Source organism: Paenibacillus glufosinatiresistens, from assembly GCF_031470375.1.
Taxonomy (GTDB): Bacteria; Bacillota; Bacilli; order Paenibacillales; family Paenibacillaceae; genus Paenibacillus_AQ; species Paenibacillus_AQ glufosinatiresistens.
The window spans coordinates 56,900-172,242 of sequence record NZ_JAVFHT010000007.1 but is presented as its reverse complement, the minus strand read 5'-3'; the positions used below and the strand labels follow the sequence as shown (position 1 = coordinate 172,242).

Here is a 115,343-nt window from a genome sequence, read left to right as displayed (position 1 = left end):
CGCTGCCGCCAGGCGGCGGTCGGCCGCCCTGTACCGCCGGGAGATGGCCAGGAACGGCGCCTTCGTCAGCTGCGCCGAGTACATCTCCCGGCCCCGGTCGACCAGATTATGGGCTTCGTCGATCAGAAGCACCGTCTCCTTGCGGCGTTCGTCCGCGAGCCGCTTGAAGCCGATCCGCGGATCGAATACATAGTTGTAGTCGCAGATGACGGCATCGCAGGCATAGCTCACATCCAGCGACAGCTCGAACGGGCAGAGCCGATGCTTCCGGGCATACGCCTCGATGACCGAACGGTCCATCAGCGTCTCCGATCCGAGCAGGTCCATCAGCCCTTCGCCCAGCCGGTCGTAGTAGCCTTCCGCGAACGGGCAGGACTTCCCGGTACAGCCTTCTTCGCGGAAGCAGATTTTGTCCTTCGCGGTCAGCGTCACCGCATGCAGAACGAGGCCGCCCGCGGCAAGCCGGGCAAGCGCCTCCTGCGCGGCGAAGCGGGTCACCGTCTTGGCCGTTAGATACAGGAAGGCGCGCGCCCGGCCTTCGCCGATGGCCTTGACGGCCGGAAAGAGCGCGGACATCGTCTTGCCGATGCCCGTCGGCGCCTGCGCGAACAGATTGACCCGTTCGCTCACGGCCGTATAGACCGCGCCCGAGAGATGCCGCTGGCCCGGCCGGTAGGCGGAGAAGGGGAACGCCAGCTGCCGGGCGCTCTCCCGCATCGCCGCCTCATGCCGCAGCAGGAGCTCGGCATAGGGCGCGTACCGCTCGGCCGTCTCGGCCGCGAACGCCTCCAGTGCCGCCCTGGTCTCGGTGCGTTCGAAGCTGCGCCGCTCCCCGGTCGCGGTGTCCACATAAGTCAGCCGGACGCCGATGTCCGGCAGCTCCCGTTCCAGCACCGCCATATAGGCATACAGGAGCGCCTGGGCCCAGTGGACCTTCTTCCCTTCCGCCGGGAGCTCAGGCTCGGAGGAGGATTTGATCTCCTCGACGGTCAATGCCCCGTCCTCTCCCGCCAGCAGGCCGTCGCACCGGCCCTCCACGGCCAGAATCAGGCTGCCGACCGCAATCTCCGTCTTCAAAAACACTTCCTTCCGGTCCAATTCCCCGTACTCGCGCTGCACGGCCTGATGAATGCGCGTGCCCTCCGCCAGCGCCGATGCGCTGTGGAATCCGAAGCCAAGGCCGCCGCTCCGGTACACATGCTCGACCAGCGCCCGGACCGACAGGGCTACCCGGTTATTCATTCCACTCTCTTCCTTCCTGCCGCCGGGCCGCTGCGGCTTTGACAATCCCCTGTCCACGGTTGCATAATGGTCTGTGTATGTTGGGGAATTCTGCCCTTTATCATCATGAAAGAAGGCGAAGCCGTGTCATCCTCTGTAATCAAGCGGTGGCTCTCAAAGCCGTTTGTGTTCTTCACCTTGATTATGCTGCTCAAATGCCTGCTGGCCTGGGGCGTTATCTTTGATCATCCGCTGTCCTGGCAAGCGATTCTGACCGAACTCCCATTTGCCTGGGTGTTGTTCTCCCTGATTGAAGGCCTGGCGTCGAGGCGCAAGTTCGGCTATTATTTGACCGTCAATCTGGTGATGACGGGCATTTATTTTGCCGCCATTATGTACTACAAGTATTTCGGCGTTATCGTCACTTACCATGCGGCGGAACAGATGAACCAGGTCACCGAGGTCAAGAGCAGCGTCTTCTCGCTCATGGACCCGTACTACCTGCTCGTATTCGTCGATGTCATCGTGCTCGGCTACTACTTCCTTCTGAACAAGAAAGGCCGCAGCTACAAGAAAGAGCGGATCAACCGCCGCAGCAGCCGCCGGGTCTACACTGCCCTGCTCGTAGCCTCGCTTGCCGTCTGTCTCTTCAATATTCTGCCCAACAAGGCGAGCATGAACGAGATCAAGAAGGCGCAGGAGATGGGCATTCTTAATTATGAAGCTTACACGATCTTTGCTCAAGACAAACTCGATCCCGTCCCGGCCAGCCAGATTACCCAGGACGCCATCGACAAGACCAAGGGCATCCAGCATCCGGCCAATCCGTATCTCTTCGGCGCAGCCAAAGGCAAGAATCTTATTATCGTGCAGATGGAGTCGCTGCAGAATTTCCTGATCGGCCTGAAGATCGACGGCCAGGAGATTACGCCGCATCTGAACGCTTTTATGAAAGACAGCCTGTACTTCCCGAACTTCTATCAGATGGTGGGCCAGGGCAACACGTCGGACGCCGAATTCGTGTCCAATACCTCCCTCTATATTCCGCCAAAAGGGGCCGCCACCCAGATGTATGTCGACAAGGCTCTTCCCAGTCTGCCGCGCCTCCTGGGCGACGGCGGATACCAGACCGCGACCTTCCACGTGAACTCGGTCAAGTTCTGGAACCGGGGCGAACTCTACAGCGCGCTGGGCTGGCAGAAGTATTACGACCATTCGTTCTTCGGCGAAGAGGATTCCTTCTTCTTCGGCGCCTCGGACGAGGTGCTGTACCGCCGGACGACCGACGAGCTTCAGCAGATGAGCGCAACCGGGCGTCCCTTCTACGCCCAGATCATTTCCATGTCGGCGCACCACCCGTTCACCATCCCGGCGTCCAAGTACAAGATGAAGTTGCCGGAGCGCTATGAGGGCACGTTCGTGGGCGATTATGTCCGGGCCCAGAACTATGCCGATTATGCCTTCGGCCAGTTCGTGCAGGAGCTGAAAGACAAAGGACTGTGGGACAACAGCGTCATCATGGTCTACGGCGACCATATGGGACTGCCCATCTACTCGCTCGACAAAGACGACCAGAAGCTCATGAAGGAAATCTACGGCCACGAGTACGGCTACAGCAATATGCTGAATATTCCGTTGATCGTCCGTGTTCCCGGCGCCGAGCCGAAGACGCTGGGGCAGGTCGGCGGAGAAATTGACATTATGCCGACGGCTGCCAATCTGCTCGGCGTCTCCCTGGCGAATCACATTCATTTCGGCCAGGACCTGCTGAATCAGACCATCAATCTGCTGCCCGAGCGGTACTATCTCCCGTCCGGCTCCTTCATTGCCACTTCCGGCATTCTGATCCCGGGCAACAGCTTCGCGGACAATACCCAGTATCCGCTGGCTGCGCATGACAAACAGCCGGCCGCCACGGAGGATGAGTACAACCGGGCGCTCTACCTGCTCCGCATGTCCGACAGCTATGTGCAGCTGCTCCCGGATAAGAAGAAGAACTGACTTATCGCCTATCCCGTCTTCCAAAGAAAGACCGGGCGGCCAGGGATTCCCTGACCGCCCGGTCTTCTTATTTCGAGCCATTTCGAGCCTCTCTAGAACCGCCGCCTTGCTTGCTTCGCCGGGCGGACTATCGTTCTCCGGCGGCTGGCAGCAGCGCAGCAGGCTTTAGCGTTCCTGACGCTCGAGCATCCGGTAACAGGAAGCGAAGAGCTCCAGTTCTTCCGGCTTCAGAATCGCCAGCTGCTCGCTCAGCGTCGTCTGGAGCTGCTCCCGCCCCTCCCTCAGAACCTGCTCCCCCTTAGTCGTGATGTTCACCACAACAGCGCGCCGGTCATGCTCGTCCGGTTCGCGGGCGACCAGGCCGATGGCTTCCATCCGGTCGAGCATGACGGTTACCGCGCTCGACTTGACATCCATGCGCTCGGCCAATTGAACGACCCGCGCGCCCGGCCGCTTGGAGATCATGGTCAGCAGCGAGAATTGCGGGAAGGTAAGTCCCAGCTCCTTGGTCAATGACATGCCGGATATGATCCGTTTCTGCACTCTGAACATGGATAAGGCGATCTCTTCCACCAACTGGTCTTGCTCGAATGCCATTCTTGTTCACTCCCGTATCTTGTCGTACTCTTAGCGTATCATTTCGGGGTTGGGACATTCAATGGAAGATCGGGTCATTTTTAAAACTTCGGCAAAGTTGTGAATTTTAAATTGCCTGCTATTAAATTTTTTGCTTTTTGTCACCTATTCAACCGTTCTTATTAATGAACCGCTGTTTGAATTCCGATATAATGAGCATCGGCTTTTATAACTTGACGGATTGGGTTGGTGGAAGAATGAAACTGGCTACAAAATTAACGTGGATGATGCTGACTGTACTGCTGCTGGTCGGAGCCTCCATCGGCTTCTTCGGCTATCGCGCTGCCTATCATCAGATTGACGAAGCTGCCGGCATCGAGCTGGTCGGCTGCGCCAATATTACAACGGGATTACTGGACCCCGCTGTTGTCAGCGCCCTTGCGAACGGCGACAACAGCCAGCTAAAAGCGGTTCAGGATCGAATCGGCTGGGTAGTCGGGCACAAGCCGATCTTCAAGGAAGTGTTTATTCTGTCGCTGGACGGCAAGATCCTTGCCGCCGACAAGAACTTTCAGGCCCGCGGGTACAAGGCAGGCGATTCGTTCTATTTTAACCAAGAAGACAAAGACATGATTACCAAGATGAAGCATTCCACCTATTCCAGTGTCTATACATACGACGGCGTCTCGCTGAAGACCGGCTACGGGCCCATCTACCAGGACCATGATCCGACTAAGCCGATTGTCGCGCTGATGGCGATCAACTTTGATGGCTCACTTGTGAAAGAGCGCACAATGGAGATTATTCTGAAGCCGTTCCTGATCGGCGCGGGTATTCTGGTCGCAGCCATTCTCGCCGCCTACCTGCTGATCCGCCGGATGGTTCATCCGCTGTCCCGGCTGTCGGCTTCCGTCAACCGGGTCGCAAGCGGCGATCTCTCGCATGATCCGCTGCTGCTAAGCAGCAAGGATGAGATCGGAACGCTCGCCCGGGATTTCAACGACATGACGCTCAATCTGCGCAGCCTGATCACGGAGGTCAACGATACTTCCATGCAGGTAGCCTCCTCCTCTCAGGAGCTGTCGGCCAGCGCGCAGGAGACGAACCGCGCCGGCGAGCATACGGTCAACATTACGATGGACCTGGCCGAAGGCGCCCAGCTTCAGCTCAGCAATCTCGAGAGCAGCTATCGTTCCGTTCAGGAAGTGTCCCGCTTCATCGAAGAGATTGCCAAGAATACCGAAGAAGCGATGCAGTACGCTTCCCGGGGCACGGAGCAGGCCCGTTCCGGACGGGAGTCTATGGATTCGACGACCCGCCAGATGAAGGTTATGAGCGGCAGCATCGGCGATCTTGCCGGGATTATCGAGACGCTGTCCGGCCACTCCAGAGAGATTGAAGCCATTGTCGGCATTATCGCCGGCATTGCGGAAGAGACCAATCTCTTATCGCTGAATGCGGCCATCGAAGCGGCCCGCGCTGGCGAGGAAGGCCGCGGCTTCGCCGTCGTCGCCCAATCCGTCCGCAAGCTGGCCGAGCGCTCGTCCCAATCCGCCGCCCAGATCGGCATGCTGCTCGGACAGATTCTGGAGCAGATGGAGCTGGCGGGCGATACGATGAACCGCTCCTCCCAGGAGATGGAGCAGGGAACGGAGATGGTCGCGGCAGCCGGCCGCTCCTTCGCCGACATCGAGACGTTCGTGAACGCCATGTCGGGGCAGAGCCGGGAGATCTCGGATACGGTCCGCCAGCTCTCCGGCATTGCCGAGGAACTGGTGACCTCCCTCCAGAGCGTTGTCAGCATTTCCAATCAGACCGCCGAGGGAGCGGAGAGCATGTCCGCTTCCTCCCAGCAGCAGCTCGCTGCCATGCAGGAAGTGGAGGCGTCGGCCGCCTTCCTCTCGTCGCTGGCCGACAAGCTGCAGAATCTCATCGAGAGATTCAAGGTGGAGCAATAACAAGCCGTCCCGGCCGGCAGGCATGCTGCATTCGCGCCTGCCGGTTTTGTTCTGCTTGGCTGTCCGGTTCACCTGCTTTAATTCCAACAAGGAGATGAGTGAGAAATGAAAGGGATCAAATGGGGACTCGCGGCTGTAACGGCGCTGGTTATCGCATCGGGAGCCGGCAAAGCTCACGCCGCTTCCCAGACGGTCATTGACCATGGCTACCTGAACGAATACGGGGATGTCTTCCTGATGAGCGACGGATCGACCTGGGTGGAGAATCCTGACCAGAAGACCTACCGGCTGCTGGATTACAAACTGAAGGAGCTCGACGGGGACTATGGCCTGTCGGAGGACGGCCGTATTCTCAAGCTCGCGAACACGGATTATCTTCGCATGCTGCCCTCGCCGGTAGACGTCGTCTCTCTCTCGGGCCAATACGCGCTGAAGCAGGACGGCACCGTCTGGACGACGGACGGACAGCAGATGGACGGTTACACCGACATCGTCCGGATCGCCAGCAATGACAGCCGCCTGCTCACGCTCAGCCGTACCGGCGAGCTGAAGAGCCGCAGCGACTCCGGCGTCTATACCATTGACCGTTTTGCCAGCCCGGACGATGTGGCTTCGATTGCAATCAACGATAACGGCACTGTGGCGGTATCACTAAAGTCGGGGCAGGCCCAATACTACGAATGGGACAAGACCCGTTATGTGCCCCGGGTCATCGCCGGAGACGCACGCAGCGTCTATTATCTCTGGGGCCCTCTGCTCGTTCTGAAGCAGGACGGCACCGTCGCGCCGCTCGAGCCCTCCATGCTGCATGAGAGCAGACTTGGCGAGTCCTATCCCGGTCTGTCGGGTGTAGCCAGTATTCAGGAGATTATTCAATCCGAGCTCCTTCTTGTCCGGCTGAATGACGGCAGCCTTGCGGTCTATGACACTTCCACCCATGAATTGTCCGCCGTCTCCATACCGAATCCGGTCTCGCTGGACATGAAGATTCAGAAGCCTGCGCTTACGGTCGGCCAGGAGACCGGTTTCTCCATCGCCGAGAGCTGGTCCAACGGCGCATCCCGGTGGGTGTCGAAGACCGAGGCTCATGTCAGCATCGATAAGCCCTACCTGCTCAAGCTTCAGGAAGACGGCACTCTCAAGGCGACGGGCGTTGGCGAAGCGTTGGTCACCGTCACATCCGGCGGACTGACCTAGACCGCATCAGTCGTCATTCAGTCCGATGCCGAGCTGCTGGGAGGCTCCCGGGAGAACGGCATGATGTTCCTGCCCATCCAGACTTTCTTTCAGAAGCTGGGCGGAGAGGTCAAGGCGTCTGCGGACGGCAAAAGCTTCACGGTCCAGCTCGGCGAACGCAGCTTTCAGTTCAAGGTAGGCAGCGCCATCGCTACCGTGGACGGACAGTCGGTCACCATGCTGGGGAAGGTCCATTTGGTCAGCAGTCTCGCCGTCTTCCCCGGCGATCTGCTGAAGAGTGAACTTGGCGCTTCCCTCTCCTGGAACGACAGCGTCAAGAAGATCAACGTCTCGTTCGGCCAGGCCAAGCAGGTCGTCCAGACGCAGGGCACTTACGAGGTGGCCAAGAAGAAAGCGATCGGCAGTCTGTCCAAATACATCGGTAAGGTGTATTGGATCAATCGGTTCAGCAGTGATTGTCGGCTGCAAAAAACCACCATTAAGGATTTGGAGCCCGACTTCAAGGGACGGTTCGTTCTTATCTTCTCTTTTGCGGACGGAACGAAGGCCTGGAGCAATACTGCCTACTCGCCGACCGAGATTGCCCAGCTTCTGGCGAACAAGGACATGTTCTTCCCTTCCGACCCGAAGAAGATGTATTCGTTCACGCCCGAGATCTGGGAGAAAATCAAGAACAGTGTCATTTCAAAAGGCATGACGACTCAGCAGGTTCAAATCTCCTGGGGCGCCCCGGATTATACCGAGAAATACACCATCAGCGGCGTCCGGTACGATCTCTGGTATTACAACGATCACGTCGTCGGCTTCCTGAACGGAATCGTCAAATACCTCTATTAGTTCCTAGAATAACAGAAGCCCCCGGCTATCCGCCTGCGCGGAAGCCGGGGGCTTCTGTTATGGGTCATGAACGTCTTCGGAGCCGGCCGTTCAGCCCGCCGCCTGCGCATTCTCGCTGAACCAGCGCCCCAGCTCACTAACAGGCATAGGCCGGCCGTAGTAGTAGCCCTGCATCACCCGGCAGCCCAGCGATTGAAGCAGTTCAATCTGCTCCGGGGTCTCCACCCCTTCGGCCACCACATCCATGTTCAGGTTGCCGGCAATGGCAATGATATTGCTGATGATGGCCTTCTTGGAGTGCATCTTGCTCTTGCGGATGAACACCTGGTCAATCTTGAGCGTGTTCACCGGAATTTCATCCAGATTGCCCAGCGAGGAGAACCCGGTGCCGAAGTCGTCCAGCGACACCCGGACGCCCAGGCTGCGCAGCTTCGACAGCTGGGCAACGGTCTCCTCCATATTGTTCATGGCGATCGACTCCGTGATCTCAAGCTCCAGGTAGTGCGGCGGCAAGCCGGAACGGCTCAGCGCCTCCTCCACCACCTCGTAGAGATCGTCGGTCTCGAACATTTTGGCGGACATATTGATCGACACAGCGACTTCGGCTACGGATTCCTTGTGCCACAGCATATTCTGGCTGCACACCTCGTGAAGCATCCAGTAGGTAATCGGGACGATCAGGCCTGTCTCCTCGGCAATCGGGATGAACTCGGCCGGAGATACGATTCCGTACTCCGGGTGTCTCCACCGCAGCAGCGCTTCGAGACCGACTGTAACATTAAGCAGCGAGTCCCATTTCGGCTGGTAGACAACCATGAACTCGGAGCGGGCCAAGGCCTTGCGCAGATCCTTCTCCAGCGACATCCGCCGCACCTGATGGCGGTTCATCTCCTGGTCGAAGATGCTGAATTTATTCTTGCCGGAATCCTTAGAGGTATAGAGCGCCGTATCGGCCGCCTTCATCAGAGAAGAACGGTCCATCCCGTGGGTCGGGGAGAGGCTGATCCCGATGCTGGCTGTGACATACAGCTCGTTGCCCTCGATCCGGTAAGGACGCTTCACCTCGCTCAGAATCCGCAGCGCTTCTTCCTTCGCCTCTTCCCGTCCGCAGCCGGGAATGGCAATCAGGAACTCGTCGCCTCCAAGCCGGAATACCCGGCCTCGTCCATCCTCCTGACGCAGCTTCAGCAGGCGGCGGGCTGCCTCTTCCAGCAGCATATCGCCGATGTCATGACCCAGCGTATCGTTGATCGCCTTGAACCGGTCGAGATCCACAAAGAATACCGAACCATACCGGTTGGCGAGGAATTCATCTTCAAAATAACGCTCCAGTCCATGCCGGTTCGGCAGGCCGGTCAGCGGGTCGTGGTAGGCCATGCGCTCCAGCACATGGCGGTCCAGAAACACGGCGCTGCCCGATATGATGAACATGAACAGCGTTACCAGCGAGACGCCGATCAGCAGAATGGCATCCGTCTGCATGAAGGAGGAAGGGATGCCGTCTGCCCCGGCATCGCCCATATGGGAGATTCTCACGCTTGTGTAGTGAAGCCCCGTCATGGCAAAGCCGAGAAAGACGGAGGCGAACAGACGCCAGCGGCTGAAGCCGGATTGAGCTTTGGAACGGCTGAAGAGGAACAGGCCAAGCCAGGACGCGAACAGAGCCAGCAGCACCGCAACGCCCTGGGGCAGCAGGTTGTAGTGAAAGTGAGCTTTCATATTCAGCGAGCTCAGGCCGATATAATGCATCCCGGCGATCGCGACGCAGAGAAGAGCGCCTCCAGTCATGATCTGGCCCAGCCGGGGCCTGGAGGATACGAGCAGACTCAGCGAGAGATAGCTGAATACCATGCTGGTCAGAATGGAGAGAAGGGCTCCGCCCGCATAATAGGTAATTTTGAACGGAAACTCTCCGGCCATGATGCCAATATAATGCATCGCCCAGATGCCGCTTCCCATCACACAGGAGGCGGTCAGCAGCCACAGTCGTCTGGAGAAAGGGGAGGAGCCGTCCGCCTGGGACAGCAGATTGAAGGCCGAATAGGATGCGGCAACCGCTATGACAAAAGAAAGCAGCACGATCCAGAAGTTATAATGAATACCCAGTTGGTCCATAATGTACCTCTCGCGGTCAGAATAATAAAGCCTTCTCTGGCAAAACACGGGTGGGCAGGATGCATGTCGGTTGGCGGCTGCGAATGCGATGAAGAGTACGTGTAAAGCGTACCAAGAAGACCGTCTATCCTGAGCTTTGCTGTAATTCTACCTTGTATTCTGCGGGCTGTCTAAGTAAATCCTGGAACTGGCACCCTTTTTTCGGACCCCGCCGCTTCATGCCCTATTTGGATAGGGAACGGCGTCCGGAAGACGGGAACCGGAACTTCGATTTGGCCGGCCCGAACGCGATCCGCCAGGCAGCCGGACCGGCGGCGGCCAGCAGCGCCAGATAGAAGTAGATGCCCCATTCCGTCTGCCGGACAAGATAGTGAGCTCCGGCCAGCCCAAGCAGGATCAACAGCAGCAGCAGGGCGCCCTTCTGCTTCTCCTTCTGCCGGTTCCGTTCGTACTTCTCGGAGAAGGGCAGACTGCGGGGCTGGACCGCATAGCAAATGACCGTATACAGGAACATCGTCAGAAGCACGGCCAGCAGATCCGGCCAGATCCCCGGGCCGAAGATCAGCAGAAAGACCGCCGCTTCAAGCAGGTAGAGCGGAACGATAAGCCGGGCCAGCGCGGCTTTGAATACGGCGCTGTAGATTCGTTCCGGGCTTGTCAGCGGAACCGCGCGGTAGACCCAGGCGGCTTTGTAATTGATGGAGTAGGCCAGCATCGTCACCACCGTCTGAATCAGGGCGATCATCAGATAAATGTACAGATAAGCCTTGGTGCCGCGAAGGGCGGAGATATTTCCGCTGACCAGCGTGTTAGCCATAAAGATAAACGGGAAGACGACAGACAATCCTATCGTCGGATAGACCTTCAGCTTGAAATCGCGTTCCTGGCGCATCATCGACCAGCAGAACCCGAAGAACAGCCGTTCCTCGCGCCCCCGGCAGAACAACCGGGCCAGCAGATCGGCGTAACGCGACTTCCGTCCGCCGGCGCTCTCCTGCGACGCCAGCTTCGCAAGGCTCCGTTCAAAGGCCGGCAGCGTGCGGATGTATACGATGCAGAGGACGACCGGAACCGCCAGCGCGGCTATCGCCATCAGCACGAACGGCAGGCGGCGCTCGCCGCCCAGGACGACTTCAAAAGCCGATCCGAACCAGACCGGAGGAATCAGCACTTCCCACCAGGCGAAGCGGGGCGTCATGTCCGCAGCAACGGTCATATTGAACATCCGGGACAGGAATTGATACCCGACTATGACGGTCACGGACAGCCCGATCTGGACGTAGTTGATCATGTCCTTGAGCTTCTCCCCGTCGAACAGCTTCATAATCAGCAGATAGAAGAGGCCGGTCAGCACCAGCACGAGCATATCCGTCAGCAGGACTCCCGCCAGGAAGAGCAGGAAGAAGGCAACTCCTTTGTAAAAGAGAGCCACGAGGAGACCCGGTCCCGCCAGCGACAGAGAGAGGCCCAGCAGATAGACCAGAATATGTACGGTCTTCGCCAGCCCCAGCGTGCGGCCGTCCACCGGCCGGGACAGCAGAATGCTTTTGTCGCGAAGGTCCAGAAGCACGGAGGAGAAATCGGAGATCAGCGTCGTCATCATGAAGAACGTGAGCACGCCGAACTGCATGGCTGCCAGAATCCAGTCGCTCAGAGGCAGCATCAGCATCAGCGCGAACATCGCGCCGTACAGCACGTAGATCCACTGGATGATGCCGGTTCTGGAACTAAGCGGCGATTCTTTGGCGGTTCCGCCCAGCACGGTTGGCGTGCGCCGTCCGTCCATCGTCAGCTTCACGCCGACAATGCTGCGCATTACCGGATAGTCCGCCCCCATACGGATCAACAACGGCGCGAGCCGGTCCAGAACTCGAAGCACCCCGGATTCCCGGGGCATTGGATCTGCCTTCATGTCCGCGCTCCTTCTCTCAGGACCGAGATGAATTCGGACGCAATCTCCCGGTGCCGGTCGAAGCCTGTAAGCTGATTGAAGATCCCCTCCAGCGAACCCTGCGCGCTGTGCGCCTGCAGCTCCTCGAATGTCCCGTCGGCCACGATGCCGCCCTCGGCAATGAGGACGATGCGGCTGCTGATCTTCTCCACGACGTCCATAATATGCGAGGAATAGAAGATCGTCTTGCCCTCCGCCGCCAGTCCGGCCAGAATCTCTTTGACGACCATGACGCTGTTCGCGTCCAGCCCGCTGAGCGGCTCATCCAGGAACAGAATATCGGGGTCATGCAGCATGCCCGAGACCAGGAGCACCTTCTGCCGCATCCCTTTGGAGAACGAGCCGATGACAGATTGGAAGGCGCCCTCCAGGCCGAGCAGCTTCAGCAGCCGCCGTCCCCTGTCCTCCGCTTCCTCCCGCGACAGACCGTACAGGCCCCCGATGAAGACCAGGTATTCCCGGGCAGTGAGACTCTCGTAGAGCTCGGCGATCTCCGGCACGTAGCCGATGCGCCGCTTGTAGGCGGGATCGCCGTCTGCAATGTCGCGGCCGAAGATTTCAATTCGCCCGCTGTAGCCCTGCACGAGACCGAGCATCAGCTTGACGGTCGTACTCTTGCCCGCTCCGTTGGGCCCGATGTAGCCCACAATCTGCCCCGGGCCTACCTCCAGGTTGATTCCCCGCAGCACATAGCGGTCTCCATACTTCATCCACACATCGGACAGCCGGATCACCGGCTCCCGTCCATCTCCTGACATGCCCATCACGCCCTTCTCCTCCCTTGCTTCACGTTGCGCACGGATCGGAGCAGACCCCGCTCCGGTCTCCAAGCCGTCAGATCCGGCCGCGCGGGACAAGCTCCACCCGCCGCCGCTCTCTTGCCGATTTCAGGCACGCTTCCAGGAGCGCCATATTCGCAGCCGGGTCTCCGGGAGACACAATCGGCGCTGCCCCGCCTGCCGCCGCTGCAAAGTCGTCGGCCTGACGCACATACGGATTGGCGCCGATGCCCCGAACCGTCTCGCGGTCCGCGCCGTCCCGAATCCATTCAAAGTCGGCGTCTTCCTCCCGCGCATTGAACGGCATTGGCAGATACAACCGGCCCGTCGTTCCGAGAATCTCCAGCTCCTGCCGGTTCGCCGCCCACATGCCGCAGTCAAAAATAAGGCTGACGCCGCCCGGAAATTCTACCAGCCCGGAGGTCATCATATCCACGCCGCCGTGCTCCGGCGAGAACCGGGCATGCGCCGTCACCGCTTCCGGTTCGGCACCCAGAAGGAAGCGGGCCGCGCTCATCGGATAGCAGCCGACATCGTAGATCGAGCCGCCGCCCCACTCGGCCCGGAAGCGGATATTGCCGGTATCCTCGGCATCGTTATACGTAAATGCCCCGCGGAAGCCCCGAATTTCGCCGATGGCCCCGTCCGCGATCAGCTCCCGCACCTGCTTCATCCGGGGATGATGCCGGTACATGAAGGCTTCCGCCAGATGCACGCCTGCCTTGCGGCAGGCTTCGACCATCTCCCCGGCTTCGGCGGCCGTCAGCGCAAGCGGCTTCTCGCACAGCACATGCTTGCCGGCCTCCGCCGCCCGGATTACCCACTCGCGGTGGAGATGGTTCGGCAGCGGGATGTAGACCGCATCCACTTCCGGATCAGCCAGCAGTTCCTCATAGCTCCCGTAGGCGCGTCCGATGCCGAACTGTCCGGCCACCTCCCGGCTCTTCTCCAGACGGCGGCTGGCAATGGCCGCGAGCGTTCCCGAAGAAGACGCCTGAATCGCCGGCATCACCGCGTTCGTTGCGATCTGTGCACAGCCAAGAATTCCCCAACGCAGCTTCGTACTCATCGATGTCTCCCTCTCTTTCCAGAAAAATCTAAGAATGTGTCCATTGTAATGCATCCTCCGCGGCATGCCTACTCTAAACCGCACAAATCCGGATCTTCTCTGCTGCCAAGCTCCGGGCAGACCGAACAGGCCCGCGAGCCATAGGCGCGGGCCTGTCTTCCTTCTGTATTTCTTTTCCCTGTCTACAGCGTCTCCAGCAGCACGGCCGCCAGCATAAGCGCGATCCGGGCCCCGCAGAGCAGCACGAAGTTCCGGACCGAGAGAATGAAGGTCGCCGCTTTCTCCGGGCGGGCCCGGAAGGCGGCGATGTTCCGGCGCAGCGGAATGACCGTCAGCAGTGCCGCCAGCACCAGCAGGGGGTGGACGCCGAGCAGCAGCAGAACGATCAGGTCCAGATAGGACAAATAGTAGAGCGCCGCGAAGAGCCGGAGCGCATGGGCCTTCCCGATATAGACGGGCAGCGTATAGCGCCGGTTGTCGATGTCCTCCTCGACATCGCAGATGTTGTTGGCCAGCATAATGTTGGCAATCCCGAGAACAGCCGGAACCGAGAAGCCGAACAGCGCGAGCACCTCGGTCAGACGGATGTCCAGGCGGACCGACAAATCGGTCCACGGCCCGCTCAGCGCAAGCGACGCCAGTTCGCCGTCCGCATGAATATAAGCGGAGATGAAGATGATGACGAAGCCCATGAACAGGCCGGAGAACAGCTCGCCGAGCGGCATCCGCGAAATCGGGATCGGTCCGAACGAGTACAGAATTCCGATCAGAAAGGACAGGCCTCCGAGCAGGAAGACCAGAAGCCCTGTCTGCGACACCAGCAGCAGGCCGCCGCCGGCGGCGAGCACCAGCAGTACGGCAATAACCGTTACGGCGGTGCGCTCTTTGACCTTATAGCGGACAATGGCGTTATGCGTTTCGTAGCCGTACCCGTGGGTGCGGGCCGCCTTTTTGAAATCATAATAGTTGTTGATCGCTGTCGTCGCCATATCGAAGCTCAGAAGGGAGAGCAGCATGAACAGGAAATTCTCCAGCCGGAAGCTGTCGAACCGGTACAGTGCGTACAACGTGCCCATCGCCAGCGGAATCATACTGGCCACTTTGGTCTGGATCTCTACATATTTCAGGAAGGTCCGGAGATTCACGCGGGGTTCAGCCCTCCGTCACGGTTACTGCAACCGGGGAGTACTCGGCGATAACCGTCTGTCCATGGCAGGATACGCTGCCCTCGGGCGACAGATCCTTCTCCGTCATCATACCGAGCGCAACCGTGAACCGGTTCAGCTTGACCGGAATGTTCTTCTCCCGGCGCACTTCTCTGCCGTTGAGGTAGAAGACCGCTTCGTCGTTCCCCCGGTGATAGGTGATCTTGTACGTGTTGAATTCGCGGGCCTGGAAATCGGTATCTTCCTTAAATATGGAAAAATATTTCGTTCCTCCCGTATCGGGCACGCTCACGCCCGGGAACGGCAGGATGGCGTAGACGCTCGCGTACTTGTCGTTCCCCGCGAAGAAATCAAGCGCCGCTCCGGTCGAGAAGTCCAGCAGATTAAGCGACACATACCCGTCGTAGAGATCGCCGGGAGCCGTTCCCGACGTCCGCGCGCGCATTTGCAGCTCGAAGCTGATCTCGCCGGCTTCCGGCACCTCCACCTCTTCGGCGGAGAAATACATATGCTTGGCGTTGTCCAGAATCTGCACCTGGTTATGGCCGCGGGTCAGCTGCGCCCGCACGTAGAGAATGCCGTTGCGGACGATGACGACCGCCTCCGGCTCGCGGTAAGCCCAGAAGGTGCCGTCCGGCAGCTTGAAGCCGCCGGTCTTCCAGACCTGTCCATCCGACAGGATGGTGTGAAAATCGCCGAGTGTGAACTGCTTGTCCATGAAGATCGCTCTCTTTCTGTCAGGAGATTTAGGGACTAGAGGAAAAGGTGACGAAGCTAGCCGATCAGGCCCTGCAGGAGCAGCGCCAGCGCCATGACCGAGCCGCAGCGCACGGAGGCGCTGCGCGATGCGCCCATCAGCGGCAGATAAGCCTGGGACGGATTCTCCGCGCCCAGCCTGCGGTACGCGCCGATCAGCGGCACGGCGGTCGGCAGAGCCAGCAGCGCATACCACGGCAGAGCGCCCAGCGCCGCACAGACCACGACCGAAGCGTATGCAACATAGAGCATCAGCCGCGAGAGACGCAGCGCCCGGCGTTCGCCGAGCGCTACGACGACCGTCTTCTTGCCGGCCCGCTGATCCGCGCGCCAGTGCAGGAAATGATGGTTGAACAGCAGCAGCGTGGTCAGCAGGCCGACCGGCAGCGACAAGAGCACCGGCTTCCAGCCGAACTCGCCGGTCTGGACGAAGTAAGAACCGGTCACCGGCATCAGGCCGAAGGCGAGAAAGATCGCCAGCTCGCTGTAGCCCCTGCCCCGGTAGCCGAACCGCAGCGGCGGAGCCACGTAGAAATAGGCCAGCACCGCTCCGCCCGCCACGAACCACAGCAGTTCGGGTCCAGCCAGAACGCTGAGCAGCAGGCCGCAGATCAGCGCGACCGCGAACAGGCTCCACGTAATCGCGCCGAATACGCGCTCGCTCAGTACGCCCGCAGCCAGAAACCCCGAGTTGGTCGAGATGGCTCCCGGCGTGTTCTTCGCTTCCGTATCCGCGCCGCTCCGGTAATCCCACAGATCATTGATCATGTTGGAGAACAGATGGGCGGCGGCCGCTCCTGTGAAAGTCAGCACAAAGAGCAGCGGATGGAAGACGCCCTCCCAGACATACGCCCCGAGGGCGCCGAGCACCACCGGAACCATCATGACCGGGATTACGCCGAACCGGGATGCCTTTTTAAATAACCTCCATGCATTCATGTCGGTTCTGCAAGCCTCCTGTATAAGATGAATATTAGATAAGAATAATTATCATTAAATAGTATACATGAAATCCCCGCCGATTTCACTTGCGCAAACTTGCTAAAAATGCCATCCTAGAGAGGATCGGCACGACATCAATCGACATTTTCAACGCGGCAGCCCTACAGGTCCGCATCTGATCTCCTGCCGCAAGAATACGAGTCCTGCTGACCGGAGGCCCCCTATGGCTTTCTTCAAGAAAAAACCCTTCCTGCTGATCCTCGCCATCATCTTTGTCCTGCAGCTGTCGCTGTATTCCTACTATTCCGTATCGGTCGACCGGGAGCGCCGGTCTGTCCAAGCCGACCTGTCCGCCCGCGCTTCGATGCTGTCCGCCAATATCGAGGAACGGGTGTCGATCATCCGGGGCGTGGGCTCCTTCATCCGGACCGTCGGCTTCGACGCCGACCCGTCCCTGGTCCGCCTGTATCTGCAGAACGCGTACCGGTCCACCGACCATGTGCTGAATATTGCCGTCGCTCCCCGGGGCGTCATTGATTATGCGTATCCGCCGGACAGCAGCGCTGTCATTATGGGCAAAAGCCTTCTCAGCGACGCTTCGCTGGCTTCGCCGGATCTTATCCGGGAGACGATGAACTCCCGGGGGATTGTGATGGACGGGCCGCGGAAGCTGGCCCAGGGCGATTACGGCCTGGTGATGCGCCAAGCCGTGTACACGGGCGATGCCTTCGAGGGCATCATTTCGGTAACGCTGCGGATTCAGGATATTGTCGATCATTTCCTGGGCAGCAACTCTAGCCTTTATGTAACCCGCGGGGCTTCCGAGTACCTGTTCGGCCCCCGGCCGAAGGGGACGGAAGCCATCATCAGTGTTCCCGTCTCCTTCTACAACCAGCAATGGGAGATTCACGAGCCGCTTCATCCCGGCGTCCGGCGCCGGGCCTTGGCCGGGGTCTTCTGGATTGATATCGCGCTCTTGTCGCTTCTCGGCTTCGTCTCCTACTTCATCCGGCAGCAGACCCGGTTCAGCCGGGATCTGGAACAGCTGGTGAATGCCCGGACCCGGGATCTGCGGGCGTCGGAGCGCTCCTACGAGCAGATGGCCTATTACGACAGCCTGACCGAAATCCCGAACCGGAGGCACTTCACCAATACGCTCGACGCTCTGCTGCAGAGCGATGATCCGACCCGCCGCTATATGCTGTTCTACTTCGACTTGAACCGGTTCAAGGAGATTAACGATACGCTCGGCCACGGCGCAGGCGATCAGGTGCTGAAGACGCTGGCGGCGAGGATTCAGCACAGCGGACTGCCCTACCGGATGTTCGCCCGGACAGGGGGAGACGAATTCGTCATGCTGTTCGAAGACGCCCCCGAAGAAGCGGCTGCGCTCGCCGCCCGTCTTAGCTCTGTCGTGGGCGAACCGATGGAAGTGGCCGGGGCCCGGCTCAACCTCTCGACCAGCATCGGGGTCGCGCTTTACCCCGAGCATGCCGGGACCCGGGACGATCTGATCCGGTTCGCCGACACGGCCATGTACCAAGCCAAGACCCAGGCCGGAGAGACCTGTTACATGTTCGACCAGAATCTGCGGGACAAGCTCAAGCAGAAGAGCGTCATCAACCGCCATTTGCTGTCGGCGCTGGAGAATCGGCAGTTTGTATTGTATTATCAACCCCAGGTGGATATCGTGTCCGGGCAGCTTGTCGGTCTGGAAGCGCTTTTGCGCTGGAACCATCCCCACGAGGGGCTGATTGGCCCGAACCGGTTCATCGGGGCGGTGGAGGAAGCCGGTCTGATGGTCCAGCTTACCGACTGGGTCATCCGCGAGGTCTGCCGCCAGCTCGCCGACTGGAAGGCCCAGGGACTTGCGGTTCGCCGGACCTCGCTCAATGTCTCCAACAGCTGGTTCTATAACCGCAGTCTGATTCCCGGACTTATGGCTGTGCTGGACGAGTTCGGGCTGGAGGCCGATGTTCTGGAATTCGAGATCACCGAGAGCACCGCGATGATGGAGGAGCATTACCCGCTTCTTCAGCAGATCCGGGATATCGGCATTACCGTGTCCATCGACGATTTCGGCACGAAATATTCGTCCCTGAATTATCTGAAGCATTTTCCCGTCAACAAAATCAAAATCGACCGCGCCTTCATTACAGGCATCGGCATCAGCCCCATCGACGAAGCGATCATCGAATCCATCGCCCAGGTTGCTTCCCAGCTCGGATACGCGCTGATTGCCGAAGGCGTCGAGACCCGGGAACAGGCCGATTACCTGGTCGCCCGCGGCTGTCGCTGCATCCAGGGCTATTATATCGCCCGTCCGCTGCCTGCAAGCAGCATCGGGCCGATGCTGACTCCCCGCAGTTCCGGGGAATAAGTTCCTATCCACCGAACCGAAAGGAAGATCGAGCGAATGAATGATTTTACCAATGGAGAACTGATCGCAACGGGCGTCTTCACCCTGCTGCTGATCGGCCTCGCTCTTGTCGTTGTCCGCAGCATGGCCCGGATGGGTGAAGGAATTATTCCGCTCCGCAGACGAACGCTGGTCTGGTTCCAGATTTCCCTGGTGCTCACCGTCGTCCAGCTGAATTTCAAGAAAGACGGAGACTGGCGGTTCTCGGTTATTCTGGGCCTGATCGTGCTGTTCACCGGCGCCGTCTGGCTGTTCGCCCGCAGCTATGAGCGGAAGTATACGGCGGCGCATCCCGAAGCGGCCCGGGATACGGCCTCCGAAAGCCCGAATGAGAACCGCCCCCAAGGCGGCGGACCCGCCGACTGAGCCGCAGCCAGGAAGCCCGCTTCCCGGCCTTTCGCGCATAGCTTTGGCCCCGATGTCCATACTAGCCGGAGGATGCGGCGTCTAAGGACGCCCCCTCCCATTACCGGCTCTATGCGGACATGAAAGGCGCTGTTGCACATGACGAAGAAGGTTAACCTGCTGATGTTCAGCGGAGAATACGACAAAGCGATGGCCGGACTGATTCTGGCCAACGCGGCAAGGGACATCGACGCCGAGGTGACGATGTTTTTTGCGTTCTGGGGATTGTTTCTGCTGCGCGATCCCGAGACGATGACGCTCGAGGACAAGAGTCTGTACGAGAAGCTGATGGATGTGGTCACCCCGAAGGGCCCCGAGCGGCTGCCGCTGTCGCGGATGAACTTCAGCGGGCTGGGGCGGCTGCTGCTGGAAGAGATGATCGAGGACCAGGGCGCGCCGAAGCTGATTCACTTCCTGAAGGGAGCGCGCAAGAAGAACATCAAATTCTATGCCTGCAAGCTGTCGGTGGAGATTATGGGCTTCAAGCCCGAAGAACTGCTGCCGGAAGTCGAGATCATTGACGCGGCGGCCTACCTCAAGGACGCGCTGGAGAGCGACGTGCAATTGTTCATCTGACGGCGCGCCTCCGGCATGGGCGTTAACCCATCCTCCGCCCCTGGCATATACTGGGTGGACCATGATCAGGCTGGGGGGAACGCAAGTGATTCATTCCGCAACGGAGGAAGAAGCGCCCCATGCGGACGCGTTTCGAAAATTCCGCGAGCATACGATCGGCATGTCGCAGCGGATTCTCACGCCGTACGGCTCCCGGCGGCTTCTCTACGCCGACTGGACGGCGAGCGGACGGCTGTATGAGCCGATTGAACGGCGGATTCAGGAACGGTTCGGCCCTTATGTCGCCAACCCGCATACCGAGGCGAGCGCTGCGGGCGCTCTCATCACCCGCGCCTATGAGGAGGCGCGGCGCATCATCAAGCGCCACGTCCATGCCGGCCCGGACGACGCGCTGTTCCTGGCCGGCGCCGGCATGACCGGCGCGGTCAACAAGCTCCAGCGGCTGCTCGGCCTGCGGCTCCCGCCCTGGCTCGCGGGCCGGATGGACCTGCCGCCCGGGGAGCGCCCGGTCGTCTTCGTGACGCATATGGAGCATCACTCCAACCTGCTGCCGTGGCGGGAGAGTCTGGCCGACGTGGTCGAAGTGCCGCCGGGAGCGGACGGCAACGCCTGCCCCCGGAAGCTGGGCGAAGCGCTGGCCGCTTATCCCGGCCGGCTCAAGATCGGCTCGTTCACCGCTTGCTCGAACGTGACCGGGCTCGTTACCCCTTACCGCAGCCTCGCCGCCGCGATGCACGAGCACGGGGGATGGTGCTTCGTGGATTTTGCCGCAAGCGCCCCGTATGTCGAGATCGACATGCATCCGCCCGACCCCCGCGAGCGGCTGGACGGCCTCTTCTTCTCGCCCCACAAGTTCCTCGGCGGCCCCGGCGCGGGCGGCGTGCTGATGCTGCGGTCCGATCTCGCCGCAAGCCCCGTCCCCGACGAGCCGGGCGGCGGCACGGTTGCCTGGGTGAGCCCCTTCAGCAGCCACCGCTATCTTCAGAGTCTGGAGGCCCGGGAGGACGGGGGTACGCCGCCGTTTCTCCAGACGATCCGCACCGCGCTCTGTCTGCGGCTGAAAGAGCAGATGGGCACCGGCCGGATCGCCGAGCGCGAGCAGGCGCTCGGCCGCGCGCTGCTGACGAGGCTGAGCCGCATCCCCGGCCTCACCCTGCTGGAGGCCCGCCACCGGGAGCGGCTTCCCATCGTCTCCTTCAATCTGCGCGGCCTGCACTACAACCTGGTCGCCCGGATGCTCAGCGACCGGTTCGGCATCCAGGTCCGGGGGGGCTGCTCCTGCGCCGGACCATACGGCCATTACCTGCTCGGCATCGGCGAGCAGGCGTCCGCCGCCGCGGCCACCGCCGCCTTCAGCGGCGACCAGTCGCAGCGGCCCGGTTGGGTGCGGGTATCGCTGCACCCGATCATGACGCTCCGCGAGGTGCATGCCATCGCGGACGCCGTGGCGGCGATTGCGCAGCACGGCGCGCAGTGGCGGCGCGACTATGCCTACGACGTCCGCCTGAACCGCTGGCGGCACCGGTCCCGGCCGGACCCCGAGACGGTGCCGGCGGAGTGGTTCACGCCGGATTGAAGCCGCAGGGGAATAAGCCGCTTCCGTGCGGATCATAAGGGAGCGGCCGGTTCCCTCTGCGATAAGCCGGTTCCCCTTGGCTCCGGTTCCCGGTAAGGCAAAGCCGCGCTCCCTCTTCGGGAAGCGCGGCTTTCTTTTAGAGCTTTTATTAGGAGCCTTCTTAGGAGCCTTGATTAGAGCTCCAGCCCGTATCAGGCCTCGGTATCCGGTACCATCTCCAGGTCGGCCGCTTCGGCATTCGCCGTAATCTGCCGGATATCCTTGCAGCCGGGAATCACCGTCGTGACCGCCAAATGCTTCAGACACCAGGCAAGCGCCCACTGCGCCATGTCGATGCCTTCCGGCACTTCCTCCCGGGCGATCCGCTCCACTTCCCGGAGCAGAAGCTCGCGCTTCTGGGCGTCATGGCCCGCCCGCACATCCCCTGCCGGGAAGGAGGCGTCCGGCTTGTACTTGCCGCTGAGGTAGCCGCTCGCCAGCGGCACCCGGGCCAGCACGCCGAGCCGCTGCTCCGCGCAGATCGGGAACAGTTCTTCCTCCGGCCCCCGCTCCAGCCGGTTATAGACGACCTGGATCGCTTCGGCTCCGACCGAAGCGGCCGCCTCCGTCTGATGCCGTCCGCTGCCGGAACTGCTGATCGAGACGCCGAGATGGCGGATTTTGCCCGCGGCCTTTTGCCGGTCCAGCATGCCCCACAGCTTGTCGTTGTCGAACTGGGCATCGGTCCCGGAATGGAACTGGTACAGGTCGATGTACTCCGTCTTCAGCGCCTTCAGCGACCCGTCGAGCTGCTTCAGCACATCATCCGCGCTCCAGAGCTGCTCCCGCTGGAGATGCCCGCTGAAATGGTGCCCGAACTTCGTCGCCACCACCCAGTCTTCGCGCCGTCTGCCGCTGATATAGCCGCCGATGAATCTCTCCGACAGATGGTCGCCGTAGCACTCCGCCGTATCAATCAGGTTAATGCCCAGCTCCCCGGCCTTGTCCAGCATCGCATCGACTTCCGGCTGCGTGAAGTCCTTGCCCCACTCGCCTCCGAACTGCCACGTTCCTACGCCTACCACCGAGACGCGCAGTCCCGTACTTCCCAGCTTGCGGTATTTCATGACGGTTATGGTTCCCCTTTCCCTCCGCCTCCCCCGGCATACTTCCGGGAGAAATAGCGTTCAATGGATTTAACGGCCCACAGACAGAGCAGAACGAACAGGACGACATAGATCAGCTCGAACGGCCTTTCCGCAAAACGCGCCGCGTCGCTGCCGATATACGAGACCGCCAGCACCATAATGCCTTTGCCGGCCAGCACCGCCAGCAGGTAAGAACGCAGCCTCATGCCCGCGAGTCCGGCGGCCAGATTGACGATGACGAACGGTCCGACCGGGAACAGGCTGAGCAGGAACACATAGCTGAACCCGCTCTCCCGCACCCATTTCATCGCTTTCGCGACTCTCGGGCGGGCCGCCCACCTGCGCAGATGGCGCTGGGAGGCAACCCCGCGGATGATGGCGAACGTGGCCAGGCAGCCGGCCACCAGCCCGATCCACGAATACAGAAAGCCGGGCCATAACCCGTAGACGGCCGCATTCAATCCGACAATCAGAACCGTGGGCAGCGGCGGCACAAAGGATTTCATAAAAGTCAGCAGCAGACCCGGCAGCGGTCCCAGCGACCGGTACTGCTCCAGCAGCTCCCGCAGACGGTCCTCCGTCAGCCACGAGGCGGCCTCCAGCTCGAACATATCGACTTGTCCTCTCGTTCCTGCGCCCCTTGGCAGGCCGCAGACTTATGGCCCTTATTATACACGATGTGGAAGCCGCTTGCCCGGCGGGTATATATCCGGTAGAGGCGGGGCGCAAGGCCGCTCCTCTTCTCAATTAAGGAGGCGAATTCACCATGACGAACCCCCTCAGGCCGGGCGCGGACGCGCACCCCGAAGTGACACGGCTGTGGTTCAAGGAAGACGGGCTGCTCCCGAACAACCCGGCATTTCCTGCACTGCTGTATAAGTCTGTGCTGAAGGACCCGGACCGGGCGGACACAGTCTTTGCGGCGAACGGCTGGACCCGCAACTGGCGGGACGGCGTGTTCGGCTACCCTCACTATCACAGCAACGCCCACGAGGTGCTGGGCGTCATCTCCGGCACCGCCACGCTCCAGCTCGGCGGCGATCAGGGCGCGGCGGTCGAGGTTGCCGCCGGAGACGTGGTCGTGCTTCCCGCAGGGACGGCGCACAAGCGGCTGGCCAGCAGCCCCGATTTCCTGGTGGCCGGCGTCTATCCCGGTGGAGCCGACTACAATACGCGCCGGGCGACCCTCGCCGAGCGCGAGGAAGCGCTGCCGGAGATTCAGCGCGTCGGCCTGCCGGAGTCGGACCCCGTCTACGGCAGTAAGGGCCCGCTGATGGAGGCATGGGTCAGACCCGGCTGACCGGGCTGTTGTCTCCCCGATGAATCTACCCGCTTGGAGCATTGCGGTTTCTTACAGCCTACCGCGCCGTTATGTTAACGCACAGCGGTTCTTCCCACCTCTGTGTTACATTGAACCGCAACGGCCCTGCGGCCGGCGATTCAGGTACAAGGAGGAGATTGCTTCCGTGAGAATGGAATCGGCTCTAATTAAAGTGAGACCAACAGCAGATAAAGACCTGGACTTCGTGGAATTGGCTGAACGCGATACGGGGAACCGGTCATTCATCGGCCAGTGGACCCGGGACGAGCACAGAACCGCCTTGGACGCTGGAGATATGCTGCATCTGATTATTGAAGACCGGGACCAACGCCGTGTCGGATACTGCATTGTTACCGGTCTGGAGAACCCGCATCTGCAGGTCTGCATTAAGCGGATTGCGTTTGTGGACAGGAACCGGGGTTACGGCAGCGAACTGCTGCGGCTTGTGACCGCCTGGCTCTTCCGCCATACCGACACGCACCGCATCTGGCTTGATGTCCGGGCCCATAACCTGCGGGCGCAGCATGTCTATGCCAAGGCCGGCTTCCGGCCGGAGGGTTTGCTCCGGGAATGCATCCGAATCGGCGACTCTTTCGAGTCGCTGATTGTAATGTCTCTGCTGCGGCAGGAACAGCTGCCCGAAGGCGAACCCGGGCAGACCGCGTAGCCTCATGGTCCGGTGATTCCTACCTCCGCCTCCTCCGCTCAATTCCCCGACTGCTCCAGCAGCCGGACCGACACGCTGACCTCCAGCGTGCTGCCTCCGCCCCGGTACACGCCCTGAAGCGGACTGACATCCGCATAGTCGCGTCCGGTCCCGACGCGGATGTGATTGCCGAGCGCTTCGACATTGTTGGTCGGGTCCAGCCCGATCCAGCCGATGCCCGGCGCCATCACCTCCACCCAGGCATGGGTGGCGGCGTCGCCCTTCAGGGCGGAATTCTCGCCGACATACAGGTACCCGCTGACATAGCGGGCGGGAATGCGCCTTGCGCGCAGAATCCCGATCATGACGTGTGCCAGATCCTGGCACACGCCCTTTTTTAACCCGTACGCCTGCCGCGCCGTCGTTGTGACCTGGGTCGATTGTCCGTCGTAGGTGAATGTCCGGTAGAGGTACTGCATGACGCTGATCGCATACTGCACCGGATTGTTCATCCCGCCGAGTTCACGCTGGGCTTCGGCCAGCTGGGCGGGCTCCAGATACGTGTAATCCGTCTCGTTGAGATAAGACAGGTAGTGCTGGCGGAACAGCTCGGAGTGGAAGATCGCCCGCATCCGGTCGGAGTACAGAATCTGGTCGGCGAACGGGCTGCGCTGAATGCTGACAAGCGATGTTGTCTTGACCTCAAGCAGGCGGTGTTTCTCCGGAATGAAAAAGGTCTCGACCCGGTTCCCCCACAGGTCGGTATGTTCCTGGGTAAGCGATACCGGCGCGATGTCCGCCCGGTATTGAAGCAGCCGCTGTACCTCGTCGGTGAGCGGTTTCAGCCGGATCGTGTTCAGGCTCTGATCGACCTCGGAGTCGTACTTGAACGTATTGGTATGGACGATTTCGTATTTCATAGACGGGCTCCCTTTCTATTATTGTACTAGGGTCACAAAACGTTATCCTTCATCGTTATACAAAGTGAAAGGAGGGAGAACAAGACCATGGCCACAAGAGGCAACCCAGGCACGGGCTCGGATCTGGAGCTGGAACAGCTTATTCGATTCGTTCAGGAAGGTGAGGTGCAGCCATTTGAACCTATTATCCGGAAGTTCCAAAAACCCATCTACTTATATTGCTTTTATCTGCTAAAGAATAGCCAAGAGGCCGAAGACGCAGCACAGGATATCTTTATCAAAGCGATTCGGCATATAAAAACCTATACCCCAACTGTATCTTTTTCAGCATGGATTTACAAAATTGCCCACAATCATTGTACAGATATTTTGAAAAGAAAAAGTCGGGAGTCCTATTTCTTCTCCCGCTATCGCACCGAACATCTCTCTTCGGAAGCTCCTCATCATTACTCGGAATATATCGTGCAATTACTGGAATTACTTACCATGCAGGAACGGCAAATTCTGCTTCTCAGAGCACTCGAGGAATACAATTATGAGGAAATAGGTTCCATTATGGGCATCAAGGCAGCCACGGTCCGTAAGAAATATGAACGTATCCGAAAAAAAGTACTGAAAAGAAGGGGGTATGACCGCTATGAAGTCTACGCAGATGCCAAAAGATAACGACTTGGAGTTCATCAAGCGACTTCTGAATGAGGACCCGGTAACAATTGATTTGGTGAAGAGCACGATGGACCGTTATCATAAGACCGATTTACCTTCGGTCCCGGTACCTTCCCGCAGGAGCAAGACGCGGTTTGTCTTCTCTGTCGCTTCACTTGCAGCCGTCATGCTCTTCACTCTTCCTTATCTTTCCCCTACTATGGCGGCCTCTATGAAGCAGGTACCCGTCCTGTCTACCCTCTTTCAGTTTATCGGCGATTTAGGTCTTCGTACAGCTGATGAACGCGGATGGTATACCTCCACTGCCTCTCAGGATAGCCATAATGGTATTTCACTCCAAGTGCCCGTGGTAATGTTTGATGGGACCCGCCTTTCTCTAGGGATAGAGCGCATGGGTCAAGCCGAATCAACCTCTCTACCTTTACAGTCGCAAATCAAATCTATTCATCTGTCTATAGACGGAAGAGACATTCAGGATTTCCAACCCTCTCAAACGGATAACTCCATTGATATTTACAGCTTTCAGGGAAGGGATAAAAATTCTTCTGTTCTGGAGTTCTCCGATCTGCGGAATCAAGGGGGAGAACCTTTTCCTGACCACTTCAGATTATCTCTTGAGGTAATATTGGAAGGTGTGGACCAGCCTTATGCACTTACGGTTCCGGTCCGTCTGAACGTTTCAGACCTCAAGGTATACTCACCTCACCTCAAACATTCCTATCAGAACCTGACGGTAGATCTGGAGAAGGTTGAAGTTACTCCAGTGACGACAAGTATCTCGCTGCGACTTACAGTTGACCCTTCCGATTCCCGCCATATCCCTTTAATGGGATACGATCTTTTCGACGAATCCGGGCATAAGTTGAATTTTCTCACCAGCCACAGCTGGAACCCGACCGATGGTTTAGTTCAAGTTACGGATGCGCGTTACGAGCCTTTGAACGGATACTCCAAAACTATCGTTATTAAGCCTTACCTCTACCTGTACAAAGACCCGGCAAACAAAGAAATGATTATAAGTGAAGACGGTACCCCAAAAATCAGGTATATCCCGGAGTTAGAAATGCGTGTAGCTCTGAAATAGAAAAAGGGTGAGCATCCGTCCCGGATCTACAACTTTATGGGAAATATTATTGACTGCCGGATATGCCGAAGCTATAATCCATACAACTCATTATTCCATCAAATGGATATTATGACCATGCACACCATAAAAGGTTGACTAAGAAGAAAATGGAGGAGTTAGGATGCGGGTCCTCTTTGTAAATATGCCTTTTGCGTCCGCCTACAGACCGTCGATAGGCATCAGTCTGCTGCAAGCCGGGCTGCTGAAGCACGGCATCGCTTGTGAATCCTGTTACTTGAATCTCACCTTTGCCCGTATGATCGGCCAGGCAACCTACGATCATCTTGCGGAGAATTTTACTTATGCCACCAATTCCCTGGCGGGAGAATGGATTTTCTCCGAATCCCTGTTCGGCGTCGATAATTTCAAGGAATATACCGATTATTATGCAGCCGCCTTCCCTTCGGGTACGGAGACTCCGGAACAACGCCGCGAACTGTTCGAGCGGCTATCTTGCATCCGCAGCGAGGTTGAAGCTTTCTTGGACGGCGCTCTTCGCGAGCGGGATTGGGCCTCTTATGATGTGATCGGATTCACCTCGGTCTTCCAGCAGAATGTTGCCGCACTGAGCCTGGCGAAACGATTGAAGGAGCGCTTTCCGGACAAAATCATCGCTTTCGGCGGGGCCAACATGGATGGGGTCATGGGACCCGGGACGCTTCAGGCCTATCCTTTTATTGACGTGGTCTGCTCCGGCGAAGGCGATGATTCCTTCATCGAGTTCATGAAACAACTGGAATCCGGCCGCAGCCTTACGGAGTGTTCCGTTCAGGGCGTTCTGCTTAATCCCAGATATGGCGCGCCGGGTCCAAGCGCCCCGGCCTCCAGTCAGCCTGTACATGACATGAACAGCTTGCCCTACCCCAATTACGACGATTATTTTCAGCAGTATCTGGAGGCCGGCCTGGAACCTTCGGCGGAGAAGCAGAGCTTTCTGTTCGAGTCCTCGCGCGGCTGCTGGTGGGGACAGAAATCCCACTGCCTCTTTTGCGGCCTGAACGGCTCGACGATGAATTACAGAAGCAAATCCCCCAAGCGGGCACTCGACGAGATTATTTATCTGAAAGAGCGCTATCAGAATTTCACCAACCGGGCTACCGCCGTCGACAACATCATCGACATGGGCTATTTCAAATCCCTGCTGCCGGAGATCCGCGACCGGAACCTGAACCTGAATATGTTCTACGAGACCAAAGCCAATCTGACCAAAGAGCAGATTCAATTGTTCCGGGATGCCGGCTTCTATTATGTGCAGCCTGGAATCGAGAGCTTGATTACCTCCGTGCTCAGACGAATGAAGAAAGGCGTGAGCATGCTTCAGAATGTCCGCCTCTTGAAGTGGTGCGCCGAATATGGCGTTGGCCCCATGTGGAATTTCCTCTATGGCTTTCCCGGAGAGAACCCCGAAGACTATGAGGAAGCCGCATCGCTGATTCCAAGCCTTGTCCATCTGGCTCCCCCGGCCGGAACCTCACCCATTCGTCTGGACCGGTTCAGCCCTTACTTCGACTCGCCCCATGAATACCGCATCCGGAATATCCGGCCGCTTCAAGCCTATGAATACGTCTATCCCGCTCTGCCGCCCGAACAACGCGCGGGAATCGCCTGCCACTTTGATTTTGATTACGGCGACGGACAGCAGCCTTCCTCTTATATCCGGAATCTCGCCGAAGCCATCCGTTCTTGGAAGACGGATTATTCCACCAGCGAACTGTTCTCTGTGCTCAAGGAGAATCAGTTGGCTCTGGTCGACACCAGGCCGGTTGCCGCCCGCACGATCACCCTGCTAAGCATTCACGAAACGGCTGTGTATCTGGAATGCGACAACATGAGCTCCAGCGACAACGTTGCGGCAAGACTCCGCACCCGGGGATTCGGAATAAGCAGCGAAGAGGTACGGGATATCCTGTGTTCCTTTGTCGCCCGACGCCTGATGCTGACGGAAGAAGGCGTCTTCCTCAGCCTGGCTATCCCTCTGGGCGATTACTCCCCCAAGAGAGCAGGGCTGGAACGGCTGCGAGAGATGCAGGAAGCGGCCCAATCCACATAGAAAGGAATCCATCCGTTATGGATCAGACCGTCAAGCCCTCCTACCGGAGTCTCCTATCCTTGTCCAACTACCGGATGCTGCTCGCCTCGCAGGTGGTGTCCGCCCTGGGCGACGGCGTATATGCCATCGCCTTGATCTGGATGATGAAAGAGATCACGGGCAGTTCCCTTCTCATGTCGGTGCTGATTGCGTCCGAGACTGTACCGCTGCTGATCTTCGGCCTGTTCGCCGGGGTGATCGTAGACAGAGGGAACAAGAAGAAGATCATGATTGTATGCGACATTGCCAGAGGAATCATAATCACCTTCATCGCCGCGATGCAGACGGCCGGCTTGCTTCAGCCTTATATGCTGATTATGGCCGCCCTGTTCTTATCCTCGTTCGGCGCCTTCTTCACCCCCGCCCGGACAGTGGCTGTACGAACGCTTGTCCCCGGGGAGCAGATGATGCAGGCGCAGAGCCTGGCTCAAATGATTCAGACTCTGGTCGGCCTGGTTGCACCGGCCTTAGGGGCCTTGCTGCTGCATTATGATACGTCCTATGCCTTTATGTTTAATGCGGCCACCTTTTGGGGATCGGCGCTCTTGCTAACCCTGATCCGCAGCCGGCCATTGGTGGAGAAATCCCCCGAGAAACTGGACCGTTCCGGGTTCGCCCGGGATTTCAAAGAGGGCATTTTTGCGGTTACCGCCCACCCGCTGCTGAGAAACCTGATTCTGTATCTGGTGCTCATTAATTTTATGCTGGCGCCTACCACGCTTTTGTTCCCGCTCATTGTCGGGGATTCAACCGAGCTTGCGCTGTTCGAAATTCTCTTCGTGATCGGCATTACGGCAGGAGTGCTGCTGCTCAACCTGCTTCGAAAGCTGCGGCGCGCGGCCGTTCTCGCCGCCGGCATCGCCATGATGCTTGCCGGTCTCGGAGCGTTAACCTGGATTCATCCTCTGTACGCAGAGCTGGCCTGCGTATTCATCGTCGGGCTGGGGAGCCCGCTCGCGAACGTTACGCTGCAGACGCTGTTCGTACTGAAAGTGCCCAAGGATGCCCTGGGCCGGGCATCCAGTCTGATGAAGGTATTGCTTGAAGCCTCGCGGCCTCTCTCCACCCTGCTGGCTGGCGTGCTGATCCTCTCCATACCCGTCCGGTCTTTCTTTGCCATTATGGCGGTATTCGGCATGATCGTATTAGGCTTGATGCTCCTGAATCCCAGCATTCGCCAGGAGCCTTCCGACCTCCCCTCCCCCGGCTCTCCCGGAACGGCAGGCGCCGTGCCGGAGAAGCTCGATGCCTAGACCGGCTCGCAGGCTATCGCTCCCGCCAATTGCCGCGCTATTAAAAACGGGACGATGCCGTATCCCCGCATCGTCCCGTCTGCTGCACAATCTTCCCGAATTAGCAGGCCGCTGTTATCCTGCCGTACGCTTCGCCGCCACAAGCAGCGTCGTCACATATTTCCGCGCATCGGCGGTAAGCAGCCGGAGCTCGGCGGCGGCCGGAGCGGGCTCCCTGCGGATGAACCGGACGGCCGCGCCGTCCAGGTCCTCCAGAATGCCCGTGATCCGGTAGCCGGTGGATACCAGCTCATCGACCGCTTCCTTCTCTCTGGCGTAATCGTCGTAGGCCGACATCTCAGACCCCCCCGCCGACTTCAGCCTTGCCGGGCAGCGGCCTTGCGGCGTCGCCGAACCGCTTGCGGCGCAGATATTGCCCCCGGCCCGGGGCGCCCACGAACTGCTTGTCGCGGATGACGAATTCCCCGCGGACGAGCACGCTCACCGGCTCGCCGGTCACTTCCATGCCCTCAAAAGGGTTGTAATCGACGTTCATATGATGCGTCGCCGCCGAGAGCGTCCGCTTCACGGACGGGTCAAAGATGACGATGTCGGCATCGCTGCCCAGCGCGATGGTGCCTTTTTGCGGGAACAAGCCGAACAGCTTGGCGCTCTGCGTCGAGATGATATCGACGAACCTATGAATGGAGATGCGTCCCTTCTCCACGCCTTCGGAATAGACCACGCTGAACCGGTCCTCAATCGTCGGTCCGCCGTTCGGAATCTTCGAGAAGTCGCCGCGGCCCAGCTCCTTCTGGCCCTTGAAATTGAACGAGCACTGATCGGACCCGATCGTCTGGAGGCTGCCGTTCCACAGGCCCTTCCACAATTCATCCTGGTTCCACTTCTCCCGCAGCGGCGGCGACCAGACGTATTTCGCTCCCTCGAACTCCGGCTTCTCCAGATCAGTGATATCCAGCGTCAGGTACTGCGGACAGGTCTCGCCATAGACGCGAAGTCCCTTCTTCCGCGCCTCCTCGATCTTCCACGCCGCTTCGGCGCATGTCACATGCACGACGTAGAGCTGGGAATCGGTCAGTTCCGTCAGATAGGCGGCGCGGCCGGTGGCCTCGCCCTCCAGCTCAGGCGGACGGGTCAGCGCGTGATAGATCGGGTCGGTGTTGCCCTCGTCGATCGCCTTGTTCACCAGATACTCGATCACGTCGCCGTTCTCGGCGTGGACCATAACGAGCGCGCCTTCCTGGCGGGCGGTCTGGAGCGTCTTGAACAGGGTGCCGTCGTCGGCCTGGAACGTATTCTTGTAGGCCATGAATACCTTCAGCGATGTGATGCCTTCATTCTCGATTATGCCCGGCAGCTCGGCCAGCACCCGGTCGTTCAGCTCGGAGACCATGAGGTGGAAGCTGTAGTCAATGACCGCCTTGGACTCCGACTTGGCGTGCCAGACATCGACGGCCTGCTGCAGCGGTTCACCCTTGGTCGTCAGGCAAAAATCAATGACGGTCGTCGTGCCGCCGTAAGCGGCCGCGATCGTCCCGGTCTCGAAGTCGTCGGCGGTCACGGTCCCGCCGAACGGCATGTCCAGATGCGTATGCGGGTCGATGCCGCCCGGGAACACATAGCAGCCGGACGCGTCGATGATCTCCGCCCCGTCAGCGGCCAGCTCCAGGCCGATGCCCGCAATGATGCCGTCCTCAATCAGAATATCCCCGGCATAGGCATCCGCCGCCGTTACAATCGTTCCGTTCTTGATGAGCTTCTTCATCCTCCGAGCACCTCCGCTTGCGTATGGGATTCATTCAGTTCCGCCACGATGCGCTGCCGCTCGTTCCAGCTCAGCGGCGGCAGGCCGGCATCGAGGGCGATCATGTCGATGGCCCCGTCCGCCGGACACACGATGGAGCACAGATTGCAGCCGACGCAGTCTTCTTCGCGGACCCGCAGCACCGCCCTGCCCTCGGCATTCGTCAGCATGTCGATGCATTGATGCGAAGCATCCTCGCAGGCGATATGGCATTTATTGCAGTTGATGCAGTTCTCCTCGTTGATTCGGGCCACGACTTTGTAGTTGAGGTCCAGATCTCCCCAGTTGGAGTAGCGGGGCACCGAACGGCCGATCAGCTCCGTAACGGAGGCGAGGCCCTTCTCGTCGAGGTAGTTGTTCAGCCCGTCGATCATCTCCTCCACAATGCGGAAGCCGTGGTGCATGACAGCCGTACAGACCTGAATGCCGGTCGCGCCCATCAGCATGAACTCCACGACGTCCTGCCAGGTCGAGATGCCGCCGATGCCCGAGATCGGCACGCCGACCTGCGGATGGCGCGCGCATTCCGCAACCATGTTCAGGGCAATCGGCTTCACGGCCGGACCGCAGTAGCCGCCGTGTGCGCCCATGCCGCCGACATGGGGGATCGTATTCCACGTATGGATATCCACCCCGGCGAGACTGTTGATGGTGTTGATCATGCTGACCGCATCGGCGCCGCCCTTGACCGCATGGCGGGCCACAACGGTAATGTCGGTGATGTTCGGCGTCAGCTTGACGATGACCGAGGTCTTCGCGACCTCCTTGACCCAATAGGTCTGCATCTCCACGAGATCGGGCTGCTGGCCCGATGCCGCGCCCATGCCGCGCTCGGCCATCCCGTGCGGGCAGCCGAAGTTCAGCTCCAGGCCGTCGACGCCGACATCTTCGACCCTTTTGACAATCTCATGCCATTTCTCCCGCTCCGGAACGACCATCAGGGAAGCGATCACGGCATGATCCGGGAACCGTTTCTTCGTCTCGCAGATTTCCTTCAGGTTGACATCCAGCGGGCGGTCGGTAATCAGCTCGATATTGTTGAAGCCCGCTACGCGCTGCCCGTTGAAGTTGACGGCGGCGAACCGGGACGAGGTATTGATAATCGGATCGCCCAGCGTCTTCCACACCGCGCCGCCCCATCCCGCTTCAAAAGCGCGCTGCACCTGATAGCCGGTGTTGGTCGGCGGCGCCGAGGCCAGCCAGAACGGGTTCGGCGACCGGATACCCGCGAGATCAATGCTCAAATCTGCCATGAACGTGTCCTCCCTTACAAATGTGATACTCCGCGCCGGGTTCCCGGCGGGTATGGCGATCGTCCGCGATGCGGCGATGTGTCACGGATGCAGCCAAGCTTCAGGAATGCGGCGATGTCGCCAATCACGGGCGGGCTGTCAGGGCCTCCCGATGCGGACCTCAAAGCCCCTATTCCGGGAATTCCACCGGATTTATCCGAGCAATCGGACCCCAGAGCCCTTATTTGCACGGAATGCCGGGCCATCGAGTCGATTAGGCTGAAATAAGCGCATCTCGGTCCGTTAACGGCTCAGAAGCAGCAGATTTTGCCCCAATAGGGTCCGTACGGTCCGCTTGGCGCAGGAGAGCGTCCGGCGGCAGCTTCACCTTGCGACCCATCCGGCAAAAGCATGCGCCGCGCCCCGGTGAAGGCGCCCGCTCCCGCCGATCCGCCTGCCTCCGGGGCGGCGCTTCGCCGCCGATAGGGCTCACCGGCCCTCCGGGTCGGCGCTTCGCCGCCGCTAGGGCTCGCCGGGCCCTCCGGGGCGGCGCTTCGCCGCCCACCATCGCCCGGGCGCCGGTCTGCCCGCCCGGCTCAGCTCGCCGCCGAGCCGGTGACTCCGCCCGCGGCCCCGGCGAAGCGGGCGATGATCGCATGGGCCGCATCCCGGCCCTGCGCCGCCGCCGAGACGACCATCGCCTCGCCCTTCCCGGCGCCGAAGACAATGTCGCCGGCGGCGTAGATCATCGGATCCGAGGTGGCGTGCGTCCGCTCCTCCACCGTCACCACGCCGCGCTCATGGGCAAGGCCGAGATGGCCGATGAGTCCGGTCAGCCGCTCCTGGCCGATCGCCAGCACGACAGCATCGGCCGGAAGGATAAATTCCGAGCCCGGCACCGGCACCGGCGCAAGCCGTCCGTCCCTCGTCTTCTCGCCCGTCAGCCTCATCTGCACGCATTCCAGGCCGGCGACCCGGCCCTGTTCGTCGCCTACGATCCGGACCGGCTGGGTCAGCCAGTTGAATTCCACGCCCTCCTGCTTCGCGAACGCGTACTCGAAATCGTACGCCGTCATCTCGCTGCGCGTCCGGCGGTATACCATCTTCACGTTCGCCGCGCCGAGGCGAACCGACGTCGTCGCCGCATCAACCGCCGTATTCCCGGCCCCGATGACCGCTACCCGCTTGCCGAGCAGATCCAGCGGCGGCACGCCGGCTTTGGTCGATTCCACCAGCCGGATGGCGTCATAGACGCCGCTCAGCTCTTCGCCCGGAATGCCGATCGGCGGCACATAGCCCATTCCGGCCGCCAGCACGAGCACATTATGCCGCGCCTTCAGCTCGTCGGCCGAAATATCCTCGCCGACCCGAATTCCCGTGCGGATCTCGACGCCCAGGCGCTCCACCTGCTCCACCTCCCACAGCGAGACGGACTGCGGCAGCCGGAATGAGACGATGCCGTACGTATCCAGCCCACCGGCGAGCGGCTTCGCTTCATAGACGACGACTTCCCACCCCGCCCGGGCCAGCTCGCGGGCGGCGGAGAGGCCGGCCGGACCGCCGCCGATAATGCCGGCGCTGAGGCCAGTGGGCGGGCCGGCCTGGAACAGCGCCGCCCCGCTGTTCATCGCCCAGTCGGTCGCATAGCGCTGAAGCAGACCGATGGCGATCGGCTCGGAAGCGCCGTTCAGCACACAGGCGCCTTCGCACAGCTCTTCGGTCGGACAGACACGGGCGCAGGTGGCGCCGACCGGATTGGCGTCCATAATGGCATGGGCGGCGCCGCGGAGATTGTCCGTGGCGATTCTTTTGATGAAGGAAGGGATATTGATGCCGGTGGGGCAGGCCTTGATGCAGGGAGCATCGTAGCAGTACAGGCAGCGGTTGGATTCTTCAGCTGCGCCTTTGCGGGTAAGACCCGGCTCGGCTTCGGCAAAGTGTCGCATGAACCACTCGGGAGTCAGTTGCGGCTCATGATGATGATTATCCATCTACAATCCCTCCTTATGTAAAATAAAGTGACGCAATTATGGAATTTCAACCTACAGTCTAGACAGAATGGCCGGGATATAGTGTAAAATAGACCATAACCACAGCACCTGCACCCCACTCCACGGCCTAATTGAGTCAGTTATCCTTACATCTTACTCCACACTATAGTCAATTCACTTTTTCGTTACATTAGACAGAATGTCTAATTTCAAAAGTTAATTTTTTACGCGCGTCTAAGCGAGGGGGAGAGCGATGGATTGGGAATTGGTATTCACCATTCGGGAGGCGCTGAAGCGCCCGCTGTTCAGCGAAGCGGTACTGGCGGGGGGAAGAAGCGGGATAGACCGCCCCGTACGCTGGGTGCATGTGCTGGAGAGCACGGACTTCGACGGACTGATTCACGGCGAGGAGATGATTCTGACCACAGGGCTCGGCTTCCACACGGATCTGCCTGCGGCGCTGTCCTTCCTGGACAGTCTGATCCGCAAAAAAGCCGCCTGTCTCTGTATCGAGCTCGGCGGCTATTTTCCCGAAGTTCCGCCGGAGCTGGCCGAGCTGGCCGACCGGCATGATTTTCCACTGATTATCTTCACCAAGACAGTCCGCTTCGTCGATATTACGCTGGATCTGCATTCCCTCATCATCAACCGCCATCACAAAATGCTGCAGGAGCTGGAGAGCATCTCCCGCGAATTTCACCGGCTCACCCTGACCTCCCAAGGGACGGTCAAAGTGCTCCAGCTGCTGGCCAAGAGCAGCCGCGCCCAGCTTCTCTATCTGCCGATCCAGGGCAAGCCGCAGTTCCTCCCGGCCCTGCCCCCGGAAGAACAGACCGCTCTGCTCCAGTACGCCCTGCGGCTTGCCGAAGAGGAAGACCACGCCTCCCAGCCCGATGCGGCGCCGGTCATCCGCGATTACCGCGGCCGTCCCGCTCTGCTGAAGCCGGTCGGAGCGCATGACCAGACCTGGGCCTACCTGCTCATGATCTGTCCGCACAAGCCCCAGGAATTCGACTGCCTGCTTCTCGATTCCGCCTCCCTCTCTATTGCCCAGGAGCTGCTGCGCACACGCTATATGGAGGAGCGCAAGCTGTTCTCCGAGAACCTCTGGGTCGATGAATTGATCGGCGGGCGGCTGGAGGATGAGAACCGGCTGAAGAGCGTGATCGGACCCGACTACGGTGTCGTGAACGAGCTGAACTACCGGGTATGCCTGATCGAGATCGAGCATGCCTCCGGCGCGCCCTGGAGCGGCTCCGAGAATGAGTGGGAAGCGGTCACCTTCCATCTGTCGCTCATTCTGCGTTCCATCTTCGAGAAATACTCGCTCCGGCCGCTCCTTACGCGGAGGAACAACCGGCTGACCGTCATCGCGCTGGATCTTCCGGCGAAGCTGCCCGGGCGCGCCCGGCTGCAGCAGGCGCTCGAGGCGCTCCAGAACGTCCGGTCCGACGAGAAGGTCAAGGATCTGCAGCTTATCATCGGCGTCAGCACCAGCCGCACAGGACTGCGGGAAGCGCCCGCCGGGTACCGCGAGGCCGCCCAGGCGCTGTCGCTGCACGGCTGCCGGAGGCAATCGACGCTCTTCTACGAAGAACTCGGCGTCTTCCAGCTCCTGCTGGGCCTCAACGACGGCCGGACGCTCCAGTCCTTCGTCCGCACCTACCTCGGTCCGCTGATCGACCATGACCGGCAGAAGGGCAGCGAACTCCTGCTGACGCTCCGCGTCTACCTGGACCATGACGGCTCCAAGCAGATTGCGGCGCGCAAGCTGTTCATTGTCCGCCAGTCCCTCTACTACCGTCTGGACAAAATCACCGAGCTGCTCGGGCCGGACTTCATGTCTCCCGAGAACCGCATCTCCATTCAGGTCGCGCTGCGCGCCTACCAATTCCTCTACGACGGCAAGCTTACGTTGCCGGACTCGCGTTCATTACCGATGTGAAGGTCTCCAGAAGGAAGGCGATGTCTTCGTCGGTGGAGGAGAGCGGCGGCGCGAAGGTCAGGACATTGTTGTAGCCGGCCACCGTATCGCCGTTCTTGCCGATAATCAGTCCCTTGGCTTTGCAGGCGGCGATAAGGCCCTTGACGATGTCCAGCGAAGCGGGTCTGCGCGAGACCTTGTCTTCGACCAGCTCTACGCCGGCCATCAGGCCGAAGCTGCGGACATCACCGACCAGCGGATGGTCCGCCAGCGCGCGCAGCCCTTCTTCCAGCCGCCGGCCAAGCAGCTCCGCCCGCTCCACCAGCTTCTCGTCCTCCATGATCTGCAAATTCCGCAGCGCCAGGGCGCAGGCGGCCGGATTGCCGCCGAAGGTGTTCACATGGCGGAAGTATCCGTATTCGTCCGCATTGTCCTTGAACGCTTCATAGATCTCCTTGCGCACCGCCGTCGCCGACAGCGGCAGATAAGCGCTCGTCAGCCCCTTGGCCATCGTCACGATATCCGGCTTCACGCCGTAATTCTGATGGCCGAACTTGCGGCCCGAGCGTCCGAAGCCGCAGATCACCTCGTCGATGATAAGCAGGACGCCGTGGTCGCGGCAGATCTCCTGCACCCGGTCCAGGTACACCTGATGCGGCACCAGAACGCCGCCCCCCGTAATCACCGGCTCCATGATGACGGCGGCGACCGTCTCCTCGCCTTCCCAGATGATCCGCTCCTCGATCTGCTGCGCCATCAGCAGATTGAATTCCTCCACCGTCTGTCCCGCCGGGCGGCGGTAGCTGTCCGGCGGAGAGACATGCAGGAAGCCGCCGGCAAGCGGTTCGTATTTATACTTCCGCTGGGCCTGGCCCGTCGCGGCCAGGGCGCCGAAGGAGTTGCCGTGATAGCCCCGGTAGCGGGCGATGAACTTGTGGCGGTACGGCCGGCCGATCTGCTGCTGGTACTGCCGGGCGATTTTGAACGCCGCTTCATTGGCCTCGGACCCGCTGTTCGAGAAGAAGATGACATAGTCGCCCTCCAGCCATTCATTCAGCTTCTCCGCCAGCGAAATCGCCGGCATATGACTCTGGGTCAGCGGAAAATACGGGAGCGTCGCCAGCTGTTCATACGCCGCCTCCGCCAGTTCCCGGCGGCCGTAGCCGACATTGACGCACCACAGACCGGACATGCCGTCCAGATAGCGGTTGCCGTCGATGTCCGTCACCCAGGAGCCGCTTGCCTCCGCCGCGATCATCGGCGGGTTCGCCTCATTGTAGGGAACGATGTTGTGCCACAGGTACTGGCGGTCTTTCAGGATGGCCTCCCGGCTCTTCATCCCCGTCTCAAGCATTGCTCTCTCTCCTCTCCTCAGTACCGCGCGGTCACCATCTTCTTCCGGGTGTAGAACTCGACGCCGTCCCGGCCGTTCGCGTGAAGATCGCCGTAGAACGACTGCTTGTAGCCCGAGAACGGGAAGAAGGCCATCGGCGCGGGCACGCCGAGATTCACGCCCAGCATCCCCGCGTCCATCTCTTCCCGGAACCGGCGCACCGCCCTGGCGCTGTCCGTATAGAGGCAGGCTCCGTTGGCAAAAGGCGACCGGTTGGCGACCGCTATCGCCTCCGTCAAATCCTTGACCCGGACAATCGACAGCACCGGCGCAAAAATCTCGTCCCGCCAGATCTTCATTCCCGGCCTCACCCGGTCAAAGATCGTCGGTCCGACGAAGAATCCCGGACCGCTTGCGGCGGCGTCGAGACGGCCGTCCCGGACCAGCACGGCGCCCTCCGCCTCTCCGGCTTCAATGTAGCCGCAGGTCCGGTCCTTGCTCGACTGGCGGATGACCGGGCCGAGGAAGACGCCGTCCCGGGAACCGTCGCCGATGACGAGGCCGTCGGCCGCCGCCTTCAGGCGGGCGACCACCTCATCGGCCACCTCTTCCTGCACGGCCACGACCGAGCAGGCCATGCAGCGTTCGCCCGCCGACCCGAAGGCGGCGGCGATGATGTTGCGGACCGCGTTGTCCAGGTCCGCATCCGCCAGCACGATGGAATGGTTCTTCGCGCCGGCCAGAGCCTGCACCCGTTTGCCGTTCCCGCAGCCGGTCTTGTAGACGTGCTCCGCCACGGGCTGGGAGCCAACAAAGGAGATGGCCTTGACCTCCTCGTGGGCCAGAAGGCCGTTAACGACCTCATGGGCGCCGTGCACCACGTTCAGCACGCCGGGCGGAAAGCCCGCCTCGGCGAACAGCTCCGCCAGTCTTCCGGCAAGCAGCGGCGTCCGCTCCGACGGCTTCAGCACGAAGGTATTGCCGCAGGCGACCGCAATCGGGAACATCCAGCACGGCACCATCATCGGGAAATTGAACGGCGCAATCCCGGCCACAACGCCGAGCGGATACCGGTACATGCCGGATTCAATGCCGGCGGCAATATCGGGCAGCTGGCTGCCCATCATCAGCGTCGGCGCCCCGGCGGCGAATTCGACACATTCGATCCCGCGCTGTACTTCGCCGCGGGCTTCCTCCAGGTTCTTGCCGTTCTCCAGCGTAATGATCGCCGCCAGTTCTTCCGCATGCGCAAGCAGGAGCTGCTGGTAGCGGAACAGATAGCGGGCCCTCCGGGGCACGGGGACGCCGCGCCAACCGGGGTAGGCTTCGGCGGCCGCAGCCACGGCCGCCGCTACATCCGCTGCGCCGGAGATCGGCACGAACGCAATCGTCTCGCCGGTTGCCGGGTTGAGGACCTCCTCCACCCGGCCGTCCGCCGGCTCTACCCAGGAGCCCGCAATGAAATTGCGGACCGGTTCGCTTGTTCTGGCGATAAGGGACATGCCGACACCTTCTTTTTCATTAATGTAGAACCGCTGCCTTGCACACGCGCTGCGCTACTTGCCGGCCATCTCCACAATCTCGTTGGTGAACGCCTTGCTGACATCCGCCTCTTCCTTGATGACCCCGAACTGGTGGGCAATTTCGGCAGTCTGCTTGAACGCAGCCTCATCGGTATATCCGAGCTTGGAAGCGTCGAAGCCCTCCGGCTGGATCAGCTTCGCCACCTCTTCCATCATCTTGAGCTGATGGTCCCGGTTCGTGCTGCCCTCCTCCGCCTGCTTCATCACGATGTCCACGGCGGCCTCCGGATCGGCGATGGCTTCCTTCCAGCCTTTGAGCGAAGCGCGGACGAATTTGGCCGCCGTCTCCTTGTTGTCCTTCAGCCAATCCGAATTGGCGAACAGATTGTCTTCCAGCATCGCCACGCCCTCTGCGTTCATGTCGATGACGTTCAGCTCTTCCGGCTTAATTCCCGACTCCAGCACCACTTGATACTCGTTGTAGGTCATCGCCGAAGCGGCATCCAGCTCGCCGCCGAGGAACTGATCCATCGTGAAGCCCTGCTTCGTGAACTTCAGGTCTTTATTGGGGTCCAGCTTGTATTTGTCGAACAGCGCCAGCAGCTCGAACTCGTTGCCGCCCATCCAGTTGCCGACCTTCTTGCCCTTCAGATCGGCGGGCGCGCTGATATTGGCCGACTTCTTGGAGACCAGCACAAGACCGCTCTTCTGATAAATCTGCGCGATCTGCACCAATGGCATGCCCTGCTCCTGGCTGGTCAGCAGACTCGCCACCCAATCGACGCCGATGTCCGCGGTGCCGCCGGCCACCTGCTGCTCCGGCACAATATCCGGGCCGCCGGGCAGAATCTCGACGTCCAGCCCTTCATCCTTGTAGTAGCCTTTGTCCAGCGCCACGAAGTACCCCGCGAACTGCGCCTGCGGCACCCATTTGAGCTGCAGCTTCACCTTGACCGGATCGCCGGCCGGAGCCGCCGAAGTTCCCGCTGCGGCAGACGGGGCGGCTGCATTCGCTTCCCCGTTGTTGTTCCCGCCGCATCCCGCCAGAGCCCCTGTCAGCAGCACCGCCGCCAGCAGTCCCATCCCGCGCTTCTTGCCGAATCTCTTCCTCTTCATTCCTACTCCCCCTATCCGGTATTGGTCTGTCTCTTCCCGCCGGTCCGGACCGGCAGGCTGTTATCGGCTAACGCCCGCCTGGCGGCGGGAAGGATGCCATTTGATAAGCCGCCGTTCTATCCCTTCTACCAGCAGGTAGAACAGGACGCCGGCGACGGCGGCCAGCACGATGCACGACCAGCCGATCGGCATTTTGGCGACCTTGATGGAATTCGAGAGCAGATATCCGAGGCCCCGCGACGAATAGAAGAACTCGCCGACAATGGCCGCGATCATGCTCGCCGTCGTGTTGATCTTCAGCGCCGTGAACACATGGGGCAGGCTGCTGCGAATCCGGAGATGCCGGAACACGGCGCTTCGGGACGCGGCGCAGGAACGCATCAGATCAAGCGCCAGCGGGTCCACCGAGGACATGCCCTTGAAGGCGTTGATGGCCATGGCCGGAGTCGTCGCCGCCATGACGATGGCGACCCGCGAGCCGATCCCGTCCCCGAACCACAGATTCAGGATCGGGGCGAGCGCAACAATCGGCACGGCATTCAGGGCAGCGGCAAGCGACAGGCCGCTTCCGCCCCAGCGGGGCCAGCCGCTCGCCGCGATGGCGACGACAAATCCGAGCGCCGAACCCGCCAGCATGCCGAGCACCGCCTCTGTCAGCGTATAGCCGGTGTACGTCGCCAGCAGACTGCTGTTCTCCCGCAGCGCCTCCACAATGGCGGAAGGCAGCGGAAGCTGGTACTTCTTCAGGTCGAAGAGCCGGTGGAACAGCTCCAATTGCCAAGCTGCCAGGAATGCGATTCCCGCCAGAAGCGGAAGCAGAATCCCCGCGGCCAGCGCCCCGGAGCGGCCGGATGAGGCGGAAGCGCGGGGCCGGCCTTCGGAGTTCTTCCGGGGTGCTGCGGCGGGCGCCGCAGCGTGAAGGACAGGTTCCGGAGAGCCGGTTCCCTGGGAAGGGAGTATTGCTGTTTTGCGGGCGGTGCCGGTCTTCATGACCGCTCCCCTCCTTTCGGGCGGAATTCGGGCTGCCAGGGCGACAGCAGACGTTCCAGCAGACTGATCAGTCCGTAGCCGGCCAGACCGAGCAGGGCGCCGACCAGTACCGTAGACCAGAACATGTAGGCGTGGGAGGGACCGTAATACAGGTTGCGCAGCATGAGAACGCCGATGCCGTGCCGGGCGCCCATCAGCTCCACGAGGATCGCGCCGGTAACGGCGAGAGGAGCGGCAATCTTCAGTCCGGCAAAAAGCCCCGGAACCGCCGCCGGAAGCCGCAGCTTCCCATAGACCGTCCACGGCCTGGCGGCCAGCGAATGCATCAGATCGACCGCATTCGGATCGACGCTGCGCAGACCGCGAAGCATATTCAGCGCAACCGGGAAGAACGTGATATAGCCGGAGATCAGAATCCGTGAGGTCTGTTCATCCCTCACGATTCCGTAGATAATCGGGGCCAGCCCCAGGATGGGTATCATCTGGGACGCGACGGCATAGGGGAAGGTCAGCCGTTCGACCAGCTTCGAGACGCTCATCAGCACCGCCAGCAGGACGCCTGCGGCCGCCCCGGCCGCAAAACCGACGCCCGCGCTTGCGAAGGTTGCGCCTCCTTCACGGGCCAGCGTGCCGCTGTATTCCCACAAGGTGGCAAGAACTTCATGCACGTAGGGCAGCTTCGACTGGGCCAGCGGCACGTTCCGCTGAAGCAGCAGCCAGGAGACGAATTCCCACAGCGCCAGCAGCCCCGCAATCCACACCGCCAAGGGCAGCAGCCGCCCCCGGGCCGGGAGGCCGCCCCCTCTCATGGCTGCCCTCCTTCGAAGCTGCTCCGAATGCCGGCCACCAAGCCAAAGAACTCGGGACTGTTCCGCATCTCCGCCGTCCGCGGACGCGGGAGAGGGATGTCCACGACCGCTGACAGGCGGCCCGGATGCGGGGAGAGCACGAAGACGCGGTCGGAGAGGAAGATGGACTCGGGGATGCTGTGGGTTACGAAGACCACCGTGCTGCCGACCTTGCTCCAGACCGACAGCAGTTCCTCGTTCAGCCGCTCGCGGGTGAACTCATCCAGGGCGGAGAACGGTTCGTCCATGAGGAGAATCTCCGGCTCCATGGACAGCGCCCGGGCAATGGCCACCCGCTGCTGCATGCCGCCGCTGAGCTGCCACGGGTACTTGTCGGCAAAGCCGCCGAGGCCCACCAGCTCCAGCAGCTCCAGCGCCTTCTCGTCGCGCTTGGCCTTCCGCACGCCCATCAGTTCCAGCGGCAGGGTGATGTTGTCCTTGACCTTGCGCCAGTCGTAGAGGACCGGGCTCTGAAAGACAATGCCGTACTTCCGGGCAAGCCGGGCTTCCTTCGCCGTCTTCCCGGCCACCGTCAGCGTCCCGTCTGTCGGTTCGAGCAGATCGGCCATAAGCCGAAGCAGGGTCGTCTTGCCGCAGCCCGAAGGCCCCAGCAGGGAGACAAATTCCCCCTTGGCGATATCAAGGCTGACCTGATGCAGGGCCAGCACATCCGCCGTTCCGGCGCGGTATCTCATCTCCACATTCTCCATTCGAATCTCCGGTATGGAGCGCGCTGCCAAAGACATGTTCATCCACCCGCTTTCTGAAGTAAGTTCCGGATCTTCCCGGCTGTTGATGTAGCTTTAACTAACATCATACCGGGTGGAAGAAGGCTCTACACTAGACAAAAGGTAAAGTCGGAAGCCTGAAATACCGTCGTTTTGTCCAGACCGGCCACTTTGTTGTCAGCTTACTTCCCTCAACATTTCCGCAGCCTTTCCATTCTGCTTCCCGTAACTTTCTGAAATTCCGGCTGCGCCATCGTCTCAAAACGGCAGACCTCTGCCGATATATTAGAAATAGGCGCTGCGGTCGAATATGCTATGATAGAATCCAAGCGCGTAATCGCTTTCCAGGAAGCACTTCCGGAGGTACCCTATTGTCTAACTTCAACTTTGTTTATACGGTTCTGGTCTGCATGGCAGGGGCGATGAACCTGCTGCTGACCGCCCTTGCCTATCATCGAAGGAATGATTTTGCCGGAGCCCGGATCTTCGTGGCAATTGCCGCCTTCTCTGCCGTCTATGTGTTCGGCACTGCCCTTGGGATGGCGGGCGATTCCTTGTCCAGCCTAATATGGTGGACCAAGGTCTCTTATCTGGGCCTGCCGTTCATCGCGCCCTGCAGTCTGATTATGATTCTGTATTTTGTCGGCTTTGAGCGCTGGGTAACCCGCTTGCGGGTTGCGCTTCTCTTCGCCATACCGGTTATCACCGTTGCTTTGGTCTGGACGAACGAGCGGCACCATCTCTTCTACCAGCGCATCGAGGCCCTTGGCGACGGCCCTTATCCCTTGGCATCTGTCGTCGGCGGCCCTTGGTATCTCGTACAGGGCAGCCTGACTTTTCTCTGCCTGGCAGCGGCGACGGTGCTGCTGCTTCAGGGCTGGGAACGGCTGAAGGCCGCCTACCTGCCCCAATACATGGTGATGCTGATCGGTCAATTGCTTCCCATGGCCTGCGCCTTCCTCTACCTCATCGGAGCCACGCCTCCCGGCATCGACCCGGTTCCGGCCAGCATGAGCATAACGGCAACCCTCTATATCTGGGCCATTCTGTCCCGGGGGATGCTTACGGCCGCGCCGATTGCCCGGGAGAATCTGTTCGAGTGCCTCCGCGACGGCGTGCTGGTGCTCGATCTGGAGGACCGTCTGGTGGACTTCAACCAGGCTGCGTCCGAGATGGTGGACGGTCTTGGCCCGTCGTCGATCGGCAGGCCGCTGGCCCAGCTCTTCATGGGAGCGGGCCCCGAGGCGCTCGCCTATGTTATGGAAGGCGCAAATCCGCCGGGCGAGACGGTGAAGGACCTGAAATGGCGGCGGGCCGGAGAGAGCGGCTATTACCAGATCCGCTCCTCGCCCGTCCAGAAGCGCGGCGGACAAGTCGCCGGACGGATGATTATGCTGATCGACATTACCGAACGTATGCTGCTTCAGGAAGGCCTGCGGCGGCTGGCTACCATTGACGGCTTGACCGGAACAGCCAACCGGGCCCATTTCATGGAACTCAGCCGCAAGAAATTGGAACGGTTCGATTCCCTCCAGCATTCCCTGTCCTTTATCCTGCTCGACGTCGACCACTTCAAGAACATTAACGACCGTTACGGCCATCCCTGCGGCGATGCCGCACTCCGGCATATCACGGATATTTGCGCGGCGCATCTGCGGGAGGGCGATGTGCTCGGCCGTTACGGAGGCGAGGAGTTCGTCCTCTGCCTGCCGGGCATCGGTCTGCTGGAAGCCGCCCGGCTGGCCGATGCCATCCGCCTCGATATCCGCAGCCGGCCGCTGGCTTCCTCCTCGGGCCCGGTTGCGATTACCGCCAGCTTCGGCGTTACCGAAGCCGTGACCGGAGACACGCTCACCGAGCTGCTCCGGCAGGCGGACCGGGCGCTCTACGCGTCCAAGAATGCGGGACGGGACCGGGTGCACCTGTTCCGGGAATCTGTCACCCTTCCCTATGACCAGAATGACCAGACCGTCCATGAAACACCGACAGCCGCAGCCCCGTGACGGAGCGCGGCTGTCTGCATTTCCGGAGCCCCTCATCCCTAAGCGGCCTGTCCGCCTGTTCATTAAATTTTAAATTCCGCCAACCGATATATAGAAGGTCTCGGACCACACTTCCAGAGAAACTATTGTTCAGCAAAGGAGATTATATGAGAAACACCCGTTTGGTCTCTCGAACCATTTCTGCTCTAACCGCAGCCTCGCTGCTGGGGGCCCTGGCCTTCCCGGCATCGGCAGCCCCCGCTGTGAACGACATCCCCAACAACTACGCCAAGGAAGCGATCCAGGAGCTGATCTCCAAAGAGATCATGACCGGCACCGGGAACGGATACTTCAAGCCGTCCGGCCAGATTTCGCGTCAGGACTTCGTTATCGTCCTCGTCAAAGCGCTGAACCTGGACCTTACCCAGCCTCCTCGGACGGCAACATTCAAGGATGTGGCTCCCGGCCACTATGCCTATGCTGCCGTCGAAGCGGCGGCAAGCGCCGGACTGGTCAAGGGAGTCGGCGGCCAGCTGCTGGGCGCCTCCCAGAATATCACCCGCGAGCAGATGGCGGTCATGTTCGTCCAGGCTCTGAAGGTGAACCCTGAAGGCATGGGCCGCAATCTATCCTTCACGGATGCGGCTTCCATCTCCGGCTGGGCCAGAGATTACGTCGGAGCCGCCATCCGGCACGGCCTGATGGTCGGAAGACCCGACGGGACCTTCAGCCCGGCAGAGACGGCCAGCCGGCAGGATGTGGCGCTGGTTACCGTCAAGTTCCTGACGGAGAAGACCCGGATTGCCGGGCAGACCCAGCTTCAGAGCCCCACGCCGGAAGCGACGGCGGAACCTTCAGCTGTTCCTGCAGCCACGCCGACGCCTGCCGTTTCCGCAGCAAGCTCTGCTCCATCGGCTTCAAGCCCTTCGATACCAGACCCGACACCGGAGCCGCCGCACAATCAGGCCCCTGTCGTCTCTGGCCTTAGATTCGTTGACGACGACCGCCATGCCATTGAATCCAAGCTCCAAGCCGGAACCCGGGTTCATGTTGATTTTGACTACAACGACGCCGAGAACGATCCGCCTGAAATTATCCGGTACAACTGGTACCGATCAGCAGAAGCCGACGGCAGCGACAAGGCGCTTATTCCCGACGCGCATCTCTATTACTACACGCCTGGAGCGGCCGACATCGGCAAATATTTAACCGTCGAGGTTACTCCCTATGCCGCTTCCGGCACGGAAGCCGGCGCCGGAGTATTCAAGACACTCGCTGTTCCCGTGTCCGCCCAGACGACGCTGACCGGAGGCTTCGGCTTTAATACCGACGCGTCGCTGGCCTCCAAGGAATTTACGGAAGGCAGCTTGTCCAAAATCCGGTTCGATTATTTTCCGAAAGAAGCCTTTATCGACGGAACCTTGCAGATCGACATTGAAGGCGTGTCCGTCACTACCGGGGACTATTACAGCCTGGGCGATGACACCGGCTGGACGAAATTCACAGCGGATCAGCTCAGCAATGACGGCCATACCGTCACCATTACACACATCAATACTGCCGCACAAAACGATGTATCTGTTGAGTTGGGCGGTTCCGTCTTTCCGGTCGGGAAGACCATTCCCGCCGCAGGCTCGTACCCGATTACCCTGAGGGCCGACGCCGACGGAGCCGGCGCCAAGCTGCCGTCCGAAGAACAGACGATCACGCTGGTTTCAACGGCCGCTCCGGCCGCTCCAGCAGTTCGAACACCGAATTCAACCTCTTACGGGGTCTACCAGATGGACAACTCGCTGACAACCGATTATTTCCTTGACGGCGACAGCACCCGAACCTTCATTCTGGGTTACCAGGTGGCTCCCCCTTTTGACAACGGCACCGTCACCATTACCATGGATGATTTCACGTTCACTACGAGCGATCAGTATTCACCGGGTTTTAACTGGTCGAACCTGACTGAAGAGCAGATCAGCAACAACGGTCATACGCTGACAATCAGCGGAATCGGCACCGTCTTTGATTCGGTTCTCATGGTCAAGCTCATGAACAAACAGACGCCGGAAATGGGCAGTTCCCTCGTTCGGTTCGTTGCCGATGCAGACGGTGCAGGAGGCAGCGTGCTGCCGTCCCAGGAGCAGACCGCAACGCTGAGTTACACATCGCCTTAAGTCTTCTCCTCTTGCACGAAGAAGCAGAACCGCCGGCCAATGGCCGGCGGTTTTTTGACTTCCGCTGGTCCTTCGGGCTCCGCCGGCTGACGCCAGGTATGATCGACCTGGCGATAGGTCAGGCTATTTTTAGCCGGCCCGGCTTATCCCGTGTAAGCGGAATTATCGGTCCCGCTGTTTGCCTGAAGGGCTTTTCCGTTTAATGACATGTAGAACCAGGCGACACGGGGAGGGAACCGCATGATCAGAATCGGATTAACCGGGTTCGGAGACCACGAAGAACTCTACGGCAAGCTCAAGGCGCCGGAAAGGCTGCCGGCCTACAGCGCCCATTTTTCTATCGTCGAGATTGACAGTTCCTTCTATGCCGTGCAGCCTGTGCGCAACTTCAAGAAGTGGGTCTCCCAGACGCCCGCAGACTTCCGGTTCATCGTCAAGGCGTATCAGGGCATGACCGGACACTTGCGGAACAAGAAGAACTATTTCGACCATCCCGATGACATGTACCGGGCTTTTCATGAATCCATCGAGCCGGTTCGGGAGGCCGGCAAGCTGGCGATGACGCTGTTCCAGATGCCGCCGTGGTTCGACTGCACCAAAGAGAATGTGGAGACGCTCCGGGATACGAAAGCACGGATGAAGGATGTGTCCTGCGCCATTGAATTCCGCAATGCGACCTGGTACAATCCGCGCTTCCGGGAAGGCACCCTGCGGTTTCTCTCGGAGGAAGGCTGGATTCATACCGTGGTGGACGAGCCTCAGGCAGGCGTCGGTTCGATCCCGATTGTGCCTGAAGCCACATCGGCCGAGGCTACCTATGTCCGGCTGCACGGCCGCAATACGGCCGGCTGGAATCAGAGCAGCCATCCCGATTGGCGCAAGCTGCGTTATTTATACCGCTACAATACGGAGGAGCTGACCGAATGGCGGGACCGTCTGCGGGAGCTGGAGCAGAAATCCCGGGATGTCTATGTCGTCTTTAACAATAATTCGGCCGGAGACGCCACTCCCAATGCCAAGGAGCTGCAGGAACTGCTCGGCGGCGGCGGAGAAGACGGGCTCGCGCCGTTGCAGATGGACCTTTTTACCGGGCGTCATACATAAATTCCGATACCCGATTCTATCAAGCAAGAATTCAAGCAGCCATTATAAAGGAGGGCAACTGTACAGATGAAGCGGAACCATACAATGATGCAGTTTTTTGAGTGGCATGTCGCCGCGGACGGAGAGCATTGGAAGCGTCTGGCCCGCCTGGCCCCCGAGCTTAAGGCGGCGGGGATCGACTCGGTCTGGATTCCGCCTGTCACCAAGGCGGTGAATGCGGAGGACAACGGCTACGGCGTATACGATCTGTACGATCTGGGCGAATTTGACCAGAAGGGCACGGTGGGGACAAAATACGGCACCAAGGATGAGCTGATTGAAGCCATTGCGGAGTGTCTCAAATGCGGCATCGCCGTCTATGTGGACGTCGTAATGAACCATAAGGCCGGAGCCGATGAGACTGAGGTGTTCGAGGTGGTAGAGGTCGATCCCAACGACCGGATGAAGGAGATTTCCGAGCCTTTTGAAATCGAAGGCTGGACCAAGTTCACTTTCCCGGGCCGGGGAGAGGAGCATTCCGCTTTCAAATGGGACCACACGCACTTTAACGGCACCGACTACGACGCCCGCGATGACCGGACCGGGGTCTTCCGGATTGTCGGAGAGAACAAGGGCTGGAATGAGAATGTGGACAACGAGTTCGGCAATTACGACTACCTGATGTTCGCCAATATCGACTACAAGCATCCCGAGGTTCGCGAGGAAATGCTGAACTGGGGACGCTGGCTTGTCGATACGCTTCAGTGCAGCGGGTACCGCCTGGACGCGATCAAGCATATCAACCATGAATTCATCAAGGAGTTCGCCGCCGAGATGAAGCGCAAGCGCGGCGAGGATTTCTACATTGTGGGCGAATTCTGGAACCCGGATGTGGGAGCCTGCCGGGAATTTCTGAATACGGTCGATTATCAGATCGACCTGTTCGACGTCGCTCTCCACTACCGGCTCTATTCCGCTTCGCTCGGCGGGAACAGCTTCGACCTGCGGACGATATTTGACGATACGCTGGTGCAGACCCACCCGCTGAACGCCGTAACGTTCGTAGACAACCATGATTCCCAGCCGCATGAATCGCTGGAGTCCTGGGTGGGCGACTGGTTCAAGCTGAGTGCCTATTCGCTGATTCTGCTGCGCCGCGACGGCTACCCCGTCGTGTTCTACGGCGACTATTACGGCATTGACGGACCGGCGCCGGTGGAAGGCAAGCGCGAAGGCATCGACCGCCTGCTCGCCGCCCGCTACCACCGGGCCTACGGTGACCAGGACGACTATTTCGATCATCCGAACACGATCGGCTGGGTCCGGCGCGGCCTTCCGGAGCTTCCGGGCTCGGGCTGCGCGGTGGTGATTACCAACGGCGATGAAGGCAACAAGCGGATGTTCGTCGGAGAAGAACGCGCCGGTGAGGAGTGGATCGACCTGACCGGGCACCGTCAGGATTTGATCGCCATCGGCGAGGACGGCTGGGCCGAATTCCCGGTGAACGGCGGAAGCGTATCAGTCTGGGCGCTGCCGCTCGATGAGGAGGAAGCCGATAAGCCGGCGGAGGCTTCCCCGCCGCAATCGGGCCATAAGGGAGCCTCCGACTGATGCCGGTCCGGATGGGGCTTAGAGCCGGGGACGCCGCCAAGCGTCCCTTCCGGCTTCTTCTTCCCGCGCTGACGGCGGGAATGCTGTTCGCCGGGGCAGCCGTCTCCCCCGGCCCGACGGCTGCCGCCGCTTCAGCGGCGGTTCCCGCGGCGGCAAGCACGAACGCCGCCTCCGGCCCGGCACCGTTTGTTCAAGTGACGGCCGGAGCGTACTATTCGGCAGCGCTCCGGGCTGACGGCACGGTCTGGGCCTGGGGCCGCACGCTCTACGGCGAACTGGGCGTTCTGGAGCCGCGCATTACCAGCAGCATCCAGCGTCCGGTCCGGTTGGCCGCGCTCCGCGGCATTCAGTCGATCGCCACGAACCGGGTCGGCTCCCAGGTGGGCGTCGGTTCGGACGGCTCGGTGTGGGAGTGGGGCGCCGGGACCGGGCCGTCTGCGCTTCCGAAGCAGGTTAAAGGGTTGGCGGGCATAACGGCAGCCATTCCCGGCTTTGCGCTGCAAAGAAACGGCACCTTGTGGTACTGGAGCCATCCCCTTGCGGCGGACGGCACCTCGGAGGCGGCGGGCGTTCCGCGCCGGATTCCGGGAACGTACCGCTTCACCGGGCTGACCTCCTGGAGCGGACTGGTCTACGGGCTGGACGAGCACGGCGCCGTCTGGGGCTTCGGCCTTGTCAACCAACCCTCCGGGGCGGGCCAAACGCTGATCTCTCCGGCCCGCATCGCAGGCCTGCCGGCCTTCAAGCAGATCTCGGCTTATCAGAACCGGCTGGTCGGCGTCGATTCCGCCGGCCGTGTCTGGACGGCCCAGGTAGAGACAGACGCTCTCTACAGCCGAAGCACCCCCGGTCCGCTCCGGCTGACCGGCAAGCCTCTGCGGGCGGGAACGCCGCTGAAAGCGGCCGAAGCGCAGCTCGTCGATTATAATACGCTGCTTATCCGCACGGCTGCCGGAGAACTCTGGACTACCGGCACCTGGCTGACAGGCAGAGCCGGACGGATGAGCGGGCCTGCGGGCGTCCGGGAGGCCGAAGCCGGCATCCACCACGCCCTGGCGATTGATGCCGGCGGAAGGCTGTGGGGCGTCGGCGGCAACCAATGGGGAGAGGCCGGGTCGTCCAATGTGAACCGCGACCGCCTCCTGTACCGTCCCGTTCCGGTGCTGCCCGCCATCGGAGTATCCGTCAATGGCTCCCCGCTGTCCTCCGGCTATCCCGCAGATCTGCAGAACGGTCGGGTGAGCGTTCCGCTTCGGGATACGATCCGCAGCCTCGGGGGCTCTCTGACCGCCTCAGGCTCGTCGCTCGCCGTTCAGTTGGGCCAGGCTCGGGCGCAGATCACGGCAGGCTCCGCCCAGGCCGAGGTCAACGGACGGTCGGTCGCATTGAACAGCCCTGTCTCTCAGTCATCGGGAGCCGTTATGATTCCGGCGCAGCTTCTCGCCCTGCTCGGCGTGAATACGCAGTGGGACTCTTCCAGCGGCGAGCTTCACCTGGATTTCCCGGCTGCGGCGTCCGCCAAGTAGCCGGAACAGACCGGCGGGCAGCGCTCCGCCGGTCCGCATGGCACAGCAAAACAGCCAAGGGCCGCTTCGGGCAGAAGCGGTCCTTGGCTGTTTCATTTTGCCTCCATCCCGAGCAGGCGGACCTGTCCGGAAGAAGAGCGGGATACGGAGGCGTCAGGAACGGACCGACGACTTGTCCCCTTCCAGCCAGCCGCGTTCTCTGCGGCCTACGATGCGTTCAATGGGATAGACCTTGTAGACAGCCGACACTACGGATGCGCACAGAACGGCCTTCGTCAGATCGCCCGGCAGAAACGGCCAGAAGCCCGCGACCAGCGCCTTGGATACCGTATCCAGACCATCCACGGAATGCGCCAGCCAGACCACGCCGCTCGGATAGACCAGCAGCGCGCCGAAGACGAAGTTGATGACCAGCAGCTTCAGGAACGAGCCTTTGCCCTGTCCCCAGCGCTCGGCACACCAACCGATGGCAAAGGCCGCTACCGGAAAAGCCCAGATAAAGCCTGCGGTCGGGCCAACCAGTACGGACACGCCGCCTCTGCCCGCCATAACGGGGAAACCTGCTGCCGCAAGGCCCAGCACGATCAGCACGGCCAGCGAGCCGAAGCGTGCCCCAAGCACGGAACCGGCCAGCATGACGGCGAGCGTCTGAAGCGTAATCGGCACGGTGGAGAACGGCAGATTAACCTTCATGGAGCTTAGAGCAACCATCACACCGGCGAACAATGCGCTGAATATCAAGCCGCGCAGCGACCATTTACTCATCTGTATCTACCCCCACAGTTTATTGTTTGGACCAATATACCATCCCCCTGCCGATACAGCAATGGTTCGGATTTGCTATAATCGTAAGCACACATAGAACGATAGAGACGGGAGAATCGGCATGAGGATGATTGAAGCGAGACAATTGGCCTTGTCGCTGCGCGAGGGAGCGGAAGAGCGGAAGGTTCTTCGGGGCATTGATCTGGAAGTGGAGCAGGGGAGCTGGCTGGCCCTGACCGGCCCGAATGGCAGCGGCAAATCGAGCCTGATCCGCACGTTCAACGGACTGCTCTCCCCCGCTTCGGGCTCGCTGGCCGTAGCCGGGCTTGATCTGTCCGTACCGGCCCACCGCACCGCTGTCCGGCGAAGCGTCCAGATCGTCTTTCAGAATCCCGAAGCCCAGACGGTCGGTTCCACGCCTGCCGAAGACGTGGCGTTCGGCCTGGAGAACCGAGGCATTCCCGGGGCCGAGCTTCACCGCCGGACGGAACTCGCGCTGGCCCGCACAGGGCTCGTCTCCAAAGCGGAGGCCCCGGTCGAATCGCTCTCGGGCGGCGAACGGCAGCGGCTGGCGGTGGCCTGCTGTCTGGCTCTGGAGCCTGAGCTGCTGATTCTCGACGAACCGACCGCCATGCTGGACCCTATCGGGCGGCGGGAGCTGTTCATGCTGGTCCGGCGGCTCCGGGATGATGGGCTGACCGTGGTCTGGGTCACGCAGCGGCCGGAAGAACTGGCCGCCTCCGCACGGGTCGCCGTCCTTAAAGACGGCCTTCTCGTCTATGACGGCGCTCCGAGACGTCTCTTCTACGACAGCCCCTGGCCGGATACACTGGGCTGGGAGCCTCCGCTGGCCGTGGCCGCCGGAAGGGTTCTTCTCGCCCAGGGCTGGCCCCTTGCGGAGCTGCCATTGACCGAGGCCGACCTGGAGGCCGTCCTGTGAGCGTCCGGGTGAAGGATGTTTCCCTCCGTTACAACGGGCGGCCGGTGCTTGAGAATCTGAGCTTCGAGCTGCCGCCGGGAAGCTTCACGCTCCTGTGCGGCACGAACGGCAGCGGCAAATCGACGCTGCTGCGAATTCTGGCCGGGCTGGAACGGCCGGATTCGGGCTTAGTCGAGCGGACCGGGGACGATGCGGCCGCAGGCGCAGCCCGGACGCTCTCCGATCCGACGGGTCGCTGCCCCGAGAGCGGTGCCGGCGTTGGTCCGGCTCTGGTCTTCCAGCAGCCGGAGAATCAGCTCTTCGCGGGCACCGTAGGCCGCGACGTTGCCTATGGCCTCGGGCAGCGGGGCGTCCCCAAGCGGGACCAGGCCGCGCTGGCGGCGGCGGCGCTGCGCCGGACCGGGCTAAGCCCGGACGAATACGCGGAGCGTTCGCCCTATCTGCTCAGCGGCGGCGAGAAACGACGGGCCGCCATCGCGGGAGCGCTGGCGGTCAGTCCGCGCCTGCTGCTGCTGGACGAGCCTACCGCCGGGCTCGACCCCGCCGGATATGCCGGCCTGCTCCGGACTGTCGCCGAGCTGAAGGCGGAGGGCGTCGGCCTGGTAGTCAGCACCCATGACCTCGACCGGTTCCTCCCGCTGGCCGACCAGGCGGTGGTCTTGGCCGGGGGCAGACTTCTCTATGCCGGTCCCGCCGCCGCGTTGGCCGAAGACGAGCGCGGCATTCTGGAGCAGGCCGGCCTGACGCCGCCGGCCTACCTCGCGCTCGGACGCCGGCTTGTCCGCCAGGGGCGGCTTACGGCGGTGCCGCGCAGCGAGGCCGAGCTGCTCGAGGCGCTCGCCGGATTGCGCCCCGCGCCTCCGGGCAGCGGCGGCCCGACGCTGCCGGGCAGCGGAACTCCCGGCGGCGCATCTGCCGGGAACGCCGCTGCCGGCGGGCAGACGCGTACTCCCGGGCAGAACGCCGCTCGCTCCGGCGCAGACCCCATCAAGCCGCCGGCCGTCTTCGGGAGCCGCTTCGCCGAGCCCAAGCTCCTTGCAGACGCCGGGCCAGCGGGGATTTCGGCGGGCGGCCCGGCAAGCCGCGCATCTAACGGACCGGCCTACTCCGTCGGCAGTTCTGCAAGCGCATCAGATCCCGCAGCAGGCCGCCCTGCGGTTCCGGCGGAGAACGCTTCGCCCGCCGGTCTCCCGGCCCTCGCCCGGCGCGCAGGGCGCCCCGTTCTTGGACTGGACCCGCGGGCCAAATGGGCGGCGCTGCTCCTGTGGTCGCTTGCCCTTCTGGGCGCACGGTCCTGGCCGCCGCTGCTGTTCATGGCCGTAGTCATCCTGGCGTCCGGCGCCGCCGCAGGCATCGCCCGGCGAACCCTACGCCGGTATCTTCGGCCTGCCGTTCCGATGCTGCTGCTCTTCTGGCTGATCTCCGCCGTTTCCTGGAACGGGCCGGGCCCCGCAATCGGCCCGCTCGGCTTCTCCCCGGAGGGCGCCGTATCCGGGGGGCTCTCCGCCTTGCGGCTCGGGCTGCTCCTTGCGCTCGGTCTCCTGTTCACCGAGACGACGACCGGCGCGCCGCTGCGCGAAGCGATGGAATGGGCCATTGCACCGCTTCGGCGGATCGGAATTCCTGTGCGCAACTGGTCGCTCGTCGTACAGATCACGCTCCAGTTCGCTCCCTGGATGCTCGCCAAGCTGGAGGATCTTCAGCTGGCTCTCGCCTCCAGAGGAAGGCCGCGCTCCGGTCCCCGCCGCTGGTCGCCCCGGCAGACGGCGATGCTCGTTACCCCGCTGCTGATTCAGATTCTGACGCTGGGCGATGAGCTGTCCACGGCCATCGAATCCCGGGGATACGACGCATCGCGTCCCCGAACCCCCCGGCTTCGGCTCGTCTGGTCCCGGCGGGATAGCCGGGCCCTGCTTGGGTCTGCGGCGGTTGCCCTCATCTGTCTGGCGCTCAGTCGGCTGGCCTAGCCCTGCGCCTCCCCGCCCGGCAGGTTGGCAGCTATGGGGCCGGAGAGTTCCTCTTCCGTTCCTTCGGACAGCACAAAGCACGGACCCTCGCCACTCGCGCCGGGTCCGTGCTTGTATTCATGCTCTGCTTCATCCTTCGCTCTGCGTCTGTGTCCGGACGATTCCGCATTCCGCCCGCAGGTTCTCCCGCCGTCGTCGCAATCGGTCAGGTCAGATCAGCGCGTCAAAATGGCCCTGACGGTCCACCGTCGCGGTCGCCGGATCGGCCGTGCCGATTCCTCTCAGAAATCCGAGCCGTTCCGTCCGGGACGGTGTCAGCGTAACCGGCGTCAGCGGCGAAGCCGGTACGAAATCGGCCGTCGCCACGCTTCCGGTCCGCTGAACCAGCTGAGCCTCCAGCAGACGAATCTGCCGCTGCAACTGCTCGCGCCGATAAGGAGCTTCATTGGCTCCTCCCTGCGCGGCGTTCAGCTTATCCAGTTCCGCGAGCAGCCGGTCGCGCTGCTTCTGCAGGGAGCTGACATCGCTCTGAGTACCGCCGTAAGCCGCAGCCGCCTGAACCCGGCTGATTCCCGAAATCGTAGGTGCCGCCATGAGAGTCCCTCCCTTTGTCTTGATCCGTGGTATGAATTAGATTTATTACCCCGTTCGTAAAAGGTTGACACCCCGCCTTGACGGCCCGGCTCCCAAATCGTTACAAAGTCCCGGCCGGCGGCCGGCTATGGGCGGGAAGCAGCTCCTTCCGCCGGCTTAGGAGAGCTTCCGCCCGGGCATGACAAGAAGCCCACAGCGGCGGTCAAGCCGTGCAGGCTGCTTCATTCCTGGCCCCGGACTCGGGCGTTCCGGCGCGGCTGCGCCGCTCAGATCCTCACATCCAAATGCCCCTCGCTGTCCACCGTAGCGGAGCGGGGATCGGCAGTGGCCTTCCCCATTCCGCTGGGCGCTCCGCCAGCCGCCTTCGGCTGCTGACCTGCCGCGCCTGCGGGTCCGGACGCAGCGTCTCCGGCAGAAGCCCCGTTCTTCTGCTTCTGCGCGATCTGCTGCTCGATCTGCTTGATCTGCTGCTCCAGTTCCTTCTTGTTCGCTTCCTTGGTCTTCTGGTCGTCCTTGCTCGATTCGACCTTCTCCAGTTCTCCCTCCAGCCGGGTCTTCTGCTTCTCCAGAGCGCGAATCTCGCTTGCCGCGCTGCCTTGAGAACCGGCGGACGCAGATGATACCGAAGAAGCTGAGGCCGAAATGCCGCTTGCCGATGCAATATTCATAGTTATATTCCCCCTCCAATGCCTCCAAGCATAACCCAGCCGGAGAAAGAGAACGTTAAAATCCGCTGAACGCCGGCTGAAAGTTGGTCCCCTGGCAATGGAGAAAAACCGGCCAGCAGGAGCTGGCCGGAGTTCTCAGGAGCGCAGACCTCTGGCCGTCAGCCGGTAGGCCGCAAGCGCCAGCAGAGACACGCCGGTGATAACCGCTGCCATCGGCAGGGCAGTGCCTCCGCCTCCAAGACCGACCAGCGGAGCTACGCCGCTTCCCATCAGCAGGGGCAGCAGGCCGAGCAGCGCCGAGGCGCTGCCTGCGGTCTCGCCTTGATCCTGCATCGCCAGCGAGAAGGTCGCCGTCCCGACCGGACCGACGCTGCCCACCACCGCGAACAGACCGGCCAGCACCAGCGGCAGCGGCCCGTCCAGCAGCACTGCTCCCAGGAGAAGCAGCGCGCCGCCCAGACTGAGCGCAAGGCTGAATTCCAGAATCCGCCGCTCGCCCAGACGCGGCGCCAGCCGCCCGCCGACCTGGCCGAATAGGATGATCCCCAGTCCGTTCATGGCAAAGATCAGACTGTAGGTCTGGGCGCTGACCCCGTACAGCTCCTGAAGCACAAAGGAGGAGCCCGAGATATAGGCGAACATTGCCGCCGTCACGAAGCTCTGGGTCAGCACAAATCCCATGAACATCCGGTTGCGCAGCAGCGTACCGAACGTGCGGACCGTCCCGGCGAGCCCGCCGGAATGCCGCCGCTCCGGCGGGAGCGTCTCGGGCAGACGGAAGACGATCATCAGGCAGAACAGCAGCCCGGCGGCGAACAGGGTCAGGAAGACACCCTTCCAGTCCGTCACCCGCAGCAGCTGCCCGCCGATGACCGGCGCAGCGATCGGCCCGACGCCGTTGACGATCATCAGCAGCGTGAAGAATTTGGTCAGCTCGCTTCCGCTGTACAGATCGCGGACAGCCGCCCGGGAGATCACGACGCCGACCGATCCGGCAAGGCCCTGCACAAGCCGCAGCGCAGCGAGGGCGCCGATCGTGGGGCTGAAGGCGCAGAGCAGCGATGCCAACGTATAGAGCATCATCCCGATCAGCAGCGGACGCCGGCGGCCGTAGACATCGCTCAAGGGCCCGGACACAAGCTGTCCGGCAGCCAGGCCTACCAGGAAGCAGCTCAGACTGAGCTGCGCGGAGGACGCCGAAGCATGAAAGCCAGCGGCCAGATCCGGCAGCGCGGGCAGGTACATGTCGATCGACAAGGGGCCGATCGTGCTTAGCGCGCCGAGAACAACGGCGAGCTGCAGCCGGCGGCGCTTGCTCAGCGCCGCCCCCTGATTCTCTAGAGATTCGTTGGCAGTAGACATAGAGGCAGATTCAGTTCCTTTCCATTACGACAAAAGGCCGTTTCGTTATCCTTCTATCCTACTCCCATTCGGGAGGGGGACTCAACGCTGAATTATTCTTCGGGGATTGAAGGAGTCCTTCGTTGGGCTAGGCCTTCTGAATCCTGAATCCTCCGAACCAAACGGACCTCAGAGACTCTATTTTGTCCGCAAGCGTTTGTTATGACCAGAATGCGGACACCAGAGACCTTATTCTGCAATAAAGCCTTGAAATCAAGCCAAGAATAAAGAAATAAGGTCATCCGGGTCCGTTAGTGCCGAATATTTGCTTTTTTGGAGCCGATAAGGTCATCTGGGTCCGCCGCCTTCGATAAGATGCTGCTTTCATCGCACACATGAACCGGATCAGCAGCTTGGCGAGGCAACACCTGTACTAGCCGTCCAATGCCCGTACTAGCCGTCCAATCACGAACAAATGCGTACACGTTACTTACCGCACTCCCCTACACCATTCCAGAAGAGCACGATTCCAGAAGAGGCGCCAGAATAGCGTTATCCTTCTTACCGCTTGTAGCTCAACCGCCCCAGCCACTCCCGCGCCGCCTCGGCCTCTGCGGCGTTCAGCCGGTGGCCCTGGCTGCTCCAGTGGACCGCCACCTGAGCGCCGGCTGCTTCCAGCAGACCCTGAAGCTCGGCTGTCTCCCCGCCAGGGACAATCGGGTCGTTCGTTCCCGCACCGATGAACACCGGCGTTCCGGGCTGGGGTGCCCATTCGCGGCCGCGCAGCGGCACCATCGGGTGCAGCAGCACGGCCCCGGCGAAGACGCCCCTGTAATGCTGAAGCAGGCTGGCGGCGATGTTCGCGCCGTTGGAGTATCCTACCGCCACGACCCGGGAGCGGTCGAAGCCGTACTCCCGCGCCGCCTCATCCAGAAACGCCCTCAACTCATGGGTGCGCGCGGTCAGGTCCTCCTCGTCGAAGACGCCTTCGGCGAGCCGCCGGAAGAACCGGGGCATCCCGTTCTCCAGCACATTCCCCCGGATGCCCAGGAGCGCCGAACCCGGCGAGAGCCGTTCGCCGAGGGGGAGCAGATCAAGCTCATTGCCGCCGGTTCCGTGCAGCAGCGCAAGGACGGGACGGGCGGAATCGCCGCCCGGCTTGTAAATATGAATCATCTCCGGCCCGCCTCCACTTCCCGGACGACAAAAGGCTCAAGTCCGGCCTCTATCGCGGCGCGGTGCGGCTCGTACCAGGACGGCAGCATCAGCTTCTCGCCCAGCCGGTCTGCTTCCTCATCACGGGCGAAGCCCGGCGGGTCGGTCGCAATCTCGAACAGAATGCCGCCGTCTTCGCGGAAGTAGATGGCATTGAAGTACTGCCGGTCCTGAACCGGCGTCGGCTGGAAGCCCCGTTCCAGCATCCAGTCGCTCCAGGCGAGCTGCTCGGCGTCGTCCTTGGCGCGCCAGGCGATATGGTGCACAGTGCCCGAACCGCCGTGGCCGAGAGGCGGCGCTGCCTGCTTGACGTCGATGACGTTCCCCAGATCGCCGCTGCCCCGGAAGCGGACATAGCCGTCTCCTTCGGCGATCCGCTCCAGTCCCAGCGTGTGCTCAAGCGCAGCGGCTGTGGCGGCCGGCGCCGCGCTGTACAGCACCGCGCCGCCGAAGCCCTTCACCGCGTGTTCCGGCGGAACGCCGCCGAACGACCAGCCGCTGGACGGGCCCTCTGCCCGTTCCACCAGTTCAATGCGCAGGCCGTCGAAGTCGGAGAAGGCCAGGTATTTTTCCCCGATCCGCTCGACATGCTCCGCCGCGATGCTGTAACCTTCCAGCCGGTTCTCCCAGAAGTCCATGGAACCCGGCGGAATCACGTAGGTCGTGATCCCGACCTGGCCGGCGCCGATCCGCCCCTTGCGCCCTTCCTTGAAAGGGAAGAACGTAATGACGGTGCCTGGCGCCCCGGATTCATTGCCGAAGTACAGGTGATACACCTCGGGGGCGTCAAAATTGATCGTCCGTTTAACCAGCCGCAGGCCGAGAATGCCGGCGTAGAAATCCACGTTGCGCTGCGCGTCTGAGACAAAAGCGGTAATATGGTGAATGCCTGCCGTGTGAAGAGTTTTCATCGTTAACACTCCTTTTAATTTAATAATCTTTACTTCAAGATATTTAGCCAAAAGAGTCTGCCCTCAGCCGCCGGGCCGCCCCGGCGTCCGAAGCTTGCCAGGGCTTCCTTCTGTTCCGAAATCCTTCTTCCATCCGGCTAGGACAGGGCGCCCCTGCCCAGCTTCTTCAACAGCTCCGTCGCCGTCTGTTTCTCCTCCGCCGACAGTCCTTTCATCATGCCGTGCAGCTTGGACGCATGCTTCGGGAAGATATCGTCGAACAGCTCCCGGCCCGCTCCGGTAATCTCGGCATAGGTTACCCGGCGGTCATCCGCGCTCGGAATGCGCTTCAGCAGACCGCGCTTCTCCAGCTTATCGATATTGTACGTAATACTGCCGCTTGTTATAAGCACCTTGTCGCCGATCTGCTGAAGCGGAATCCGGGTCCGGTGGTACAGCACTTCCAGTATCATGAACTCGGCGGAGGCGAGGCCGTGCCGCTTCATATCCCGGACCGCTTCGTCCATCAGCGTCCGGTAGGCCTTCGAGAGAACTACGAACAACTTGAGCGATACCGCTTCGCTGTCTGCCGCCAGCAACCCGAGCAAGTCTGCGCCGCTTACGTCTCTGCCCGGCTCTGCGCCTCCGGCGTTCTCCTCCGATTGCCCGGACTGCCCGAGCCGCCCGCTCCGGTTCCCGCCGCCGGCGGCACTTCCGGCTGTCCGGCCCTCATCGGGGGCCCATACCGCTCCTGCGGGCCTGATCCGTCGTCTATAGCTGTTCATTTTCTCACCTCCGAATTGCTGTTTTTTAATTATCTTTAATTTAAGATAAATATATACCCGTTATGTCCGCTTGTCAACCGCTCCGGGCCGATTGTTCCCTATTCAACGGTTCCGGTTCAGCGAATCCGTTTGAGCGAGTTCGGTTCAGCGAATCCGGTTCAGCCGATCCAGCCAATCGCCGAAGTTCCGGCTTCCCTCCGCGTCCCTTCCTGATGCGCCGAAGTCGATCCGGCCCGTTCCTTCATGCCTCCGTCCGGCGGATTCCAGAATGCGCCGCAGGTTCCGGGCCGTTCCCGGCCCGCCCGAGATCAGGGCCACGCCGGGCCCGAACCAGCGCTGCAGAACCTGCTGAAAATACGGAAAATGCGTGCATCCCAGCACCACGGTTCCGTAAGCCTCGCAGTTCACGCCTTCAAACGCTTCCCGCAGGTAGGCTGTCACCCGCTCCTCGCCGAATTCGAAATTCTCGGCCAGACGGACCAGCCCCGGAAGCGCCAGGCTGTCTACCCGCTCTCCGGGATCTACTGTCTCGACCAGCCGGTGGTACTTCTCTTCCCGCAGCGTCAGCGCCGTCGCCAGCACCAGCACCTTCCGGCGAGAGCCCTCCTCCCGGAGAACCGCCGGCTTCACGGCAGGCTCGATCCCCAGCACCGGAAAATCATACCGGCGGCGCAGCTCATCCACCGCGATGCTGGTCGCCGTATTGCAGGCCACGACCAGCGCCTTCACGCCCTGTCCGGCAATATAATCGGCGGCTTCGAGCACATAGCCCCGCACTTCTTCCTTCGTCTTCTCGCCGTAGGGGACGTGCCCCGTATCGGCGTAGAAGAGATAATCCTCGTCCGGCATCAGCTTCAGCGCTTCCTGCAGCACGGTCAGTCCGCCCACGCCCGAATCCAAGAAGCCGATCCGGGCCGGACGGCTTGCAGATTTCTTCATTGCCATCCCGCTTTCTACTTGGTGGTCGCTCCATTGTACCATCCGTCCCCCTTCAATTCCACGGCAGCACCCGGCTCCGGTCCGCCGGACCGGGCTGCCGGCGAAGCTCTTCCTTCAAATTGACCGGGTCCGGCAAAGGGCGTATTCTAGATTTTATGATGTTTATTCCCCTCTCGCCTAGGAGGCGCTGCCCTTGAACCGTACACCCTCAACCGCTCCGGCGCGCGTGCTGATCGTCACGGCCGTTCAGGCCGAGGCTGACGCGCTGCGCCGGGGGCTGACCGGCCCTTACGCCGGCCGGTACGATCTGCTGGCCGCCGGAGCCGGACCGGCGGCCGCGGCGGCGGCCACCGCCGCCCGGCTTGCTTCCGGCGCTTACGGCTGCGTGCTGAGCGCCGGCATCGCGGGCGGCTTCCCCGGCCGCGCGCCGGTAGGCTCGCTGGTCGTTGCCAGCGAGCTGGTGCATGCGGACTTCGGGTCGGAGACGCCCGAAGGATTCCGCAGCGCGGCCGAGCTCGGCTACGGCCGCACGGTGTACCCGGCCGACGCGGAGCGGGCCGGGGCGCTCGCCGCCGCGCTGGCGGCGGCGGGGCTTGCCGTGAGCACAGGACCCGTGCTCACGGTGTCGACGGCGACCGGCTCCGCCGCGGCCGCCGACGCCCTGGCCGCCCGCGTGCCCGGCGCGGCGGCGGAAGCCATGGAAGGCTGCGGCGTCGCGGCAGCCGCCCTGGCTGCGGGGCTCCCGGTGCTGGAGCTCCGCGCCATCTCGAACCCGGTCGGTCCCCGCGACCGGGACGCCTGGCGGATCGGCGAGGCGCTGGACGCGCTCGCCGCCGCCGCGACTCTACTATCGGAGGTACCGCTATGAATATTGCTTATTCCCCTTGTCCCAACGACACGTTCGTCTTTCATGCCTGGGCGCACGGCCTGGTGCCGGGAGCGCCGGAGCTTCACGTTACGTATGCCGATATCGATATTACGAACGGGCTCGCCGCCGCCGGCGAAGGACCCGAGGTGCTCAAAATCTCCTACGCCGCCCTTCCCTGGGCGCTGGACCGCTACCGGCTGCTGCCCTGCGGCGGCGCGCTCGGGCGGGGCTGCGGCCCGCTGCTCCTTACGCGGGGCGGCCATCCCGCCGCGAAGCGGCCGGAGTCGCTGAGCGGCCGGACGGTCGCCGTGCCGAGCGAGCGCTCGACCGCCTATCTGCTCATGCGGCTGTGGGCGGCGCAGCATGTTCCCGCAGGCGGGCTGAATATTGTGGTGCTGCCGTTCCACGAGATTATGCCTGCGGTCCGGAGCGGCAGCGTCGATGCCGGACTCGTCATCCATGAAGCGCGTTTCACCTATCCCGATTACGGGCTGGAGCTGATGACCGATCTTGGAGCCTGGTGGGAAGAAGACACCGGACTGCCGATTCCGCTGGGAGCGATTATCGCCCGGCGCGATCTGGACGCCGAAGCGCTGGCCGGCTGGGTCCGCGAGTCGCTGCGGATGGCCTGGGCCAACCCGGAGGGAACGCGCGGGTATGTGCTGGAGCATGCCCAGGAGCTGTCGCCGCAGGTCGCGAAGAGCCATATCGACCTCTATGTCAACGCGTTCACCATGAATCTCGGCGAGGACGGCTATGCCGCCGTCTCCTCGCTGCTGGAACGGGCGGCCGCCGAAGGGCTGGTGCCGGCGTTCGATCCGGCGCTGCTGCGCGGGTAGGACGGCGCAGGTCCTCGCAGGCATCTGCCGGGCCTTCGCTCCGGCAGGCGCTTACGCGCTTGCAAGCCCCCGTCTCTTTGCTTCCCCTACCGTCCAATCTGATCCTACCAAAGACCCGGCGCCATGGAGACGCCGGGTCTTTGGTGTGAATCTCATTCCGCTTCTCTGATTCCTAGCTCCAGCGGTGTATTCTCCGTCCGGCCGCCGCTTCGCCTAGACCATCGCCCGGCCGAGACGTTTGCGCTGAAGCCGGATCTGTCCCCGGTGGTTGATCTCGTCCTCGAAGACATGGAACCACATGAAATACCGGTTGGCCGGCTGTCCGTCCCAGAACGGCTCTTCCCGGAACAGCCACTCATCGTCCACCTTCCGGAACGCCTCCAGCGTCCGCTCGCGCGTCTCCTCCAGCAGCTTCAGGTAATACTCCAGCGGATGCCCCTTGATGACGGTGCGGCCCTCGTCGCCCAGATTCAGGGCGGGCTGCCAGAACGCCGTTTCTTCTTCCGTCATCTCCCGTTCCTCGAACGTCTCCACCCGGTAGATATGATCCACCGCGGCAAAATGCATCAGCAGCGCACCGATCGAGTTGCTCTTCTCGTCCAGCAGTTCGTCCAGCTCGCTCACGCTCAGTCCCTGAACCGCACTAAGCGTCGTATAACGCGCATAATTCATCATCGAGATCAGCCGTCCGACCTCCGGTGTGTAGCCTGGAAGACCGCCGATCACATAGCTCGGGCTCATGCCCAGTTCCTGATTGCCCATTGGAAATTATCCCCTCCCGGATTAATCTCTTCGGGATGGGAGAGCCGCATTCCTGCATTCCAGGAAAATCCTGTGTCTGCCGCCCGGGCTACAGGCCGCAGCGGGATATACCCGGTCTTTGCCCTCCCTCCGGGTCCCCTGCCCGGGTTATTCAGGCAGAATCCAGGCCCTTCCCGGACATCAAGCCTATAGTCGCCCGCTGGAACCGGCCGCCGTTAACGGATACAATACCGGTATTCGGCTATTCAAGGAGGAAGAAGCTATGGCTATGATACCGGAAGGCAACCGCTCCGCCCATATCGACCGGTTCAGCGGCTTCCAGGAGCTGTATGACCGGCACCGTCCGGAAGCTCCGCCGCTTGTGATCCGGCTCCTGACGGACTACCTGGGCCGGCGGCCCGGCCTGGTCGTGGATCTCGGCTGCGGCACCGGCCTGTCCGCCTTTCCCTGGCTGGATGCGGCGGACCGCATCCTCGGCGTGGAGCCGGGCGACGGCATGCGCCGTATCGCTCTCGCCAAGCGCGCGGCGATCGGCTCGCCGGCCAATATCGAATTTGTTCCGGGCTATTCCAACCGGCTCGGCCTGCCGGACGGATGCGCCGACATCGTGACCTGCTCGCAGTCGTTTCATTGGATGGAGCCGTCCGGCACCCTGCGGGAAGCCGCGCGGGTGCTCGCGCCCGGCGGCCTCTTCGCCGCCTATGACTGCGACTGGCCGCCGGTGCTGACACCTTCGGTCGAGACGGCATACCGGCATCTGATCGGCTCTGCGGATGCCTGGAACGCGGCGCACGCGCCCCAGGAGCAGCGGGCCGTGAAATGGAACAAGGACGGCCATCTCAGCCGCATGGAAGCAAGCGGACACTTCGCCTTCGTCCGCGAAGTCGTCTTCCATCACCTGGAGCGCTGCGACGCCGAACGCTATGTCGGCCTGACGCTCAGCCAGGGCGGTGTCCAGCAGGCGCTGAAGCTGGAAGCAAGCGGCCTGGAGGACGAAATTGCCGCTTACCGGGAACGGGTAGAGCGGCATTTTGCCGGACAGACGCTGGAGATTCTGTTCCCCTACCGCCTCCGGCTCGGAATTACACCCTCGTAAGCCCGTCCGGGGAGTTCTTCCCCCTAACCGGCAGCGCTGACTCGTCCATACGCCAACAGCCCCTGCTCGCGATCCTTCGAGGCTCGCGCGGGGGCTGTTCTGCTGATTCGGCCTTTTCTCGTGGCCGTTCTATTGGCCGTTCTACTGGTCGTTCATTTTGAAGCGCAGGAACAGCTCGTTATAGTGTGCCAGCATCGGCTTGCCGAGATTGTTGTAGACTTCCAGCTTGTCGGTGACCTCGGCCGGCGGGTAGAACCGGGTGTCGCCCGAGATCTCCTCCGGCAGCAGCGCCAGCGCATCCTTGTTGGGCGTCGAGTAGCCGACATACTCCGCATTCTTGGCCGCGACATCGGGACGGAGCATAAAATCAATAAATTTGTAGGCCCCGTCCTTGTTCGCTGCGCTTGCCGGAATCACCAGATTGTCCGCCCAGACGTTCGAGCCTTCCTCCGGCACCACATAGTCGAGCTTGTCGTTCTCGTCCAGAATCTCGGAAGCATCGCCGGACCAGACCAGTCCGACCGCCGCCTCTTCGCCGGCCATCAGCATCTTGATCTCGTCGCCGACAATCGCCTTCACGTTCGGCGAGAGCCGGTTGAGCTTGGCCAGCGCCTGCTGGAGATGCGCCTCGTTCGTATCGTTGAGCGAGTAATGAAGACTGTTCAGCGACATGCCCATGACTTCCCGCGCCCCGTCCAGCAGCAGAATGTCATCCTTCAGGCGCGGGTCCCACAGGTCGTCCCAGCTCTTGAAGTCCAGTCCGTGCGTCAGCTTCGGATTGTAGACTATGCCTACCGTTCCCCAGAAATACGGAATGGAGTACTTGTTCTCCGGATCGAAGCTGAGGTTCATGAACCGGGAGTCGATATGCGACAGATTCGGCAGCCGGGACTTGTCCAGCGGCTCCAGCAGCTTCTCTTCGCGCATTTTGGCAATGGCATAGTCGGAGGGAACCACCACATCGAAGTTCGTGCCCCCCTGCTCGATCTTGGTCAGCATCGCTTCATTGGAGTCGAACGTCTGATAGATCACCGTAATGCCCGTCTCCTTCTGGAACTGCTTCAGCAGATCGGGGTCGATATAGTCGCCCCAGTTGTAGATCGTCAGCGTGTTGCCGCCGGAGTAGCCCTCGCTCTTGTTCATCCAGGAAGCGAGATACATCAGGCCGAAGGCAACGACGAGCACAGCGATGAACGCATTCGCAAGTCTCTTCATCTTGGCACCCCCGCTTCCGCCACCGGCTCGGCAATCGCCGTTCCCGGCTTCCGGGCTCTGCGGCGGGTCAGGATGTAGTAGCCGACCACGAGCGCCAGCGTCACAAGGAAGATCAGCGTGGACAGCGCGTTGATCGACAGCGATACGCCTTGGCGGGCCCGCGAGTAGATCTCCACCGACAAGGTGGAATAGCCGTTGCCCGTTACGAAGAACGTGACCGCGAAATCATCGAGCGAATACGTCAGCGCCATGAAGAAGCCGCTGAAGATGCCGGGCCGGATAACCGGCAGAATCACCTTGGTCAGCACGTCGCGCTTCGTCGCGCCCAGGTCCCGGGCGGCGTCGGTCAGCGTCGGGCTCATATCCTCCAGATGCGGCAGAATCATCAGGACCGCAATCGGAATGCCGAAGGCGATATGCGACAGCAGCACGGAAGCGAACCCGAGCTTGACGCCGACAATGGTGAACAGGATCAGGAACGACGCCCCGATAATGACATCGGGACTGACGATCAGCACATTGTTGAGCGACAGCAGCGCATTCTTGGCCCGGCGGCTGCGGATGCGGTGAATCGCCAGCGCCCCGGCGATCGCCACAATCGTTGCGGCGGCCGAAGACAGCAGCGCAATGACCAGCGTATTAATGAGGATAATCAGCAGACGTTTGTCCTCGGCCACTTCCCGGTAGTAATCGAGCGTGAAGCCCTCGAAGCGGTGCATCGTGCCTCCGCTGTTGAAGGAATAGTACATCAGGTACAGGATCGGCGCGTACAGCACGGCGAACACCAGCACCAGGTACAGATTGAAATAGCGGTTTTTATTTTCCATGCCGCACTCCTTTCCGCGCCCCGCCGGCCAATCCCATCACCAGCGCCATGACCGCGATCAGGAATACCGCCACCGTGGAGCCCATGCCCCAGTCCTGAGTGACGAGAAAATGCTGCTCGATCGCCGTGCCGAGCGTAATGACCCGGTTGCCGGCGATGAGGCGGGTAATCATGAACAGCGACAGCGCCGGAATGAATACCGCCATGCACCCCGAGCGCACACCCGCGGTGGTCAGCGGGAAGACGACCCGGCGGAAGGTGGTCCAGCCCGAGGCCCCGAGATCCCGCGAAGCCTGGAGCAGCGTCGGACTGAGGTCTTCCAGACTGCTGAAGATCGGCAGAATCATGAACGGAATGAAGATATACACCGACACGAACACGAAGCTTGAGCTCGTGAACAGCAGCTGCTTCTCTCCGATCCCGACCAGGTCGAGCAGGCTGTTGATCGGACCGTAGGTGCCGAAGATGCCGATGAAGGCATAGGTCTTCAACAGCAGATTGATCCAGGTCGGCAGAATAATGAGCAGCAGCCACAGCTGCTTGTGCTTCGTCCGGGTCAGGAGATAGGCGGCCGGGTAAGCGACCAGCAGCGAGAAGAGCGTGACCAGAAAGGCATACCAGAAGGAGCCGAGCGCCATTTTCAGATACACGGGCGTGAAGAAGCGGACATAATTGTCCAGCGTCAGCTTCCCGCTGAGGTCAAACAGCGAATAATACACAATCAGCAGCACCGGCGCGATGACGAACAGCAGAATCCAGAGATAATACGGGAACAGGTACAGGCCGCTCTTCTTAGCCTTCATGTCCGTCCCCCTCGCTGTACGCCTCCAGCCGACGGTCGAACTCTTCCTCCGTTTCGCCGAATCTCATGACATGGATCGCCTCGGGATCGAAGTAGAGGCCGATTTCGCCCCCTACCTCCGCCTTCTTCGTGGAATGGACGAGCCACTCGTGGCCCGATTCATCGTAACAGCTGATCTCATAGTGTACGCCGCGGAACAGCTGGGTATCCACCCGCACCCGCAGCTTGCCCTGGGCAACCGTCGTAATCTCCAGGTCCTCGGGCCGGATGACAATCTCCACGGCTTCATTCGGGCGCAGGCCGGCATCGACGCATTCGAACCGGCGTCCGTTGAACTCCACGAGATAATCTTCGATCATCACCGCAGGCACAATATTCGATTCTCCGATAAAATCGGCCACGAACCGGTTGATCGGTTCGTCGTAAATATCGTTGGGCGTTCCGCTCTGCTCAATGACGCCCTTGTTCATGACGAAGATCCAGTCCGACATCGCCAGGGCTTCCTCCTGGTCGTGCGTGACGAAGATAAAGGTAATGCCCAGCCGCTGTTGCATTTCCCGCAGAACATACTGCATTTCGGTGCGCAGCTTAAGGTCCAGTGCCGACAGCGGCTCGTCCAGCAGCAGCACCTGCGGCTCGTTGACAATGGCCCGGGCGATGGCGACGCGCTGGCGCTGGCCGCCCGACATTTCGGTAATGGCGCGTCCCTCGTAGCCCGACAGATTGACGAAGCGAAGCGCTTCCTGAACCTTCCGCTCGATCTCCGCCTTCTTCATCTTCTTGATCCGCAGGCCAAAGGCCACATTCTCGAAGACATTCAGATGCGGAAAAAGCGCGTAGTCCTGGAATACGGTGTTGACCTGGCGTTCGTTGGGCGGCACCTGGTTGATGACCTTGCCATCCAGTGTAATGGTTCCGCTTGTAGGCTCGGCAAACCCGGCGATCAGCCGGAGAATGGTCGTTTTGCCGCAGCCCGACGGGCCCAGCAGCGTATAGAACTTGCCCCGCTCAATCTCGAAGCTGACACTCTTGAGTACCGGCTCCTCATCATCCTCATAGCGCTTGACGACTTGATCGAACGCAATAATAGTCGAGTTCTGGGTAGTAATATCGACAACCTCCTGTCCTTTTCGACCTCAAAAACCCTCAAGGTCTATCATACCACGCTCCGAATCCGTTCGGAATGTTGTAAAAAACTCGGCGTTTGCACGGCCCCCAGCTCCGGCCATCGGTGCTATAATGAAAACAGCTGAAACAATCAGATTGTTTTCTTATTTTTCCGAAAAGAGATGAATTGACGATGACTGCCGATCCGATGAGAACGCTGGAGCGTTTCGGGTTCTCCTTATATATGATCCGCGTGACGCTCGCCGCCTCCCTGTCCTGGATGACGGTGCATGCCCTGTACGGCAACGAGTTTTTATATTTTGCACCGCTGGCCGCTATACTTATTACCCAGGGAACGGTCAAGGCTTCTCTGGAAAAAGGAATCTGCCGCCTGATCGGCATTGTCCTCGGCGGCCTGGTGGGCCTGGTCGTCGGCGCCTTTCTTCCAATCGGCCCCCTGTCCATCCTGCTCATCCTCCTGATCGGACTCGGCATTGCCACCGCCTGCCGGATCAACTTTCAGGCGATTACGCAGGTGGGCGTCACCTCGGTGCTTGCCCTTACCTTCTATCAGGACCATTATGTGCTGTGGCGGGCCACCGAGACGCTGATCGGCGTTGCCATCGCCCTTCTCGTGAATATGCTGGTGGTTCCTCCGAAGAACGGCGTGCGCGCGAAAGGTCTTGCCCTGGAGGGCAGCCTGATGCTCGCCGACAGCCTCAGCGGCCTCGCCCCCGGCCGGGACGAAGCGTGCCGCGAGGAAGCCGTCAAGCGTTCCGGGAAGCTGCTGAAGGAGAGCGCCGAGAAAGAGAACGAACTGCGGTTCACCATCTTTCATTTGCAGCGCCGGACCGAGCTTGGCCGGCTGATGCCGGCAGCTTCCCATCTGCGGGTCATCCACGGCTACGTGAAGGATATTGCGTCGGAGATGCGCCTGCTTCCTCCGGCCTACGCCGGAACCGAAGGCATGCGGGAAGTCCTGGCTGCGACCGCGGACTGCATTGCTCTTCTGGGAGCCAAGCATCTGTCGGACGCGGTCTGCGACCGCTCCATGGCCGAGACGGTACGGCTGGCACGGAGCAAGCAGCTTGAAGTCTTCGCCGGGCTTCAGGGACAATGCGAACTGACGGCCATGCGCGACCTCGGCGCGGTATTCAGCCATCTCAACCGCATTCTGGATGAGGTGGAACAGGCCGACTTCGAAGCCTGCGCCGCAGCTCCCCGTCAGGCCCGTCTGGACGCCGCCCGGGCGCTCCGGGTCGTCAAGAACGGCCTGACCAGCAAGTTCTGATCTTCCGCATGTTCATATCAGCGGCCCGCGTTGTCTACGCGGGCCGCTTTTGTTGCAAGGTTCTTGTTTCGCGAAATGCGGACTGGTGATACAATGATTGCGCAAGAGAGAATGGGACGTCAGGCAGGCAAAAAGGAGTGATCGAGAGTGAAGTTTCGGCGACTCGGAGGAAGCGGGCTGATGGTATCGCAGCTCGGGCTTGGTACCAACGCTTTTGGCAAGCGGGCCGATCAGGCTACTTCCATCTCCATTGTGCACGCTGCACTGGATCATGGTGTGAACTTTATCGATACCGCCAATATTTATGCCGGTACGGAATCGGAACGGATTATCGGCATTGCCCTGCAGCGCAGGCGGCATGAAGCCGTCCTGGCCACCAAGGCCGGACTGCCGCGGCATGACGGACCCAACGGCAGCGGGGCCTCCCGCCATCATCTGATGCGGGAGTTGGATAACAGCCTGCGGCGGCTTCGCACGTCCTATATCGATCTGTATCAGATACATACTTTTGACCCCAACACCCCTCTGGAGGAGACGCTCCGGACCCTGGATGACATGGTGTCCAGCGGCAAAGTCCGCTATATCGGCGCTTCCAATTATGCGGCCTGGGAACTGATGAAGGCGATCGGCATCAGCGAGCGCAGGGGCTATTTGAGCTACGTCTCCATTCAGAGCAGTTATTCCCTGGCCGACCGGACGCCGGAGCGGGAGATCATCCCGCTCTGTCTCGATCAGAAGGTCGGGCTGATTCCTTACTTCCCACTGGCAGGCGGCATCCTGACCGGCAAGTATAGCAGCGGCGGGGTTCCGCCCGGCTCGCGGGCCGACAGCGACCCTCCGTTCGCCCGGTTTCTGACGGGCGAACGGATTGCCCTGGCTAATGAAGTGCGCCAGCTCGCGCTGGCAGCCGGCACCACACCCGGCGCGCTGTCGCTGGCCTGGCTGATGAGCCGTCCGGCCGTCTCCACGGTCATTGCCGGGGCAACCCGCCCGTCCCAGCTGGAGGACAGCCTCGGCAGCCTCTGTCTGAAGCTGGACGAGGCTATTCTAAAGCGCCTGGACGAGCTCAGCGAGCCGTTCGTACACAGCAGTCCGTTCGCCGTATACCGGCTGCCTGTCTGATGCCAGACCAACCCCAACACCTTCAAGGGAATGGAACTCTATCATAAGATAGAGACATTCTCTTGGAGGTGTTTTTGCATGGCCAACCGGAGGTGCCGTTCATACAGTTCTTTATTTTGTGACAAAAAGGTTTTTTTGTTAGTTTTATGCGCGATATGTCTGTCTGTGTTTTAGTAGGTATGGTAATTTTTAAGAAGAACATCCAAGGAGGTTAATTAATTATGGATATCGAAGAGCAAATGAATCAGAATTTAAATAATATAGCGAATCAAATTAGTAACAGTTCTTCGAACACTTCAGTGGGTATGGGGAATATCTCCGATAGTATTAACGATTTAAAATCAGGGGTTAACCTCACTAACAATCTATTGATCGTGTTGATTATAGTTTTGGCTATAAATTTTCTTGTTAATTTAAGGAATAAAAAATAAAGACATCTGTCCGAGAGTTGGAGGCAGATGTCTTCATTATTAGGCGGTTCACAGCCTTATAGGATTACGGCTCCTCCCGGGCCTCGCGGGGCTGCAGGATTCCGTCGGCGATCAGGGCTTTCTCGAACAGGTCTACCATGTGTCCGTCGTAATGAATGCCGGACAGCCGCTTCAGCTCATCCATCGCCACCTCCGGCGGCAGCCCCCGCCGATAGGGCCGGTCGGAGGTCATGGCGTCGAAGGTGTCGGCGATGCCGATGATTTTGGCCTCCAGCAGGATATCCTCTTCCTTGATGCCGTAAGGATACCCCGAGCCGTCCAGCCGTTCGTGATGCTGAAGGATAACCATACAAATGTTGTTGTAATACAGATCCTTCACCATTACATAGCCGTCATAGGAGTGGCGCTTGATGATCTCGAATTCCTCGACGGTCAGGCGCCCTTCCTTGTTGAGAATTTCGGCAGGGATATGGATTTTGCCCACATCGTGAAAGGCGGCGGCGTAGTAGAGGTCCTCCCATTGGTCTTTGGAGAGCTTGAGCATTCCGGCGATCATCAGGCTATACTTCTGGACTCTGGCACTATGTTCAAACGTGTAGTTATCTTTCTGCTGGACTTTCTTCAGCACTTCCTCCAATGTCCGGATTCGATGGCTGATAAGATGAAAGGCAGGTTTGGTCGTATACCATAATAGCTTCATATCAGTTAGGGAGTTAAAGTTCTCCACCGTATCCAGATAATGAGCGTAGAAATAATCGCCTTTCTTCAGAACAATGTTATGCTCTTCTCCGGCGTAACTGCACTCACCCTCAAGGATATAGAAGAACTCCATGGTGTTGGCTTCGTCAGCCGGGTAAACGCAGAAAATTTTGTCTTTTTTGATGGACTGCATAATAATTTCAGAGCCGTCTCCTCTTGCGAGCAGAAGGAATTCCGAAGAACTCTGGTACTCTCTAGCGATAGATTCTCCTTCTCTTCCTAAGTTCAGGCCCCTCATCTTATATGGTCAGTCCCTTCTCTTAGACGCTCACTGCAATGGGATCAATCCACACCTGACGGTCTCCGAGGGTTACCAGCTCCCAGTAGCGCTCTGCCTTTACTCCCAGACGGGCGGCTTGGGCGATTGCCCCATCGGCGATGGCCAGCGTCTCGTTGTATAAATTCCGGATCAGCTTGTCGAGATCATTGCTGTATTTCAGGGTAACGAGGGAAGCGGTTAAATCCTGGAGCGACTGGTTCTGGAACGACGCCGTCAGCTCCCGCGCATTCAGGCTCACCGTGCCCCGCTGCGCAAAAGCGGTGTCGATCAGCTCCCGGCTCTTCTGGTCAATATCGGCCAGCACCCGGTCCACCTGCGGATTATCATTGGCTGCCTGAGGCTCCAGTGCCGCCATCTCGGCGGCCATCTGCGCCTTGCGGGCAGCGCTGCCCTCGGTCAGATATTTGACCTTCAGTTCATTGAGCTTGGCCAGCGCCTGGCTCTGACGGATTGCGGTGACTGCCTTGACATAATCCTGCTGCATACGGTCCGCTTGTTCGACGGCTGCCGCGATCTTGCCTTGGATCTCCTGATTGGCTCTCTCCACAATCTTCAGCGCTTCTTCCCGGTTCTGGGCCGTCCGGTCCGTCACCGCAGGCGCTGCAAGAGCAGAGCCGCAGGTCATGATGAGCAGGAGCAGCATAAGGGCGCCGCCCGAAAACAGCTTTTTCAACATAATGGTAATTCCCTCCTGAGTATAAATTGCATAATTTCCTCCAATTATATTATCTCCGTGAACATTTTACCAGAAAGGATTCAACGCCGTAGGAAAGCGTTCCGGACGATTGCGTTCTCTGCCGTCATGCGTCGATTTTGCTGTTCTGGAAGGACTCCAGCCAGGCCTGAACCTGAGATTCCGGCAGCGGCCGGCTCAGGTAATACCCCTGGATCTTGTCGCAGCCCGTCTCTTCCAGCACACGGCGCTGCACCTCGCTCTCGACGCCTTCCGCCGTAACGCTCAGCCCCATGTCATGGCCGATGGCAATGATGGAAGAGGTCAGGGAGGCCGTCCGTTCCTCGGCCGGAATGCCGTCGATGAACGACTTGTCGATCTTCAGCGTCGTGATCGGAAGCTGCACCAGATAGCTCAGCGAGGAATAGCCCGTTCCGAAATCATCCAGGGCAATTCCGATTCCCGTCCGGCGCAGATATTCCAGCTTGCTGCGGATCAGATCGAAGGATCCCATGAAGATGGACTCCGTAATTTCCAGTTCAAGGTGGCGCGGGCTCAGCCCGCTCTGTTCAAGCGTCTGCAGAACGTTCTCCGTGAAATCCTCCTGCAGCAGCTGGCTGACCGAAAGGTTGACTGAAATCCGCCCGTCCGTGAGTCCCTTCTTGACCATGCCCGCCATGAAGTCGCACGCCCGGCGGAGCACCCACTGGCCGATCGGGATAATGAGACGGCTGTCCTCGGCAATGCGAATAAAGGTAAGCGGAGAGACGAAGCCGAGCGCCGGACTGTTCCAACGGAGCAGCGCCTCGAAGCCCCACACCTCGCCTTCTGCCCCCAGCTGCTGGATCGGCTGGTAGTGGAGGGAGAGCTCCTGGCCTTCAATTGCATTGCGCAAATGCTTCTCAATCACGACCCGCTCGTCGAATTCCCGCTGCATATCCTCTTCGTAGACGACATACTTGCCCTTGCCGGTCTCTTTGGCGCGGTACATGGCGATGTCGGCGTTCATAATCAGCGTGTCCGTCCGTTCGCCGTTGCGCGGGTACTGGGCAATTCCGATGCTTACCGAGAGATGAGCGGAGCTCTCGCCAAGCCGGAACGGAGCCCGGAACGCGGCCGCCAGCTCCTGCGCATAAGCTGAAATCTCTTCCAGATTGCCGACCCTCTCCTGCACGACTACGAATTCGTCTCCGCTCAGACGGTAGTTGCGGCATCCGGTCCAGCCCAGGCCCTCCAGCCGTTCGCCCACCCCGTGCAGCAGTTCGTCGCCGAAGGAGTGGCCCATGGAATCGTTGATATATTTGAAGTTGTCGATATCCATAAAATACAGCGTGAACGGCTGCCCCGGCGCCTTCTCGATCATCCCGGCCAGCTCTTCATAGAGCGAGAGCCGGTTGGGGAGACCGCTGAGCGCGTCGCGGTAGGCCAGTTCGCGGTACTGCTCTTCGCTGGCCTGAAGCAGGGTCTGATTCTCCACGACCTTGTTGTATTGCTCCAGCAGCTCGTCCTGCAGTGCCGCCAGCTCTTCGTAAGTGGACTCCAGCTCCTGATAGCTCATCTGGAGCTCGCTCTCCATCCCTTTGCGGTCGGTGATATCGACCATCGAGCCGGCGAAGCGGACGAAGCCGCCCCGGTCGTCCCTCAGCAGCTTGCCTCGGGCCTGGAACCACTTGTATTCTCCGGATTTGGCCCGCATCCGGTACTCGCTGTAATAATAAGCCGTTCTGCCGGAGAGATGCTCGCGCCGCTGCTTGTCCTCCTGCTCGGCGTCTTCGGGATGCACAATGGAGCGCCAGCCGCCGCGGCCTTCATCCAGTTCGCCCTTCGAATAGCCGAGCAGTTCGTACCAGCGGTCGGAGAAGTAATAATTCATGGCCGACATATCCAGCTCCCAGATCACGGCGTCGGCGCCATATGTAGCCAGGCTGAATCGTTCATTGCTCTTCTCCAGCTTGCGCCGCATGGCCCGGATGGAGCGAACGTAGACCAGCAGAAGAACGATCAGAGCCAGCAGAAGCGTAAATATGGCCAGCAGACTGATTACCAGCGCCTGGTATTCTTCATAGAAAGAGAAGGGTTTGTTGATGATTTCGCTGCCTTTGGGCAGATCGGAGGCGGAAATGTGAAAACGTTCCATCTGCTTGTAGTCGAACACCCGGCGGGCGGTGCTGCCTTTATACACCGGAATGGAATCGGGATCTTCCCCCTGAATCACGCGCAGCGCAATTTCCGCCGCCTTCTGGCCCTGCATCCGCCCGCTGAGCAGACTTCCGCCGAAGGCCCCGTGCCCGAGCCCGAAATCGTATAAATGATAGACGGGGACCGAGCTGGCCGCCGCCAATTCAGCAGAGAAGCGCCCGAACTCCAGGATGCGGCCGGTGCTGTCGCTGTAATACGTGGTCATCAGGACGATGCTGTCTTCGCCCAGACCGGCGACAGTCCGTCTGATCTCTTCGGCGCTCAGTTGGTTCATGGCGTGTATGTTCAGATGTGCAGGAAGCTGTTCCAGCCGCTGCCGGGCAAGGGCGCCCGTGGACTGTCCGCTCTCCGAGTTGTCGAACAGCAGGTAGACATTCTTGAGGTTGGGGTTGATCTTCAGCGCCAGTTCAACGGTCTCGGCCGGTTCAATCTCTTCCTGAACGCCGGTAATGCGTTCCTGGCCCTGCTTGATCTGGTCGGCCCGGATTTCATTGATGCCGCTGAAGATAATCGGAGCGTCCTGAAACAGCTCCGTGCGGTATTGGATGGCAAAGTCCAGGGCTTTGTCATCGGTTGTAATGACGGCCGACAAGGGGACTTTGGCGTATTTTTGCAGAATGGTCTGGCGGAACCGGTCCAGCGTATCCTGGCTGGGGTATCTCTTCCAGTCCATGTATTCTTCATATAAGGCGGGCGGCTGCGCTGCGGCCTTCAACCGCTCTTCAATCCCCTGCGACTGCTCGTCGGTCCATTCAAAACCTTTGTGGTAGGAATGGAGAATCAGTACGTTCCGCTCCCTGGAGGGTGCGGGTGCTTCAGCGCCGACGGCGGGTACAATTCCCGCTCCCAGTACTATTAGCAGGAGGAAAAGGCATATCCCTGACTTGGCGAACCGGGTGACTTTCAAAACCGATCAATCCTCCTGTTTTCGCTCCTTCTTTTTTATGTCGGCAAATGCTTATCTTTTAGTAACGTTTTCTTCGACAAAAAATGAGCATCCCCTTCTTCCCGGCCCGGTTCTGCCCAAAGAATGGGACCTTGCGCCGGGACATCGGCCTGTGGTTCGTGCTACAATCGGTACTGAAAAGGAGATGACCGTATTGAAACAGGAGCTTATCGAACGTCTGGTCAGATATGCCCAAGTCGATACCCAATCCAGCGAGGACAGTTCCTCCTGCCCGACCACACCGGGACAACTGGAGCTGGGAAGATTGCTGGCGGGGGAGCTGCAGGAAATCGGACTCGAGGATATCGCCATTGATGAAGGCGGCTATGTCACGGCTACGCTGCCGGCCAACACGGACAAGGATGTGCCTGTTATCGGGTTCCTGGCGCACCTGGATACCTCGCCCGATTTCAGCGGAAGGAATGTCTCTCCGCAGGTGGTCGAGAACTACGACGGAGGCGATCTGCCCCTCGGCAATTCCGGCATCGTCATGACCACGGACAGCTTCCCGGAGCTTGCGGGGTATAAGGGGCATACCCTCATCACGACAGACGGCACCACGCTGCTTGGAGCCGACAACAAGGCCGGAATCGCCGAGATTATGACGGCTATGCACCATTTGAAGGCGCATCCCGAAATTCCGCACGGCACGATCCGCGTCGCCTTCACGCCGGACGAGGAGATCGGCCGGGGACCGCACCGGTTCAACGTTCCTGCCTTCGGCGCGGCCTACGCCTATACGGTGGACGGGGGACCGCTCGGCGAGCTGGAGTACGAGAGCTTCAACGCTGCCGTCGCCAGGATTACGGTGCGCGGCGTGATTGTTCATCCCGGAACGGCCAAGGGCAAGATGATCCATGCCGCCAAGATTGCGATGGCGTTCCACCAGCGGATACCGGCGGGGGAAGCGCCCGAGTTCACCGAGGGCTATGAGGGCTTTTACCACCTGAACTCCATGGAGGGCGGGGCTGATGTGTGCACGCTGAAATATTACATTCGCGACTTCGACCGGCAGCGCTTCGAGGAGCGCAAGGCGTTTCTTGCCGAGCTTGCCGATGAATTCCGGTCCACTTACGGAGCGGAGCGCATCGAGCTGGAGATGAGGGACCAGTATTACAACATGCGCGAGAAAATCGAGCCTGTCCGCTTCATCGTGGATACGGCCGAGGAAGCTATGCGGGGACTTGGCATCGTCCCGGTCATCAAGCCGATCCGGGGCGGCACCGACGGCTCCCAGCTCTCTTACATGGGGCTGCCGACGCCGAATCTCTTCACGGGCGGGGAGAACTTCCACGGAAAGTTCGAGTACGCCTCCGTCAATGTGATGGAAGCGGCAGCCCGCGTCATTGTGGAGATTGCGCGGCTGTTCGAGGCCAAAGCCTGACCAAGCGAAGCGGGCTTCATGGCCCCTTCAAGTTCTTCGCACAATAAAGAAGCAGGCCCCCAGAGGGACCTGCTTCTTCTGTTCAACCTGCCTTGTACATTCTGCGGTACGCTCCGCCTACCTCTTAGGCCCGGCCCCGCATCGGCAGCCAGCCCGGCGTATTCACCAGCATATTCCAGAGGGGCTGGGGAATAACCAGCCGCTGCTGTCCATCCGGATCAAGCTCGGTCTCGATATCGGCGGCGCGGCCTTCTTCGACCTTCTGCACCCAGTCGGGGTCGATCAGCAGCGGACGGCCCAGGGCGACCAGATCGGCTCCCGTCTCTTCCAGCGCCTGAAGCGCCGCTTCGGCCGTATAGAGGGACCCGACGCCGATCACCGGCGCGCGTCCGGCCACGCGGTCGACGATCTGGCGGAGCGCCGGACGCGAGTCTTCCGTTCCGCGGTGCGGCAGGGAGTCGAACTTCCGCAGAGACACGTGCAGGTAGTCCACGCCTTCCTCCGCCAGCGCATCCAGCAGCGCGAACGTATCGCTCATCGTAAGGCCGGGCGTCTCCGCTTCTTCCGGAGAGAACCGGTAGCCGACGATGAACGGCATGGCCGCATGCTTCGCCACCACGGCCTTCACTTCGCGGAGAACGGCCAGCGGGAAGGCCAGCCGGTTCTCCAGGCTGCCGCCCCAGCGGTCTTCGCGGAGGTTGGAATGCGGGGAGAAGAACTGCTGGATCAGGTAGCCGTTCGCACCGTGAATCTCCACGCCGTTGAACCCGGCCTCAATCGCCCGGCGCGTCGCTTCGCCGAAGTCGGCAATGATGCCGGTAATTTCCTCTTCCGTCAGCGGACGCGGCGCGGGGCCTGTCTGTCCGCCCGGACGTACCGGTGCGACATCGCTTGCGCTGACCGGCTGGCCGTCAGGCAGCAGCTCCGGCGGGCACTCCCGTCCGCCGTGGAAGATCTGCAGAATAGCCTTGGCTCCGGCGGCCTGAATAGTCTCCGCCAGCTTCCGCAGTCCCGGCACGAGATCGTCGCGGTCTGCGCCGAACTCGTCGTAGAAGCCTTTGCCTCCCTTATTGACATACGCGCACGCCGTAATCACGGCGCCTACGCCCATGGACCGCCGGGCATAATAGGCCAGCTCTTGCTCCGAGACCGTACCGTCCGGATTCGAGGAAGAATGCGTCATCGGCGCCATGACCACCCGGTTGTTCAGGACGATCCCGCCCGCCAGCGTGCAGGGTGACAGCAATGCGTCAAATTCAGCTTTAGACATTAATTTGGTTCCCTCCTATTTTCTGTTTTCGTCTGCTCTTTTTTATTGTACTATACAAAGGTTAGCGTCTGCATCTTTGCCTTAGACCCGTTCCAAGAAAGAAGGAATTCCGTTGACCAACCCCGCCCAGCCGCTCAGCCTGGTCCGTCTGACCTGGCCGATCTTCCTTGAATTGTTTCTCTTCATGCTCATGGGCAGTGTCGACACGTTCATGATCAGCTCCGTCTCCGACAATGCCGTATCCGGCGTCGGGGCGGCGAACCAGATTGTCGGCATCGCTATTCTCGTCCTGAGCGTCATCGGCAACGGCGCTGCCATTGTCGTCTCCCAATATATCGGCTCCCGCAGACTCCGGGAAGCCGCCCAGGTCACGGGAACCGCCGTGTCCCTGAATCTGATGGTCGGCCTGGCGCTCAGCGTGACGCTGCTGTTCCTGGGCGAATCCCTGCTCGCCGCCCTGCATGTCACCGGGCAGATCCGGGAATACGGCGCGACCTATTTGCAGATCGTCGGCAGCTTTATTTTTCTGCAGGCGCTGATCAACGCTCTGGCCGCCTCCATCCGCACACACGGCTTCACGAAGCAGACCATGCTGGTCTCCCTGCTGATGAATCTGCTGCATGTTGCCGGCAACTATACCCTGATCTACGGCCACTTCGGAATGCCTGCGCTCGGCGTCCGCGGCGCCGCCATTTCGACCGTCCTCAGCCGGCTGATCTGCCTGTTCCTGTTCTTCCTGCTGCTGTACCGGGTGACGGAAGTCCGGGTCAAGCTCTCTTATTACCTGAAGCTGAGCCGGAATTACGTGAAGCAGATTCTCCGGATCGGCATTCCGTCGGCCTTCGAGTCCATCATCTACCAGGCGTGTCAGCTTACCTTTACGCTGTATATCACCTACTTGGGCGCCGAAGCGATGGCCACCCGTCAGTATGCTCTGAATATCTCCAATTACATCTACCTGTTCAGCATGGCGGTCGCCATGGGAACCTCCATTATCGTCGGCCGCCTCGTCGGAGCCCGGCGGCCGGAGGAAGCTTACCGGCGGGTCTTCCAGAGCGTCAAATGGGCGCTGCTGGTTACGGTGGTCATCGACGCCATTGTCATCGTCTTTCGCATTCCGCTGCTGGGGCTCTTCACGGACAATTCGGAGATCATCGCCCTCGGTGCTCAAGTCCTGCTGCTCAGCATCTTCCTGGAGACCGGCCGGACCACGAACCTGGTCATTATCAATTCGCTCCGGGCCTCCGGCGACGCCCGTTTCCCGGTGTATATGGGCCTTCTGTCGATGGTCGGCATGAGCCTTCCGCTCGGCTACCTGCTGGCGTTCAAGCTCGGCCTGGGACTGGCGGGCATCTGGCTCGCCACCGCGGCCGATGAGTGGACGCGGGCGGTCATTATGTACTTCCGCTGGCGCAGCCGGGCCTGGGAGCGGCACGCCTTGATCGGCCCGGGCGACGAGGCCGCTCCCGCCGCAGCCGCAAGCGGCGGCTGACCGCTGCCCTGCCGGCCTTGCGTGACAGCTGCCGCCCTTAAGGCGCACGCCGCCCGGCCCCGGCAGGAGCCCAAGACGGCCAACAGGCCCCATCCGCTCCGCCGTCCGGCGAGAGAGGATGGGGCTTGTGTGCGTTCCCGGGCGCTGCCGCCAGCGGCGGCAGACGAAGGCGGCCGGCTAATCCAGATAGCCGGCGAGGCCCTTGTCCATCAAGTAATCCATTTCCCGTTCCAGAATATCCTCGACTGCCGGTTCGGTCAGGGTCACATCCCGGCGGCTCAGCACATAATCGACCAAGTCGTCCAGATCAATGTCCACTTCGCCCTTCCGGCCGGGCTTGGCCTCCTCCAGAAAGCGCTGTTCATGCTTCAGCACCAAGGCAATCTGCTTCGGGTCGGCCTTGGTCTTGCCGGCGATATAGCGGATCAGCTCGGCTTCGTTGATTCGGTCGTTCATTCGTTCGTTCACTCGTGTCTCTTCCTTCCGCGCAGCTCGTTCTGTCCCTGCCTGCAAGGACGTATGCTACTGAATATACCGGGTCCGGGTCCGGTTCGTCAAACCGGGCTGCCGGAATGCCAAAGACCCCTCCGGGCAAGACCGGCTGATGCCGCCTTGTCCAAGCGAGGGGTCTTTCGGCGATATTACGCGGAGGCTACTGCTGCTTCCGGTTAAGCCGCTGGTTGAACCGGTCCACCCGGCCGCCGGCTTCCGTATTCTTCTGCCGTCCCGTATAGAACGGATGCGAGGCCGAACTGGAATCGACCCGGATGACCGGGTACGTATTGCCGTCTTCCCATTCCATGGTCTCATTCGAGCTGCGCGTGGAAGCGCTCAGGAATTTGTAGTCGACGCTGGCATCCAGGAATATCACTGGACGATAGTTGGGGTGAATGCCTTCCTTCATCGGATAATCCTCCTTCCGAAGACGCGCTTCGCGTCTTCTTCCCTATTATTACCCGATTGCCGGCTCCTTCTACCTGCCTCTTCTTCTCGGGGCGGCCTCCTTCTATCCGGTTCTCCGGTCAGAGCCTGCGGCCGGAAATCCGGCAGTAGGTCTCCTTGTCCGACACTGCGTAGAGCCGGGCTTCCTTCGGAATCGGCTCGTCCAGACGCCGGTTGATGCCAAGATCGCCGCGGTCCGACAGCAGCGTCGCTCCCTGGCGCAGCAAGGCCTGGAAAGCGTCGCCGTAGGTCGCCCAGGAGCGGTCCACCGGCACCTCATAAATGTCGTCGCCGTGCGAACGGCTGATCAGCTGCGCGATGACTTCGGAGTTGCCTTCCTGAAGCGCTGCCCGAACGGCCAGCCGGGAGATGGCGTCATGCGACAGGACGAATTCGTTGACCTGAACATGCCGGAAATTCTTCACGTTCTTCTCCTGCATAACCTCAACTGTGGTATGCACGTGCGGAGCGACCCGCTCAATGCTTGAGGCAATGAGCAGGGACTTGCCGTCCACAAGCGGCGTCTCGTCAATGCGCGCATCTCCGAAGATGATCGCCGCCCGCGCACCGGAGATTCCGGCCTTCGTCAGCACCTCGTCGGAAGACGGATCGCCGCTTACAAAGTGGACCTGGCGCAGCGCCTCCATCGGATGGCGCTCGGATTCATCAATGATGACAATGTGACCGTCCGGAGCGTAGCTCAGAATTTCCTCGACGGCGGCCTCCGCCTTTTTGTTCCAGTTAATCAGAATAACATGGCCCTTTCCGACAAACGACAACTTGCCCGCCCTCCTCTGTCTGCCGATTTCAGCGATCGTGTCGATCACCTTGCCGATGACCAGACTGAGCAGCCCGATGCCGAATATGTATAGAAAGATGGTGAATATTTTGCCGAGCACCGTCTTGGCGAAGAAATCGCCGTAGCCAACCGTGGCCATCGTTGTCAGCACCCAGTAGAACGAATTGAACCAATTCCCGAACGTGCCGGGTTCAAGCAGAAAAGCGACGGTGGCGCTGGCTCCGACGAAGATCAGGGTTATCAGCGCAACCGTTCTTTTGCGGATGCGGACCATAAGCGTTGACAGCCGGAGCAGAAAATGAATGACGTCCACCGCCCAGTTGTAAGAGTAGAGTAAGGGATTAAATAATCAGACTGCTGATGGCAAACGCGGTTCCGATATAGACCAGACACAGCATGGCGCCAACGGCTACGTTGCCCTGCTTGAGATGGTCGGAGACCTTGAACCCGACGGTCACCAGCTCAAAGATCCAGTACGCCAGCACGAGACACACATAACCGACGGCGAACCAGAGCGCCATATGCCAGATCGTGCTGTTCGTATAAGCGGCAATGCCCAGCACAATAGCCGTCGCCAGGAACTTGCCCCCCATCGCCAGACCGACGGCGAGATTCCCTCGCTTGAGTTCTTCCATATCCTTGAACGGCGTCATCCAGCTGAAGACCAGCATGCCGACAAGCTGCAGCACAATCATGGCGAAGATGCTGATGACAATGTTCGCTACCGTAATCAATCCGCCCACCCCCTGAATTTAGCATACGCCGTATCGTAATCGGCAAAATCATGGACTTCCTCCAGCACGACCGAGATCCGCTTCTTCTTCTCCATCGCCTTGTACCGCTCATCGTCAATCGGCTGCTTGATCCGGTTGCCCGAAGGCAGCTCCAGCACGGCAAAATTGCGGGTCTTCCCTTGGTATTCCGTCTTATAGACGCCCACCAGATCGACTTCGGTGGTGACGGACAGCTTCAGATTCTGCATGTCCTCGGTCGCCGACTTCAGATCGCCATAGGACTTGATCGGCGTCCAGGCCGACAGCTTGACCGTATTGCGGTTGTCAGCGTCGGTCGTCAGTTCGGCGTCCATGTACTGGAGCGTCCAGACCGGGTCGCCGGTCGCATAGTTGTTGTCATTGGGCAGCAGCGTGTTGTCCGGCAGAACCGTCATGTCGCTTCCGACCAGATCGCCCACGGTGCCTTCCACTACTTTGTAATCCCACGGCACCGTTGCCACAGCGGAAGACGTATCCGTTCCTTGGTCGGTGGACAGCACGCTGTCCGGGTTGCCGCAGGCGGCAAGCGCCAGCGCATTCGCAAGCGCCAGAGCCAGCAGCCCCAGACGCAGACGGCGACGGGCCGAACGGCCTCCGTATAAGCTTGATTTCCGCAAATCAGTTCACTCCCAACGCTATAAAATGACTCGTGTTGCCCGTAATCAATCCGCCAGCGCGTCCCAACAGCCCGCACGGCTCGCCGTTCAGCATGAACAGCCCGGTAAGAAGGCGCAGCTCGCCGTAGCTCGTCTGAAGCTCGGCCAGCTCGGTCCGCTTCTGATAGACGACCGGGAACAGTTCGCTGCTGTCGTAGCCGTCCTCATCGGCCGTCTCCAGTCCTCCTGCGGCATCGTAGAGCCGCACCGAGCCGCCCTCCCGCCCGAACATCGACTTGGAGACAAAGCTGCCGGAGAAGACCGGCTTGTTGTAGGTCGGCAGCATGTAAGCAGCGATGGCTTCCCGCTCCTCTTCGCTGAAAAGAATGCCCAGTTCATACAGGCCCCACACGGCGGCCAGCAGACCCTTGGATTGCAGCAAAATGCTGTGCGGCGGGTTAAAGAGCGCCAAATTGCCGGTCTCCACCGCGTAAGCCAGCGCGTCACCGCCTTCGTCGACGGCCATCCACTCCTTCGGGTAGAGGGCGAACATCCGCCGGATGACCCGTCCTTCCCCGTCCATCACGACGCCGTCGTCGATGCTAAGATCGAGGCAGTCGACGCAGCGGACGTCCAGGCCGCTGTGCCGGGCAAGCGTCTCGATGGTACCCGAATCTTCCTGGTGGGTGCCATAGGCGACGCAGGCAACCGTATCCGGACGTTCTTCTCCCCAGGCAGCGGCTAGCAGTTCCGGCATCCGCCCGTTGACGGTGCCGACCCCCGCCTCCCGGCAAATCCAGGGCGTCGCAACGGAAGCCTCCACATAGCCGGTCGGCGTATCCGCATTCAGCTCCAGCAGCTTGATGCGGCCCGAGCCGTCCACCGCAAAATCAAACCGGGCGTAGCGGCTGATCGGCCCCTCCGGGATCGGTACCTGATCCAGCATATCCCACAGCACCTCGGGAATGCCGGTCAGCTCATACAGATCGCGCCGCCGGTGAATATAACGGGCCGTCTTGTCCAGAACGGCCCAGAGCTTGCCGGCGGCGGCCTCCAGCTCGCGGTAGACCGCTCCGTCCATCACTACGACACCGTCCAGCCAGTATTCCTCGTCCTCCAGATCCGCCCAAGGGAAGCCAAGTTCCGCCAGCTGCCGAACCCGGTCCGCACGCTGCTCCCGGGGAAACTCGCGCAGTTCAAACACGGATCTGCTCATCCGCCGAACAGTCCGCCGCCGCTCTTCGAGCCGGAGCTGACCGAGGATCTGGAGCCGGAGCTCGATTTCGAACCGGATTTGCTGGAGCCCAGTCCGCTTGAAGTGCCTCCAACCGAGCCTTTGCCCGCCGAGGTGCCCCGTCTGGTGATGGAACCGGTCGTCGAGGTCGAGGTCTTGGGCTTCACCACCGAACCGGCAACCGGCTTGTTCTGAAATTTGGTGCTGTCGTACGACTTCGGTTTATAGGCCGTTCGTGTGCCTCCGTAATACGTCGGGCGGTCACCGTAATAGCGGGCCGGGGAGTAGCCGCCGCCGCTGTTGAACAAGAAATGATAGAGCAGCAGATCGTCCCAGCCGAAGCCGGAATTATAGCCGCCGTAATTGTTGATGACCGTCGTTCCGCCCGAAGACGTTACCCCCGGCGAAGCGGTCGGCTCCGCCGTCTCGGATGCGCGATCTTCCGGATACGGAATCGCCCAGTCGGCGTTCGGGTCATAGTACTGCTTGACTTCGTCCGTTGAATAAGAGACCAGCTTCGGCTCCCCGGCGGCGGAAGAAGCGCCCGCTTCCGGTGCGCCGGCCGCCATCAGCGCGTTGGCCAGCAGTGCGATCCCGAGCGAAGTCGTGAGAACGCGCGCCGGCGGCCCGCCCGGAGTCATCCACCGGTCGGCGGGAGCGGCTTGCTCCGGCAGCTTGTCTGCGGCAGCCGAAGCTCCCCGGCCGGCGGCACGCCCATCCGCTCCGGCCGCTTCCCCGGGCGGCTGCATGCTCCCGGACGCTTCATTGCTTCTGCTGTGTGTCTCCTTGATACTCTGTCTATCCCGCTTCTCTTGCTCTCTGTCCAAGCCAGTTACCCTCCTTCTTCTTCGAAGCCTTCTTGCTCAATCGTTCCGCAGCGGAACGAGCAGAAGCTCCAGCTTGCTGTCGTCCAGATTAAGCCGGCCCTCTACCGTCTCATATTCCTGGCCCTGTACGACCAAATAATTGACATGCTCCAGCGCGGCGATCATATTCGCGTTCCAGACGCGCTCTTCAATCACCCGAAGCTCGCCGTCCGGCCGTTTCTCGTACAATACCACATTCATTCCACTGTCCAACTGTTCTTCATCCTTTCTTCTGAAAGCGTTTGTTATGTCTCTGATACGAGGCAGGAGAATGAATGTTTCAATTCCGCAGGCCTCGGCCTTCATCGTAAACGTATCTTTTACCAGAATACGGGTTAAGCGGGATGAAGGCAATGATTTACACCGAAGTCTTCTGGCAATGACGCACCGGGTATGATAAGCTTGGCTCCCATGTATTTTTATTCCATAAAATAGAGGGGATCTGCATGAATTCGCCGACCCGGGGGCCGCTGGAAGGCAGGCTCACCCTGACTTCCGCCGAAGGAGACTGGCAGGTTCAGGCCGATGTCTGGGACAATGCCGCCTTCCGGGAATTGGCCGCCCCGCAGGCCCGGTTACTCCTTCCCTGCGGTCAGCGTGTAGCTTCGGGTCTTCGGCTTACCGCCGCCAAGCGGCGAGTAGACGAAGGTCAGCTTGCCGCCTTCGCGCTTCGTAAGCGTGAGCATCCGCTCCAGCACATAGGGATCACTGCCGTCGGCCTGCTTCCAGTCGGCCCGGTCCGGGCTGTCCATGAGCCGTTCGCCCAAATTTATAACCGCTCCGGTATCGGGGTGAACCGCATACAGCTGAGCCGAAGGCAGCGCCCGGACCAGCAGCACATCGGACGCGGCATACTCGATCCGCAACTTCCCCTCGTCCTGCGTGATCGCCTTAAGATCAAGCTCGGGCCCCAGACTGCCGCCGGAGAGAATATAGCGGACCCGGGTTCCATCGAATAAATACTGCCGGGTGCTCGCCGGAACAGCCGGGCGGTTATAGGACGGCATCCCCAAATGATAGTCGGCCTGGCCGACGACCGCCTTGCCGCGCAGCAGCACCTGATATACGTTCTCAAAATCATTGAACATGGCGTAATGCCGGTCCGCCAGTTCCAGCAGGACTGCTCCGCCTCCGGCTTTTGTCAGCGTCAGGCCATAGTGGTAAGGGGAATCCTTCAGCGGAAGCCGCCCAATCCGCTCCGGCTCGGCTTGACCGGCCGGACGCGCATACAGCGTGCCGTCGGCCTGCGACACCCAGTAAGTCCCGCCGTCGACGGACGCGGACACCAGTCTCTCTTTGTCGGCAATATACAGCTCGCCGCCCCGGACACGGACTGTTCCGCCCAGCGCCCGCGCAGCGGAGGCAAGCGGGACATACAGCGTGCCGCCGATGGTCCGGGCCGGCAGCGCCAGCTTCACGGCCGCGCCGTTCACCGCCGCCGACGAAGAGCCTGCGGCGACGAGCACCCGCCGCGACGGCCGGAGCAGCGTCGCCTGCCGCTTGCCGGCGTCCCACGCGAGCGTATAGCCCATCGCCGCCGCAAGCGGCTTGAGCGGAACGAAGGCCGTTCCGCCCAGGCTGCGGATTCGGCCCGTCTCGATATGCTTATCGTTCAGCAGGACGCCCGATACGGGAGCGGCAGCCGCCAGAACCCGGACGGAGCCGGTTCCCTTCTCCCCGGCAGGCGGTACTGCCGCCCGTGTGAAGGCCGAGGCGTTCGGCCGAGTAACTGCATGGTCATTGTCACGGGGGCCTGCTGCTGCGGTGCCTGCTCCTGCGAGCGCTGTGCAGAGGAGAACCGCGATGGATTTTTTCATTTATTTTGCCTCCATTTCCTGTATTCGAATCTTGGACATCGCTTCACTATGTGTACTCCATAATATGGATGGAGTTGCGATGGGTGGAATTACGATGAACGGGGCTGCGGCGGCCGAAAGAGCGCAAAGGCCGCGCCTCCCTGAAAGGAAGCGCGGCCTTGGATGATTTGCTGCGAATGCGGACCGCTCTAAGCGCCGCGGGCTTGCAGATCCGGGGCGGAAGCAGGCAGCTCCGACGCGGCCGGAGCTTCGCTGCGCGAGAACAGCAGATTCAGCACGATGGCCGTCAGCGAGCCGGAGACGATGCCGCTCTGCAGCAGCATCCGGGCGAACTCCGGCAGCTGGTCGAACATGGACGGCAGCGTCGCCGAGCCCAGCCCCACCGCAATGCTGCAGGCGGCAATCAGCAGATTGCGCTCTTTCCGCAGATCGACGGCGGACAGAATCGAGATGCCGGACGCGGCCACGGAGCCGAACATGACAATCATCGCTCCGCCCAGCACGGCGTTCGGAATGACGGTGGTCAGCGCCGCCAGCTTCGGCAGCATGCCGAGCACGACCATAATGCCGCCTGCGGCAAAGATGACGTTCCGCGTCTTGACGCGGGTCAGCGCGATCAGGCCGACATTCTGCGAGAAGGCCGTGTACGGGAAGGCGTTGAATACTCCGCCGAGCATGATGGCCAGACCTTCGGAACGCAGGCCGTTCACGATCCGCTTGGGAGGAACGTCTTGATCGGTTGCTTTGCCGACTGCGAAGTACACGCCGGTCGATTCTACCATGCTGACGAGGTTAACGATAATCATCGTTACAACGGCCGTCAGGCTGAATTCCGGTCGGCCGAAGTAGAACGGCTGGGCCATGCTCACCCAGGAAGCGCCGCCGACCGGCGCGAAGCTGACCACGCCCATCAGATAGGCAGCGAACGTGCCGGCGGCCAGGCCGACCAGAACGGAGACGGAGCGCAGGAACCCGGTGGTCAGGCGGTTCACCAGCAGAATGACCGCCAGGGTGATAAGCGCCAGCAGCAGATTGCGGGGCTGGCCGAAGTCGGGGCTGCCCTGCCCGCCCGCGGCGTTGTTCATCGCGACCGGAATCAGCGACAGGCCGATGATCGTCACGACCGATCCGGTGACGACAGTCGGGAAGAAGCGCAGCAGCTTCCCGTATAGAGGGGCGGCAAGAACGACGAAGAGGCCGGACACAATGATGGCGCCGTAGGCGGTTCCGAGGCCTGAAGACGAGGCGATGGCAATGATCGGGCTGACGGCCGTAAAAGTGCAGCCGAGCACGACAGGCAGGCCGCTGCCGAAGAAGCGGGAGCCGAGACATTGCAGCAGAGTGGCGAGTCCGCAGGTGAACATATCAGCCGCGATGAGATAGGCCATCTGCTCTCCGGTAAGATGCAGCGCCCCGCCGACAATGATCGGAACCGCGATGGCGCCTGCGTACATGGCCAGCACATGCTGGAGGCCAAGGGTAAATACTTTGCGTCTGCTTAACATGTTATCCGCTCCTTCTGATTGCATTCCTCGCCTGCAAACTGCACTTCTCCCGGCTTCATCGAGACAATCCGCGCCAGCGAGCAGACCTCGATGCCCCGCTCTTCCAGCAAGAAGCGCCCTTCCTGGAAGCTCTTCTCGATCACGCAGCCGACGCCGACCAGAACGGCGCCCGACCGTTCCACGATGTCGGCCAGGCCGACCAGCGCAGCGCCCGTCGCCAGAAAATCATCCACGATCAGGACCCGGTCGCCGGGGCCGAGGTATTTTTCAGCGATGCTGATCTGGTAGGCTTCCCGGCGTGTGAAGGAGTAGACCGGCGCTGCGTATACCCCCTCGCCCTGCGTGATCGCCTTCTTCTTCTTCGCGTACACGAACGGGACGCGGAGCGCGATGCCCGCCGCCATGGCGAACTGGATTCCGCTTGCCTCCACCGTCAGCACCTTGGTCACGCCGCGGCCGCCGAACCGCTGTCCGAATTCCCTGCCGATCCGCAGCGCCAGCTCTGTATCCACCTGATGATTCAGAAAGGAATCCACCTTCAGCACCGTCTCCGACAGAATCTGGCCCTCCCGTCTGATCCGTTCCTTCAACTCTTGCATGTTCCTGCCGCCCTTTCTTATCTGATCCAACCAAAAAAAGGACAGGTCCACCTGAGAGTTTCTCTCAAGTGAACCTGTCCGGACGCGGGGCATCCCGCGCGGATACACATCTCTGTGTACACGCCCCGGGAAGGCCGCCGTTCTCCGCATCCGCCGGAACGGATAGGGAATACAGCGGCCCGCGCGGGACGCTCGCTTCACTCATAGTCGGACGATTGCAGTGGTCATCCGGTAGAAACTTATGGGCCATATTCCCATTATTATATGAGTCTTTGGTAGGCAGTCCGGGTTCTCCCCGAACAAATATGGTGTTTATATTACACGCCTTGTGTCGGAGTTGACAAGGAGTTTTTTGGGGATGCCAAGCAATGGAAAAAGCGGCGGGCTTATGGGCCAACAACTGCGGCAAGTTGTAGGCCGCTGGGACGTCGGTCCGCCGTTCGTCCGGCGCCTGCCATGGATCTCAAGCTGCAGGCGAGGGAGAACGGGACAGTCGCGGCGGCGGCTACGGCACAGGCTGCGGCTGCGGCGGCGGCGCCGGCAGCGACTGCGGCTACGGCACCGGTAGCGGCTACGGCTGCGGCTGCGGCTGCGACTGCGGCTACGGCGGCGGTAGCGGCTACGGCGGCGGCGGCGGCGGCTACGGCGGCGGCGGCGGCTGCGACTGCGGCTACGGCAACGACTGCGGCTACGGCGGCGGCTGCGACTGCGGCTACGGCGGCGGCTGCGACTGCAGCTACGGCACCGGGTAGCGGCACCAACTACGGCACCGTGTCGCCAAGCGGACCCCAGAGCCGCTATTTCGGCGATCAATGCCTCTGCGGTGCCAGTAGCGGACACCAGCGACCTTATTTAATGGTGGAAGCGCATACATGAGCTGGATATGCCAAAATAAGGGCGCTCCGGTCCGATAACCCGGACGATTGGGGGATATGGACCGGAATAAGGGCTGTCCGGTCCGGACGTGCCCCGCACTTGCAGGCGGTGCTGCCTCTGCGCCAAGGACCGCCTGCGGACAGCAGGCACAAGACCGGCCGGGTAAATAGCCGCCCGGCCGCGCTCACGGCTCAGCTGTGTTCACGGCCGGGCGGCGCTCGTGGCCCGGGTGCGCCTGCGGCCGGACTGCGCCAAAAGACCGGCTGGGCTCGCAGCCCGGCTGCCTGCAGCCCGCGATGAGGCGCTGTCCGGCGGGGAATGCGGGCGGCAGAAGCACCTGAACAGCAAGGCCGGAATGCGCCAAAAAACCGGCGGGGAGAGGCGCATGCCGGCTTGAAGGGACTAACGGGCTATTGGGGGCTATTGGGGGCTATTGGGGTTCTTGGGGTCCTCCGATTCAACCAGCGCTTTGAGCATCGACAGCTTGTTGGTCCAGAATACTTCGTAGTAGGCGAGCCAATCCTTCAGCTCGGCCAACGGCTCCGGCTGGAGCCGGTACAGCTTCTCGCGGCCGGCCCGGCGGCCGCTGACCAGCTCCGCCTCCTCCAGCACGGCGAGATGCTTGACGATCGCGGTACGGCTTACCGGGAACCGGGAAGCGAGGTCCGCGATTCGCAGCTCCCGGGCGGCAAGCAGCCGCAGCATCTCCCGGCGCGTCGGATCGGCGATGGCCTGGAAGACGTCGGCCTTGGCCGCGCGGCCATCCATTTTAGGCCTCCGCAGCCTTCTTGAACCGTTCGCCTACGATGGCGACCCAGCCCTGGCCCATCCGTTCGCGGACAACGGAAGCCTGCTCGTTCGCCTTCGGCAGCACATCGTCCGGGTATCCCCACCCGCCGTGGGTCAGCGTAAATTCCGTCCGGCCTTCGCCGAGATCGGACAGCTCGAAGGTGATAATCCAGCCGTCCGTATCCCAGGAGAACTTGAGCCGGGTCGGAGGCTCGACGGCCAGCACCTTGCAGGGCGACGGGCCGAACGGCGAGCGCAGATGGAATTCATGCCCTTCTTCCGGAACAAAATCGTTGGGCATAAACCATTCGGCGATGCCCTCCGCCGTAGCGACTTTGGCCCATACCTTCTCTATCGGTGCTTCGACTACTACCGTCTGCTTCACATCTTCCAGCTTGTTCCGTTCTGTCTGATCCATGTCTGCTGTCGCTCCTTCACGGGTGTGGGACTGCTCCTGTCCGGCTGCCGGCACATCGCCTGCCCGGACCAAGGAAGTCTGCTATACTTTGACACCCCGGGGTTGTATTTATGTGTCCCATTATATATAACCCAAAGGTGTCATGTCTACGGCGGCGCACAGTGGAACGGCCAGCCGCAGCCGGCCGGCTGTTGCGAGCAGGCCGGATTCAGCGAACGCTCCGCCCCAGCGAACTCCAGCGTCAGCGAACGCTCCGCCCAGCGGACCCCGGCGTCAGCGAACGCTCCGCCCCGGCGTCAGCTGCTGCAGGCGGCGATCAGCAGCGGCAGCCACAGGAACGACAGGAGCGTGCTCCACAGAATGCAGCGCGATACATAGGCCGGGGAGGCGCCGAACCGCTCTGCCAGCACCACCGCATTGACGGCGACCGGCATGGAAGCCAGGATGAACAGCACCTTCAGCAGCAGATGGTCGGCCGGCAGCAGAAACAGCAGTCCCGCCGCCAGCAGCGGGGCCGCCAGCATTCTTACGCCCATGCCCGTATAGAAGGCCGGCCGGGCGGCCGGGACCGGAGGCGTCATGGCCACCTTCATCATCTGCGCGCCCAGCACGCAGAGCACAACCGGCGAGTAGGCGCCGGCGGCCAGCGATACGCCCTTGGCGAGATCGGCCGGCAGATGCAGGCCGGTCAGGCGCAGCAGCAGCGCAAGCGCTGCGGCATAGATCGCCGGCAGGGAGAAGACCGAGCGGACCGCGCCCCGGGCCGAGAAATTTGAGCGCGCGGCGAAGTAGACGCCCACGGTGTTCGCCAGAATCATCTGGCCGACCACATAGACGGAAGCCTTATCCATTCCCGCCTGGCCGAAGGCCAACAGCACGACGGGCAGGCCGTAATTGACACTGTTCGTCAGCGTCGAGATCAGGGTCAGACCGGCCGTATCGGCGGGTCCAAGCCGCAGCGCCCGCGACAGTCCCAGCGCAAGCAGGCGCATCAGCACCAGGTTGAGCAGCGTAAAGGCAACCGTTACATAAATATCTCCCGGCTTGATCGAGGCCCGGGTCAGCGTATCCAGCAGCATCGCCGGGCTGAGAAAATACAGATACAGCGTCAGCAGCGGCTTCGTATCGAGCCGCTGATAGCGTCCGAGGAGCGCCCCGGCGGTCACCGGAACCGCCAGCGGCACCATGACGCCCAGCATGGTGGACAGCAGAGAGGAGAACAACGGGCAGGACCTCCGTTTCGGTTGCAAAAGTGTCCCTTAATGATAGACCCGGTTCCTCCTCCCGGTCCAAGACCTGCAATGAATAAAGGCGATAGGGAGCGCCTATCGCCTCCCCTATCGCCTGTCTGCCCTGCCTATGAACCGCTTCAGCTTCAGAGCCGCTGCCGGTCATTCCGCCTCCAGCAGCCGCTCCACAGCGGAGGACCGGGACAGGGAGCGCGTTCCGGTCTGGGTTACCGCCCAACTGACCAGTGCGAACAGCGCGACGCCGGCCGCCAGCGGCCACAGGATCGGACGGTAGGACATAAAGGCCATCTGTCCGGCAATGCCGCTTGCGGTCAGCATCACTACGGGCACGCCGATCAGCCCGGCCAGCAGCGCGATCAGTACGGTGGTGAACAACCCTTCATAGATCAGCAGCCGGCGCAGTTGGGCGCTCGTCATGCCGATGCTCTCCAGTACGGCGAATTCCTTCCGCCGGGAATGCATCCCGGCAAGCGCCGTGGTGATGTAGTTAAGGAGGCCGACCAGCGCCACGACTCCGCCAAGACTGTAGCCGAGCACGCGAAAGAGGTTGATGTACCCCTGCATTTCAGCCCGGTAATCCGCCCGCGTCTTGAACTCGGTGCCCGGAAGCGATCCGGCGATGGCCGACATGGAGCGGACGGCCTCCGCGATCTCGCCGGGGTTCGCCTGCACCGTCGCCGACAGGATGGAGCGGTCCGGAAAGTGCGCTGCCATCGTCTCCGCCGGCAGGTACACGCTGAACCCGGCCAAGGTGAAGAAACGGGTGCCCGCCGCATACAGCGCATCCGTATTGAGCACCGCCATCACCTCGTAGCTGCCCTGCTTATCCCCGAGGCTCAGCGTATCGCCGGGATGAAGATAGTTCCCCTCCGAATCGCCCAACAGAGACTGCGAAATGAGCGCATACCGGCCGGTTGCGAACCGCTTGGCGTCGAAGGCGCCTTCCACAATGTCGTTCCTGCGCAGCACATCGTACCAGCCCGGGTCGAGTCCGTAGATTTGCAGCGGGAGAAAGCCGTGCTTCAACGTCTGTGCCAGCGCAGGGCGTGCCGGGTCCTCGGCAGCGGCCAGCGGCTCCAGGAAGCGCCGCGCGCGCTCCCCGATCTTCAGATTCATCTCCCGGAAGAGCACCCGGTCCACCCGCGCTACGCCGGGAGCAGCTGCGAGCTCTGCGACCACCCCGTCGGTAATTGTGCCGGAGCGCTCCTGCACCGCCATCCCTCCGGCCAGCGTCTGCTCCTTGACCTGGGCGTCGCCGGTGATAAAAGCATTCAAATATTGATTAACGTCCAGCGATCCGATGACACTGACCAGCGTGCCGAAGAGAATCAGCGCAAGCGTCAGCGACGCGGCCATCATGGCGAGCCGCCTGCGGCTGCGCAGCAGGCCGCGCAGCGCCATCTGCGGAAGCCGGCCCCCCCGCTGCGAGGCCCGGGTCCGTCCGGGCTTCCCGCGCTTGCCCTGTCCGGCTCCGCCGCTGACGCCGGCGTATTTGACCGCCTCCACCGGAGCAATCGCCGCCGCAATCCGTCCCGGACGCCCGGCGGCGATCCGGACCGTCACGTAGGCGAACAGCGCCGCGCCGGCAAAGATAGCCGGGCTGGCCGAGCGGACCGTCCCGCCCGGCATATCCGTGTACGAGCCGAGCATCGGCAGCAGCAGCACGCCGGTTCCGTAGCCGAGGACAAGGCCGGCCGGCAGCCCGGCGGCGAACAGCAGATGCGCCTGGGCGGAGATGATCCGCCGAAGCTGGCGGGGCGTCGTCCCGATGGTCTTAAGCAATCCGTAGAACCGGATGTCCCGGGACACGGTCATATAGAAGATATTGGCGATCAGCAAATAACCGCTGAGCATAATAATCAGGAACAGAACGGCATACGGCAGCAAGTCATTCAGGTTATCGCCGACGCTGACCGACGTGTACGCCCAGTTGACGCCATATTCAGCCTTGATCCCCGTATCTGCCATCACCCGCTTCAGCTTGCTCTCGATCCGCAGCGAATTGTTGAACATGACATCGAGCCGGGTCGTGTTCGTGTAGGTGCCGTTCAGCCGCGTACGGGCGGGATCGAAATCCTTTAACTCGCGGTCTACAAAAGCCTTGGACACATAAGCGATGCCCGACATGCCCAGATTGGGATTGCCTTCAAAATATCCGCTCAGCCGGAAGGTGCGCGTCAGCGTCCGGCTGTCCGCGACGCCGATATAAAGCTTCACCTCCGCGCCAAGCCGATGCGGCACGCCCAGAAGGTCGAGCGACCAGGACGGCATCGCGATGCCGTCCTCCGCCTTCGGCAGTCCGCCTTCCAGGAAATCGACGAAGCTGTGCTTCGGCGCTTTGCCGTCGGCCCAATCCACCTCCAGCGAGCTTGTCCCAAGCGCCGGATTCGATGCCGACCCGACAGCAATAGCCTTGCTGAATTCGATGATGGAGGGATGGCGGCTCAGCCGGTCCGCCTCGTCCGGCGTAAGGTATTTGAAGCTCCCGTGAAAATCGCTCCCCGCCGTCATCATGCTTGTCCGCTCCATCGTCTTGTTGAGGCTGATCGCAAGCGTGAGCACAGCGGTCAGCAGCAGCGCCGTCAGCGCAATCGCCGCTGCCACGAATCCGCTCTGCATTCTCCCGGTCTTCAGGCTGCGGAAGGCCACCCGGTACAGCGTTCTTCTCTGTCCGTTCTTCATCCCGCTCACCGTCCTCCCGCAGCCGTCCGGACGGCAATCCTCCCGTCCTCGATCCGGATCATCCGGTCGGCGGTCTGGGCAATCTCCTCGTTGTGCGTAATCATGATCGTCGTCTGGCGGTACCGTTCCGCCAGCCGCTTCATCAGGATCAGCACCTCCTGGCTCGTCCGGCTGTCGAGGTTGCCCGTCGGCTCGTCGGCCAGCACAATCGCCGGCTTCGCCGCCAGCGCCCGGGCAATGGCGACCCGCTGCTGCTGGCCGCCGGAGAGCTGTCCCGGCAGGCTGTGGGCTTTGCTCTCCAGTCCGAGCGCGTGGAGCAGCTCGCCCACATGCCGCTCATCGGGCGCGGAGCCGTCGAGCTCGACGGGCAGCGTAATATTTTCGCGGACGTTCAGGATCGGAATCAGGTTGTAGTTCTGAAAGACGAATCCGACCGACCGCCGCCGGAAGATCGCCAGCTTCTCGTCCGTCAGAGCGGACAGGTCCTGCCCGGACACGACAATTCTGCCCTCCGTCGGCCGGTCCAGGCCGCCCAGCATGTGCAGCAGCGTCGATTTGCCGCTCCCGCTCGTTCCGACAATTGCAACGAATTCGCCGGCCTCTACAGTCAGATCAACGCCCCGAAGCGCCTCCACGGCGTTCTCCCCCCGGCCGTAGATCTTGGCCAGCCTCTCTGTTACCACCATCGCCATCGCGTCTGCTTCCCCCTTCTCTGCCGCGCCGCTGCCGCGGACGCGCTCTGTCTCCCATTGTACCGGAGGCATCTGTCGGGGCCGTGACCGGGTTCTTACAGAATGGTCACTTTTGCGGACGAGGCTCGGGCCGGGGAAGAAAGAGAGAGAATACCGCTCCCTCTCCGGGAACCGAAGACGCTTTTACATAGCCCCCCTGGGCATTGGCGATACTGCGGGCCACATACAGTCCGAGTCCCACGCCTTCCGTCTCTTCCGATCCCGCCCCCCGGTAAAAACGCCCGAATACGCGCGCAAGCTCGCTCTCTTCAATGCCGGGTCCGTTGTCCGCGACATCGACGCGCACGAACAGCTCGTACGCCTCGGCCCGCACCCGGACCTCGCCTCCCCGCGGGCTGTATTTGACCGCATTGTCGAGCAGATTGAACAGCGCCTCCGCCGTCCATCGGCGGTCGTACAGCGCCTCCAGCTCTTCCGCCCCCTCAACCGTCAGCCGGGTATTCCGGCTCTCGGCCTTGGGGTATACCTGGGATACCGCTTCCGCGATCCCGTCCAGCAGCGGACGGATCTCCGGCTTCATCTGGAGCGTGCCGGTCTCCAGGCGGGACAACCGGGTCAGCGACGTAATCAGCCAGTCCAGCCTTTCCGCCTGCTTCATCAGCTCAGCGATAAGCCGGCGGATCTCATCGCCGCTTCCGTCCTCGCCTTCGGCATCGCTTTTGGATTCGCTTCCGGTCCCGCGGCCTTCCGCTTCCCGGCCGGACGCCTCTGCAAGCAGGCCCCCGTAGAGCAGAATATTCGCGAGCGGCGTCCGGGTCTGATGCGAAATGTCGGACAGCAGCGCCTGAAGCCGGGCGCGCTCCTCGGTTGCCCGCCGCTCGCCCTCCGCCGCGATCTCCACGACGCGGCTCAGCTTGCCGCGCAGCGACGACAGGGGCGATTCCTCGCAGTCGCCGGGCAGCGGCTCACCGCGCAGCGCGCGGTCCAGCAGATCTCCGGCCTCTGCCAGCGTACCCGCCGAAGCGGTCCGCTCGGCCCAAGTCCATCCGGCGAAGAGCAGCAGGACAGCCAGCGCAAAGACCGCCGTCAGGGATATCGCGCTCCTCCCGGGATCGGCCAGCGCCGTCATCCCGGCGGCGTAGCCCGCCAGAATCAGGAGGAAGAGGCCGCCAAAGAGCAGGGCGCTCGGCCGCCTGCGTCCCGGAAGAGGCCGATCCGGGCTTCGGCGGTCCGCTCCCGTCCTCATCGCACCTCCTCCGTCCAGACGTAGCCGACACCGTAGACGGTCCGAATCCACCGGGGCGCAGCCGGGTCATCCCCGAGCTTCGCCCTGAGCCGCTTGACCGTCACGCTCAGCGCGTTCTCGTCCACATACTCCGTCTCGCCGCTCCATACGCTCTCCATCAGGGCCGCGCGCGTCAGCACCCGGCCTCTGGAGCGAAGCAGCGTCTTCAGCAGGCGCTGTTCCGTTCGGCTCAGCGGAATCCGCCCGCCATCCCGCTCGATCTCCATTCGTCCGAAATCGAAGACCATATCGCCGAACCGGGCCCGTTCCTCCGGGACTGCCGTCCGGCGCAGAACGGCGCGCACCCGGGCGCGCAGCACCATCAGGCTGAAGGGCTTGGTGATATAATCGTCCCCGCCCAGCTCCAGCCCGGCCACAATATCGCCTTCCCAGTCATTCGCCGTCAGAAAAATTACCGGCACCCGGGACCCCGCCCGAAGCTGCCGGCAGAACTCCAGTCCGCTGCCGTCCGGCAATTGAATGTCCAGCAGCACGAGGTCCGCTCCCTGCTCCCGCCACAGCTTCTCCGCCTCGCCCAAGGTATACGCCTGCCGGATCTCCAGCCCTTCGCCGCCCAGACTGAGGGCGATTCCCCGGTTCAGGCTGACATCGTCTTCCACAATCAGAATAGCGGGCATGTCCTACACGCTCCCTTCGTATGCTCGCTTCGCTTGCTTCTCTCCACCTGTATGACTCCAGTGTATGACTATACGCCGCGGACGCCGGTCCGACTAAGACATTGGGCACATGGAGCCAGCTGCCCTGCTCCGCCGGATTCCCGCCCGTCATAAGGCGCGGCAAAAAAGGCCAGCCGCCCGGCTGGCCCTCTCCTCTGTAACCTGCTCCGCAGCCGGCTCTCCCCGGAACGGACTGCCGTTCTCTCCGACACGGTCCTGGCCTGCTGGTCCGCCGGCCCTCTGGCCCGCCGGTCCCTCAGCCTTGACGGATTACGCTTCTTCTCCGATCTTCTCCCGGCAGAAAACCGCAAGCTCCGCCTCTTCTTCCTCTTCCAGCTCGAAATCCAGCAGAGTCTGCGTGGTGGTCTCCATCAGATCATAGGTCACAAGCGACACCTCGCCGTCCAGCTCCTTCATCACCACGCGGGCGGTGACGCCGCTCTCGGAATACAGCTCGTCCTCTTCCGGGATGTCCAGTTCCACCATCAATTCATAGCGCTTGCCGGGTATAATCCCGAACGGGTCGCGGATTTCTTCCACACTGTAGCTTGCAATGGGCAGCATCGTTGTTCTACTCCTTCTTAACTCAAGTCATTGCCTTCATCATATCACACGCGCGGGGGCTTTGCCTCCGCAGGACCGGTGCCCGGCCCCGGTTCGGCAGCGGCCCCGAATGTTCATCCTTGCGGCCGCATGCTATAATAGGCCCCGTCGAATACGGACGGAAACCGCGAAAGCCGCTATTTCATTTCCGACAGAAAGCGAGGGGAAGCTTCTTGGGATTATCCGCCTTTGACCGGCGGCCTGCACAGGGAATCCGCCATGCCGGCGGGTTCCGCTCGCTGCATCCGGCCGTCTGCCTTCTTTATTACGCGGGCGCCGCGGGACTTGCCATGATTATGCTCCACCCCGTCTTTCTTCTGGCGGGGGCCCTGATTGCGGCGCTGGCCGCCGGGCTGCTCGGCGACGGTCCGCGGCTGCGCCGGGCGCTGCCCTGGTACCTTCTGATGTCCGGGGCGGTAGCTATAATCAACCCGCTGTTCTCGCACCGGGGACGCGTCATTCTGTTCTATTTTCGGGACCAGCCTATTACTCTGGAAGCGATTCTCTACGGGGTCACGGCCATGCTGTCGCTGCTCTGCCTGCTGCTAGCCTTTCTGACGTTCCAGTCGGTCATTACCGCCGACAAATTCATGTATCTGTTCGGGTCGGCGCTGCCCCGGACCGCCCTGCTGGCCCTCATGACCATCCGGTTCGTTCCGATGCTGACCCGGCGGCTGCGGCAGATCACCCGCGTCCAGCGGCTGAAAGGCATTGATATGGCGCAGGGAAGCTGGCTGAAGCGCGCCCGCGACGGAATGACGCTGCTTCAGGTGCTGCTGAACGCCTCGCTGGAGGAGGCGATGGGAACGGCCGACTCCATGAAGGCGCGCGGCTACGGTACGGTGCGGCGGCGCAGCTCCTATGTGCTCTACCGGATGGACGGGCGCGACCGCCGCGCGCTGGCGGGCCTGTCGCTGCTGCTGCTCTTCTGTCTCGGCGGAAGGGCCGCCGGTCTGGGCGTACTGCCGCTCTACCCGGTGCTGGCGGAGAAAGTATGGCGCCTGGGGGACCTGCCCCTTTTTGCCGGATTCAGCCTGTTCTGGCTGGCTCCGGTCTACTACGAACTGCGGGAGCGATTGGCGTGGACTTCATCGAAATCAAGAACTTAACCTTCCGTTACGCCGGCAGCAGCCGGAAGGCGCTGGACGGCGTCTCGCTGACCATCGCCGAAGGCGGGTTCACGCTGCTCTGCGGTCCTTCGGGAGGCGGCAAGACGACGCTGCTTCATCATCTCAAAAGCGGGCTTCAGCCCGTCGGCCTTCGCGAAGGCCGCATTCTCTACCGGGGCCGGCCGCTGGACGAAGTAACCCCCGCCGAGGCGGCGGCCGACTTCGGGCTGGTCTTCCAGCACCCCGAGAGCCAGGTCGTCATGGATACGGTCTGGCACGAAATGGCCTTCTCCATGGAGAACCTTGGCCTTCCACTCTCTGTCATGCACAAGCGCCTGGCCGAGCTCGCTCATTTCTTCGGCCTGGAGCCGCTGCTGCACCGCTCGGTCCATGAGCTGTCCGGCGGCCAGCTTCAGCTCGTGAACCTCGCTTCGGTGCTGCTGCTTCAGCCGAAGGTGCTGCTGCTCGATGAGCCGACCTCGCAGCTGGACCCCGTCTCGGCGCGCGAATTCCTCTTCATGCTCCAGCGGCTGAACCGGGAGCTGGGCCTCACGGTTATCATGAGCGAGCATCGGCTCGAGGATGCGCTGCCGCTGGCCGACGCCGTCTTCCTGCTGGACGGCGGACGTCTGGCGGCAGGCGGAGCGCCGCACGCCTTTGCCCGGCAGGCAGCCGCGGCGGGCCGTGCGCTCTACCTGCCGGCCGCGGCCCGGCTCTCGCTCTCGGCCGGAGCGCCCGGACAGCCGGGACGCGGCACGGGCCCGGCGGCGGTGCCGGACCCGGCTGCCGGCCGGGGCCCAGCGCAGGCAGCGACGGAGCCGGTGGGGGCAGAGGAGGCGGCGGAGCCGGTGAAGGCGCCGGACCCCGCGGCGGACCTGCCGCCGCTGACCGTCCGCGAAGGCCGCCGCTGGCTGGAGCAGGCGGGCGAGCGGCTGCTAATCCGCCGCTCGGACCGCCTCCGGCCGGAGCTGCCGCCGTCCCAGGACGACCCGCTGCTGTCCTGCCGGGAGATCAGCTTCCGGTACGGCAAGGACGATCCCGCTGTGCTGAACCGGCTGTCCCTGAACATCCGGGAGCGGGAGTTCCTGGCCGTCTTCGGCGGCAACGGCGCAGGCAAGTCCACTCTGCTTCAAGTGCTCGCCGGCCTGCTTGTCCCCAAGCGGGGCAAGGTCTCCCCCGCCCGGGGCGTGAGAATCGGCTACCTGGCCCAGAATCCCCTGCTCTATTTCAGTTACGACACGCTCGGCGAAGAATTCGAGCAGGCCGTCCGGCGCAGCGGGGCCGGGGACGCCCGGGAGACCCGGTCCGAGCTGGTTGCCCTGCTCGGGCTTGAAGAACTGCTGGACCGCCATCCCCATGACCTCAGCGGAGGCGAACGGCAGAAGGCGGCGCTCGGGCTTGTCCTCATGGCGCGCCCGGATCTCCTCTGCATCGACGAGCCGACCAAGGGACTGGACCCCGAGGCGAAGCGGCGCGTCGGACTGCTGCTTCAGGACCTCCGAAGCAGGGGACTTACCCTCATCATGGTCACCCATGACGTCGAGTTCGCCGCCGAATACGCCAGCCGCTGCGCGCTGCTGTTCGACGGGGCCATTGCGGCGGAGGACGCGCCCGCCGCTTTCTTTGCCAGCAATTACTTCTACACCACTGCGCTGAACCGGCTCCTGCGGGACCGGCTGCCGGAGGCGCTGACCGATGAGGATGTGATCTGCGAATGGGCCGTTCCCGAATCGCCTTCCTCCTCGTAATCCTGCTGTTCGGAGCCGGTCTGGCCCTGACTTCGCTTGTCCTGCAGATGTACTATCTCCCGGCCAGCCTTGTGCTGCTGGCCGCCGCCATGGCCCCGTTCTTCGCCCGCTTCGAGCTGCGCCGGGTCGAAGCGCGGGAGATTGTCCTGCTCGCCGTTCTGGCCGCGATGGCCGCGATGGGCCGGGTGGCGTTCGCGCCGCTGCCGAGCGTGCAGCCGACCTCTTTTGTCATCATCGTCACTGCGCTCGTATTCGGCGGAGAGTCCGGGTTCCTCGTCGGCGCGGTCGCCGCGCTCGTCTCGAATCTCTTTCTCGGCCAAGGGCCCTGGACGCCCTGGCAGATGTTCGCCTGGGGATTGATGGGCGCCAGCGCAGGCTGGCTGCGGCATCCGCTGCTTCTGCTGCGTAGCCGTATCCTGCTCTGCCTGTTCGGCGCTGTCTGGGGCTTTCTCTTCGGCTGGATCATGAATATCTGGACCTTGCTGACGATTCCCGATGCGCTGAACTGGGCGACGGTCTTGCTGAAGTATTCCGCCAGCGTTCCGTTCGATCTTGCCCATGCAGCCGCCAATACGGTGCTGCTCGCCCTGTTCGCACGGCCCTGGGTCCGTATACTGACCCGGTTCAAGGTCAAGTACGGCCTGCTGGATGGCGGCCGGGACTGACCGAAGGCCCGGTACAGGTTACGCTGCCGGGAGAAACGCCGGATTCCTGCCGAAAGGCGGGGGTCCGGCGTTTTATTTTTCAACTTGTCACGATCTACTTCGACCAGAGACAACATAGTAGTTCCGTATAGAACTAATATTAATGGCGAGATATGACGAAGCTTGTAGAGAATGGCGGTATCAGGTTCTTGGCTTGAGGCCGATCCGTCCAGACCGGTGCGACCGGTTCTTGGCGGCTCGGGTGGGCCGGTTCCCATCTGCCGATTGGGCGCGGAAGGTTAAGGCCTGCCCGATCGCAACGACGGATTCCAAGTTTCGCGGCTTTCTGCCAGAAACGGTCCGTAATCGGCAGATGTTGCGGAAATCCGCTTCTGTTCGCGTCTTACGAGGACAGAAGTGACGCATATTCGTGTTTTTTGGCTCCAAAAAAAGAGGGAGCCTCTCCCTCTCCGGGAAGCTCCCTCCTCCAATTGGGGCCTTGGACGGCTCATTTGCCTCCGCCGGCGAGTTGCAGCGGCGCTCCGTTCTCCTTCAGCCGTGCCAGAATACGGCGCTTGCGGTACAGGACGGCGGCGGCTTCGCCGACGCTCTTCAGCGTCTCCCGGTTGTTGTAGGCGCCTAGGACGACGCCGACGACCGGAACGGCCTGCATCACTTTCTTCGTGGCGAAGCTGTCCCGGTAGGCGGCGATTACTTCCCGCCAGCCCTGGATATCGGAGACCGAGCTGCGGCTTGCTGCCCCGAGCCACTCTCCGTCCGGTCCGGTCTCCCGGGCCAGCACGTCCAGCACCGCCTTCTTGCCGACGACATCGGCGAACGCAAACTGCAGCACCCGGACGGTAAAGACCCGCTCCGCCTCCTCGGTCGGATCGTAGCCGTAGCAAAGGCCGATCTCCTGGATCGCCTTCAGAGACAGTCCAAGCACGGCCGGAATATCCGCCGCCAATGTGAACAGTCCGCCAAAGCCCGTTGTCGCTCCTTGTACCGTCGCCGTATTGCTTCCGCTGCGGCCGATCCGCTCCGCCGCCTCGTCCATGACGCGGAGCGGATAAGGGCCGGTTCCGCTGCCGCCCCGCTCGCGGGACAGCTTCTCCATCAGTGCGCCGACCTTGCGTCCGGCCACCAGATAATTGCCGCCGTACTGAATATAGCGGCCCAGCTCGTCCAGCACCCGTCCGGTCTTGTCGCGGATGACTTCCGGCGTAATTTTGTCGAGCAGCTTGAAAGGAAGCCTGGTGATCCGGTCCCGAAGCTTCACGCGCTTCTGTTCCTTCTCCCACCGGCGCACCTCTCCAAGCGCCTCTATCAATTCTACCCGCGTCTCCAGCCGGTAATCCTGTATTGCCATTATAAGGATCGCCCCTCATGGCGGCTCTGCCGCCGAGTCTAAACGCCCATGCGTTCAGAACGTTATTACCCCGTCGGCCCCGGTCCGCCTCTCCCTATTCCAGTCCGTTCCAAGTCCGTTCCTCAGTCCGTTCCGTGCATCTGCCGCAGCCGGGCGAGCCGCTCCTTCTCATTCTGGAGCATATCCTCGGCCAGATCGACGCCCTGTCCGCCAATGGAGCCTTCAGGCGCATGCCGGACCGCTTCCTCGGCATGCTCGAGACTGTTCTCGGCCTGCCGGAGCATCGCTTCCGTCGGGTGGCTCATGGCTTGGGTGACGGCATTGTGCAGCCGGGTTACCGAATCCTCCGCCTGATCGACCGTACTGTTGGTGCGCTGGCTTGATTCATAATGTCGGGTCATGAATGCGGCACTTCCTTTCTGAACAAGCATAATGGGTTCAACTTTAACTTGGTTCGGAAGCCGGGTTTTTATTCTGCTTAAAGGAAGCGCCGCAAGGGTAGGTTGTAGATAAGGAAATATAAGGAGGAACTTATAATGACGGATTATGTACCGCGCAGCCGCAGCGGCGAACCGCTGCACACTGCGCTTGCCGGACAGGCCGTAGACGCCATCGAAGGGCTGTCCGGCAGACACCCCGGCTTCCGCCGCGCCCATGCCAAGGGCATCTGCTGCGCCGGCGTCTTCAAGGCGAGCGGCGAGGCGGGGCATCTGACGACGGCAGCCCATCTGCAGGCCGGCGAATATCCGGTGACGGCCCGCTTCTCGGGCAGCTCCACCGATCCGGCGTTAGCCGACCTGCTGTCGCCGGCCAAAGGGCTGGCGGTCCGGTTCGAGCTTCCGGAAGGGGAGGTCGCCAATCTGGTGGCGACGACGGTTCCGGTCTTTTTTGCCCGGACGCCGGAATCCTTCGTGGAGATCGTCAAGGCGGCTCATCACGCCCGGGAGAAGCTGACCGGCAAGCTGGAGCTGCTGAAAGAATTGGCGGTCCATTTCACCGAAGCCAAAGAAAGCGCGCTGGCGATTCACCGTCTGAAGCCGCCTGCAAGCTACGGGACATGCCGGTACTTCGCGATTCATGCCTATTTCCTGGTCGATGCCGGCGGCAATCGGCGGCCGGTCAAGTTCGAATGGCTGCCGGAGGCGGGCGAGCACCCGCTGAATGCGGAAGAAGCGGCGGCGAAGAGCCCCGACTATCTGGAGGAGGAGATCGCCGCGCGCTTGAAGAACGGGCCGGTGAACTTCCAACTGAGCCTGGTCCTCGGCCAGGAAGGCGATCCGACGGATGATCCGACCCGGGTCTGGCCGGAAGACCGTCCGCGCATCCCGGCAGGTACGCTGACCTTGACCGAAGCGGTGCCCGAGCCCGAAGGACTGGTCATGGACCCTACCGTCGTTCCCGCTGGCATCGCGCTGTCGGACGATCCCATCCTGAATTTCCGCCGCGCCGCCTACGCCAATTCGCTGGAGCGCCGCACCCGGGAAGAAGCCGGAAGTGAAGACGGCCCCCGCACCTGAATGAAACCGGCGGCGTCCGCCCGGAATACCCGGAGGACGCCGCCGGTTTCAGATGCGTTAGAACATCAGCTTGGCGCTGTACTGCTTCCCTTCCAGCAGATCGTACTCGACCAGCCGGTAGTCGCTTAGAAGCGCCTGCTGCTCCGGGGTCAGCTTCCGAATCTCATTACCGCCGGAGCCGATCCGGACGCTTCCCGAAAGACCCGGCAGTTCGGCCTTGACCCGGTCCAGCAGCTGATAGAACGGCGGCTCGGCAAGGCCGGCCCGCCGGAAAACTTCGGGTCCGAGAAAAGCGGGACTCAGCGTCCCGGTTCCTTCGGTCCCGATATCGAAGTTGGCCAGAAGCATCAGCTTCGTCTCATGCTTGAGCCGGGGCTTGGCGTCCCAGCCGGCTTCGGCATAGATGCCGGCGGAGAGCGCCGGAAGATGGTCGCCCCAGAAGACGGCCACGGTCCGGCGGGGCAGCTCCTTGAGCTCTTTTGCCAGCTCGGCCAGCGCCTCGTCCGTCAGCTTCGCATCCTGCGCATATGTCTCCAGCTCCTTCCGGTACGCCTCCTTGCCGCTTGAAACGGCAATCGTGTTGGGTCCGTTCTTCCCGGACGTGAACGGAAAATGATTCTGCATCGTCACCAGGTGCAGAAACGCCGGTCCTTTCGACGCTCTCAGCTCGCGCACCGCCTCCTGCACGGCAGCCAAGTCGCTGATGTACCCGCCAGGGGTCATCCGCGCCGCCTTCGGCAGATCCTTCTCCGAGGTGAACCGGTCGAACCCGAGCATCGGGTAGACCCGGTTGCGGTTATAGAACGTATCGTCGAACGGATGCAGCGCGAGCGCAGCGTAGCCCCTCTGCTTCAGAATGCTGACGATGGAGGGCAGCGAGGACATTTTCACCAGACGCTGTTGGAACGGGACCGAACCGTCATTCAAAAAATACATCGAGAGCCCTGTCAGGGCCTCGAATTCCACATTGGCCGTGTTGCCCCCGAACTCGGGGGACAGCAGATACCCGGACGGCGACGATTTCGCCGCTCCGTGGATGAAGACCAGCGGGTCCGCGCTGAAGGAATAGCCGGGCAGCCGGGTCGGATCAAAGAAAGCCTCGTCCATCATGAACAGAATATCGGGCATCTTCGCGTCCTGTTCGGCTTCGGTCCCTCCGGTTGGCGCCGGATTTGCCGCTTCGGAGCCGTTCCCGCCATACTTGGCGGCAATTCGCAGGATCGCCTCCCGGCTGTACCCGTCCGGCTTCTCCATTACGTTCTGGTGCAGATTGCCGGCAAAAGCGAACAGAAAGCCGTTCTGGGTATAGTTGACCTTCTGGTTCCAGTACAAATTCTCATAGTGAAGCGAGGAAGCCAGGCTGGAGCCGCTGCCGACTACAAACAGAAAGCCTCCGGCCAGGGCCGCCGAGACGCCGCCAAGCAGCAGACGCCAAGTCAGCCGCATCCGCACCTTCGGCAACTTCCGCATCCCGTAGAGGAGAAGAACGATAAGGGCAGCAGCGATGGCGATCCATAACGGGGACAGCATCCCTCTGGTGATATGGCGCATCTCGCCGGCATTCTTCAGAAGCATGAGGTCCCAAGGGAACAGCGGCTCGCCGGTTGTGGCAAGCTTGCGGTTGTCGGCGGTTCCAAGCAGCACCACTACAGCAACGGCCAGCAGCGGGCCGGGGTAGCCCCCTGGGACAAGCGCCGCGAACAGCAGCAGCAGAAAGAAGAGAAACAGACTTCCCGCGAGATAGAGAGCCGGATATCGGGCCACCCAGTCCGCCACCGCCCCGAATTTCATTCCAAGAGAAGCGGCCTGGAGAAAGATATTCAGCATGCAACCGGCCAGGAGCAAACTCCCGCCCCACAGGGCCGTCCCCCGGAGTCGTCCGCGAAACATAAGCGAATCCCCCTTTATCATCTTAATCTCCTGAGTATACGCCTATCCCTTTTAAAATTCCTCCATTCTCCTAAATCGGCAATTGTATCTCTATCAAAGGGGTGCTATAATTTTCTAAACTTTATGATGCAAACGTTTGCAAAATAATACCACTTTCCTGCTTATAACATGTCACTTTTCCTTTCTAAGCTTATTCCTCCCACTTTCTGACATGCTGCTCTTGTGCAACTTGGTGTGCAAACGTTCGCCCTACTTCTAAATGGAGGTGTTGTTTGGCACTGCCCGTCTATTCCTTACCTGATGCAACGCTCCTATGTTAACGCTTACTTAATTATTCATTCGAGAGGGGTTATGTCATCCATGCACGTCAAGCAAGCCTATAAGCGCCGAGGTCTCCGGTTCTGGTCCTGTGCGCTGATTCTGTCTCTGATTCTCGGCCTCTTCCCCGCAGCTCCGGCGGTTCATGCCGACTCTGCACACCCGGACGTGGCAACCTTAACCAGCCCAGTCTTCGGACTGGACGAAGCCGGAACGGTAACCGCTACCGTGTACCGCGTAACGGACAGCAGTGTTACGAAGCAGTATATTAACGGGAATTTTAGCGGATGGAGTTTTACTGCCATGACGCAAGGGGATCAGGTCTCCGATCAGGGCGTATCCAAGAATACCTTCTACTACACATTTACCACTGCACAGTTACAGGCACAGGGTGGCAGTGTGGAATATAAGTTTATGCCCGAGCAATCCTGGGACGTCTCTCTGGTGGACCCGCTCAACCCGAGCAAGACTTCAGGCGGGAACTCGCTCGTTTCGGCTATGGCTCTGAGCGCCGCGTCCGATACCGCAGCACCGGGCTCTACGGTTCAGATCAGTGCGGCCCGCAAGCTGGCCGACGGGACCTCCAAGGATCTGACGGACCTCGCGGTATGGTCGAGCGACACAAGCAGCGTAACCGTCGATAAGGGACGCGTCACGATTCCGGCCGGAACCGCTTCCGGGACAGTCGTCAAGATCAGCGCTGCCTATGAGGGATTGACGCTGACCAAGAACCTGACCGTACTTAGCGGAGAGGTGAAGAGTCCCGTCATTAACAAGGAAGACGGAACGGTAACGTTCAACAACATCTCCAGCCCCGGACCCGAAGTTTACCTCGCCGGACAGATGAACGGCTGGAGCAGCAGCGCTGCCAAAATGACTAAAAAGAACGGTGTATACACGGTCACGCTTCCGTTAAGCGCCGGTACTTACGAGTACAAATTTGTTACGGTAAAAGCGGACAAGACCCAGGACTGGTTCACCGATCCGCTGAACAGCAAGTCTTCCAACGGGAACTCGGTCGTCTATGTGCCGGGAATCAAGATTACCTCCGATGCCAACATCGTGAAGGGCAAATCGCTTGACCTGACTGCGCTGCTTGTCAGCGGTACGGATGGCAGTTCGTCGGCCCTGACGCCGACATGGGAACTGGCCGAGCCGAAGAATGGCGTGACGCTGAACGGCAGCAACCTGAGCGTCGCGGCCAACTATAGCGGCGGCAATAAGGTAACGGTCACCGCCACAAGCGGAGACTATACCGCCAGCCAGACGATCACGGTTCTGGACAAAATGTACACCTTCAATCTGCATTATTACCGGGATAAACAAAATTACTCCGGCTGGGATAACTGGATCTGGGGACCCGGCGTTGACGGAAAAGCTTACGCCTTCACCGGAACGGATACTGACGGTTTTGCTACCGTATCGGTAACCCTGCCGATTGACACAATCAGTATCCTTCCGCGTCTGGGCGGAGATGCCTGGACCCAGAAGGACGCCGAGCATGGCAATGTCCAAATACCGGCGGGAGCCACCGCGGCGGACGTATGGCTGGTCCAGAACGACAACAAGGCCTACTTTAACCGCGAAGCTGCTCTGGCCGCCAAGGATGCCATCCCTGCGCCGCGCTACGCCGAAGTGCACTACAAACGCCCTGCCAAAGATTATGAGGGCTGGAATCTGCATGTGTGGAGTACTGGAGCCGCCGGAGGCGATATTCCGTTCGAATACACTCCCGGCAGCGACTATGCTGTAGCCCGTGTCGAAATAGGCAGCCGGACAGACAAGTTCGGATTCAAGATCCACCACGGCAAAGAGTGGGAACAGATTGATATCGACTATGACCGCGAGATCAGCACCCCGCTGGATCTGACGGTTACGAAAGTGGAAATTACGCAGGGCGTCGGGGCCATCCGGACAATTCCGAGTGTGAACGGTCCTGTGCTGGAAGACGGCGGCATTACGTTCTATTACCGGAACAACGAGCTCTATAACCAGGGCCGGATGAATGAACTGACCGCCGCTTCGGTAAGAGTGAAGCTGAACGGGCAGACGGCAGAGTACCCGATGGTCTATGACAGCGCCAACGAGTACTTCACCTATACCCTGCCGAATCTTCAAGAAGGGGATTACACCTATTCCTTCCTGGTTACCCAGAAGGACAAAGGAACCTCTGAGATTGTCGATCCCAAGAACAATGCTGGCGGAGTATCCGCTTTTGCTTACCGGAAGCCTTCGGGTACCGTGAACGCCTCGCTGGCCCCGGCCGCCATTAGCCCGAACGAGAATACGGTGCTGACGGTGACTTACCAGTTGGAGAACAACACGGCTGTCCGCAGCCTGTCGGTCGATCTGACGCCGGTCGGCGGTCCTGCCAAGTTCGCCATTGATCCCGAGCTGTTGCAAGGCACAATCGCCGTAACGGACAGCACGGGCGCCGGAGACAAAACGCTGCTGGTTACAGCGGTGGACGTATACGGCAACAAGCACACCACGCAGGCGAGCCTGACGGTGAAGCCGCGGGTGAATGCGGGCAGCCTGGATTTTGACTGGGACGAGGCCCGGATCTACTTCCTGCTGACCGACCGCTTCCAGGACGGCGACGCGGGCAACAACGCCAATGTGGACAAGACTAAGATCAACGCCTACCACGGCGGGGATTTCAAAGGTCTGACCGGGAAGCTGGATTACATCAAGGACCTCGGTATCAACACGATCTGGATTACGCCGATTGTCGACAACATTGATTTCAATGTGAGCGGAGACGGCGGTACTTCCTATGGCTATCACGGCTACTGGACCAAGAATTTCGAAGCGCTTGAAGAGCATCTCGGCAACATGGACGATTTCAAGACGCTGATTAACAGCGCGCATGACAAGGGCATCAAGATCATGGTGGACGTTGTCCTGAACCATGCCGGCTATGATCTGAAGGAAACCAGCACCAACCCGAACGTTACCCAGGAAGACAAGGACCGCTTCAAGGGCATGCTGCGCACGGACGGAGTCAGCTCCGACCAGGATGTGGTCAAGGGCGAACTGTCCGGTCTCCCGGACTTCAAGACGGAAGATCCCGCTGTGCGCGCCAAGCTGATTGACTGGCAGGCCGGGTGGCTCCAGCGGGCCAAGACGGAACGGGGCGACACGATTGATTACTTCCGTGTAGATACTGTGAAGCATGTGGACGATACGACCTGGAAGGCCTTCAAGAATGCCCTGACCGCAATTGATCCGGATTTCAAAATGATCGGCGAACAATTCGGCGCCAGCATCAACGCCGACGGGGGCAAGCTGAAGACGGGCGAAATGGACGCCCTGCTTGATTTTGAATTCAATGCCAACGCCGACAACCTAATCAAAGGCAAGATTGACCAGGCCGAAACGTATCTCGAGCAGCGCAACGAGCTGCTGAACAACACGGCTACGATGGGCAACTTCCTGAGCAGCCACGACGAAGACGGCTTCCTCGCTACCAGTGCAGGCGGCGACAAGGATCTGCTGAAAGTGGCGGCGGCTATGCAGATGACGGTCAAAGGCCAGCCGGTGGTGTACTACGGCGAAGAGCTGGGGCTCTCCGGCGTCGCCAAAGACAACCTCAACCGGTATGACATGGACTGGAGCCGCGTGGATACCGAGAAGGATCTGCTGAACCATTACAAGAAGCTGTTGAACCTGCGCGCCGAATACTCGAAGGTATTTGCGAAGGGGACGCACACCAAGGTAGCCGGCGGAAGCGCTGACGGCTATCTCGTCTACAACCGCGCCTATACTTCGGGCGGCACGACGACGAATCTCTATGTCGGACTCAATCCGACCAACAAGGAAGCAACGGCAACGTTCGCTGTTCCGTATACGGCGGGATCGGTGCTGACCGACAAGTATAACGGCGTCGATTACACCGTTGGCCCGGACCGCAAGATCAGCCTCAAGCTGCCGGCCAGAGCACAAGGCGGCACCGCAGTCATCGCCTTGACCAAGGAAGCTGCCGATTCTTCGGCAACCCCGGCTCCTGCGGCCACTCCGGCCCCGTCGGCCTCTGCCGCAGCGGTAGCCGTAAGCGCCGCTCAGCTGCAAGCGGCTGGCGACAAAGTAAGCCTGGACCTTGGCGCCATGACCGCCGGCGTCAAGAAGCAGATTACGCTTCCGGCGAATGCCGGCACGCTGACCGGCGGCAGACCGGTTGAGCTCAAGACGGCTGAACTGGCCCTGACGCTTCCCGGCCAGGTGCTGAGCGACCTTCAGGCGCTCGTTCCGGCGTCCGGCCTTGCAGGCGCCCAGATCTCGCTGACGGTCACCAAGCAGGCCGCCGGCAGTCTGGATGGAGCGCTGGCGAAGGCTTCGGCAGCGGAAGGCGCTTCGCTGAGAGCGGCAGGCGGCGTATACAGCTTCGAGCTGGCAGCCGTTCTGGCCGACGGAACCGCCAAGAAGCTGGAGCGCTTCGCGCGTCCGGTTACCCTGACGCTGCCGGTCAATGCCGGTGCCAACGCCGATCTCGTAGGCGTGTACTACATTCCGGCCAGCGGACAACCCGAGTATGCCGGTGGCCAGACGTCCGCTGCGACGGTAACCGCCAATGTCTACCACTTCAGCACCTATGCCGCTCTGGAATACGACAAGACGTTCACCGACGTCAAGCCGACCCACTGGGCCTACGGCAACATCCGCACGATGGCGGCCAAGCACATCGTGCAGGGCAAGAACGCGGCACAGTTCGACCCATCCGGTCAGGTGACGCGCGCCGAATTCGCGGCCATGCTCGTCCGCGGCCTCGGCCTTGAGGGCAAGACCGGAACCGCAAGTCCGTTCCGGGATGTGCCGGCAGGCAGCTGGTATCTCTCCAGCGTGCTGGCCGCTTATGACGCCAAGCTGATTCAAGGCACGGATGCGGCGCACTTCAGCCCGTCCAAGGCCATCTCCCGCCAGGAAATGGCGTCGATGCTCGTCCGCGCGCTGGCGCTGAAGGGCATCTCCGTTCCGGCCGGCGGCAGTGCCGCCTCGGCCTACAGCGATGCCGCCTCGATCAGCGGCTGGGCACTTGATGCGATGAACACCGCGGTCGCCTCCGGCCTGATGAGCGGCAAGAGCGCCCTGCGGCTTGACCCGCAGGCGCAGTCCACCCGCGCCGAAGCGGCCGCCGTTCTGGCCCGCCTGCTCGCGAAGTAATCCCGTCCGCCGGGCCATGCCCGGCAGCCGGACGTAAGACCCGGATACAGACAACGGCTGAACCTTCCGTAAGACGGAAGCGTTCAGCCGTTGTTTTTTTGCCGCGTTCTAGAAGAATTCGTACAGATTCTCAAAATACGCCCGTTCCGTCCCGCTCACCCGGTAACGGGTATAGCCCTCGTAGAAGGCCGACAAATACGCCGGGTCCCGGAATGTGCGAATGGCGAGTGTCTCATCGTAGCGGGGATCGCCGATTGCCATTCCGGCCGCGTCGATCCACAGGCAGGCTTCGCCGCCGGAGACCAGCACATTGTCCGTCGTGCAATCGCCATGGATAAGCGCAGAACGGACGGAAGCGGGCCGGTTCCTCTCCAGCCGGACCAGCAGATCAGGGCTTCCCTCGGTCACGCCCTGTCCGACATAGTCCCCCGCCCGTTCCAGCCGGCCGGACAGCCAGTCTCCGGAATCGGCTTCCGGTTCGGAATGGTCCGGTTCTACAGCTTCCCACGGCAGTTTGTGCAGCTTCTGAAGCAGCCGACCGAAGCTGCGGATCAGCTTCTCCTTCTCCTCCGGCGTTCCCGCGTTTCGAAGCGCTGCGGTGAGCGTGATGCCCGGCTCGAAGGTCATCAGCAGATGGCTCCCGTCTGCGCTCTCGAAGTAACCGGCATACCGGGGAAGCGGGACTCCCGGGCGGCCGCCGTAAGCCTTCAGCGCCTTCGCTTCTTCCGCAAGCCACTTCCGGTAGCGGTGATCGGTTGCGCTTTTGAGCAGGTAGACGCCCTGGCCGGTTACGAGGCGGGTGACCTCCGAGGTGCCGCCTTGTTCCTCCAGCCGGTCAGTCGACCGGATAGCGCCGATCCGCTCCTCCATTTCCCGCTGCAATCGCTTATCCACGGTTCTCCAGAATCTCCTTCTTGGCCTTCCCGAGAGCGGCAATGACCCGGTCGCACCAGGCGTCGAATTCCGGGTCTTCTTCCTGAAGCTCCGGATGCGCCAGAATATGCTTCACCGTCTCCCGCATTCCCTGATCGAGCCGAATGCCGGCCGTGAAGCCCGGAACGAGGCGCTTCAGCTTGCTGTTGTCGAAGACGACGGAATTCGCCTTGTCGCCGAGCAGCCCGCCCCGCAGATCTCCGTCCCAGCAGTCCGCCAGAAATTCGGAGGACAC

At 61.3% G+C, this 115,343-nt stretch carries 99 protein-coding genes and 1 riboswitch (2 of these 100 running past the window's edge); of the genes, 36 read left to right on the top strand and 63 right to left on the bottom strand.

Annotation, left to right across the window (positions count from 1 at the left end):
* On the bottom strand, positions 1-1,242 hold the 5' portion of the coding sequence (locus tag RBI05_RS10515) for a helicase C-terminal domain-containing protein (protein ID WP_310551063.1). It extends 1,239 nt beyond the left edge of the window; only the first 1,242 of its 2,481 coding nucleotides appear in the window; the start codon lies at positions 1,240-1,242; its stop codon lies beyond the left edge, outside the window.
* Between the two features lie 105 nt (positions 1,243-1,347).
* On the opposite strand from RBI05_RS10515, the gene RBI05_RS10510 reads away from it, so the two are divergent.
* Positions 1,348-3,222 carry an LTA synthase family protein gene (locus RBI05_RS10510; RefSeq protein ID WP_310551087.1) on the top strand — a complete coding sequence of 625 codons (1,875 nt, stop codon included), beginning with the start codon at positions 1,348-1,350 and terminating at the stop codon, positions 3,220-3,222.
* Between the two features lie 165 nt (positions 3,223-3,387).
* Here the strand turns inward: RBI05_RS10510 and RBI05_RS10505 are convergent, their stop codons facing one another.
* A complete protein-coding gene (locus RBI05_RS10505) occupies positions 3,388-3,819 on the bottom strand; it encodes a MarR family winged helix-turn-helix transcriptional regulator (RefSeq protein ID WP_150456431.1) in 432 nt (143 codons plus the stop codon).
* A gap of 236 nt (positions 3,820-4,055) precedes the next feature.
* On the opposite strand from RBI05_RS10505, the gene RBI05_RS10500 reads away from it, so the two are divergent.
* The 3 genes from RBI05_RS10500 (at position 4,056) to RBI05_RS10490 (ending at position 7,790) form a co-directional block, all read left to right on the top strand.
* Positions 4,056-5,756, top strand: coding sequence for a methyl-accepting chemotaxis protein (locus tag RBI05_RS10500; protein WP_310551062.1), 1,701 nt, complete (start codon positions 4,056-4,058; stop codon positions 5,754-5,756).
* A 105-nt stretch (positions 5,757-5,861) separates the two neighbouring features.
* Positions 5,862-6,953, top strand: coding sequence for a hypothetical protein (locus RBI05_RS10495; RefSeq protein ID WP_310551061.1), 1,092 nt, complete (start codon positions 5,862-5,864; stop codon positions 6,951-6,953).
* 63 nt (positions 6,954-7,016) lie between these two features.
* Complete coding sequence (locus RBI05_RS10490; protein ID WP_310551060.1) at positions 7,017-7,790, top strand: copper amine oxidase N-terminal domain-containing protein; 774 nt, start codon at positions 7,017-7,019, stop codon at positions 7,788-7,790.
* Positions 7,791-7,880: 90 nt separating this feature from the next.
* On the opposite strand, the gene RBI05_RS10485 is transcribed toward RBI05_RS10490, so the two are convergent.
* The 7 genes from RBI05_RS10485 to RBI05_RS10455 form a co-directional block, all read right to left on the bottom strand.
* Positions 7,881-9,905 carry a putative bifunctional diguanylate cyclase/phosphodiesterase gene (locus RBI05_RS10485; RefSeq protein WP_310551059.1) on the bottom strand — a complete coding sequence of 675 codons (2,025 nt, stop codon included), beginning with the start codon at positions 9,903-9,905 and terminating at the stop codon, positions 7,881-7,883.
* A gap of 223 nt (positions 9,906-10,128) precedes the next feature.
* Positions 10,129-11,817, bottom strand: coding sequence for a hypothetical protein (locus RBI05_RS10480; RefSeq protein ID WP_310551058.1), 1,689 nt, complete (start codon positions 11,815-11,817; stop codon positions 10,129-10,131).
* Positions 11,814-12,614: an ABC transporter ATP-binding protein gene (locus RBI05_RS10475; protein WP_310551086.1), complete on the bottom strand. Its 801-nt coding sequence runs from the start codon at positions 12,612-12,614 to the stop codon at positions 11,814-11,816. Before RBI05_RS10475 ends, RBI05_RS10480 begins: the two co-directional genes overlap by 4 nt.
* A 76-nt stretch (positions 12,615-12,690) precedes the next feature.
* A complete protein-coding gene (locus RBI05_RS10470; RefSeq protein ID WP_310551057.1) occupies positions 12,691-13,704 on the bottom strand; it encodes a Gfo/Idh/MocA family protein in 1,014 nt (337 codons plus the stop codon).
* 182 nt (positions 13,705-13,886) lie between these two features.
* Positions 13,887-14,849, bottom strand: a complete 963-nt coding sequence (locus RBI05_RS10465) for a 1,4-dihydroxy-2-naphthoate polyprenyltransferase (RefSeq protein WP_310551056.1) — start codon at positions 14,847-14,849, stop codon at positions 13,887-13,889.
* Between the two features lie 7 nt (positions 14,850-14,856).
* On the bottom strand, positions 14,857-15,588 hold the full coding sequence (locus tag RBI05_RS10460; RefSeq protein ID WP_150456424.1) for a DUF6081 family protein: 732 nt from the start codon (positions 15,586-15,588) through the stop codon (positions 14,857-14,859).
* Between the two features lie 56 nt (positions 15,589-15,644).
* Positions 15,645-16,565 (bottom strand): prenyltransferase, encoded by a 921-nt coding sequence (locus RBI05_RS10455; protein WP_310551055.1) that lies wholly within the window; start codon positions 16,563-16,565, stop codon positions 15,645-15,647.
* 226 nt (positions 16,566-16,791) lie between these two features.
* Here RBI05_RS10455 and RBI05_RS10450 point away from each other — a divergent pair, with 226 nt between their 5' ends.
* The 4 genes from RBI05_RS10450 (at position 16,792) to RBI05_RS10435 (ending at position 21,544) form a co-directional block, all read left to right on the top strand.
* Entirely contained in the window at positions 16,792-18,948 is a 2,157-nt protein-coding gene (locus RBI05_RS10450) for a putative bifunctional diguanylate cyclase/phosphodiesterase (RefSeq protein ID WP_310551054.1), read from the top strand.
* Positions 18,949-18,984: 36 nt separating this feature from the next.
* Positions 18,985-19,353 (top strand): hypothetical protein, encoded by a 369-nt coding sequence (locus tag RBI05_RS10445; RefSeq protein WP_310551053.1) that lies wholly within the window; start codon positions 18,985-18,987, stop codon positions 19,351-19,353.
* A gap of 138 nt (positions 19,354-19,491) precedes the next feature.
* Entirely contained in the window at positions 19,492-19,968 is a 477-nt protein-coding gene (locus tag RBI05_RS10440; protein WP_310551052.1) for a DsrE/DsrF/DrsH-like family protein, read from the top strand.
* Between the two features lie 61 nt (positions 19,969-20,029).
* The gene (locus RBI05_RS10435; protein ID WP_310551051.1) at positions 20,030-21,544 is read left to right on the top strand and encodes an aminotransferase class V-fold PLP-dependent enzyme; all 1,515 of its coding nucleotides are present in this window, start codon (positions 20,030-20,032) and stop codon (positions 21,542-21,544) included.
* A gap of 191 nt (positions 21,545-21,735) precedes the next feature.
* On the opposite strand, the gene RBI05_RS10430 is transcribed toward RBI05_RS10435, so the two are convergent.
* Both RBI05_RS10430 and RBI05_RS10425 read right to left on the bottom strand, forming a co-directional pair.
* Positions 21,736-22,650 carry an aldo/keto reductase gene (locus RBI05_RS10430; protein ID WP_310551050.1) on the bottom strand — a complete coding sequence of 305 codons (915 nt, stop codon included), beginning with the start codon at positions 22,648-22,650 and terminating at the stop codon, positions 21,736-21,738.
* A gap of 5 nt (positions 22,651-22,655) precedes the next feature.
* Complete coding sequence (locus RBI05_RS10425; RefSeq protein ID WP_150456417.1) at positions 22,656-23,282, bottom strand: TVP38/TMEM64 family protein; 627 nt, start codon at positions 23,280-23,282, stop codon at positions 22,656-22,658.
* Between the two features lie 155 nt (positions 23,283-23,437).
* On the opposite strand from RBI05_RS10425, the gene RBI05_RS10420 reads away from it, so the two are divergent.
* Positions 23,438-23,971 carry a cupin domain-containing protein gene (locus RBI05_RS10420; RefSeq protein WP_310551049.1) on the top strand — a complete coding sequence of 178 codons (534 nt, stop codon included), beginning with the start codon at positions 23,438-23,440 and terminating at the stop codon, positions 23,969-23,971.
* Positions 23,972-24,143: 172 nt separating this feature from the next.
* Positions 24,144-24,659 carry a GNAT family N-acetyltransferase gene (locus RBI05_RS10415; RefSeq protein ID WP_310551085.1) on the top strand — a complete coding sequence of 172 codons (516 nt, stop codon included), beginning with the start codon at positions 24,144-24,146 and terminating at the stop codon, positions 24,657-24,659.
* Between the two features lie 38 nt (positions 24,660-24,697).
* Here the strand turns inward: RBI05_RS10415 and RBI05_RS10410 are convergent, their stop codons facing one another.
* Entirely contained in the window at positions 24,698-25,558 is an 861-nt protein-coding gene (locus RBI05_RS10410; protein ID WP_310551048.1) for a transglutaminase family protein, read from the bottom strand.
* Positions 25,559-25,645: 87 nt separating this feature from the next.
* Here RBI05_RS10410 and RBI05_RS10405 point away from each other — a divergent pair, with 87 nt between their 5' ends.
* The 4 genes from RBI05_RS10405 (at position 25,646) to RBI05_RS10390 (ending at position 30,692) form a co-directional block, all read left to right on the top strand.
* Positions 25,646-26,224, top strand: coding sequence for an RNA polymerase sigma factor (locus tag RBI05_RS10405; RefSeq protein ID WP_310551047.1), 579 nt, complete (start codon positions 25,646-25,648; stop codon positions 26,222-26,224).
* Complete coding sequence (locus RBI05_RS10400) at positions 26,196-27,308, top strand: DUF4179 domain-containing protein (RefSeq protein WP_310551046.1); 1,113 nt, start codon at positions 26,196-26,198, stop codon at positions 27,306-27,308. Before RBI05_RS10405 ends, RBI05_RS10400 begins: the two co-directional genes overlap by 29 nt.
* A 163-nt stretch (positions 27,309-27,471) precedes the next feature.
* Entirely contained in the window at positions 27,472-29,400 is a 1,929-nt protein-coding gene (locus RBI05_RS10395; RefSeq protein ID WP_310551045.1) for a RiPP maturation radical SAM C-methyltransferase, read from the top strand.
* A 17-nt stretch (positions 29,401-29,417) separates the two neighbouring features.
* The gene (locus RBI05_RS10390; protein ID WP_310551044.1) at positions 29,418-30,692 is read left to right on the top strand and encodes an MFS transporter; all 1,275 of its coding nucleotides are present in this window, start codon (positions 29,418-29,420) and stop codon (positions 30,690-30,692) included.
* 114 nt (positions 30,693-30,806) lie between these two features.
* Here the strand turns inward: RBI05_RS10390 and RBI05_RS10385 are convergent, their stop codons facing one another.
* From RBI05_RS10385 to RBI05_RS10370, 4 genes are all read right to left on the bottom strand, one after another.
* Complete coding sequence (locus RBI05_RS10385) at positions 30,807-31,028, bottom strand: hypothetical protein (RefSeq protein WP_310551043.1); 222 nt, start codon at positions 31,026-31,028, stop codon at positions 30,807-30,809.
* 1 nt (position 31,029) lies between these two features.
* Complete coding sequence (gene hydA, locus RBI05_RS10380) at positions 31,030-32,457, bottom strand: dihydropyrimidinase (RefSeq protein WP_310551042.1); 1,428 nt, start codon at positions 32,455-32,457, stop codon at positions 31,030-31,032.
* Complete coding sequence (gene preA, locus RBI05_RS10375; protein ID WP_310551041.1) at positions 32,454-33,749, bottom strand: NAD-dependent dihydropyrimidine dehydrogenase subunit PreA; 1,296 nt, start codon at positions 33,747-33,749, stop codon at positions 32,454-32,456. The genes hydA and preA overlap by 4 nt, the downstream gene beginning before the upstream one ends.
* A 575-nt stretch (positions 33,750-34,324) precedes the next feature.
* A complete protein-coding gene (locus tag RBI05_RS10370; RefSeq protein ID WP_310551040.1) occupies positions 34,325-35,719 on the bottom strand; it encodes an NAD(P)-dependent oxidoreductase in 1,395 nt (464 codons plus the stop codon).
* Between the two features lie 253 nt (positions 35,720-35,972).
* Here RBI05_RS10370 and RBI05_RS10365 point away from each other — a divergent pair, with 253 nt between their 5' ends.
* Positions 35,973-37,664 carry a PucR family transcriptional regulator gene (locus tag RBI05_RS10365; RefSeq protein WP_310551039.1) on the top strand — a complete coding sequence of 564 codons (1,692 nt, stop codon included), beginning with the start codon at positions 35,973-35,975 and terminating at the stop codon, positions 37,662-37,664.
* Here the strand turns inward: RBI05_RS10365 and RBI05_RS10360 are convergent.
* The 6 genes from RBI05_RS10360 to RBI05_RS10335 are packed head-to-tail and all read right to left on the bottom strand — an operon-like array spanning position 37,630 to position 44,199.
* A complete protein-coding gene (locus RBI05_RS10360; RefSeq protein ID WP_310551038.1) occupies positions 37,630-38,997 on the bottom strand; it encodes an aspartate aminotransferase family protein in 1,368 nt (455 codons plus the stop codon). The genes RBI05_RS10365 and RBI05_RS10360 overlap by 35 nt on opposite strands.
* A gap of 17 nt (positions 38,998-39,014) precedes the next feature.
* Positions 39,015-40,478 (bottom strand): CoA-acylating methylmalonate-semialdehyde dehydrogenase, encoded by a 1,464-nt coding sequence (locus RBI05_RS10355; RefSeq protein ID WP_310551037.1) that lies wholly within the window; start codon positions 40,476-40,478, stop codon positions 39,015-39,017.
* Positions 40,479-40,532: 54 nt separating this feature from the next.
* The gene (locus RBI05_RS10350) at positions 40,533-41,615 is read right to left on the bottom strand and encodes an ABC transporter substrate-binding protein (RefSeq protein ID WP_310551036.1); all 1,083 of its coding nucleotides are present in this window, start codon (positions 41,613-41,615) and stop codon (positions 40,533-40,535) included.
* Between the two features lie 60 nt (positions 41,616-41,675).
* Positions 41,676-42,605 carry an ABC transporter permease gene (locus tag RBI05_RS10345; RefSeq protein ID WP_310551035.1) on the bottom strand — a complete coding sequence of 310 codons (930 nt, stop codon included), beginning with the start codon at positions 42,603-42,605 and terminating at the stop codon, positions 41,676-41,678.
* Positions 42,602-43,414 carry an ABC transporter permease gene (locus RBI05_RS10340; protein ID WP_150457485.1) on the bottom strand — a complete coding sequence of 271 codons (813 nt, stop codon included), beginning with the start codon at positions 43,412-43,414 and terminating at the stop codon, positions 42,602-42,604. Before RBI05_RS10340 ends, RBI05_RS10345 begins: the two co-directional genes overlap by 4 nt.
* Entirely contained in the window at positions 43,411-44,199 is a 789-nt protein-coding gene (locus RBI05_RS10335; protein WP_310551084.1) for an ABC transporter ATP-binding protein, read from the bottom strand. Before RBI05_RS10335 ends, RBI05_RS10340 begins: the two co-directional genes overlap by 4 nt.
* Before the next feature lie 353 nt (positions 44,200-44,552).
* Here RBI05_RS10335 and RBI05_RS10330 point away from each other — a divergent pair, with 353 nt between their 5' ends.
* From RBI05_RS10330 to RBI05_RS10310, 5 genes are all read left to right on the top strand, one after another.
* Positions 44,553-46,184, top strand: coding sequence for a histidine kinase N-terminal 7TM domain-containing protein (locus RBI05_RS10330; RefSeq protein ID WP_310551034.1), 1,632 nt, complete (start codon positions 44,553-44,555; stop codon positions 46,182-46,184).
* Positions 46,185-46,330: 146 nt separating this feature from the next.
* A complete protein-coding gene (locus RBI05_RS10325; protein ID WP_310551033.1) occupies positions 46,331-48,331 on the top strand; it encodes an S-layer homology domain-containing protein in 2,001 nt (666 codons plus the stop codon).
* Positions 48,332-48,571: 240 nt separating this feature from the next.
* The gene (locus tag RBI05_RS10320) at positions 48,572-49,435 is read left to right on the top strand and encodes a DUF72 domain-containing protein (protein ID WP_310551032.1); all 864 of its coding nucleotides are present in this window, start codon (positions 48,572-48,574) and stop codon (positions 49,433-49,435) included.
* A 66-nt stretch (positions 49,436-49,501) separates the two neighbouring features.
* A complete protein-coding gene (locus RBI05_RS10315) occupies positions 49,502-51,025 on the top strand; it encodes an alpha-amylase (protein WP_310551031.1) in 1,524 nt (507 codons plus the stop codon).
* Positions 51,025-52,551: a stalk domain-containing protein gene (locus RBI05_RS10310; protein WP_310551030.1), complete on the top strand. Its 1,527-nt coding sequence runs from the start codon at positions 51,025-51,027 to the stop codon at positions 52,549-52,551. Before RBI05_RS10315 ends, RBI05_RS10310 begins: the two co-directional genes overlap by 1 nt.
* A 153-nt stretch (positions 52,552-52,704) precedes the next feature.
* On the opposite strand, the gene RBI05_RS10305 is transcribed toward RBI05_RS10310, so the two are convergent.
* Positions 52,705-53,316 (bottom strand): biotin transporter BioY, encoded by a 612-nt coding sequence (locus RBI05_RS10305; RefSeq protein WP_310551029.1) that lies wholly within the window; start codon positions 53,314-53,316, stop codon positions 52,705-52,707.
* Positions 53,317-53,437: 121 nt separating this feature from the next.
* On the opposite strand from RBI05_RS10305, the gene RBI05_RS10300 reads away from it, so the two are divergent.
* Positions 53,438-54,256: an ATP-binding cassette domain-containing protein gene (locus tag RBI05_RS10300; RefSeq protein WP_310551028.1), complete on the top strand. Its 819-nt coding sequence runs from the start codon at positions 53,438-53,440 to the stop codon at positions 54,254-54,256.
* Positions 54,253-56,223 (top strand): ATP-binding cassette domain-containing protein, encoded by a 1,971-nt coding sequence (locus tag RBI05_RS10295; protein ID WP_310551027.1) that lies wholly within the window; start codon positions 54,253-54,255, stop codon positions 56,221-56,223. The genes RBI05_RS10300 and RBI05_RS10295 overlap by 4 nt, the downstream gene beginning before the upstream one ends.
* Before the next feature lie 210 nt (positions 56,224-56,433).
* On the opposite strand, the gene RBI05_RS10290 is transcribed toward RBI05_RS10295, so the two are convergent.
* The 7 genes from RBI05_RS10290 to murI form a co-directional block, all read right to left on the bottom strand.
* Positions 56,434-56,817, bottom strand: a complete 384-nt coding sequence (locus RBI05_RS10290; RefSeq protein WP_310551026.1) for a FlxA-like family protein — start codon at positions 56,815-56,817, stop codon at positions 56,434-56,436.
* A gap of 266 nt (positions 56,818-57,083) precedes the next feature.
* On the bottom strand, positions 57,084-57,485 hold the full coding sequence (locus RBI05_RS10285; RefSeq protein ID WP_310551025.1) for a FlxA-like family protein: 402 nt from the start codon (positions 57,483-57,485) through the stop codon (positions 57,084-57,086).
* Between the two features lie 135 nt (positions 57,486-57,620).
* Positions 57,621-58,847, bottom strand: coding sequence for a multidrug effflux MFS transporter (locus RBI05_RS10280; protein WP_310551024.1), 1,227 nt, complete (start codon positions 58,845-58,847; stop codon positions 57,621-57,623).
* A 540-nt stretch (positions 58,848-59,387) separates the two neighbouring features.
* Complete coding sequence (locus tag RBI05_RS10275; protein WP_310551023.1) at positions 59,388-60,002, bottom strand: alpha/beta hydrolase; 615 nt, start codon at positions 60,000-60,002, stop codon at positions 59,388-59,390.
* On the bottom strand, positions 59,999-60,952 hold the full coding sequence (locus tag RBI05_RS10270) for a ring-cleaving dioxygenase (RefSeq protein WP_310551022.1): 954 nt from the start codon (positions 60,950-60,952) through the stop codon (positions 59,999-60,001). The genes RBI05_RS10275 and RBI05_RS10270 overlap by 4 nt, the downstream gene beginning before the upstream one ends.
* Before the next feature lie 137 nt (positions 60,953-61,089).
* Complete coding sequence (locus tag RBI05_RS10265) at positions 61,090-61,527, bottom strand: MarR family winged helix-turn-helix transcriptional regulator (protein WP_408638323.1); 438 nt, start codon at positions 61,525-61,527, stop codon at positions 61,090-61,092.
* A 333-nt stretch (positions 61,528-61,860) separates the two neighbouring features.
* Positions 61,861-62,655 (bottom strand): glutamate racemase, encoded by a 795-nt coding sequence (gene murI / locus RBI05_RS10260; protein WP_310551021.1) that lies wholly within the window; start codon positions 62,653-62,655, stop codon positions 61,861-61,863.
* A gap of 193 nt (positions 62,656-62,848) precedes the next feature.
* Here murI and RBI05_RS10255 point away from each other — a divergent pair, with 193 nt between their 5' ends.
* Both RBI05_RS10255 and RBI05_RS10250 read left to right on the top strand, forming a co-directional pair.
* The gene (locus tag RBI05_RS10255) at positions 62,849-63,523 is read left to right on the top strand and encodes a futalosine hydrolase (RefSeq protein ID WP_310551020.1); all 675 of its coding nucleotides are present in this window, start codon (positions 62,849-62,851) and stop codon (positions 63,521-63,523) included.
* Positions 63,520-64,362, top strand: coding sequence for a 1,4-dihydroxy-6-naphthoate synthase (locus RBI05_RS10250; protein WP_310551019.1), 843 nt, complete (start codon positions 63,520-63,522; stop codon positions 64,360-64,362). The genes RBI05_RS10255 and RBI05_RS10250 overlap by 4 nt, the downstream gene beginning before the upstream one ends.
* Positions 64,363-64,575: 213 nt before the next feature.
* Here the strand turns inward: RBI05_RS10250 and RBI05_RS10245 are convergent, their stop codons facing one another.
* Complete coding sequence (locus tag RBI05_RS10245; RefSeq protein WP_408638321.1) at positions 64,576-65,124, bottom strand: DinB family protein; 549 nt, start codon at positions 65,122-65,124, stop codon at positions 64,576-64,578.
* Between the two features lie 268 nt (positions 65,125-65,392).
* On the opposite strand from RBI05_RS10245, the gene RBI05_RS10240 reads away from it, so the two are divergent.
* Entirely contained in the window at positions 65,393-66,220 is an 828-nt protein-coding gene (locus RBI05_RS10240) for a class I SAM-dependent methyltransferase (RefSeq protein WP_310551081.1), read from the top strand.
* Positions 66,221-66,361: 141 nt separating this feature from the next.
* Here RBI05_RS10240 and RBI05_RS10235 read toward each other — a convergent pair whose 3' ends face one another.
* From RBI05_RS10235 to RBI05_RS10220, 4 genes are read right to left on the bottom strand one after another with little or no spacing between them, the layout of a single operon-like run.
* Positions 66,362-67,435, bottom strand: coding sequence for an ABC transporter substrate-binding protein (locus RBI05_RS10235; protein WP_150457501.1), 1,074 nt, complete (start codon positions 67,433-67,435; stop codon positions 66,362-66,364).
* On the bottom strand, positions 67,432-68,262 hold the full coding sequence (locus RBI05_RS10230) for an ABC transporter permease (RefSeq protein ID WP_310551018.1): 831 nt from the start codon (positions 68,260-68,262) through the stop codon (positions 67,432-67,434). The genes RBI05_RS10235 and RBI05_RS10230 overlap by 4 nt, the downstream gene beginning before the upstream one ends.
* Positions 68,252-69,064, bottom strand: coding sequence for an ABC transporter permease (locus RBI05_RS10225; protein ID WP_150457503.1), 813 nt, complete (start codon positions 69,062-69,064; stop codon positions 68,252-68,254). Before RBI05_RS10225 ends, RBI05_RS10230 begins: the two co-directional genes overlap by 11 nt.
* A complete protein-coding gene (locus RBI05_RS10220; RefSeq protein WP_150457504.1) occupies positions 69,054-70,172 on the bottom strand; it encodes an ABC transporter ATP-binding protein in 1,119 nt (372 codons plus the stop codon). Before RBI05_RS10220 ends, RBI05_RS10225 begins: the two co-directional genes overlap by 11 nt.
* 191 nt (positions 70,173-70,363) lie before the next feature.
* Here RBI05_RS10220 and RBI05_RS10215 point away from each other — a divergent pair, with 191 nt between their 5' ends.
* The 3 genes from RBI05_RS10215 (at position 70,364) to RBI05_RS10205 (ending at position 73,014) form a co-directional block, all read left to right on the top strand.
* Entirely contained in the window at positions 70,364-71,461 is a 1,098-nt protein-coding gene (locus tag RBI05_RS10215; protein ID WP_310551017.1) for an FUSC family protein, read from the top strand.
* A 147-nt stretch (positions 71,462-71,608) separates the two neighbouring features.
* Positions 71,609-72,583, top strand: coding sequence for an aldo/keto reductase (locus RBI05_RS10210; protein WP_310551016.1), 975 nt, complete (start codon positions 71,609-71,611; stop codon positions 72,581-72,583).
* Between the two features lie 221 nt (positions 72,584-72,804).
* The gene (locus RBI05_RS10205) at positions 72,805-73,014 is read left to right on the top strand and encodes a hypothetical protein (RefSeq protein WP_310551015.1); all 210 of its coding nucleotides are present in this window, start codon (positions 72,805-72,807) and stop codon (positions 73,012-73,014) included.
* 64 nt (positions 73,015-73,078) lie between these two features.
* Here the strand turns inward: RBI05_RS10205 and RBI05_RS10200 are convergent, their stop codons facing one another.
* The 3 genes from RBI05_RS10200 to RBI05_RS10190 all read right to left on the bottom strand — a co-directional run bounded on the left by RBI05_RS10200 (position 73,079) and on the right by RBI05_RS10190 (position 77,832).
* A complete protein-coding gene (locus RBI05_RS10200) occupies positions 73,079-73,906 on the bottom strand; it encodes an HD domain-containing phosphohydrolase (protein ID WP_310551014.1) in 828 nt (275 codons plus the stop codon).
* 127 nt (positions 73,907-74,033) lie between these two features.
* On the bottom strand, positions 74,034-74,729 hold the full coding sequence (locus RBI05_RS10195; RefSeq protein ID WP_310551013.1) for a hypothetical protein: 696 nt from the start codon (positions 74,727-74,729) through the stop codon (positions 74,034-74,036).
* 124 nt (positions 74,730-74,853) lie between these two features.
* Positions 74,854-77,832 (bottom strand): ABC transporter substrate binding protein, encoded by a 2,979-nt coding sequence (locus RBI05_RS10190; RefSeq protein ID WP_150457510.1) that lies wholly within the window; start codon positions 77,830-77,832, stop codon positions 74,854-74,856.
* Between the two features lie 193 nt (positions 77,833-78,025).
* Between RBI05_RS10190 and pepT the strand changes: the two genes are divergently transcribed.
* On the top strand, positions 78,026-79,255 hold the full coding sequence (gene pepT / locus RBI05_RS10185; protein ID WP_310551012.1) for a peptidase T: 1,230 nt from the start codon (positions 78,026-78,028) through the stop codon (positions 79,253-79,255).
* 124 nt (positions 79,256-79,379) lie between these two features.
* Here the strand turns inward: pepT and RBI05_RS10180 are convergent, their stop codons facing one another.
* Positions 79,380-80,525: an NADH-dependent flavin oxidoreductase gene (locus RBI05_RS10180; protein ID WP_310551011.1), complete on the bottom strand. Its 1,146-nt coding sequence runs from the start codon at positions 80,523-80,525 to the stop codon at positions 79,380-79,382.
* A 112-nt stretch (positions 80,526-80,637) separates the two neighbouring features.
* On the opposite strand from RBI05_RS10180, the gene RBI05_RS10175 reads away from it, so the two are divergent.
* Complete coding sequence (locus RBI05_RS10175; RefSeq protein WP_310551010.1) at positions 80,638-82,017, top strand: MATE family efflux transporter; 1,380 nt, start codon at positions 80,638-80,640, stop codon at positions 82,015-82,017.
* A gap of 177 nt (positions 82,018-82,194) precedes the next feature.
* Here the strand turns inward: RBI05_RS10175 and RBI05_RS10170 are convergent, their stop codons facing one another.
* The 11 genes from RBI05_RS10170 to RBI05_RS10120 form a co-directional block, all read right to left on the bottom strand.
* Positions 82,195-82,473, bottom strand: a complete 279-nt coding sequence (locus RBI05_RS10170; protein WP_150457621.1) for a hypothetical protein — start codon at positions 82,471-82,473, stop codon at positions 82,195-82,197.
* A 196-nt stretch (positions 82,474-82,669) separates the two neighbouring features.
* Positions 82,670-82,921, bottom strand: a complete 252-nt coding sequence (locus tag RBI05_RS10165; RefSeq protein WP_150457514.1) for a type B 50S ribosomal protein L31 — start codon at positions 82,919-82,921, stop codon at positions 82,670-82,672.
* Positions 82,922-83,039: 118 nt separating this feature from the next.
* Positions 83,040-84,032: an ion channel gene (locus RBI05_RS10160; RefSeq protein WP_310551009.1), complete on the bottom strand. Its 993-nt coding sequence runs from the start codon at positions 84,030-84,032 to the stop codon at positions 83,040-83,042.
* A gap of 67 nt (positions 84,033-84,099) precedes the next feature.
* A complete protein-coding gene (locus RBI05_RS10155; protein WP_150457515.1) occupies positions 84,100-84,492 on the bottom strand; it encodes a DUF350 domain-containing protein in 393 nt (130 codons plus the stop codon).
* Positions 84,489-85,148, bottom strand: a complete 660-nt coding sequence (locus RBI05_RS10150; RefSeq protein ID WP_150457516.1) for a hypothetical protein — start codon at positions 85,146-85,148, stop codon at positions 84,489-84,491. Before RBI05_RS10150 ends, RBI05_RS10155 begins: the two co-directional genes overlap by 4 nt.
* 1 nt (position 85,149) lies before the next feature.
* Positions 85,150-86,343 (bottom strand): glutathionylspermidine synthase family protein, encoded by a 1,194-nt coding sequence (locus tag RBI05_RS10145; RefSeq protein ID WP_310551008.1) that lies wholly within the window; start codon positions 86,341-86,343, stop codon positions 85,150-85,152.
* On the bottom strand, positions 86,340-87,188 hold the full coding sequence (locus RBI05_RS10140; RefSeq protein WP_310551007.1) for a hypothetical protein: 849 nt from the start codon (positions 87,186-87,188) through the stop codon (positions 86,340-86,342). Before RBI05_RS10140 ends, RBI05_RS10145 begins: the two co-directional genes overlap by 4 nt.
* A 36-nt stretch (positions 87,189-87,224) precedes the next feature.
* Positions 87,225-87,440 carry a hypothetical protein gene (locus RBI05_RS10135; protein ID WP_310551006.1) on the bottom strand — a complete coding sequence of 72 codons (216 nt, stop codon included), beginning with the start codon at positions 87,438-87,440 and terminating at the stop codon, positions 87,225-87,227.
* A 362-nt stretch (positions 87,441-87,802) separates the two neighbouring features.
* Complete coding sequence (locus tag RBI05_RS10130; protein WP_310551005.1) at positions 87,803-89,044, bottom strand: copper amine oxidase N-terminal domain-containing protein; 1,242 nt, start codon at positions 89,042-89,044, stop codon at positions 87,803-87,805.
* A 188-nt stretch (positions 89,045-89,232) separates the two neighbouring features.
* Positions 89,233-90,549 (bottom strand): nucleobase:cation symporter-2 family protein, encoded by a 1,317-nt coding sequence (locus tag RBI05_RS10125; RefSeq protein ID WP_310551004.1) that lies wholly within the window; start codon positions 90,547-90,549, stop codon positions 89,233-89,235.
* A complete protein-coding gene (locus RBI05_RS10120; RefSeq protein ID WP_310551003.1) occupies positions 90,543-91,148 on the bottom strand; it encodes a xanthine phosphoribosyltransferase in 606 nt (201 codons plus the stop codon). Before RBI05_RS10120 ends, RBI05_RS10125 begins: the two co-directional genes overlap by 7 nt.
* A 184-nt stretch (positions 91,149-91,332) precedes the next feature.
* Positions 91,333-91,436, bottom strand: a riboswitch (purine riboswitch).
* A gap of 168 nt (positions 91,437-91,604) precedes the next feature.
* Between RBI05_RS10120 and RBI05_RS10115 the strand changes: the two genes are divergently transcribed.
* Complete coding sequence (locus tag RBI05_RS10115; protein ID WP_310551002.1) at positions 91,605-92,024, top strand: hypothetical protein; 420 nt, start codon at positions 91,605-91,607, stop codon at positions 92,022-92,024.
* A gap of 420 nt (positions 92,025-92,444) precedes the next feature.
* Here RBI05_RS10115 and RBI05_RS10110 read toward each other — a convergent pair whose 3' ends face one another.
* The 8 genes from RBI05_RS10110 to RBI05_RS10075 all read right to left on the bottom strand — a co-directional run bounded on the left by RBI05_RS10110 (position 92,445) and on the right by RBI05_RS10075 (position 100,381).
* A complete protein-coding gene (locus RBI05_RS10110) occupies positions 92,445-92,792 on the bottom strand; it encodes an ArsR/SmtB family transcription factor (protein WP_310551001.1) in 348 nt (115 codons plus the stop codon).
* A 1-nt stretch (position 92,793) separates the two neighbouring features.
* The gene (locus RBI05_RS10105) at positions 92,794-93,231 is read right to left on the bottom strand and encodes an SRPBCC family protein (RefSeq protein WP_150457523.1); all 438 of its coding nucleotides are present in this window, start codon (positions 93,229-93,231) and stop codon (positions 92,794-92,796) included.
* Positions 93,232-93,527: 296 nt separating this feature from the next.
* Positions 93,528-94,454, bottom strand: a complete 927-nt coding sequence (locus RBI05_RS10100) for an AEC family transporter (protein ID WP_310551000.1) — start codon at positions 94,452-94,454, stop codon at positions 93,528-93,530.
* 168 nt (positions 94,455-94,622) lie between these two features.
* Positions 94,623-97,163, bottom strand: a complete 2,541-nt coding sequence (locus RBI05_RS10095) for an ABC transporter permease (protein WP_310550999.1) — start codon at positions 97,161-97,163, stop codon at positions 94,623-94,625.
* Between the two features lie 5 nt (positions 97,164-97,168).
* Complete coding sequence (locus RBI05_RS10090) at positions 97,169-97,855, bottom strand: ABC transporter ATP-binding protein (RefSeq protein ID WP_150457526.1); 687 nt, start codon at positions 97,853-97,855, stop codon at positions 97,169-97,171.
* 106 nt (positions 97,856-97,961) lie between these two features.
* A complete protein-coding gene (locus RBI05_RS10085; protein ID WP_310550998.1) occupies positions 97,962-99,101 on the bottom strand; it encodes a sensor histidine kinase in 1,140 nt (379 codons plus the stop codon).
* On the bottom strand, positions 99,098-99,778 hold the full coding sequence (locus RBI05_RS10080) for a response regulator transcription factor (protein ID WP_310550997.1): 681 nt from the start codon (positions 99,776-99,778) through the stop codon (positions 99,098-99,100). The genes RBI05_RS10085 and RBI05_RS10080 overlap by 4 nt, the downstream gene beginning before the upstream one ends.
* Before the next feature lie 309 nt (positions 99,779-100,087).
* Positions 100,088-100,381 carry a DUF6509 family protein gene (locus RBI05_RS10075; RefSeq protein WP_310550996.1) on the bottom strand — a complete coding sequence of 98 codons (294 nt, stop codon included), beginning with the start codon at positions 100,379-100,381 and terminating at the stop codon, positions 100,088-100,090.
* Between the two features lie 212 nt (positions 100,382-100,593).
* Between RBI05_RS10075 and RBI05_RS10070 the strand changes: the two genes are divergently transcribed.
* The 3 genes from RBI05_RS10070 to RBI05_RS10060 are packed head-to-tail and all read left to right on the top strand — an operon-like array spanning position 100,594 to position 103,942.
* A complete protein-coding gene (locus tag RBI05_RS10070; protein WP_310550995.1) occupies positions 100,594-101,529 on the top strand; it encodes an energy-coupling factor transporter transmembrane component T in 936 nt (311 codons plus the stop codon).
* Entirely contained in the window at positions 101,502-103,277 is a 1,776-nt protein-coding gene (locus RBI05_RS10065) for an ABC transporter ATP-binding protein (RefSeq protein WP_310550994.1), read from the top strand. Before RBI05_RS10070 ends, RBI05_RS10065 begins: the two co-directional genes overlap by 28 nt.
* On the top strand, positions 103,244-103,942 hold the full coding sequence (locus RBI05_RS10060) for an ECF transporter S component (protein WP_310550993.1): 699 nt from the start codon (positions 103,244-103,246) through the stop codon (positions 103,940-103,942). The genes RBI05_RS10065 and RBI05_RS10060 overlap by 34 nt, the downstream gene beginning before the upstream one ends.
* Before the next feature lie 487 nt (positions 103,943-104,429).
* Here RBI05_RS10060 and RBI05_RS10055 read toward each other — a convergent pair whose 3' ends face one another.
* On the bottom strand, positions 104,430-105,290 hold the full coding sequence (locus tag RBI05_RS10055; protein ID WP_310550992.1) for an EcsC family protein: 861 nt from the start codon (positions 105,288-105,290) through the stop codon (positions 104,430-104,432).
* Positions 105,291-105,412: 122 nt separating this feature from the next.
* A complete protein-coding gene (locus RBI05_RS10050; protein WP_310550991.1) occupies positions 105,413-105,691 on the bottom strand; it encodes a hypothetical protein in 279 nt (92 codons plus the stop codon).
* Positions 105,692-105,826: 135 nt separating this feature from the next.
* On the opposite strand from RBI05_RS10050, the gene RBI05_RS10045 reads away from it, so the two are divergent.
* Complete coding sequence (locus RBI05_RS10045) at positions 105,827-106,807, top strand: catalase family peroxidase (protein ID WP_310550990.1); 981 nt, start codon at positions 105,827-105,829, stop codon at positions 106,805-106,807.
* A gap of 57 nt (positions 106,808-106,864) precedes the next feature.
* Here the strand turns inward: RBI05_RS10045 and RBI05_RS10040 are convergent, their stop codons facing one another.
* A complete protein-coding gene (locus RBI05_RS10040) occupies positions 106,865-108,697 on the bottom strand; it encodes an LTA synthase family protein (protein ID WP_310550989.1) in 1,833 nt (610 codons plus the stop codon).
* Between the two features lie 360 nt (positions 108,698-109,057).
* Between RBI05_RS10040 and RBI05_RS10035 the strand changes: the two genes are divergently transcribed.
* Positions 109,058-114,175 (top strand): alpha-amylase family glycosyl hydrolase, encoded by a 5,118-nt coding sequence (locus RBI05_RS10035; protein ID WP_310550988.1) that lies wholly within the window; start codon positions 109,058-109,060, stop codon positions 114,173-114,175.
* 108 nt (positions 114,176-114,283) lie between these two features.
* Here RBI05_RS10035 and RBI05_RS10030 read toward each other — a convergent pair whose 3' ends face one another.
* On the bottom strand, positions 114,284-115,069 hold the full coding sequence (locus RBI05_RS10030) for a phosphotransferase family protein (protein ID WP_310550987.1): 786 nt from the start codon (positions 115,067-115,069) through the stop codon (positions 114,284-114,286).
* A protein-coding gene (locus tag RBI05_RS10025) for an SDR family oxidoreductase (RefSeq protein ID WP_150457540.1) crosses the window boundary here: on the bottom strand, positions 115,062-115,343 show its 3' end. The gene runs 747 nt beyond the window's last position; only the last 282 of its 1,029 coding nucleotides appear in the window; the start codon falls outside the window, past its right edge; the stop codon is at positions 115,062-115,064. The genes RBI05_RS10030 and RBI05_RS10025 overlap by 8 nt, the downstream gene beginning before the upstream one ends.

What these genes read in the sequence shown, in the direction of transcription:
- RBI05_RS10510 (WP_310551087.1), top strand. Translation starts at nt 1,348, where the DNA reads ATGAAAGAAGGCGAAGCCGTGTCATCCTCTGTAATCAAGCGGTGGCTC.
- RBI05_RS10505 (WP_150456431.1), bottom strand. Translation starts at nt 3,819, where the DNA reads ATGGCATTCGAGCAAGACCAGTTGGTGGAAGAGATCGCCTTATCCATG.
- RBI05_RS10500 (WP_310551062.1), top strand. Translation starts at nt 4,056, where the DNA reads ATGAAACTGGCTACAAAATTAACGTGGATGATGCTGACTGTACTGCTG.
- RBI05_RS10495 (WP_310551061.1), top strand. Translation starts at nt 5,862, where the DNA reads ATGAAAGGGATCAAATGGGGACTCGCGGCTGTAACGGCGCTGGTTATC.
- RBI05_RS10490 (WP_310551060.1), top strand. Translation starts at nt 7,017, where the DNA reads ATGTTCCTGCCCATCCAGACTTTCTTTCAGAAGCTGGGCGGAGAGGTC.
- RBI05_RS10485 (WP_310551059.1), bottom strand. Translation starts at nt 9,905, where the DNA reads ATGGACCAACTGGGTATTCATTATAACTTCTGGATCGTGCTGCTTTCT.
- RBI05_RS10480 (WP_310551058.1), bottom strand. Translation starts at nt 11,817, where the DNA reads ATGAAGGCAGATCCAATGCCCCGGGAATCCGGGGTGCTTCGAGTTCTG.
- RBI05_RS10475 (WP_310551086.1), bottom strand. Translation starts at nt 12,614, where the DNA reads ATGTCAGGAGATGGACGGGAGCCGGTGATCCGGCTGTCCGATGTGTGG.
- RBI05_RS10470 (WP_310551057.1), bottom strand. Translation starts at nt 13,704, where the DNA reads ATGAGTACGAAGCTGCGTTGGGGAATTCTTGGCTGTGCACAGATCGCA.
- RBI05_RS10460 (WP_150456424.1), bottom strand. Translation starts at nt 15,588, where the DNA reads ATGGACAAGCAGTTCACACTCGGCGATTTTCACACCATCCTGTCGGAT.
- RBI05_RS10455 (WP_310551055.1), bottom strand. Translation starts at nt 16,565, where the DNA reads ATGAATGCATGGAGGTTATTTAAAAAGGCATCCCGGTTCGGCGTAATC.
- RBI05_RS10450 (WP_310551054.1), top strand. Translation starts at nt 16,792, where the DNA reads ATGGCTTTCTTCAAGAAAAAACCCTTCCTGCTGATCCTCGCCATCATC.
- RBI05_RS10445 (WP_310551053.1), top strand. Translation starts at nt 18,985, where the DNA reads ATGAATGATTTTACCAATGGAGAACTGATCGCAACGGGCGTCTTCACC.
- RBI05_RS10440 (WP_310551052.1), top strand. Translation starts at nt 19,492, where the DNA reads ATGACGAAGAAGGTTAACCTGCTGATGTTCAGCGGAGAATACGACAAA.
- RBI05_RS10435 (WP_310551051.1), top strand. Translation starts at nt 20,030, where the DNA reads ATGATCAGGCTGGGGGGAACGCAAGTGATTCATTCCGCAACGGAGGAA.
- RBI05_RS10430 (WP_310551050.1), bottom strand. Translation starts at nt 22,650, where the DNA reads ATGAAATACCGCAAGCTGGGAAGTACGGGACTGCGCGTCTCGGTGGTA.
- RBI05_RS10425 (WP_150456417.1), bottom strand. Translation starts at nt 23,282, where the DNA reads ATGTTCGAGCTGGAGGCCGCCTCGTGGCTGACGGAGGACCGTCTGCGG.
- RBI05_RS10420 (WP_310551049.1), top strand. Translation starts at nt 23,438, where the DNA reads ATGACGAACCCCCTCAGGCCGGGCGCGGACGCGCACCCCGAAGTGACA.
- RBI05_RS10415 (WP_310551085.1), top strand. Translation starts at nt 24,144, where the DNA reads ATGGAATCGGCTCTAATTAAAGTGAGACCAACAGCAGATAAAGACCTG.
- RBI05_RS10410 (WP_310551048.1), bottom strand. Translation starts at nt 25,558, where the DNA reads ATGAAATACGAAATCGTCCATACCAATACGTTCAAGTACGACTCCGAG.
- RBI05_RS10405 (WP_310551047.1), top strand. Translation starts at nt 25,646, where the DNA reads ATGGCCACAAGAGGCAACCCAGGCACGGGCTCGGATCTGGAGCTGGAA.
- RBI05_RS10400 (WP_310551046.1), top strand. Translation starts at nt 26,196, where the DNA reads ATGAAGTCTACGCAGATGCCAAAAGATAACGACTTGGAGTTCATCAAG.
- RBI05_RS10395 (WP_310551045.1), top strand. Translation starts at nt 27,472, where the DNA reads ATGCGGGTCCTCTTTGTAAATATGCCTTTTGCGTCCGCCTACAGACCG.
- RBI05_RS10390 (WP_310551044.1), top strand. Translation starts at nt 29,418, where the DNA reads ATGGATCAGACCGTCAAGCCCTCCTACCGGAGTCTCCTATCCTTGTCC.
- RBI05_RS10385 (WP_310551043.1), bottom strand. Translation starts at nt 31,028, where the DNA reads ATGTCGGCCTACGACGATTACGCCAGAGAGAAGGAAGCGGTCGATGAG.
- hydA (WP_310551042.1), bottom strand. Translation starts at nt 32,457, where the DNA reads ATGAAGAAGCTCATCAAGAACGGAACGATTGTAACGGCGGCGGATGCC.
- preA (WP_310551041.1), bottom strand. Translation starts at nt 33,749, where the DNA reads ATGGCAGATTTGAGCATTGATCTCGCGGGTATCCGGTCGCCGAACCCG.
- RBI05_RS10370 (WP_310551040.1), bottom strand. Translation starts at nt 35,719, where the DNA reads ATGGATAATCATCATCATGAGCCGCAACTGACTCCCGAGTGGTTCATG.
- RBI05_RS10365 (WP_310551039.1), top strand. Translation starts at nt 35,973, where the DNA reads ATGGATTGGGAATTGGTATTCACCATTCGGGAGGCGCTGAAGCGCCCG.
- RBI05_RS10360 (WP_310551038.1), bottom strand. Translation starts at nt 38,997, where the DNA reads ATGCTTGAGACGGGGATGAAGAGCCGGGAGGCCATCCTGAAAGACCGC.
- RBI05_RS10355 (WP_310551037.1), bottom strand. Translation starts at nt 40,478, where the DNA reads ATGTCCCTTATCGCCAGAACAAGCGAACCGGTCCGCAATTTCATTGCG.
- RBI05_RS10350 (WP_310551036.1), bottom strand. Translation starts at nt 41,615, where the DNA reads ATGAAGAGGAAGAGATTCGGCAAGAAGCGCGGGATGGGACTGCTGGCG.
- RBI05_RS10345 (WP_310551035.1), bottom strand. Translation starts at nt 42,605, where the DNA reads ATGAAGACCGGCACCGCCCGCAAAACAGCAATACTCCCTTCCCAGGGA.
- RBI05_RS10340 (WP_150457485.1), bottom strand. Translation starts at nt 43,414, where the DNA reads ATGAGAGGGGGCGGCCTCCCGGCCCGGGGGCGGCTGCTGCCCTTGGCG.
- RBI05_RS10335 (WP_310551084.1), bottom strand. Translation starts at nt 44,199, where the DNA reads ATGTCTTTGGCAGCGCGCTCCATACCGGAGATTCGAATGGAGAATGTG.
- RBI05_RS10325 (WP_310551033.1), top strand. Translation starts at nt 46,331, where the DNA reads ATGAGAAACACCCGTTTGGTCTCTCGAACCATTTCTGCTCTAACCGCA.
- RBI05_RS10320 (WP_310551032.1), top strand. Translation starts at nt 48,572, where the DNA reads ATGATCAGAATCGGATTAACCGGGTTCGGAGACCACGAAGAACTCTAC.
- RBI05_RS10315 (WP_310551031.1), top strand. Translation starts at nt 49,502, where the DNA reads ATGAAGCGGAACCATACAATGATGCAGTTTTTTGAGTGGCATGTCGCC.
- RBI05_RS10310 (WP_310551030.1), top strand. Translation starts at nt 51,025, where the DNA reads ATGCCGGTCCGGATGGGGCTTAGAGCCGGGGACGCCGCCAAGCGTCCC.
- RBI05_RS10305 (WP_310551029.1), bottom strand. Translation starts at nt 53,316, where the DNA reads ATGAGTAAATGGTCGCTGCGCGGCTTGATATTCAGCGCATTGTTCGCC.
- RBI05_RS10300 (WP_310551028.1), top strand. Translation starts at nt 53,438, where the DNA reads ATGAGGATGATTGAAGCGAGACAATTGGCCTTGTCGCTGCGCGAGGGA.
- RBI05_RS10290 (WP_310551026.1), bottom strand. Translation starts at nt 56,817, where the DNA reads ATGGCGGCACCTACGATTTCGGGAATCAGCCGGGTTCAGGCGGCTGCG.
- RBI05_RS10285 (WP_310551025.1), bottom strand. Translation starts at nt 57,485, where the DNA reads ATGAATATTGCATCGGCAAGCGGCATTTCGGCCTCAGCTTCTTCGGTA.
- RBI05_RS10280 (WP_310551024.1), bottom strand. Translation starts at nt 58,847, where the DNA reads ATGTCTACTGCCAACGAATCTCTAGAGAATCAGGGGGCGGCGCTGAGC.
- RBI05_RS10275 (WP_310551023.1), bottom strand. Translation starts at nt 60,002, where the DNA reads ATGATTCATATTTACAAGCCGGGCGGCGATTCCGCCCGTCCCGTCCTT.
- RBI05_RS10270 (WP_310551022.1), bottom strand. Translation starts at nt 60,952, where the DNA reads ATGAAAACTCTTCACACGGCAGGCATTCACCATATTACCGCTTTTGTC.
- murI (WP_310551021.1), bottom strand. Translation starts at nt 62,655, where the DNA reads ATGAAGAAATCTGCAAGCCGTCCGGCCCGGATCGGCTTCTTGGATTCG.
- RBI05_RS10250 (WP_310551019.1), top strand. Translation starts at nt 63,520, where the DNA reads ATGAATATTGCTTATTCCCCTTGTCCCAACGACACGTTCGTCTTTCAT.
- RBI05_RS10245 (WP_408638321.1), bottom strand. Translation starts at nt 65,124, where the DNA reads ATGGGCAATCAGGAACTGGGCATGAGCCCGAGCTATGTGATCGGCGGT.
- RBI05_RS10240 (WP_310551081.1), top strand. Translation starts at nt 65,393, where the DNA reads ATGATACCGGAAGGCAACCGCTCCGCCCATATCGACCGGTTCAGCGGC.
- RBI05_RS10235 (WP_150457501.1), bottom strand. Translation starts at nt 67,435, where the DNA reads ATGAAGAGACTTGCGAATGCGTTCATCGCTGTGCTCGTCGTTGCCTTC.
- RBI05_RS10230 (WP_310551018.1), bottom strand. Translation starts at nt 68,262, where the DNA reads ATGGAAAATAAAAACCGCTATTTCAATCTGTACCTGGTGCTGGTGTTC.
- RBI05_RS10225 (WP_150457503.1), bottom strand. Translation starts at nt 69,064, where the DNA reads ATGAAGGCTAAGAAGAGCGGCCTGTACCTGTTCCCGTATTATCTCTGG.
- RBI05_RS10215 (WP_310551017.1), top strand. Translation starts at nt 70,364, where the DNA reads ATGACTGCCGATCCGATGAGAACGCTGGAGCGTTTCGGGTTCTCCTTA.
- RBI05_RS10205 (WP_310551015.1), top strand. Translation starts at nt 72,805, where the DNA reads ATGGATATCGAAGAGCAAATGAATCAGAATTTAAATAATATAGCGAAT.
- RBI05_RS10200 (WP_310551014.1), bottom strand. Translation starts at nt 73,906, where the DNA reads ATGCAGTCCATCAAAAAAGACAAAATTTTCTGCGTTTACCCGGCTGAC.
- RBI05_RS10195 (WP_310551013.1), bottom strand. Translation starts at nt 74,729, where the DNA reads ATGTTGAAAAAGCTGTTTTCGGGCGGCGCCCTTATGCTGCTCCTGCTC.
- RBI05_RS10180 (WP_310551011.1), bottom strand. Translation starts at nt 80,525, where the DNA reads ATGTCTAAAGCTGAATTTGACGCATTGCTGTCACCCTGCACGCTGGCG.
- RBI05_RS10170 (WP_150457621.1), bottom strand. Translation starts at nt 82,473, where the DNA reads ATGAACGACCGAATCAACGAAGCCGAGCTGATCCGCTATATCGCCGGC.
- RBI05_RS10165 (WP_150457514.1), bottom strand. Translation starts at nt 82,921, where the DNA reads ATGAAGGAAGGCATTCACCCCAACTATCGTCCAGTGATATTCCTGGAT.
- RBI05_RS10160 (WP_310551009.1), bottom strand. Translation starts at nt 84,032, where the DNA reads ATGGTCCGCATCCGCAAAAGAACGGTTGCGCTGATAACCCTGATCTTC.
- RBI05_RS10145 (WP_310551008.1), bottom strand. Translation starts at nt 86,343, where the DNA reads ATGAGCAGATCCGTGTTTGAACTGCGCGAGTTTCCCCGGGAGCAGCGT.
- RBI05_RS10130 (WP_310551005.1), bottom strand. Translation starts at nt 89,044, where the DNA reads ATGAAAAAATCCATCGCGGTTCTCCTCTGCACAGCGCTCGCAGGAGCA.
- RBI05_RS10125 (WP_310551004.1), bottom strand. Translation starts at nt 90,549, where the DNA reads ATGTTAAGCAGACGCAAAGTATTTACCCTTGGCCTCCAGCATGTGCTG.
- RBI05_RS10120 (WP_310551003.1), bottom strand. Translation starts at nt 91,148, where the DNA reads ATGCAAGAGTTGAAGGAACGGATCAGACGGGAGGGCCAGATTCTGTCG.
- RBI05_RS10115 (WP_310551002.1), top strand. Translation starts at nt 91,605, where the DNA reads ATGGATCTCAAGCTGCAGGCGAGGGAGAACGGGACAGTCGCGGCGGCG.
- RBI05_RS10110 (WP_310551001.1), bottom strand. Translation starts at nt 92,792, where the DNA reads ATGGATGGCCGCGCGGCCAAGGCCGACGTCTTCCAGGCCATCGCCGAT.
- RBI05_RS10105 (WP_150457523.1), bottom strand. Translation starts at nt 93,231, where the DNA reads ATGGATCAGACAGAACGGAACAAGCTGGAAGATGTGAAGCAGACGGTA.
- RBI05_RS10095 (WP_310550999.1), bottom strand. Translation starts at nt 97,163, where the DNA reads ATGAAGAACGGACAGAGAAGAACGCTGTACCGGGTGGCCTTCCGCAGC.
- RBI05_RS10090 (WP_150457526.1), bottom strand. Translation starts at nt 97,855, where the DNA reads ATGGCGATGGTGGTAACAGAGAGGCTGGCCAAGATCTACGGCCGGGGG.
- RBI05_RS10085 (WP_310550998.1), bottom strand. Translation starts at nt 99,101, where the DNA reads ATGAGGACGGGAGCGGACCGCCGAAGCCCGGATCGGCCTCTTCCGGGA.
- RBI05_RS10080 (WP_310550997.1), bottom strand. Translation starts at nt 99,778, where the DNA reads ATGCCCGCTATTCTGATTGTGGAAGACGATGTCAGCCTGAACCGGGGA.
- RBI05_RS10075 (WP_310550996.1), bottom strand. Translation starts at nt 100,381, where the DNA reads ATGCTGCCCATTGCAAGCTACAGTGTGGAAGAAATCCGCGACCCGTTC.
- RBI05_RS10060 (WP_310550993.1), top strand. Translation starts at nt 103,244, where the DNA reads ATGGGCCGTTCCCGAATCGCCTTCCTCCTCGTAATCCTGCTGTTCGGA.
- RBI05_RS10055 (WP_310550992.1), bottom strand. Translation starts at nt 105,290, where the DNA reads ATGGCAATACAGGATTACCGGCTGGAGACGCGGGTAGAATTGATAGAG.
- RBI05_RS10050 (WP_310550991.1), bottom strand. Translation starts at nt 105,691, where the DNA reads ATGACCCGACATTATGAATCAAGCCAGCGCACCAACAGTACGGTCGAT.
- RBI05_RS10045 (WP_310550990.1), top strand. Translation starts at nt 105,827, where the DNA reads ATGACGGATTATGTACCGCGCAGCCGCAGCGGCGAACCGCTGCACACT.
- RBI05_RS10040 (WP_310550989.1), bottom strand. Translation starts at nt 108,697, where the DNA reads ATGTTTCGCGGACGACTCCGGGGGACGGCCCTGTGGGGCGGGAGTTTG.
- RBI05_RS10035 (WP_310550988.1), top strand. Translation starts at nt 109,058, where the DNA reads ATGCACGTCAAGCAAGCCTATAAGCGCCGAGGTCTCCGGTTCTGGTCC.